This window comes from Methylobacterium terricola, from assembly GCF_006151805.1.
In the GTDB taxonomy this organism is placed as follows: domain Bacteria; phylum Pseudomonadota; class Alphaproteobacteria; order Rhizobiales; family Beijerinckiaceae; genus Methylobacterium; species Methylobacterium terricola.
Map to the genome: position 1 here is coordinate 1 of NZ_VDDA01000013.1, position 112,454 is coordinate 112,454.

Sequence of the window (112,454 nt, forward strand, 5' to 3'; positions counted from 1 at the left end):
CTGCGCCTCGAGGACGGCGCGGGAGACGATGTTCTCCGAGGCGATCAGCTCGATCTCGTGCTGCTGGCGGCCGAGCTCCTGCGCGACCGCACCGGCGAGCTCCGGATCGACGTCGGACAAGGACGCGGAGAAGAACGAGTTGGACCGGGAAGTGGCGGCGGTGCCCACGCTCATGATGGCCTCAGGGTTGTCGGGAATCGCCCGGACGGAGCGCCGGCGCGGAAGTCAAGGATCGGGATCGGCCGGCTTCTACACGCGGGCGACCGAGAGTCCAAGGCCACGAAGGCCGGACCTTCCGCCGCGTGCGCCACCGGGCATCGGCCCGTGTGACGGGGTGATCGTGACCGGCGGCCGGTCCCGATCTGCGCGCAGATTGGATTTGAACCGACGAGAAATAAACTCAAAAAAATTGAAAGCGCCGTTGGGGAAAATTCGCGGGGTCGGGCGCCCTCCCCCGGCGCGGCATCCGGGCGGCAGGGGCGGGACCTCGCACCCCTCGGCGCCGCGTCGACCGCCACCCGTGGCGGTCAGCGATCGACGCGTCGCGCCCCGAACATTCACCAGTCACGGTCTTTAATCCCGACTCACGAAAATTTTATAGACAGTCTTTCTGCCCTCCGGATCGTGTCATTCCGGCCACGTCGAGCGAAGAAGCGGCCGAAACTCTTGCCTTGACGAGGACCGGGCGCCGGATTTTCCCACGGCGTGACTGTCAGGCCCTTGGAGGCCGTGCGGCGGCCGGGCACAGGTTGGCGGCGTCTTGATCGCGCAAGAGGGAAATCCGGGATCCATGCTGAAGTCGCTGCTCACTGCCGGCACCGCCGTCGCCCTGTCCGTCGGCGCTGCCTCCGCCGCCGACCTGCCGCGGCGCGTCGCGCCGCCGCCGGTCTTCACGCCGGTTCCGGTCTTCACCTGGACCGGGGCCTATTTCGGCATCAATGCCGGCTACGCCTATACCGAGGCCGACCGGGTCACCACCGTCGGCATCGGCGCGCTCCAGGCCAACGTGAATAACGGGCTGCGCCGCGGGAGCGTCCCGCTGGCGCAGGACGGCTTCACCGCCGGCGGCCAGGTCGGCTACAATTACCAGTTCACGCCGGGCTCCGGCATCGTCGTCGGCCTCGAGGCCGACGCCGCCTATACCGACCTGAACCGCCGCCGCACCGAGTCGATCTTCCTGCCGGCGTTCAACCCGAACCAGCTGACCAACACCTACCGGGCCGATCTCAGCTTCCTCGGCACGGTGCGGGGCCGGATCGGCTACGCCTTCGACCGGTTCCTGGTCTACGGCACCGGTGGCTTCGCCTACGGCGACGTGACCCAGACGGTCGCCTTCCAGACCGGCGCGCCGCAGACCTATTTCGGCAGCCGCTCGCGGATCGAGACCGGCTACGCCTATGGCGGCGGCGTCGAGTACGCCCTGCCGACCGACTCGTTCCTGAACTTCTTCAAGTCGAACGCCGTCACGGTGAAGGTCGAGTACCTGCGCTACGACCTCGGCAGCCGCAACCTGCTGGTCGCCTCGACCGGCGGCCCGGGCGTCGGCTACGTCTCGCGCTTCCGCACCGAGGGCAGCCTGGTGCGCGCCGGCCTGAACTTCAAGTTCGGCACGTTCTGATCGCCCGTCCGCCCCGGGCCTCGCGGTCCGGGGCGGCTCTCTCAATAATGCGGCGGCGGCGGCTCGTCGCCGGCTTGCGCCGGGCGCTCGGCCATCTCGCGAACCCGCTCGCGCAGGGCCGCGAGGTGCCGCGTCAGCAGATCGATCGCGCTCCATTGCTCGGTGACGATGCGGTTCAGGTCCTCGATCGTCGCATCCTGGTGGGCGATGCGGGTCTCGAGCGCGTCGAGGCGGGATTCCGGGTCTTGGGTCATGGTGGTGTCCTGGGCTGGGAAACGGTTCGATCGACCCCGCCGACAGCAAGACCCGCCCTGTCCGTCCGGTGCCGCGCGGCGGAGCCCGGACGGAAGGCGGGGATCGTCGCGATGACCGGGTCGGTCCCGACCCAAACGAAACGGCCCGGGCTCACGCCCGGGCCGTCGTCGTGGTGAACCGTTTCGCGGCGATCAGTTGGTCCGGTCGTCGTCCGGCGCGTCGGGGTTGAAGTTCCGCGGGCCGGCGGCGGCGGCGGCCATCGAGGCGGTCGGGGCGCCGGCGCCGTCGCGCTTGTAGATGTCGTCGCGGAACTGCACGAGGCCGTCCGGGGTCGACCAGGCGGTGATGTAGGTCCAGTAGACCGGGATCGGCGCCACCGGCCGGGCATCGACCCGCTGGCCGCCCTGGATGATCGACTCGATCGTGTCCGGGTTGGCGTTCGGGGTGCCCTGCAGGATCCAGGACACGTATTCGCGCACGTTCTGTACACGCACGCAGCCCGACGAGACGAAGCGGAAATCGTCGCCGAAGATGCCCTTGGCCGGCGTGTCGTGCATGTACACGCCGTGCGGGTTCGGGATGTTGATCCGCACGAAGCCCATCGAGTTCAGGTCGACGCCGGGATCCTGGCGGAAGCGGTAACGGGTCGCCTCGTCCGAGTGCCAGTTGACCTGCGACGGCGGGATCTCGCGGTCGCCGTTGAAGATGCGGATCTTGTTGTCGGTCAGGTAGGCCGGATCCTTCTGCATCTTCGGGATCAGGTCCTTCTTGATGATCGAGGCCGGCACCGTCCAGTAGGGGTTGAAGTTCACCTCCTGGATCTTGGCGTTCATGATCGGCGACTGGCGGTCGATCTTGCCGACGCCGGCGGCGTGACGGGTCGCGACGTGGTCGCCGTCGACCGTCTCGACCAGGGCCGCCGGGATGTTGACGATGACGTAGCGCTCGCCGAGGTTGCCCGAGTAGGAGCGCAGGCGCACCGCGTTCAGCTCGAGCTGGCGCAGGCGGACATCCGCCGGCACGTTCATCGCCTGCACGGTCGTGATGTTCATCGAACCGGTCTGGTTCAGGCCGTGGCGGGCCTGGAACCGGCGCACGCCGGCCTCGACGTAGGAATCGTAGACCGGCGAGGAGCCGGCGGCCGGGTCGAGGTCGCCGGAGACGATCAGGCGCTGGCGCAGGGCGGTCACCGCCGGGCTCTTCGAGCCGACGCGCAGGCGCTCGGCGCCCGACACCGACTGCCAGCCGCCGCGGGCGACGATGTCGCGGTAGCGCTCGACCATCTGCTCGGTCGCCGTCAGGGTCTGCGGCGAGAGGATCGGCGTGTTGGAGCGCTGCACCCGCATCGTGGCGGCGGAATCGTAGTTCTGTGCCCACTCGGCCTGGGCCAGCGCGCCGCCCCGGTCCTGCGCCAGGGCCGGGACGGCGGTGGCGGCCAGGAGAGCCAGACCGAGCGAACCGGTGAGGGAAACGCGTGTCAGCATGGGAAATCTGCTCTCGAACCTGCGGGGGCGACGAGTCCAACGAGACGGCTTCGCCGCCGGGTTGCGCCCCATTCTATGGCCCGTGACGGTGCCGGGATGCGGTTAAGACACTATGAGGACCGGGCCAGAATGTGGCGCCGGGCGGGCATGGCTGTGAAGCGTCGAGCTGAGCTGTGGACTGCGGCAATTGTGCAACGCGGCCGGCGAGCGCGTTTCGCCGCTCCCGTGGCGGAACCCGGCCGCCTCGGCTATGTCTGCCGGGATGAGCGAGCACGGGCATCGATCGGGCGGGAGGGCGGCGCGCGGGCGCGCCGTCGTCGCCGTGCTGACGCTCTACGGGCTGGTGCTCCAGGCCTTCCTGACCGGCCTCGGCCCCGCGCCGGTCGCGGCGGGGATCGGCATCCTGTGCCAGGAGCACCCGGGTTCACCGGGGCGCGACGGCCTCGTCCACCCCCATGCCTGCTGCCCCCTCGCCTGCTCCGGCTCCGTCGCGCCGCCGGCGCCCGCGGCGGGGCAGGCATGGCCGCGCCGCGCCGCCCTCGGCCCGGTCTGGCGCGTCGCCGCCACCGCAGCCTTGCGCTCCCCGGCAGCCGGTCCCGCCTCCGCCCGCGGTCCCCCGGCCGCGTGACCTCGACCGGGCGCTCGCCGCCCCCACCCGTCACGCTCCTTCAGGACCCGATTCCATGACGTTCCCGTTCCGCGCCGGCCTCGCCGCCGCGCTCTCCCTTGCCGCCGCCCCCGCCCTCGCCCACGCGGTCCTCGCCGTCACGCAGGCGAGCCCGAACCAGACCTATCGCGGCGTGGTCCAGATCGGCCATGGCTGCGACGGGAAGCCGACCACCGGCCTCACCGTCACGATCCCCGACGGCGTGGTCGCGGCCAAGCCGATGCCGAAGGCCGGCTGGCAGCTCTCGACCGTCAAGGGCGCGTACGCCCGGCCCATCCCGTCGCATCACGGCACGATCACCGAGGGCGTGAAGGAGATCGCCTGGACTGGCGGCTCCCTGCCCGACGACCAGTACGACGAGTTCGTGTTCCAGGCTCGCCTCACCGATGCCGTGGCGCCGGGCGGCACCGTCTATTTCCCGGTGCGCCAGCAATGCGACGGCGCGGTCGTCGATTGGCGCGAGGTGCCGGCGGCCGGCCAATCGGCCCGCGACCTCAAGTCCCCGGCGCCGGGCGTGCGCATCGTGGCGGCGGCCAGCACCGCTCCCGCGGCAGCGGCTCCGGCCGGCCCGGTGAAGGCCGGCGACCTCACCATCGAGCAGCCGTGGATCCGCGCCACGCCGGGCGGCGCCAAGGTGGCGGGCGGCTACCTGCAGGTCACCAATACCGGCACCGAACCGGACCGCCTCGTCTCGGCCTCGATCCCGCTCGCCGGCCGCGGCGAGGTGCACCAGATGTCGATGGACAAGGGCGTGGCGAAGATGGCGCCGGTGGATGCCGGCCTCGTGATCAAGCCCGGCGAGACCGTGGTGCTCAAGCCCGGCGGCTACCACCTGATGTTCCTCGACCTGAAGGGCCCGGTGAAGGCCGGCGACACCCTGGAGGGCAGCCTCACCTTCGCCCGCGCCGGCACGGTGCCGGTGCGCTTCGCCGTCGGCGCCATCGGCGCCTCGGCGCCGGAGGCGGCGGGCGGCCACCAGCATCATTGAGGGGCGAGCCGGCTCCCCCCGGGCCTGTGACGCTTCGGTCACGGCGGCGGCGGATCGCGCCGAGCCTCCGCCACCTTACGCCCCGCTCGCCCGTTATCACTTCGAAGGGCCGGCTCCCGCCGGCCGCCTCGGAGTGCCGATCATGAAGCTCAGGCTCCTCGCCGCCCTCGCCGTCTCGACCCTGGCTCTCGCCGGCGCCGCCGAGGCGCAGGGCATCCCCGGCGGCATGCAGCGCGGCGCCCGCGAGGGCAACCGCGTCGCCGGCCCGGTCGGCGGCATCGTGGGCGGTGCGGTCGGCGGGGCCGTCGGCGGCGTCAACGGCGTGCTCGGCATCGATCCGGGCCGGCGCGCCTACCGCACCTCCCTGCGCGGCCGGCACGACCGCCATTACCGCCGGCACCGGCATTATCGCTAGTGCGGTACGGGGCGGGCGAGGTTTCGTCGCCCGCCCCCACTCCGGTTTAGCGAGATCGATCTTTCCCGCCCGGCCCGATCTGGAGACGTTGCTTCTCCGCAATGATCGAGAAGCCCGCCCTCGCAGCAAAACGTCCGCCTTTACTGTGCGCACGGGCGCGCGGCGGCGCTTGACCCTCAGGCCCGCCAAGTCCTAAGCACGTCGGCCAAAGACCGACGCCCGAGGACGCCATGACCGACCGCCAGCCCGGCTTCAACACCCTCGCGATCCATGCCGGCGCTGCGCCGGACGCCGCCACCGGGGCGCGGGCGACGCCGATCTACCAGACCACCTCGTTCGTGTTCGACGACGTCGACCACGCCGCCTCGCTGTTCGGGCTCCAGGCCTTCGGCAACATCTACAGCCGCATCACCAACCCGACCAACGCCGTGCTGGAGGAGCGCATCGCCGCGCTCGAAGGCGGCACCGCCGCGGTGGCGGTGGCCTCGGGTCACGCCGCCGAGTTCCTGGTGATGCACGCCCTGATGCAGCCGGGCGACGAGTTCATCGCGGCCAACAAGCTGTACGGCGGCTCGATCAACCAGTTCAACCACTCCTACAAGAACTTCGGCTGGAACGTCGTCTGGGCCGACACCGACGACCCGGCCTCGTTCGAGGCGGCGATCACGCCGCGCACCAAGGCGATCTTCATCGAGTCGATCGCCAATCCGGGCGGCGTCATCACCGACATCGCGGCGATCGCCGCGGTCGCCAAGCGCCACAACATCCCGCTCGTCGTCGACAACACCATGGCGACGCCGTACCTGATCCGGCCGTTCGAGCACGGCGCCGACATCGTGGTCCACTCGGCCACCAAGTTCCTCGGCGGCCACGGCAACTCGATCGGCGGCCTGATCGTCGACGGCGGCAGCTTCACCTGGGCCGGCGACGCGCGCTACCCGATGCTGTCGCAGCCGCGGCCGGAATATGCCGGCATGGTCCTGTCCGAGACCTTCGGCAATTTCGGCTTCGCCATCGCCGTGCGGGTGCTCGGCCTGCGCGACCTCGGACCGGCCCTGTCGCCGTTCAACGCGTTCCTGATCATCAACGGCATCGAGACCCTGCCGCTGCGGATGCAGCGCCATTCCGACAACGCCCAGACGGTCGCCGAGCACCTGAGCCGCCATCCGGCGGTGGCCTGGGTCAGCTATCCGGGCCTCGAGACCGACCGCTACCATCAGCTGCACAAGCGCTACTGCCCGCACGGCGCCGGCGCGGTGTTCACCTTCGGCCTCAAGGGCGGGTACGAGGCCGGCATCGCCCTCGTCTCGAACCTGAAGCTGTTCTCGCACCTCGCCAATATCGGCGACACGCGCTCGCTGGTGATCCACCCGGCCTCGACCACCCACCGCCAGCTCACCGACGAGCAGAAGACCCGGGCCGGCGCCGGCCCCGAGGTGGTGCGCCTCTCGGTCGGCATCGAGGATCCCCGCGACCTGATCGCCGACCTCGACCAGGCGCTGGCCTGACGCCGGCGGCCCGGCCGGTCAGCGGCTGGGCCGTCCCACGCCAATCCGCGACAAAAGATCCCCACGCCGCCGGCGCCCTTCCGCTGGTGCCGGACGGCGGCTGAAAATTTTCCCCAAGCATTGCCGCCAAGCCTGCTCCCGTGATCTATTGCGGGGGTCCAGCCCCGGAAACGGCTCAGCCACGTTGCGCCGCCGCCGGCCCGGACGACGACCGCCCGGGCGGGTCTGGAGGCTGGTGCGATGGTCGCCCACGACGCCGACGCCGAACGCGCCTCCCCCGAGGAAACGGGGCGCCGTCGCGCGATCCGCGAGGAGACCGCCCGCCTGCGTGCGCTCCTGCGCGCGGCCGGAACCGACCCCCAGGCCGGCTTCCCCGGGTCGGCAGCCGACTGGGAGGCACGCCTCGCCACCGCCGAGGAGCTGAATGCCCGCCTGCGGGCGAGCGAGGCCTTCACCGCGCGCCTGCTGGCGGCGAGCCGCGACAGCATCCAGGTCCTCAGCTTGGACGGCACGGTGCAGTGGCTGAGCGAGGGCGGCCGCGCCGCCGCCGGACGGCCCGACGAGGACGTGATCGGCACCCCCTGGGCCGCGTCCTGGCAGGACGGCGACCGCGTCGCCGCCGAGGTGGCCTTGGCCGCCGCCCGGACCGGACGCACCGGGCGCTTCCGCGCCCCCTCCGGCCCCCGCGACGCGCCACGCTGGTGGGACGTCGTGGTCTCCGCCATCCAGGGGCCCGATGGCGCGCCCGAACGCCTGCTCGCCGTCGCCCGCGACGTGACCGAGGCGCAGCGGGCCGAGGAGCAGCAGGCGCTGCTGATGCAGGAGATGGCGCACCGGGTGAAGAACACCCTGGCGCTGGTCCAGGCGGTGGCGGCCCAGACCCTGCGCAGCGCCACCTCGGTCGATGCGGCGATGGAGGCGTTCAACGGCCGCCTGATGGCGCTCTCGGACGCGCACGACGTGCTGATCCGCGGCGCCTGGGCCGAGGCCGACCTCGCGGCGGTCGTCGCCGGGGTGATGGCGCCGCACATCGATGCGCTCGCCGGCCGCTTCTCCGCGTCGGGGCCGGCGGTCAGCCTCGGGCCGCGGGCGGTCCTCACCCTGTCGCTGATGCTGCACGAGCTCGCCACCAACGCCGCGAAGTACGGCGCCCTGTCGAGCCCGGCGGGCCGCGTCGCCGTCACCTGGGCGCTCTCCGGCGACGAGGCGGCCCTGCTGCGCCTGCGCTGGCAGGAGAGCGACGGCCCGCCCGTGGCGCCGCCCCGGCGCGGCGGGTTCGGCTCCCGGCTGATCGAGCGCAGCCTGGTGCACAGCTTCGGTGGCCGGGTCGGCCTGCGCTTCCCGACCGAAGGGGTGGTGATGGAGTTCGAGGCGCCGCTGGCGGCGATGCAGGACGGGATCTCCGAGCGATCCTGACGGCAGGACGGGCCGCGCGGCGACGGGGCGGGACTTGCTCGACCCAGCCTTCCTGCGGGCGCGCGAAGGCGGCGCGCACGATCGGTTCCCGGAACGGGGCTACCTGACGCACGGTCCCGCGGCCTGATCCGGCCACGCTTGACCCCCGCCAAGCGGACCCATAGGCAGCAACCTTTCGTCCCCGCTCGCATTGGCCGCGATGACATCTGATCCGGATCGAACGCCCTCCGACGCGCAGCACGGGGGGCCCAGCCCCGCCTGCGACGCCGCTCCCGTGGTGCTCCTCGTCGAGGATGACGGCCTGCTGCTGATGGAGGCCGCCGACACCCTGGCCGAAGCCGGGTTCACCGTGCTGGAAGCGCCCCACGCCGACCAGGCGCTCGCGGTGCTGGAGAGTCGTCCCGACGTCGAGTTGCTGATGACCGACGTCGACATGCCGCTCGGCTCGATGAACGGCTTTGCTCTCGCCCGCCTGGTCTCGCGGCGCTGGCCGCGCATCCCGGTGCTGGTGGTCTCGGGCATGGGCAGCCCCGGCCCGCACGACATGCCGCCGGGCGCGCGCTTCATTCCCAAGCCCTACGCACCGTCTGCCCTGGTACGGACCCTGCACGATACCGTGCGCCGCGCCGCGTGAGCTGACATTTCCACGGACGATTCCGATGACCGATCCGACCAAGCTGCACTTCGCCACCCGGGCGGTCCATGCCGGCACCGCCCCCGACCCGGCGACCGGCGCCCGGGCGCAGCCGATCTACTTCACCAACGGCTTCGTGTTCGAATCGAACGAGCAGGCCGCCGACATCTTCGCCATGCGGGCGACGGGCTTCTCGTATTCCCGCGGCTCGAACCCGACCGTGGCCGCCCTGGAGCGCCGGGTCGCGGCGCTGGAGAGCGCCAAGGCCGCGGTCGCGGTGGCCTCCGGCCAGTCGGCGATGCTGCTGGTGCTGATGACCCTGATGCGGTCGGGCGACGCCTACGTCGCCTCGTCGCGGCTGTTCGGCGGGTCGCTCGGCCTGATGCGCCGGCTCGAGGGCCGCTACGACCTCGTGCCGCAATTCACCCGCGGCCTGACGCCGGAGGATTTCGAGGCGGCGATCACCGAGCAGACCCGGGCGATCGTGTGCGAGTCGATCGTCAACCCGTGCGGCACGGTGATCGACCTCGAAGGCGTCGCCGCGGTCGCGCACAAGCACGGCCTGCCGCTCGTCGTCGACAATACGCTCGCCTCCCCCGCCCTGATCCGGCCGATCGAGCACGGCGCCGACATCGTCGTCCACTCGACCTCGAAGTTCCTGTCGGGCTCCGGCACGGTGATCGGCGGCATCGTCTGCGACGGCGGTCGTTTCGACTGGAAGGGGACGGGCCGCTACAACCTGATCAACGAGCCCTGGCCGGACTATGACGGCCTCGTCGTCTCCGAGCGCTTCCCCGAGACCGCCTTCGCGGTGGCCTGCCGGCTGTTCGGCCTGCGCGACCTCGGCCCCGGCCTGTCGCCGATGAACGCCTTCCTGACGCTCACCGGCACCGAGACCCTGCCGCTGCGCATGGAGCGCCACTGCGCCAATGCCAAGGCCGTCGCGGCCTTCCTCAAGGACCATCCGAAGGTGGCCTGGGTCAGCTACCCGTCGCTGCCGGGCCAGCCCGGCGAGGCGATGGCGAACCGTTACGTGCCGATGGGCGCCGGCTCGATCTTCACCGTCGGCTTCAAGGGCGGCGAGGCGGCGGCCCAGACGTTCATCACCGGGCTCAACCTGATCTCGCACCTCGTCAATATCGGCGAGATCAAATCCCTGGCGATCCACCCGGCGACCACGACCCACCGCCAGTTGCCCGCCGCCGACAAGGAGGCCGCCCGGGTCGGCCCGGACACCGTGCGGCTGTCGATCGGCCTTGAATCGATCGAGGACCTGATCGCCGACGTGGCGCAGTCGCTCGACGCGCTCGACTGATCCATCGCGCCGTCCGGACAACCCGGACGGCGCTTGCCTCGTTCATCGAACAAATGTAGAACAGGCTCAGGGTCCCGGCATGTGTGTAGCGGGCACAAGGCGCCCCCTGCCCTTGCCGGTCCCGGCCTGTTCGGCCCAACTCGCGCGACCGAAGCGGTTCCGCGGCGTCGGCCGGGCATGCGCCCGAGTGAGATGGAACGAGAGGAGAGCGTGATGGCGGGCAGCGTGAACAAGGTGATTCTGGTGGGCAATCTCGGGCGCGACCCCGAGACCCGCCGGCTGGCCTCCGGCGACCCGGTGGTGAACCTGCGCTTGGCCACGTCGGAGTCCTGGAAGGACAAGGCGTCGGGCGAGCGCAAGGAGAAGACCGAGTGGCACTCGGTCGTGATCTACAACGAGAACCTGGCCCGGGTCGCCGAGCAGTACCTGCGCAAGGGCTCGAAGGTCTACGTCGAGGGTCAGCTCCAGACCCGCAAGTGGCAGGACCAGTCCGGCCAGGAGAAGTACACGACCGAGATCGTGCTGCAGCGCTTCCGCGGCGAGCTGACGATCCTCGACGGCCGCGGCGGCGGGGCCGAGGGCGGCATGTCCGAGATGGGCGCCGACGACATGGGCGGCGGCCAGATCAGCCGCGGCGGCGATTACGGCGGTGGCGGCGGCAATGGCGGCGGTGGTCGCAGCTCCGGCGGGCGCTCCTCGTCCGGCGGTGGCGAGCGGCGCCCGGCCCCGGCGTCGAGCGGCGGCAACCAGAAGCGCTACGACGACCTGGACGACGATATCCCGTTCTAGGGCTTCGGCGTCCCGTTCGGTGTATCGATGGCGGCCCGGATCGGATGATCCGGGCCGCCAATCATTTCCATGCACGCCGACGAACCAGGCGCTACCGGTCATCGAGCGACCGGCTCCCTTCATGGTTTCCCATCACTGCCTTGCGGCATGCTCCTGATGAGCGAGCGCCGTAGGGATGAAGTGTGACAGGCCGGACCAGCAAGACCGCCGCGAAGTCATCGTCGTCAACAGGGCCACACAGATCGCCTCTGCTGGCCTTCCCAAGCCGGTTCGCGAGATGGCGGATGCCTTGACGACACTCTTGCAGAACGGATTCAGTCCGCCGGCCGGTCGCCATCGGCAGCGCGAAGGATCGCTCGCGCGGATGAGCGAGTTCCACATCCCGCAGAGAACGAGATCGCACTCGCCCTCGAAGTCCGACGACTTACCGGGGAGCGGGCGTGTGACGTCACCGGAACCGAGCAGGCCGCCTCATTACGTTACGTCAGTTGACAGATGACGCCTTGCGCGTTGCCCGTCCTGATGCGGATTCTCGCCTCGCTCGGAGAGGAGGTCCGTCTGGCCTGGTCGGACGCCTCGGGCGACGACGGTCGCATCATGGCGGGCGTTCATGAGACGCCCGAAGCGGCGTAAGCCCGGCCGATCGGCCACCGCGGACGGACGGTCGCGCGAGCCGCAGCGGGGCGCCCGACCTGCGTCGGACGCCCCTCCCCTGCCTTGCCTCAGGCCGGCGCGCCGCCGGCCTTCGCCTCGCGCCGGCGGGCGTGCAGCACGTACTCGGTGTAGCCGTTCGGCTGCACCCGGCCCTTGAACACCAGGTCGCAGGCGGCCTGGAAGGCCGGCCCGTCGAAGCCCGGCGCCATCGGCCGGTAGAGCGGATCGCCGGCATTCTGGCGGTCGACCACCTTGGCCATCCGCTTCATCGTCTCCATCACCTGTGCCTCGGACACCACGCCGTGGTGCAGCCAGTTGGCGATGTGCTGCGACGAGATCCGCAGGGTGGCGCGGTCCTCCATGAGGGCCACGTCGTGGATGTCGGGCACCTTGGAGCAGCCGACGCCCTGGTCGATCCAGCGCACGACGTAGCCGAGGATGCTCTGGACGTTGTTGTCGATCTCCTGCTGGACGTCGTCGGGGGCGAAGTTCGAGCGGGCGAGCGGGATCTGCAGGATCTCGTCGAGGGCCGAGCGCGGCCGGCGCGCCAGCTCCTGCTGGCGGGCCTTCACGTCGGTCTCGTGGTAGTGCAGCGCGTGCAGGGTCGCGGCGGTCGGCGAGGGCACCCAGGCGGTCGAGGCGCCGGCCTTCGGGTGGGCGCCCTTCTGCATCAGCATGTCGGCCATGGCGTCGGGGGCCGCCCACATGCCCTTGCCGATCTGTGCCCGGCCGAGCAGGCCGCAGGCGAGGCCGACATCGACGTTGTTCTCCTCGTAGCCCTTGATCCAGGGCGTGCCCTTCATGTCGTTCTTGCGGATGACCGGGCCGGCCTCCATCGAGGTGTGGATCTCGTCGCCGGTGCGGTCGAGGAAGCCGGTATTGATGAACACCACCCGCTCCGACGCCGCCTTGATGCAGGCGGCGAGGTTGACCGTGGTGCGGCGCTCCTCGTCCATGATGCCCATCTTGAGGGTGTTGGGCGCCAGGCCCAGCATCGCCTCGACCCGGGTGAACAGCTCGACCGCGAAGGCGACCTCGTCCGGCCCGTGCATCTTCGGCTTGACGATGTAGACCGAACCGCGGCGGCTGTTGCGGATCGCCGACGTGCCCTTGAGGTCGTGGATCGCGATCAGCGCGGTGACGGCAGCGTCGAGGATGCCCTCCGGCACCTCGGCGCCGGTCTCGTCGAGAACCGCGTCGGTGAACATGTGGTGGCCGACATTGCGCACCAGCATCAGCGAGCGGCCGGGCACGCTGACCTCGCCCGCGCCGTCGGGCGCGGTGTAGGTGCGGTCGGGGTTGAGCTTGCGCTCGAAGCGGCGCCCGTCCTTCTCGACCGCGGCCGAGAGGGTGCCGTTCATCAGGCCGAGCCAGTTGCGGTAGACCACGACCTTGTCGTCGGCATCGACCGCCGCGACCGAATCCTCGAGGTCCATGATGGTCGAGACCGCGGACTCGACCAGGAGGTCGGCGACGCCGGACGCGTCGAAGCGGCCGATCCGGTGGGTGCGGTCGAGGACGATCTCGGCGTGAAGGCCGTGATGGCGCAGGAGGAGCGCCGTCGGCGAGCTGGCCTTGCCGCGATAGCCCACGAAGGCCTCCGGCCGGGCAAGCGGGATGGTGTCGCCGGTGTTCATGTTGCCGACGAGCTGGCCGCCCTCGACCGCGTAGGTCACCACGTCGGCGTGGCGGCCGCCGGCGAGCGGCAGGTTGCGGTCGAGGAAGGCGCGGGCGCGGGCCACCACCCGGGCGCCGCGGGTGCGGTTGTAGCCGCCGCCCCGGGTCGCGCCGCCCTCCTCCGACACCGCGTCGGTGCCGTAGAGCGCATCGTAGAGCGAGCCCCAGCGGGCATTGGCGGCGTTGAGCGCGTAGCGGGCGTTCGAGGTCGGCACCACGAGCTGCGGCCCGGCGATCGCCGCGATCTCGTCGTCGACGTTGTCGGTGCGCACCTGGACCGGGCCGGGATCGGGCAGCAGGTAGCCGATCTCGGTGAGGAACGCCTTGTAGGCTGCCTCGTCGACCGGCTTGCCGACCCGCTCGCGGTGATAGGCGTCGATCTTCGCCTGCAGGGCGTCGCGGGTCTCGAGCAGGGCGCGGTTGCGGGGCGCCAGATCGCGCACGATGGCGGACAGGCCGGTCCAGAACGCCTCCGGGTCGATCCCTGTCCCCGGCAGGGCTTCGTTCACCACGAAGTCGTGCAGCACCGCCGCCACCGACACGCCACCCACCGTCTTGCGATCCATGATCTTCCCTCCCGGCGGCACCCGCACGCGCCGCGTCGCGGCTCCCCCTTAACAGGGGATGCGGGCGCCGTAAAAGTCGGGGTCGCGGCAGGACGATGCGGCAATCGGCACGGGGCGGCCCCGCAGGGCCGCCCCACGCGAGACACGGCGCCGGGGATGAAGGGACGTGACGAAAACGTCATGCAGGATGTGGGCGAAAACGCTGCGCTGGCGCGTTGCCTCCCCGTGACAAATGCCGGCCCCCCTCCCATCTCGTGGGCGCCGGGCCGGGTCCGCCCACCGGCCACCGAAGGAGTACGGCTCCATGAACAGCGAAGAACGCGACGTCATCAACGGCATATTCCAGCGACTGGAGCAGGCCGCGCAGCAGCCCCGCGATGCCGACGCGGAGCGCTTCATCGCCGACAAGATCCGCGCCCAGCCCTATGCGCCCTACGCCATGGCCCAGCTCGTCTACGTGCAGGAGGAGGCGATCAAGAGCCTCAACCAGCAGCTCGAGCAGGCCCGGGCCGAGGCGCAGCGCGCGGGCCAGGGTCAGGGCGCCGGCCAGGGCTCGGGCGGCGGCGGCTTCTTCTCCAGCATCTTCGGCGGCGGGTCCCGGCCCGAGCCGCAGCAGCCGCCGCAGCGCGCCGGCGCCTGGGGCAACCAGGGCGGTGGGTACGGCCAGCAGCCGGGCTACGGCGGCCCGCCCCAGGGCTATCCGCCGCAGCAGCCGGGCTACGCCCCGCAGCAGGGCGGCCCGTGGGGCGGCCAGCCGCAGGCGCCGCAGCAGCGCGGCGGCGGCTTCCTCGCCACCGCCCTGCCGATGGCGGCGGGCGCGGCGGGTGGCATGCTGCTCGGCAGCGCGCTGAGCAACGCCTTCGCGGGCGGGCACTCCTCGCTCGGTAGCATGGCGGGCCTCGGCGGCGCCGGGACCGGCGGCGGCACGGTCGTCGAGAACAACTACTTCGGCAACCAGGGCGGCAGCGAGGATTTCGGCGCTCCGCTCGGGGGCGACGATGCCGGCTTCCAGGACGCCTCGTTCGACGGCGACATGGGCGACAGCGGCAGCGACGACTGGGTCTGACCGGCCGTCCGTCTCATGACGAAGGGCCCCGCCGCGGCAGCGCGGCGGGGCCCTGTCGCGTCAGATCACCATCACCCGCGCGCCGACCGGCACGCGCTCGTAGAGGTCCATCACGTCCTCGTTCATCATCCGGATGCAGCCCGAGGAGACCGACTGGCCGATCGTGTGCGGCTCGTTGGTGCCGTGGATGCGGTAGAGCGACGAGCCGAGATAGAGCGCCCGGGCGCCGAGCGGGTTGGCGGGGCCGCCCGCCATGTGGCGCGGCAGGTCCGGGCGGCGGCGCAGCATCTCGGCCGGCGGGGTCCAGTCCGGCCATTCGCGCTTGGCGCTGACCGTCTTCATCCCCGACCAGGTGAAGCCCGGCCGCCCGACGCCGATGCCGTAGCGCAGGGCCCGGCCGCCGGGCTGGACGAGGTAGAGGAAGTGCGACGGCGTGTCGATCACGACGGTGCCGGGCCGCTGGCCGCCGTCATAGGCGACCTCCTGGCGCTGGAAGCGCGCATCCATCGCCCGGCCGATCCCCTCCTCGCGCGCCTCCGGCACCGGCGCCGGCATGGGACGGCCTCGCGGCGTCTCGAACGGGTCGGGCGCATAGGCCTGAGCGGGATAGGACTGAGTGGGATAGGCCTGGGCCGGGTAGGCTTGGGTCGGATAGGGCTGGGCTGGGTAGGCCTGGGCCGGCACCGGGTCGCCGGACCGCGGGTAGGCGGCTGGGGCGACCGGCGCGTAGCCGACCTGAGCCTCCGAATATCCCGCCACGGCGTAGCCCGTGGTGCGGCCATAGGTGGGTTGCTGCGCGTAGGCATCCGGGGCGTAGGCCGATGGGCGGGTGCCGCGCCCGGCCAGGATCGTGCCGTCCGGGGCGACCGGCATCGGGCGCACGGCCCGGGCGACGGCGTTCGGGTCCTGCCCGGTCATCAGGTACTCGATGAAGCCGCCGCCATAGGCACCCGACGCTCCCTGCGCCAGGGCCGGAGACGTCGCGATCCCCAACCCGGCCGCGACCGCCCCGGCCAGCACCATCCCGCGCACCGTCATCGCACCCGTCCCCACCATCTGCCGGCCATCCGCCGACCATGACGCCAGGAGAGCAGGCGGGCCCAGACCGGGCCGTGAAGGAACGTGGTGAGCGTTTCGCTAAATCCCTGGCGCGAATCGTTAATTCGGGCGCATCGTGAATCCTTCGTCACCCCGGCCGCGCGCGCCGGCAGGCATTCAGCAATTCGCAATCAATCCTGGCGACATTGTCTGGGTGGGCCGTACGATGCGGCCGCGGTTGCAGGCTCTCTCGAACCCATGAAGAACAAGCGCTTCCGCATCGAGGACAGTCTCGGCGTTTCCTCTACCCCGATCGAGGCGGCTCCCTCGGCGCCCTCGGCCAACGACGAGCGGATCTCCGAGATCCTGGCAACGGTCAACGAGCTGAAGCGGCTCACCCAGACCACCACCGGCGACGTCATCGACGCCTGCCGGCGGGAGATCACCGAGGTCTACGGGCTGCGCAACGAGCTCGACGTGATGAAGGCCGCGATCGGCCGGACCAAGCACGAGATCGCGGTGCTGCATCGGCAGGATTTCGACGGCAAGGGCGTGCGCCGGGCCGCCGGCGAGCTCGACGCGGTCGTCGAGGCGACGGAGCGGGCCACCACCACCATCCTGGCCGCCGTCGAGGACATCGAGACCCACGCCTCGGTCCTGCGCTCGAGCGGGGCGCTCAAGGACCGCTCGGACGTCGACGCGATCCTGGAACGCACCGTGGTGCTCTACGAGGCCTGCAACTTCCAGGATCTGACCGGCCAGCGCATCAGCAAGATCGTCAGCGTCCTGAAGTTCGTCGAGGACCATATCGACCGGATGATCGAGGCCTGGGGCGGGATCGAGGCGTTCCGGGACCTGATGGGCGAGCGCGCCGGCGTCAGCATCGACGACGAGAGCAGCCTGCTCAACGGCCCGAAGCTCGAGGAGGATCCGGGTCACGTCGACCAGAACGACATCGACGCGCTGTTCGATTGAGCGCGGCCAACCGCTCTCCGTATCGCGAAACAACGCTCGGAGCCTGTGGCCCGGATCGCGCGAACCTGAGACCCGCCCGGTCGTTCCGGACTCCGCTCTGCGCCGCCGGAAGGACGGGGCGGGCGTTCACGCCGTCCCGCGGGTCAAGCAGGCGCTGGCGCTCCTGGCATCATCCCGTACGATGCCGTGCGGTGCCAGGATGGCGATGAAGAGGCCGACATCGCGGCACATGCCGGGCGTCGGCGCCGCGCCCCCACCGGCATGACGGCCTCATTACTGTTCTGAAGGCTCGCGTCCCGCCAGCCGGCCGAGCCGCGCCCACGCCGCCGCGAAGGCCCCGCGCTCCCCCGCCGCCAGCCGCTCGATCCGCCGCAACACCCCCTCCGCCGCCGCCCGCGGGTCGGCGAGGCGCTGCTGGCTGCCGAAGGCGCCCGGCTCGACCTCCGCCGTGCCCGGCTGGTGCAGGTAGGCGACGGTGTTGCCGCACAGGGCATCGACGAGCAGGAAGGTCGGGTTGACCTGCGGCGAGGGGCTCAGCGCCGCCACCCGCCGGCCGGGCGGCGCGAACAGGGCGGTGTGCAGGGCCGAGCCGAGGGAGCCCGCCACCACCCGGCGCCGGGCGAACAGCCGGACCTGATCCGAGAAGCTCATTGCTTCCGGGTGCAGGATCTCGACGCCCTCCCGCGCCAGGATCTCCGTCACCGCCTCCTCGTTGGCGAAGCGGCGCACGCCGACGGGCAGCCGCGTCTTGGCGAGGTAGGCCGGGCGGTCGTCGGCATCGACCTCGCCCGGATCGTAGCAGCCGGCGCCGATCCTCAGGCACAGGTCGCGGAACACCGTGTAGGCGAAGGCCTCCTCCCGGAAGGCCGGCTCCGGCACGATCACCCGGCGCAGCCGCCGGGGCGCCTCGAAGGCGTGGATGTCGCGCACGCCGACGCCCAGATGGCCCAGGATGTCGACGGCGAAGCGGTAGGGCTGCCACAGCGCCTCGTGCGTTGGAGCATAGCAGAGGATCGGCGCGGCCGGCCTCCCCTGGAGGAGGGGCCAGAACCGCGGCAGGGTGGTGACCAGGAAATGCCCGTAATGCAGGTGGGCGCCGCCGAGGAAGAGGTAGGTCTCCTCCGGCGCCTCGGGCACGTCCCCCGGCAGGCCCGCAGCCCATTCCTCCGGCCAGTCGGTGCGCTGCCAGGACGGCGTATCCCCCGGCCCGCGGATGTCGACGCTCTCAGGGATGAAGCGGCGAGCGGCATCGAACAGGGCCGAGGGCTGGCCCCGCGCCGCGCTGTGGGGCAGGTAGAGGGCGTTCTCGAACGTGCGCACGGCCGGCCGGTCGCGCCGGAGGCGCGGGATCCGGGGCGTCCGGCAATCGCGGAGCGTCATGCGGCGGTCGGGGTCAAGCGACGGAACCTCGGGCAAGGAGCTTTTCCAAGGGTGGCCTTTTAACGCCTGGACACGGTCTTTCCAGCGGCGCGTGCGCCGCCTACATCGCCAGGATGAGCCGACAGCCCGGGAACGACGTGCCGCCCGACGCCCTCGACGCGATCGAGGACGACGACGAGGCGGTGGACGCCCTCGACACCGCCCCCGAGATCGATTTCGACCTCGATGCCGGCGCGGGCGCGATCCAGGCCGGCACGGCGGTGATCCGCCGGTTCTGGACCACCCTGCCGACCTCGCCGGGCGTGTACCGGATGTTCGACGCCAAGGGTGACGTGCTCTACGTCGGCAAGGCCAAGAACCTGAAGAACCGGGTCGGGTCCTACGCCCGCGGCCAGGCGCACACCAACCGCATCGCCCGGATGATCGCCGAGACGGCCTCGATGGAGTTCGTCACCACGGCGACCGAGACCGAGGCCCTGCTGCTCGAGGCCAACCTCATCAAGCAGCTGAAGCCCCGCTTCAACGTGCTGATGCGGGACGACAAGTCCCTGCCCTACATCCTGCTCACCGCCGATTCCGACGCGCCGCAGCTCGTCAAGCATCGCGGCGCGCGGCGCCGGGCAGGGCATTATTACGGCCCCTTCGCCAGCGTCTGGGCGGTCAACCGCACGGTCAACGCGCTGCAGCGCGCCTTCCTGCTGCGGTCCTGCTCCGACAGCTACTTCGAGAACCGCACGCGGCCGTGCCTGCTCTACCAGATCAAGCGCTGCTCGGGCCCCTGCACCCACGAGATCTCGGTCGAGGACTATGCCGGCCTCGCGGCGGAAGCGCGCGGCTTCCTGTCGGGCAAGTCCAACGCCGTCAAGGAGCGCATGGCCGCCGAGATGCAGGCGGCGTCCGACGCCTGGGAGTTCGAGAAGGCGGCGCGCTACCGCGACCGCATCGCCGCGCTCGCCGCCATCCAGGGCGTGCAGGGCGTGAACACGCAAGGCATCGAGGAGGCGGACGTCTTCGCCCTCGACGAGCAGGCCGGGCAGTTCTGCATCGAGGTGTTCTTCTTTCGCAACTGGCAGAACTGGGGCAACCGGGCCTACTTTCCGAAGGCCGACCGCAGCATGAGCCCGGCCGAGGTGCTGGCCTCGTTCCTCGCCCAGTTCTACGACGACAAGCCGGCGCCCCGCCTGGTGCTGGTCTCGCACGAGATCGAGGATGCGGAGCTCGTCGCCGCCGCGCTCTCGACGCGCAGCGAGAACCGGGTCGAGATCCACGCCCCGAAGCGGGCCGAGCGCAAGAACCTCGTCGACTACGCCGCCCGCAACGCCCGCGAGGCGCTGGCGCGGCGCCTCGCCGACACCGCCTCGCAGGGCAAGCTGCTGGCGGCCTTGGGCACCTCGTTCGGGCTGGCCGCCGCGCCGCGGCGGATCGAGGTCTACGACAATTCCCACATCATGGGCACCAACGCGGTCGGCGCGATGATCGTCGCGGGGCCGACCGGCTTCATGAAGACCCATTATCGGACCTTCACCATCAAGTCCGAGGAGGTGAAGCCCGGCGACGATTATGGCATGATGCGCGAGGTGCTGCAGCGCCGGTTCGGTCGCCTCGTCAAGGAGCATCCCCGTACCCAGGCCGAGGCCGCCCGCGCCGCCGCCGAGGGGGGGCCGGCGGAGCCGGAGCCGGCGCCCGATCCGGCCGATGCGGAAGCCTTCCCGGCCTGGCCCGACCTGGTGCTGATCGACGGCGGCCGCGGCCAGCTCGAGGCGGCCCGCAAGGCCCTCGACGAGGTCGGCGTCACCGGCGTGCCGCTGGTCGGCATCGCCAAGGGGCGCGACCGCGATGCGGGGCGCGAGACCTTCTTCGTGCCCGGACAGGCGCCGTTCCGCCTGCCGCCGCGGGACCCGACGCTCTACTTCGTCCAGCGCCTGCGCGACGAGGCCCACCGCTTCGCCATCGGGGCACACCGGGCCAAGCGCAAGCGCGAGATGGTGAAGAACCCCCTCGACGAGATCCCGGGGGTCGGACCGACCCGCAAGCGCGCGCTCCTGCACCATTTCGGGACGGTGAAGGCGATCCAGCGCGCCGCCCTCGAAGACCTCGCCAAGGCGCCGGGGGTGAATGCCGCGACGGCCCGCGCCGTCTACGACTTTTTTCACGCGGATGCCTGAGGTTACGCCGATGCGCGACGCCGCGTCCGAGCCGAGTTCTGTTGACGCCCCCGCCTCTCGCGTGGTTTCACCACCTGCAATGAACGTGGTCCTGCCCCGGCGCCGCTCGACGGCCCTGAACCTTGCGAACCTCCTGACCTACGGCCGTCTGGTCGCGGTCCCGGTCGTGGTGGCGCTGCTGTTCTGGCCGCAGGACGAGACGGCGCGCTGGATCGCCGTCGCGGTCTTCGTCGTCGCGGCGATCACCGACTATCTCGACGGCTACGTCGCCCGCACCTACGCCCAGAGCTCGGCGCTCGGGCGGATGCTCGACCCGATCGCCGACAAGCTCCTCGTCGCCGCGAGCCTGCTGATGCTGTGTGCCGACGGCACGATCCGCGGCTGGTCGCTCTGGGCGGCGATCGTGATCCTGTGCCGCGAGATCCTGGTCTCGGGCCTGCGCGAGTACCTGGCCGAGCTGAAGGTCGGCGTGCCGGTGAGCCGGGTCGCCAAGTGGAAGACCGGGGTGCAGCTCGTGGCCCTCGGCGTGCTGATCGCCGGTCCCGCCGGCGAGCGGGTGCTGCCGGGCAACCTGACGCTCGGGCTCGTCCTGCTCTGGGTCGCCGCGGCGCTGACCCTCTATACCGGCTACGACTACATGCGCTCCGGCATCCGCCACGTCATCGACGACGAGAGATGAGCGACCCACGATGAAGCTCGTCTATTTCGCCTGGGTCCGCGAGCGGATCGGCCGCCCCGAGGAGACCCTCGACCTGCCGCCGGAGGTGACGACGGTCGCCGACCTCGTCACGTGGCTGAAGGGCCGCGGCGAGGAATACGCCTACGCCTTCGAGACCGAGGGCGTGGTGCGCGCCGCCGTCGACCGGGTCCACGCCAAGCCGGAGACGGTGCTCGCCGGGGCGAGCGAGGTGGCGTTCTTCCCGCCGATGACCGGGGGCTGAGACCGGCCCCGCGCTAGGTCTTCGTTCACGGAAACCTGCTCGACTTCCACGGCAACCTTGAGACCCTCCGCCTCATCCCGGGGCCGCGCAGCGGAGCCGAGGACCACGCCGAGCGTGCAGGACGGATCGGAACGCGTTTCGGCACTTCCGCGCGCATCGGCGTCTCTGGATCCCGGGCTCTGCCGCTCGGCGCCGGGATGACGTGGAGGATCGTCGGCGAGGGCACGTCTCCGACCGCCTCCGCCTTCTGCCCAATCCGGGAGCCACGATGCATCGTCCCCTGCCATCCCTCGCAATCGTCCTGTCGCTCCTCGCGTCCGCCGCTTCGGCCGAGCCGGTGAAGGTCGGCCCGCTGCTGGAGCATCGCGGGATGTGCGAGGCCTCGGGCGCGGTGCCGTACCCGCGCGGCAGCATCGGCGACCGCTTCCTGGTGGTCGACGACGAGTCCAACGAGGTGCGGCTCTACCGGGCGGGCGCGAGCGGTGGCGCGCTGCCCCTTGCGGGCGCCGACCTGACGGCCGCGCTCGGCCTCGGCGACAAGGACGGCAAGGCCGACCTCGAATCCGCGACCTGGCTCGGCCCCGACCTCTACCTGCTCGGCTCGCACAGCCGCCGGCACGGCGGCAAGCAGAGCCCCGGCCGCGGGCGGCTCGTCGCGATGACGGTGACGGAGTCGGACGGCGGGCCCGCCCTGGTGCCGAAGGGCCAGGCGGTGCGGGGATTGCCGGCAGCCTTCGCGGCCCTGTCGCCCCTGTTCGCGGCGCGGATCGGCCTCGACGTGCCGGCCCGGGACGACCTCGACCCGAAGCGCAAGGGCTTCAACATCGAGGGCATGGCGCCGCGCCGCGACGGCACATCCCTCTGGCTCGGCCTGCGCAACCCCCTCGACACCGACGCGAACGCCCTGCTGGTTCCGCTCGAGAACCCGGCCGAGGCGATCACCGGCGCCGCCCCGCGCCTGGGCAGCCCGGTCGCCCTCGATCTCAAGGGCCGCGGCATCCGCGACATCGCCTCCGCGTCCGGCGCGAAGGCCATCCTGATCCTCGCCGGCGGGGCGGGCGGCGGCGGCGAACCGTTCGACCTCTACCGCTGGTCGGGCGATCCGGCCGCGAAGCCGGTCCGGGTCGAGGGCGCGGCGGCGGCCTTCGCGGCGATTCCCGACTTCCAGCCCGAGGCCCTGCTGGTCAGCCCGGCCGGCGACCGGGTCCAGGTGCTGAGCGACGACGGTGAAGCGCTCGGCTCCGACGGCAAGCCGTGCGAGGAGTCGAAGGACGGCAAGCGGTTCCGGAGCCTGACGCTCGAACTCCGGTGAGGGGGCCGGGACGGCCCGTGCCGCCTCACTCCTTCAGCGCCGCCGCGAATTCCCGCGCATTGTGGCTCATCATCGCCGCGTAGGTCGGGGCCGGGCCGCCGGGCTCCGAGAGGGCGTCGGAGAAGACCCGCCCGCCCGCCTTGGCGCCGCCCTCGCGGGCGATCTGCTGCATCAGCCTGGGGTCCGAGACGTTCTCGAGGAACACCGCCGGGATCTTGTCGCGACGGACCTGACGGACGATGGCGGCGACGTCGCGGGCGGTGGCCTCGCTCTGGCTCGACACGCCCTGGGGGGCGAGGAAGCGCAGGCCGTAGGCCTTGGCGAAGTACCCGAAGGCGTCGTGGGTGGTGACGATGCGCCGGCGCGCCTCCGGGATGCCGGCGAGCGCCGCCCGGACCTCGCCGTCGAGGCGGTCGAGCTGCGCGAGATAGGCGCTCGCATTGGCCTCGTAGGTCGCCTTCCCCTCGGGATCGATGCCCGTCAGGCCGTCGCGGATATTGGCGACGTAGCGCTTGGCGTTGGCGACGTTCTGCCAGGCATGGGGATCGATGGCGTGGTCATGGCCGTGGCTCGTCCCGGCCTCGTCCTCCTCCTCGATCGGGACGATGCCCTTCGAGGCGACGACGACCTTGGCCTTGGTGCCGGAGGCCTTGATCAGGCGGTCCATCCAGCCCTCGAAGCCGAGGCCGTTGACGACCACCAGGCGCGCGGCCGCCACCGCCTGCGCGTCGGCGGGAGCCGGCACGAAGCTGTGGGCATCGCCGTTCGGCCCGACCAGGGTGGTGACCGCGACCCGGTCGCCGCCGACCTGGCGCACGAGGTCGCCGAGGATCGAGAACGTCGCCACGACCTTCGCGGGCTCGGCCCGCACGGGCGCGCTCCAGCCGAGCGCCAGGGCCAGCAGCAGCATCCCGATCCTCACCCTGTCCATCACGCCGGTTCCTCGCTCGATGATGCGCGTCCTCTAGGCCGCCGCGCCGGCGATTGCAACATTGTTACATTCTCGGAGGGCAGAACTCCGTCCGGGGTTTAACCTGGGTCGAGGACAGGGTGCGGCAGCGGGGTCAGGCTCGTCGGGTCACGCCGTTCTTGCCGCTCCCGCTTGGAACGGTGTCACGGGCAGGCCGGAACGCTGCGCGCGCGGAGCGTCCCGGCCTGCCGCCTTCGGACTTCCCCGCATGCCCGGCCGAGTTCGGCGCTTCGCCCGCCGCGAGGGACCACGGCGGCTGGCAGCACGGCGCCCAGGGGCGGGCGACGGACCCAGTTAGGGCTTCCTTAACCATGACCCGCGATGGTCTGCTCACATGAACAACGAGGAGGTCGGGATGGACCACGTCGAGACCAGCATCCGCGAACGGGCCTATGCCCTGTGGGAGCGGGACGGCCGTGCGCCGGGCCGCGACGAGCATTACTGGCACATGGCGAAGCGCGAGCTGGCGGCGCAGACGCTCCCGTCGGTGACCGAGGCCCCGGTTGTGGCCGAGGAGATCGTCGCCAAGCCGGTGCGCAAGCCGGCGGCCCGCAAGCCGGCCGCCGCGAAGAGCGCCGCGGCCAAGAGCCCCGCCGCCAAGAGCCTCGCCGCCAAGAGCCCCGCCGCCAAGAGCCCCGCCGCCAAGACGGTGGCCGAGGTGGCCGAGGCCGCCGCGAAGCCGGCGCCGCGCCGGCGCCGCGCCGCTGCGGAGAACGTCACCGCCCACTGATCCGGTCGGGCGTGTCCGCGCCCGCCGCGCTCAGCCCCTTCCGCCCTGCGGGAGGGGCTTTTCGTCGTGCCGCGCCCGGGCCGGGCCGGCGCCCCGACGCCTGACCCGCCACAGAAGCCCGACGAGGGCGACATCGATCACCCCGAGGATCGCCAGCGCCGCGAGCGTCGCGTCGGCGCCGCCATGGGCGATGAGGTACGCGCCGGCGGACGGCGCCAGGGCCTGCGCCGCGAGGCTGGGCTTCGCCAGCCGGCCGAGCAGCGCGGCGTAGCGCTCGGGCCCGAACAGGGCGAGGGGCAGGGTGCCGCGGCCGATCGAGTAGAGCCCGTTGCCGGCGCCGTAGACCACCAGCACCAGGCCGGGGGCCTGGAGCCCGCTCCACAGGAGCACCAGCCCGACGGCCATCAGGGCCACCGCGACGGTGAGCGTCCAGATCGGGTGGTGCCGGCTGCGGTTGGCGACCTCCAGAAGCCGCGCCCCGACCTGCGACGGGCCGACCAGGGTGCCGAGGGAGACCGCCGCGGCGAGCGACAGGCCGCGCTCCTGCAGCAGGGTCAGCAGATGGACCGACACGATCGAGGTGGCGATGCCGGTGCAGGTCACCACGGCGGCCAGCACCAGGAAGGTCGGCCGCTCGGCGGGATCGAGGCCCGCATCGGACCGCCCTCCCCCGGTCGCGACCGGCCGCGGGGCGGCGCGCGGGACCAGGCCGAGGACCAGCGGCAGGCATACGGCGAGTTGCAGCGCGGCGTAGGTCAGGCAGGTGCCGCGCCAACCGAGATGCGCGAGCAGGTAGGCCGAGAGCGGCCAGCACAGGGTGCTGGAGAAGCCGCCCCACAGGGTCAGCGTGGTGATCGCCGGGCGCGCATCGGCGCCGTAGAGCCGTCCGAGGGTCGCGAAGGCGGCGTCGTACAGCCCCGAACCCATCCCGGCGCCGATCACCAGCCAGGCCAGCGCGAAGGCCGGCAGGTTCGGCGCCAGCGCCAGCCCGACGAGGCCGGCCGCCAGCAGCAGGCCCGAGACGGCGAGCACCGGCCGGCCGCCGTGGCGCCCGATCATCCGGCCGGCTTTCGGCGCGACGGCTCCGGCCACCAGCATCCCCGCGGTGAGGCTGCCGAAGATCCACGGCAGCGGCCAGCCGGTCTCGGCGGCGATCGAGGGCCCGAGCACCGTCAGCAGGTAGTAGCTGCAGCCCCAGGCGAGGATCTGCACGATGCCGAGGGCCGAGATGACCGGCCAGCGTCCTTGCGACAGCATCGGACGATCAGGCGGTCGCGACCCGGCGCCCGTGCGCGTCGATCACCCGCTCGCCGTCCTCCTTGACGACCGCGCCCTGCTGAGCCGGCAGCAGATCCAGCACCCGCTCGGAGGGACGGCACAGGCGCACGCCGCGCGGGCTCTCCACCAGCGGGCGCTCGAGCAGGATCGGATGGGCCGCGACGGCATCGAGCAATTGGTCGTCGCCGAGGCCCGGATCGTCGAGGCCGAGCTCGGCGAACGGAGTCCCCTTCCGGCGCAGCACGTCGCGCACGGAGAGGCCGGCCCGGTCGAGGAGCCGGCGCAGCATCGCCTGCGTCGGCGGCGTCTTCAGGTATGCGACGACGTGCGGCTCGATGCCGGCATTGCGGATCATCGCCAGCACGTTGCGCGACGTGCCGCAGGCCGGGTTGTGGTAGATGACGACGTCCATCGGGGCGGCCTCCGGGCGCGGGACCTCCCTCGAATCCCGCATCCTTTGCCAATCTCTAACGACTTCGCGGGACACTCGTCCACCGGGTCCGTCCGGGCTTGTGGAACATCCTCGGAATTCCCATCTAAGATGCTGATTTGCTTGGCCTTCCGCTTCTTCCGCTGGCACATGGCGCTGGTACGCGACGGCAAGATCGGCTAGAGCGGTTCCTGAATCTGTGAGCCCGCGCGGGCCGCGACGAGAGACACACCTTGGCAGAGAACGACCCGACCGGCGCCCCCCCGCCCGCGACCGACATCAAGCCCGTCTCGATCACCGACGAGATGCGCCAGTCCTACCTGGCCTACGCGATGAGCGTCATCGTCAGCCGGGCCCTGCCGGATGCGCGCGACGGCCTGAAGCCGGTGCATCGCCGCATCCTGTACTCCATGTACGAGAACGGCTACCTGCCGGACCGCAAGTACGTGAAGTCGGCGCGCATCGTCGGCGACGTGATGGGTCAGTATCACCCGCACGGCGACCAGTCGATCTACGACGCCCTCGTCCGCATGGCGCAGGACTTCGCGATGCGGCTGATGCTGGTCGACGGCCAGGGCAATTTCGGCTCGGTCGACGGCGACCCGCCGGCGGCGATGCGCTATACCGAATCGCGGCTGGCCAAGCCGGCGATGTCGCTGCTCGAGGACATCGACAAGAACACCGTCGACTTCAACCCGAACTACGACGAGTCGAAGGACGAGCCGGCGGTCCTGCCCGCCCGCTTCCCGAACCTCCTCGTCAACGGCGCCGGCGGCATCGCGGTTGGCATGGCGACCAACATCCCGCCGCACAATCTCGGCGAGGTGATCGACGGCTGCATCGCGCTGATCGACGATCCGGCGATCACCATCGAGGGCCTGAACGACATCATCCCGGGGCCGGACTTCCCGACCGGCGGCTCGATCCTCGGGCGCTCGGGCACCCGCTCGGCCTACATGACCGGGCGCGGCTCGGTGATCATGCGGGCGAAGTCGCACGTCGAGGAGCTGCGCAAGGAGCGCGAGGCGCTGGTCTTCACCCAGATCCCGTATCAGGTGAACAAGGCCTCGCTGGTCGAGAAGATCGCCGACCTCGTGCGCGAGAAGCGCGTCGAGAGCATCTCCGACCTGCGCGACGAATCCGACCGCGACGGCATGCGCATCGTCGTCGAGCTGAAGCGCGACGCGGTCGCCGACGTGGTGCTTAACCAGCTCTACCGCTACACCCCACTGCAGACGAGCTTCGGCTGCAACATGGTGGCGCTGAACGGCGGCCGCCCCGAGCTTCTCAACCTCAAGGACCTGATCCAGGCCTTCATCGACTTCCGCGAGGAGGTCGTGTCCCGCCGCACCAAGTTCCTGCTGAACAAGGCGCGCGAGCGGGCGCACGTGTTGTGCGGTCTCGCCATCGCGGTCGCCAACATCGACGAGGTGATCCGGCTGATCCGCACCTCGCCGGATCCGAACTCGGCCCGCGAGGCGCTGATGGCCCGCGACTGGCCGGCCGAGGACATCGCGCCGCTGATCGCGCTGGTCGACGATCCGCGCCACCGCCTGCGCGAGGACGGCACCTACCGCCTGTCCGAGACCCAGGCCCGCGCCATCCTCGACCTGCGCCTTCAGCGCCTGACCGCGCTCGGCCGCGACGAGATCGGCGACGAGCTGAAGCGCCTCGCCGACGAGATCGCCGACTACCTCGACATCCTGCGCTCGCGCGCCCGCATCATGGGCATCGTCAAGCACGAGCTGGCGGAAGTCCGGGCCGAGTACGCCACCCCGCGCAAGACCGAGATCCTCGACTGGGATTCCAGCGTCGAGGACGAGGACCTGATCCAGCGCGAGGACATGGTCGTGACCGTGTCGCATGCCGGCTACATCAAGCGGGTGCCGCTCTCGACCTACCGGGCCCAGCGCCGCGGCGGCAAGGGCCGGGCCGGCATGTCGATGCGCGACGAGGATTTCGTCACCCGGCTGTTCGTCGCCAACACCCACACGCCGGTGCTGTTCTTCTCGTCGCAGGGGCAGGCCTACAAGGAGAAGGTGTGGCGGCTGCCGCTCGCGGCGCCGAACGCCCGCGGCAAGGCGCTCGTCAACATCCTGCCCCTCGACCAGGGCAAGGAGCGCATCACCACGATCATGCCGCTGCCCGAGGACGAGGCGTCCTGGGAGACCCTCGACGTGATGTTCGCCACCGCCAGCGGCAGCGTGCGGCGCAACAAGCTGTCGGACTTCGTGCAGGTCAACCGCAACGGCAAGATCGCGATGAAGCTCGACGAGGGCGACCACATCGTCCATGTCGAGATCTGCACGGAAGGGGACGACGTGCTGCTGACCACCGGCGCGGGGCAGTGCATCCGCTTCCCGGTGACCGACGTGCGGGTGTTCAAGGGCCGCGACTCGACCGGCGTGCGCGGCATCAACCTCGGCAAGGGCGACCAGGTCATCTCGATGACGATCCTGCGCCACTTCGAGGCCTCGCCCGAGGAGCGCCAGGCCTACCTCAAGCGCGCCAATGCCGACCGCCGCGCCACCGGCGAGGCGATCGAGCTGCCCGCCGCCCCCGAGCCGGAGGCCGAGGAGACCACGGCCTCGATCGACCTCGAGCAGGACCGCTACATCGCCATGGGAGCGGCGGAGCAGTTCGTCCTCACCCTGTCGGAGCGCGGCTTCGGCAAGCGCACCTCGTCCTTCGAGTACCGGATCTCCGGCCGTGGGGGGAAGGGCATCAAGGCGATGGAGGTCAATGCCCGCAACGGCACCCTCGTGGCCTCGTTCCCGGTCGAGACCAGCGACCAGATCATGCTGGTGACCGATGCCGGCAAGCTGATCCGCGTGCCGGTCGACGACATCCGGGTGGTCGGCCGCGCCTCGCAGGGCGTCACGGTGTTCAACACCGACAAGACCGAGAAGGTCGTGTCGGTCGAGCATATCGAGGGCGAGGGCGAGGCGGAGGTCGAGATCGACGGGGAGGCGGAGGGGGCCTGAGCGCTCCCCCCATCCTGGATCCGGGCCGTCGCAGGGGGCGCTCCCCCGACGGCCCGGGAGCCACCGGTGAGGGGCTGACGCTTCCGAGAAAACCGCGCCCTTTCCCGGACGACTGCAGCGTCAGCGGACGGAGATCCGGGAAACGGGAAGTGGCTTGCGGCAGACGTGGTACGGCCGTCGCCGCCGAACGGCCCGCTCAGATCCGTACCGTCCGATCCCGCGCCGCCATCAAGCCGAATCCGATCGCCCCCAGGCACAGGGCCACGTAGAGCGCCGCTGGCCAGCCCCAGCCGCCGCTGACCTCGTGGACGAGGCCGACGAGGAACGGCCCGAGGGCCGCCCCGCAATAGCCGATGCCCTGCGCCATGGCCGAGAGCTCGGCGGCGGCGCGCGGGTCGCCGGCGCGCAGCACGATCAGCGTCAGGGCGAGGCCGAAGCAGCCGCCGAGACCGAGGCCCAGCAAGAGGGCGAAGCCCCAAGCGAGGGCGAGCGGCCCGACCAGGAGCCCGGTGAAGCCGACGAGCGGCAGCCCGACGACCAGCACCACCCAGGGCCGCTGGTCCGGCCGGCGCGCCGCCAGCGTCGGCACCACCAGCGCCAGCACGCCTTGCGCCAGCGCCGAGATCGAGGCGACGAGACCGGCCGACACGATGTCGAAGCCGCGGTCGACCAGGGCAGCGGGCAGCCAGCCGAACACGATGTAGGCGAGCGACGATTGCAGGCCCATGAAGGCGGTGACCTGCCAGGCCAGGGGATCGCGCCACACGGCCCCGCTCGGCCGCGCGGCGGTGCCGGAGGGCAGCGACCGGCTGCGGACGAAGGGCAGCCAGGCGACCGCGGCGACGAGGGCGGGGGCGGCCCACAGCATCAGGGCGCCCTCCCAGCCGAGGTCGAGGGCCCGGCGCGCCGGCACGGTGAAGCCGGCCCCGGCGGCGGCCCCGAGGCACAGCAGCGCGGTGTAGAGCCCGGTCATCAGCCCGGCCCGCTCGGAAAAGTCGCGCTTGACGATGCCGGGCAGGATCACCCCGACGATCCCGATCGCCGCGGCGGCGATCACCGAGCCGAGGAACAGCAGCGGCACCCCGCCGAGGCCACGCACGACCAGCCCGAGGGCCAGCACCACCAGGGCCGCCAGCACGCCGGCATCCGGTCCGATGCGCCGCACGAGCAGCGGCGCGAGGCGGCCGAACACCCCGAGGCACAGGACCGGCAGGGTGACCAGCGCGCCGGCGAGCGCTGCGGATAGACCGGTCTCGGCCCGGATCCCCGGCAGGAGCGGGCCGACGCTCGACAGGGCGGGCCGGAGATTGAAGGCGACGAGCATCAACCCGAAGCCGATCAGGGCCGGCGGAAAGCCGGCCGTCGCCCTCCCCGGCCGCGCGGCCCCGGCGCCCGGCTCCCGTTCGTTGGTCCGCACCCGCTCCTCCCCATCGCGCTGGCGCACGATTCCGTCGCGCTCATGCCTGCGCGTTCGGAGGCGTCATAGCGACAAGGCGACGGCGGGAGCAGCGACACCTGTGCAACCCCGCATCCCGCGGGGAGACCGGTCATGCAGTTTGCGATTGATCGCTCGGCGATCGCTGCCGCGATGGGGAAACCACCGGCATTCGAGCGTCGCCCGGGCTGACGATCCGCGTCCCGGATGGACGCGACGGCAAAACGGCTCACTCCGTCGCGTCGGACGGGTCGGGACCAGTGCCGATCGCCTCGACGAGGCTGATGATGCGCCGGCGCACTTGGCCGTCGGTGATACGCTGGAAGGCGCGCACCAGTTGCAGATCCTGGCTGGTCCAGAACACGTCGGTGGCGGACACATCGGAGGTGGGCTCGGCCGCCGCCTCGTCGCCCCGCGTACCGTCCTGGCGTGGCGCCCCCTCGTAGAAGAAGTTCACCGGCACGCCCAGCATGTCGGCGATCTGGCGCAGCCGGCTCGCGCTGATCCGGTTGGTACCCTTCTCGTATTTCTGGATTTGCTGGAATGTCACGCCAAGGGCGTCACCCAGCTTCTCCTGGCTCACGCCGACGAGGAGGCGGCGGACGCGCACACGATGCCCGACATGACGATCGACAGGATCGGGGGCCTTCTTCACAACGACGCTCCGCGGGGCGGGGACGGCGCGCCACGATGTCGCGCGCCCAGGGCTATCAACCCGCACAATAGGAGCATGGCAACGAAAAACAAATCACCGAATCGTACGTATTGCGTGGTTTCCCTAAGGTTTCTCGGCAGATTGCGGTCGAGCACGCCCTCGACCCCGACCGACAACATGCCGGTCACCCGGCCGTAGGGATCGACCACCGCGCTGATCCCGGTATTGGCCGCCCGCACGAGAGGAATACCTTCCTCGACGGCGCGCAGGCGCGCCTGCGCGAAGTGCTGGCGCGGGCCGGGAGTATTGCCGAACCAGCCGTCATTGGTGACGTTGAGGAGCAAGCCCGGATGAGCGCGCCGCGAGGCGACGGCACCGGGGAAGATCGCCTCGTAGCAGATCGCGGGAGCGACCGGCGGCAGGCCCGGCACCGCCAGCGAGGGCCGCTCATGGGCTTCGCCCGGGGTGAACCCGCCCGGCACCGCCACGAACTGCTTGAGCCCGAGCGTGCGCAACACGGCATCGACCGGCTCCGGCAGGTACTCGCCGAACGGCACGAGGTGGAGCTTGTCGTAGCGTCCGCCGACGAGGCCGTCCTGCCCGATCATCAGGATCGAATTGTAGAAGTGCAGCCGCTCGCCCGGCAGCGGCTCGTCGGCCCGGGCGGCGCCGGTGACCAGCAGCGTGCCGGGCGGGAGGGCGGAGCCGATCCGCCGCAGGGCCTGCGGATCGCGCTGGATCAGGAACGGGAACGACGATTCCGGCCAGATCAGGTGGGTGACGTCGCGCAGGCTCTGCCGGTCCGGCGCGGTGGCGCTGTCGCTCAGGCCGAGATAGCGCTCGAGAATGCCCTCGCGGTTTCGCGGGTTGAAGCGGGCATCCTGCGGGATGTTGGCTTGGACGAGGCGCAGGCGCACACCGGGCACCTCCGGCATCGGGCCGGAGGGCAGCCTCAGGGCCCCGGCCAGGCCCAACGCCCCCAGGACCACGAGGGCGGCGAGCGGCGGGCCGATGCGCCGCCGCGTTCCGCCCGCATCGGCCAGGGTCGCGGGGGCCGCGCCGCACAGGACCGCCAGCACGGTGAGACCGTAGAGGCCGACCACCGAGGCCGCCTGCATCAGCCAGAGATTCTGGCCGAGCGCCATCCCGAGAGCGTTCCAGGGAAAGCCGGTGAACAGGTGGCCGCGCAGCCACTCGGCCCCGCTCAGACCGAAGGCCAGGGCGGCGATGCGGCCCGGACCCGGCGACCACAGCAGGCGGGCGGCGGCGAAGCCAGCGCCGTAGAACAGCCCGAGCACGGCCGGCAGGCCGAGCACCCCGAGCGGCATCAGCCAGGCGAACTGGTCGGCCTCGACCAGGAAGGCGGCGCCGAGCCACCACAGGCTCGCCGTCAGGTAACCGAAGCCCCAGGCCCAGCCGATCAGGCCGGCGGCGAGCGCCGTGCCGGCGCGCCGGCCGAGGCGCGAGGAGGCGGTCGCCGCCCCGTCGAGCAGCCAGACCGCCGGCACCAGGGCGACGCAGAGGGCGGGCAGGAACCCGAAGGGCGGCATCGCCAGGGCCCCGCAGGCGCCGGCGAGCCAGGCGAGAGCCAGCCGCGTCCAGCCGGAGGTCAGGGCGATGCGGTGGGCGAGCGGCGCGAGGCCGAAGGTCGGCGCCGGGGCGGCGAGGGCCGCCCCGTTCGGGTCGATGTCGTGCATGGGGCGGGCTCGCGGGGCGGCGTCGTGCGCGACGCCGCGGAATGAGGATCAGGCGGCGGTCTCGGTCCGCAGGCCGGCCTCGCCCTCAGGGGACGGCAGGGCCAGCGGCGTCTCCGGGCCGGTGAGCCGGGCCAGGCCGCGATGCATCCGCAGGCGCTTGATGCGCCGCGGATCGGCGTCCAGCACCTCGACCTCGAAATCGCCCGGCACGGCGATGACCTCGCCGCGGGCCGGGACGCGGCCGGCGATGGTGACGATCAGGCCGCCGAGGGTATCGATCTCCTCGGCCGCCTCCCCCACCGCCGCCGCGAGATCGACCCCGGTCGCCTCGGCGACGTCGTCGAGGCTGGCGCGGGCATCGGCGACGAAGATCTCGCTCTCGCCGTCGACCTTGAGGACGCGGTGGCCCTCGGCCTCGTCGTGCTCGTCCTCGATGTCGCCGACCACCACCTCGATCAGGTCTTCGATCGAGATCAGGCCGTCGGTGCCGCCATACTCGTCGATGACGAGGGCCATGTGGGTGCGGCTCGCCTGCATCCGGGCGAGCAGGTCGATCGCCGGCATCGAGGGCGGCACGAACAGCACCGGGCGCAGGATGCGGGTGGTGGCGAGCGTCTCGGTGAGGTCGACCCCGGCGAGGTCGGGCAGGCGGTCGCCGCCGGCCTCGGCCCGGTTCGCCATGTAGTCGACGAAGTCGCGGATGTGGACCATGCCGCGGGGATCGTCGAGGCTGTCGCCATAGACCGGCAGGCGGGAATGGCCGGCGCCGCGGAACACCTTGAGCAGGTCGCCGAGCGCGGTCTCGATCGAGACCGCCACGACGTCGGCCCGGGGGATCATCACATCGTCGACCCGCACCCGGTGGAGGCTCAGCACGTTCTTGAGCATCGCCTGCTCGACCGGGGAGACGGCATGGTCGCCGTTCTGCATCTCGGCGAGGGCGTCCGAGAGGCCGTCGCGCTGGGCGTCGCGGGCTTTCAGGTGGAAGATGCTGAGGAGGCGATCATACCAGGGTTCGCGCCCGGGACTGTCGTCCTCCGTAATCGCCTGCGCGGTCGCGGCGGCGCTGCGACTTCGATCGTTGCTCATGTCTCTCGCGTCTGGGGTGAGTGCGTCCGCGGCTCAACCGGCCGCGTCGCCGTACGGGTCCGGCACGCCGAGGCGCCGCAGGGCCGCGACCTCCAACGCCTCCATGGCGTCGGCCTCGGCGTCGCCGAGCTCGTGGTCGTGACCGAGGAGGTGCAGCGTGCCATGAACCACGAGGTGGGCGAGGTGGTGGTCGAGGGGCTTGGACTGCTCGCCACTCTCGCGCAGGAGTGTGTCATAGGCAAGAACGACGTCGCCGAGCAGGCGCGGCCCGCCGCCATGCGGCTGCTCGTTGGGGAACGACAGCACGTTGGTCGGCTTGTCCTTGCCCCGCCAGGTGCGGTTCAGCTCCTGCACCGCCGGATCGTCGGTCAGCACGATGCTGATCTCGATCGGGCCGCCGGGCGGCACGATGGCGAGCGCCGCCTCGACCGCCTCAGCGACGAAGGCCTCGAGATCGGGCGCGACCTCCTCCCAACGGGGATCCTCGACCGCGACGTCGATCTCGTGGGTCTCGGGCCGGCTCACGGCAGCGGCCCCCGGCGCGGCGGGAACGGGCGCTGCGGCGGCTCGTCCCGGTTCTCCTGCGCGTCGGCCTCGTAGGCCGTGACGATCCGGCGCACCAGGTCGTGGCGGACCACGTCGACATCCCGGAAGGTGACCCGCCCGACGCCCTCGACGCCGTCGAGGATCCGCACCGCCTCGACGAGGCCCGACTTCTGGCCCGGCGGCAGGTCGATCTGGCTCGGATCACCGGTGATGATCATCCGCGAGTTCTCGCCGAGCCGGGTGAGGAACATCTTCATCTGCATCGAGGTGGTGTTCTGCGCCTCGTCGAGGAGCACCACCGCGTTGGTGAGCGTGCGGCCGCGCATGAAGGCGAGCGGCGCGATCTCGATCATGCCGGTCTGCAGCCCGCGATCGACGTGGCGTGCCTCCATGAAGTCGTAGAGCGCATCGTAGATCGGCCGCAGGTACGGATCGACCTTCTCGCGCATGTCGCCGGGCAGGAAGCCCAGGCGCTCGCCGGCCTCGACCGCCGGGCGCGACAGGATCAGCCGCTCGGCATGGCCCTGCTCCAGGAGCGAGACGGCGTAGCCGACGGCGAGCCAGGTCTTGCCGGTGCCGGCCGGCCCCTCGGCGAAGACCAGCTCGTGGGCGCGCAAGGCCCGGATATAGGCGTCCTGCGCCGCATTGCGGGCCCGCACGGCGCCGCGGCGGCGGGTGGCGATCTGGTCGAAGGACGGCCGCTCGCCGTCGGCCGGGGCCTCGGCGGGCGAGAACAGGTTGCCCTGGAGCGACGATTCCTGGATCACCCCGTCGACGTCGCCGAGGGTCAGCGGCGTGCCGCCGCCGTCGCGGACGCGGGCATAGAGCAGCTCCAGCACCCGGCGCGCCCGCTCGGTCGAATCGGGCGGGCCCTTGACCACGACGTGGTTGCCGAGCGCGGTCGCCACCACGCCGAGGCGCCGCTCCAGATGGGCGATGTTCTGGTCGTACTGGCCGAAGACCAGGCTCGCCAGCCGGTTGTCGTCGAAGGTCAGGGCGATCTCGGCGGCCTCGCTCAGGCCCGCCACCGCCCGCGGCGCCAATTCACGCTCGCGCGCCTCGCGTCCCTTCGGCCCGCGGCCGCCCGGCTCTCCCATCGGCATCCTGTCGTTCCTCACGCGGCCGCCCCGATCGCGGGCTCCACCGCCTCGCCGAACAGGCTGTTCGAGCCGGCCCGGGTGATCCGCACGGGGACCACGCTGCCGATCGACGCGACGTCGCCCTCGATCTGCACCGCCTGGAGATAGGGCGACTTGCCGGCGACCTGGCCCGGATGGCGCCCGGCCTTCTCGATCAGCACCGGCACGGTGCGGCCCACCGTGGCGTGGTTGAAATCCTGGCGCTGGCGCTCCAGCAGGGCCTGCAGCTCGGCGAGCCGCGCGCTCTTCACCGCCTCCGGCACCGCGTCGGCGCTGTCGGCCGCCGGGGTTCCGGGGCGCGGGCTGTACTTGAACGAGAAGGCGCTGGCGAAGCCGATATCGGCGATCAGCCGCATCGTCTCGGCGTGGTCGGCATCGGTCTCGCCCGGGAAGCCGACGATGAAGTCGGAGGAGAGCGCGATGTCGGGACGGGCGGCCCGCACCCGGGCGATCAGCCGGCGATAGGTGTCGGAATCGTGCTTGCGGTTCATCGCGTGCAGGATCCGGTCGGAGCCCGACTGCACCGGCAGGTGCAGGTAGGGCATCAGCGCCGGCAGGTCGCGATGAGCCGCGACCAGCGCCTCGTCCATGTCGCGCGGATGGCTGGTGGTGTAGCGCAGGCGCAGCACGCCCGGGATCGCAGCGACGCGGTGAAGCAGCTCTCCGAGAGTCCAGTCGCGCCCGTCGGGCCCGGGGCCGTGGAAGGCGTTGACGTTCTGGCCGATCAGGGTCAGCTCGCGGGCGCCGGCGGCAGCCAGGCGCTCGGCCTCGGCGACGATCTTCGCGACCGGGCGGGAGACCTCGGCGCCGCGGGTATAGGGCACGACGCAGAAGGCGCAGAACTTGTCGCAGCCCTCCTGCACGGTGAGGAAGGCCGAGACGCCCGGGGTACGCCGGGCCGGCAGGTGATCGAACTTGTCCTCGATCGGGAACTCGGTGTCGACGACGCGGCCGTCCTTGGAGGCGGCCAGCAATTGCGGCAGGCGGTGGTAGCTCTGCGGGCCCACCACCACGTCGACGCCCGGGGCGCGGTGGAGGATCTCGCGGCCTTCGGCCTGCGCGACGCAGCCCGCCACCACCACGGTGGTGTCCCGGCCGACCTCGGCGCGCTCACCCTTCAGCACGCGCAGGCGGCCGAGCTCGGAATAGACTTTCTCCGCCGCCTTCTCGCGGATGTGGCAGGTGTTGAGGACGACGACGTCGGCCTCCTCCACGGTGCCGGTCTCGACGAAACCCTCGCGGCCGAGGAGGTCGACCATGCGCGAGGCGTCGTAGACGTTCATCTGGCAGCCGTAGGATTTGACGAACGCTTTCTTCAACGAACCGGCCCTGCCAGAGAGATCACGGGGAGATCGAGATCACAGAGAGATCGAGATCATGGGGATGAACGGATGCGGCGGCCCGTGGGCGAGCCGTGTCCCTTCATTTAAGCCGTCGCGGCCGGAATGAGAATAGGCGGCGCTGCGACGACCGGGGCATCGGCGCGCGGCATCTCGGGCGCAGGCGCCGGCGGGCGGCCGGTCACCGCTTCCTGCAGGGCGCGGCGCACCGCGGCCTCGGCGAGCGCCGTCGCGGCCTTGCGGTCGGTGCCGGCCGCGAACACGATCGGCTCGCCCCAGGTCACCGCCACGTCGATCGGGCCGCGCGCGAAGAACAGCTTGACGCTGGGGCCGAGCTCCATGTCGCCGTACCAGGCGATGTCCGGCCGCTCGGCCCGGGTCAGCGGCAGGCCGTGGCGGCGCGTATAGGCGATGCAGAGCGGCTGCAGCCGGACCCGGTCGAGCCCGCCGTCGGTGATGGCGGCCCGGGCGGCGCCGACCAGAGAGGTGCGGAACGGCAGCAGCCGGGTGCCGTCCCCCGTCGTGCCTTCGGCGAACAGCACGATCAGGTCTCCGGCGCGCAGGCGCCGGCTCATCTCGGTATTGACCACCGCGGTGTGGCGCTTGCGGCCTCTGTCGATGAACACCGTGCGCTGAAGCCGGGCGAGGGTCCCGATCACCGGCCAGCCGGCGATCTCGGATTTCGCCACGAAGGAGAGCGGCCGCAACGCCCCGAGGACCGGGATGTCGAGCCAGGAGATGTGGTTGGCGATGACGAGCGCCGCCTCGCCCGGGGCCGGCGGGGTGCCGGTCACGGTGATCCGCACCTGGAACAGGCGCAGGAAGACCCGGTGCAGCCAGGCCGGCGCCTGGCCGGCGAGCGCCCCGCGCCCGAGGTTGAGCGCGAGCCAGTGCGGCCCGGCGAGGAGCAGGAAGGTCAGGGCATAGGCGAGGAGCCGCAGGCCGGCGACGAGGTACGTCATGATTCGGTCGGCGGCGCGGGCTCGGGCGATTCCGGGGGGAGCGCGGCCGCATACCAAGTCCGGCCCGGGCCGTCCACAACCGAGACCGCGATCGCGAGGCCCCCTACCCCAAGCCCGCCTGCATCATGATCGCGTTGGCGCGGCTGCCGTCCGGCCTCGCATAGTAGCTCGCCCGCCGGCCGGTCTCGGTGAAGCCGAGACGGCGGTAGAGGGCGAGCGCCGGGACGTTGCCGTCATCGACCTCGAGATGGACCCGGCGCACGCCCAGATCCTCCAGGGCGACGAGGTGGGACCGGAGCAGCTGGCGGCTCAGGCCCGCGCCGCGGGAGGCCGGCCCGAGGACGACCGTGAGGATCTCGGCCTCGTCGAGCACCTGGCGCGACAGCACGAAGCCGGCGAGCACGGTGCCGAGCATCAGGGCGTGGGCGACGTGGCCGCGCTCGCACAGCATGCGCTCGAACTCGTCCGCCTCCCAGGGCCGCGCGAAGGCGGTGGCGTGGAGTGCCGCGAGCTCGACCGATCGGTCGGCCGAGGTCAGCGGCGCGACATGGGCGGTGGGGGGCGAGCGGAACGGCATCCACTTCATCGGGGTCTCCGTCAGCGGCGGGCAAGCCGCGCGTGGTCCTGCGGCTGGGCGTCCGGCCCGCGCAGGTAGAGAGGGCGGGCGAGGGCATGGGCCGGATCGGCGACCAGGCCGAGCGAGGCGATCCATTCGATCTGCGGGGCGAGGTGCCCGTCCGGCACGACGGCGCGGATCCCTTGCGCGGCGGCGGCCGCCGCCAGCGCCGGGGCGGCGGAGCCGGCGAGCGCCGCCGGGCCGGACCCGATGAGCCGCAGGGCGTCCGCCAGCGGCAGCAGGGTGGGCGGGACGGCGATGCCGCCGTCCTGGCTCAGGGCCTGGAAATAGACGTGACCGTGGCGGGCATCGATCGCGGCGGCGAGCAGGAAGCCCTGGCCGAAGAAATCCTCGTCGGCGGCGAGCAGCGGCGCGAGCAGGGCCGACAGGGTGGTGACCCCGACGACCGGGATGCCGCAGGCGAGCCCGACCGCGCGGGCCGCCGAGAGGCCGACCCGCAGGCCGGTATAGCTGCCGGGGCCGACCGTGACCGCGACGCGGTCGAGACTGTCGAACCCGCCCTCGGCCCGGGCGATCACCCGTTCGACAAGGGGCAGCAGCGCCTCGGCATGACCGCGAGCGAGATCCATGCTCTCCTGCGCCAGGGGCTCGGGCGAGTCGTCCGTCATGATGCAGGCCGCGCAGCGCTCGAGCGCCGTATCGATGGCCAGGATCCGCATCGCCGTCAGGCTCCGCCCTCTCGTCCGCCCGCGGGTTCGTCGCCGCGGCCGGGTCCGTGCCGCCGGCCGCGCCGGATCGCTGATGATCCGGCCGCTCGAGTCCCAGCATGGCACGCACAGGTTAACACAAGAAGGACCGCCCCGCAGATGCAGGACGGCCCGGTTCGGCCTCAGCCTTTAGATCATCCGCCGCCGGCGGGGAAACCGCCCGGCGCATTTTCCGACGAAGGGGATCCCGGTTCGTCGCAGGCAATGCCGCAGAATCAGCGCCCGGGAGCCTCACCCGATCGCGGGGCGATCGGGTGAGGCTCCCGCGACGAAGGCGGGATCAGGAGACGGCCTGGACCTCGCGCACGTCCGGCAGGAAGTGGCGGAACAGGTTCTGCACGCCCTGGCGCAGGGTGGCGGTGGAGGACGGGCAGCCCGAGCAGGCGCCTTTCATCTCCAGGAAGACCACGCCATCGCGAAATCCCCGGAAGGTGATGTCGCCGCCGTCGCCGGCCACCGCCGGGCGCACGCGGGTCTCGAGCAGGTCCTTGATCGTCGCGACGGTGTCGGCGTCGGCCTCCTCGTAGAACTCCTCCGCGGCCTCCTCGGGGGCGTGGCCGGCCTCGAGGACCGGGGCCCCCGACATGAAGTGCTCCATGATGGCGCCGAGCACCGCGGGCTTGACCTGCGGCCAGCCCGGCTCGCCCTCGGCCTTGGTCACCGAGATGAAGTCGTGGCCGAAATAGACGCCGGAGACGCCGGGCACCCCGAACAGGGCGCGGGCAAGCGGCGAGCGCGCCGCGGCGCCTTCGTCCCGGGCCTCGAAGGTGCCGTCGGCCAGCACGACCTTGCCGGGCAGGAACTTCAGGGTGGCGGGGTTCGGGGTGGCTTCGGTCTGGATGAACATCGGTGATCCTCGAAAAGTTCTCTGCGCCGGTTCAAGGCCGGCCGGGAACGACGCGCCGCCCGCCGACGGGCGGCCGCGCCTGCGGCAGATGTGGACCCGAACGGGCGAAAGCTCAATGGATCGCGCGGCTCATCCGGCGAGCGCCGTGATCTCCGCCTCGCTCAAGCCCCCTGGCACGATCACCACCGGCACCGGGAAGCTGCCGGCGGTGCGCCCGGCGATGGAGGAGACCAGGGGTCCCGGCCCGTCGCTGCCGGCGGCGGCGGCGAGCACCAGGAAGGCGATGTCCTCGTCCGCCTCGATCTGGCGCAGGATGGCGTCGGCGCGCTCGCCGCCGCGCACGACGAGCTCGGGATCCACCCCTGCGGCCCGGCGCGCCGCCGCCGCCAGGCCCTCGAGCCGCTCGGCGGTCTCCGCCTCGGCCTCGGCCCGCATCGCGTCGCCGACGCCGAGGAATTCCATGGTCTCGGGCGGCTCGACCACCGCCAGCATCACCACCCGTGCGCCGAGCCGCGCCGCCCGGCGCACCGCGAAATGCACCGCGCGGTCGCATTCGGGCGTCTCGTCGACCAGCACCATGAACTTGAGCCGATGCCCGGCCTCGAAGGACCGGCGCCGCTTGATCTCGACCATGTCTGCATCTCGGCCAGGCCCGGACGCGCTCCGCCGCCGGAACGGATGCTGCCCGCGCCCGTCCCCGCCCGCAAGGGGCAGAGGCGGGCAACGGCGGATCGCCGGACGCGGATCGCCGAGTGCCGATCGCCAAGTACGGACCGCCAAGTACGGACCGCCAAGTGCCGATCGCCAAGTGCGACGCACCGAGCGCGAATCACCGGGGGCGAATCAGGTGGCCGAGGCCGCCGTCCCGGCCCGAAACTCATGATGAGGACGGAGCAATCCAATCGTCCAATTGATGAATGGGCACCGTGATGCGGCACCTTGTGCGCACAAAGCAGGCAATTCGCGAATCTTTTGGTCCCAACATGAATAGGAAACGACCTTTCGCCGATCGTCCCAACGGTTTTCCCTCCACTCTGCCAACGACATCTTCTCGCCGGAGGAGTAAGGATCTGGTCAGTGTCGGTGACCTAACATGTCGTTTGGCCAGCCCCGGGTGGAGACCTGGGGCAACTATATCGAAAGGCCTAGGCCGTCGGCCCCGAAGCGGGAGAGAGTGGTGCTCGCAACAGACTTCATGGCGTTCCACGAGGCGTCCCGGCGCAACGGGATCATCCTGTCGTTCGGCGGCGACCTGTCCGAGAACGTGCTGTTCTCCCTCGGCGAGGTGCTGAAGCTGCGCATGCAGCAGGGCGCCACCGACGCCTCGGTGTCGAAGCGGGTGTTCTCGGTCTTCGTCGAGCAGGCGCAGAACGTCATCCGCTACTCCGCCGACAAGCTCGTGCCGGCGGGCGCGCCGGGGGGCGGGATGGTCAGCTCCGGCCTGATCGTCGTCGGGGTCGAGCACGGGCGCTTCTTCGTCGCCTGCGGCAACGAGGTGCCGGAGGCCCACGTCACGGGCTTGCGCGCCCGGCTCGATCACATCGCCGGCCTGTCCGGGGACGAACTGAAGAAATATTACCGCGAGCGGCTGCGCCAGCCCGCCGACGAGGGCAGCCTCGGCGGCAGCATCGGGCTGATCGAGATCGCCCGCCGCGCCAGCGCCCCGGTCGAGTACGAGTTCCAGCCCCGCGGCGACGACCGCTGCTTCTTCTGCCTCAAAGCCTTCATCTGAGGCGCTCGACGATGGACCGGATCCAGATCCCCGCCACCAGCCGCTCGCCGCTGGTCGATTTCGACTTCGCCGCCGGGCACCTGATCCTGCGCGGCGAATCCTACCCGGAGGACGCCGCCGCCTTCTACGGCCCGCTGCTCCACGCCCTGCGCGGCTGCCTGGAGGAAGGCGGCGGAGCGCTGACCTTCGACGTGGCCTTGTCGTACTTCAACTCGTCGAGCGCCAAGGCCTTGATGAACCTGTTCATGCCGCTCGAGGACGCGGCCGAGGAGGGCCGCGCGGTGACGATCCGCTGGCACTACGCCGAGGGCGACGACACCATCGCGGAGGCCGGAGAGGATTTCGCGGCCGATTTCTCGCATGCCCGGTTCGAGATGGTGCAGGAGACGGCGGCATGACCACCAGGGCGGTCCCGGAGCGTGCGGCAGTGACGGATGGCGAGGCTCCCCCCGAACCCGACGGGCGCAAGGCCGGCGGGGCCAGGACTTCCGGACTCAAGATCGACGGAGCCAAGGGGGACGGAGCGAGAGCCGGGACATCCAAGGCGGGTGCGCCCGCCAACGTGTTCAGCCTGTTCGACAACGAGGAGGCGGTGCTCGACCGGACCGAGGTGATGCTGACCCAGCTCGCCGCCGTCGCCGACGGCGTGAAGGTGCTGGCGGAGGCCTATCGCCGGGGCTACCGCGAGCAGCGCCGGCTGGTGCGCCTCAGTGACCGGATGCAGGCCGACCTGCAGAAGGCGAACAAGCGCCTGGGCGAGCAGCAGCGCGATTTGCAGAACCTCAACGTGGCCCTCTCGGGCGAGATCGAGACCAGCGCCCGGCTCGAGGCCGAGCTGCGCCGCCTCGCCGACACCGACCCGCTGACCGGGGCGCTGGCGCGCCGACGCTTCCTGGAGGTCTGCGCCCGGGACTGGCCGCGGCGCGCCGGCCAGTCGGCCTGCCTGCTGATGCTCGACATCGACCGGTTCAAGCTCGTCAACGACAGCCACGGCCATGCCGCGGGCGACGCGGCGCTGATCGCCTTCGTGGCCGCCTGCCGCTCGGCCCTGCGCTCCCTCGACACCGTCGGCCGGCTCGGCGGCGAGGAATTCGCCATCCTCCTGGTCGAGACCGGGCCCGAGGACGGCGCCGCGATCGCCGAGCGCATCCGCGCCGCCGTGGCGGCGCATCCGATCGCCACCGAAGCCGGTCCGATCGGCATCACGGTCAGCATCGGGCTCGCCGCGGCGGAACCGGGAGAGAGCCTGCAGGCGGCGATGCGCCGGGCCGACGCGGCGCTCTATGCCGCCAAGCACGGCGGCCGCAATCGGGTCGAGCGGGCCCGGCCGGTTGCAGTCCCGCCGGAGGACCCCGCCTCCCCGCAGGGGGCGGCCCCTTGAGCGGAGAGACCCTGTCGCCGCCGCCCGACGTCGCGCCTGCGCCGGTGCAGCCCCGCCGCAGCGGGTCCCTGCGCGGCGCCGGCCCGATGCGCCGGGGCGACGCACCCGCCGGCCTCGGCTTCGCCGAGGTGCCGACGACGCAGGATGGCGGCGCCGACACGATGCGGCCCGGGGCGTTGCGCGGCGCGGCGCGCGGCCGGAACCTCGACGGCCTCGCCCACACGCTGTTCCTGCGCCTCGCGCCGGTGATCGCCGTCCTGGTCCTGCTGACCCAGGTGGTGATCGCCTGGGTCAATTACGGTGACCAGATCCGCCTCTCCGGCGAGCGGGCGCAGATGATGGCGGACATGACCGCCCGGGCGCTGGCCCAGCCGGGCTGGACCACGTCGTTCGGCCCGCAGCTCCAGGCGCTCGGCCTCGATCCGTCCGTGCGCTTCGCGACCCTGCGCGACGCGTCGGGCACGGTGATCGGGCGGCTCGGCGAGGAGCCCCGCGGCCGCAGCCTCGAGCGCATCCAGGTCTCGTCGGAAATCGAGGCCGGCCCGGAGGCCCAGCCCGCCGGCAGCCTGACCCTGGTCCTGTCGGCCGAGGGCCTGCGTGCCCATGCCGAGAAGCAGTTCGTGATGGTGCTGGGCGCCAGCGCGGTGCTGATCCTGGCCTTCGCGCTGTCCCTGCGGCTCGCGGTGGCGCGCCACGTGCTCGCCCCCCTGACCCGGCTGCTGACGGCGATGGGGCGAGTCGAGCGCAAGGACTGGGTGACGGTCGACCTCGCCGGCAGCCGGCGGCCGAGCCGCGAGATCGCCGAGATCTCCGCCGCCTTCAACCGGATGGTCGAGGGCCTGCGGAGCGGCGACGAGGCCCGCCACCTGCTGGCCGAGCTGGAGCGCACCCATGCGCGGCTGGCCGAAGCCAACGGCTTGGTGATGGAGAGCCTCGGCTATGCCCGGCGCATCCAGCAGGCGGTGCTGCCGGGGCAGGCCGCCCTGGAGGGCGGCCCGCTCGACGTGGCGGTCCTGTGGGAGCCGCTGCACGTCGTCGGCGGCGACTATTTCTGGGTCGAGGAGATCGACGGCGGGGGAACCGCAGGCCTGAGCGTCCTGGTGGTGGCCGATTGCACCGGCCACGGCGTGCCTGGCGCCTTCCTGACCCTGATCGTGGCCACCGCCCTCGACCGGATCCTGCACGACCAGGGTCTGCGCCGCCCGGACGCGATCCTCGCCGCCCTCGACGGCGTGGTGCGGGCGCGCCTGCGCCAGCATGCCGGCAACTCGGATCTCTCGGATGACGGGCTCGATTGCGGGATCTGCGTCGTCGACCGGGCGGCGGGCACGCTGGACTTCGCCGGGGCCGGCCTCGCGCTCACGGTGCTCTCCGGGGACGGCGTGGCGCGGATCAAGGGCCGCCGCCACGGCCTCGGCTACCGGCTCACCGGCCGCGAGGAAACCCTGTCCGCCGTCACGGTGCCGCTCGGCGACGACCGGACCTTCTTCCTGATGACCGACGGCATCAGCGACCAGATGGGGGGCACGTCGCGGCGGCTCCTCGGCCACCGGGGCGTCGCCGAGATCCTGGAGCGGCACGCAAACCAGCCCCTCGCCGAGCAGGTCGCGGCCCTGGACGCGGCGCTCGCCGCCCATCGCGGCGCCGAGGCGCGCCGGGACGACATGACCCTGGTGGCGTTCCGGCCCAAGGGGGATTGAGCAAGGGGGATTGAGCGAGGCTCGAGGCCTCCGACGTGGCAGCATGTTCCGCGACGAACCGGTATCCGGGTCAGCGGACGAGGCTCGAGCCCGTCGGAACCCGCAGATGCGGCGCGGGCCATCCGGGGTCGGGCGGGGACCGCAGCGCCGGCCCTCGACCCGCGGCGGACCGAAGGAGCGGCGGCCGTGGAACGGCCGGCAGCGGCCGAACCGTCCGCGGGCGAAGCCGGGGCCGCAGCCCCGGGCGACCTGCGTCACCGTTGCCTCGGGAGCGGGCAGTCCCCCGGGGCCGGCCGGCGCCCCGCTCGCGGGGGCGGCGGCGAGGCCATCGACGGCCAGGGGGGCGAGGCCGGCGATCGTTCAACGCGTCAGCATCACGGGTGGTCCTCCGTGCGGTCCTGGAAACCAGGAACGGCGGCGCCGGGACCCGCCCCCGCGCCGACCCGACATGACACGACAGGGAACGCGCCGCCCTGCGCCCGGGCCTCCGGACTTGTCCCAAGTCTCCGGGCTTGTCCCAAGTGTCCGGGCTTGTCCTAAGTGTCCCGACTTGGCGAAAAAGCCCCTCGCCCGCGTGTCGACAAGCCGCGGCGGTTCCTGTATGGAGCCGGCAACTCACAACAGGACGCCGAAATCCTGACGCCGGATCCCATCCCGGGGCGCGGCGGCGACGGCAGGAGTTTGACCGATGAACATCATCCAGCAGCTCGAGCAGGAGCAGATTGCTCAGCTCAACAAGACGATCCCCGATTTCGAGCCCGGCGACACGGTCATCGTGAACGTCAAGGTGAAGGAAGGCGATCGCAGCCGCGTGCAGGCCTATGAGGGCGTCGTGATCGCCCGGTCCGGCGGCGGCATCAACGAGAGCTTCACCGTCCGCAAGATCTCGTATGGCGAGGGCGTCGAGCGCGTCTTCCCGGTCTACTCGCCGAACATCGACTCGATCAAGGTGGTCCGTCGCGGCAAGGTGCGTCGCGCCAAGCTGTACTACCTGCGCGATCGCCGCGGCAAGTCGGCCCGCATCGCCGAGCGCGCCGAGCGCGGCGCCGAGAAGGGCAAGACCAAGAAGCCCGCCGCCGCCGAGTAAGAATTTTCTCGCGATCTCGCGAGGAGCAGGAGGCCGCCTCCCCGTCCGGGTCGAGGCGGCCTTTTTTCGTTGAGGGACCTAGGCGCCATGTCCCGGGGTCACGGAGCCGCACGACGTCGCTCCGGGCCCGCGCCGCGCAACCCGAAATCCAGAACAGCCGGCAGCCCGAGCCGGAGCGGAACCCGGGTCGCCGGATCCTGCAGCCTCGGCGACCATGATTCCCAGGCTCTCGGCGAGGGAGATCCGGGACGGGAAGGTGGCGCGGTCGCGCGGCGGGATCCCGCCGGTCCCTCCCCTAACCCGGCTCCGTCTCCCCCCTCCGTGTCCGCGCCTGCTGCCACGCCAACAGCCCGGTTCCGGTCGCGGCCAGGACCAGGAGCCAGACGACCCGGGCCTGGTAGCGGTCGTGCACGGCCGAGAGGCCGCCGGTGACGACGGCGTTGGCGGCGAGCAGGAGCGCCAGGAGGACGACGAGGGGCAGGACGCGCCGGCGTCCAGGCCAGCGCGCCAGGGCGCCAGTGGCGAGGACCAGGATCGAGAGCGGCAGCATCACGGCCTGAATCGCGTTGGGCAGCCGCAGGTCGAGGCCCTGCATCTGGCTCGAGGCGGCGAAGGAGTCGGCGCCTGACCGGCCATAGACCTCGCGCACCGCCCGGACGGCCTGGGTGTCTGCCGGATAGGGCGCGAGCCCGTCGCCGATCGCGACCCGCCAGGTCTGGCGCAGGCCGTTGATCAGCGTCGTTCCGACCTGGCCCAAGGGATCGATCCGCAACGCCTTGCGGACCACCTCGCGCGCTTCGGGCTCGGTCGGGGCCCACCAGCCGAGATCCGCCAGGGGGCCGTCCCACAGGAAGAAGTCGGAGACCGGCACGCCGTTGGGGCGCGCGTCGCCGAGGTCGCGATAGGCGCGCAGGCGGTCGAGCTGCCCGCACAGCCGGTACCCCGCGGACGGGCACTCGGTTTCGAGCACCTGGAGGGCGGGGCCGTCGTCGAGGAGGCGGGCGAGCAGGAAGGTCGCGCTGGAGGCCGACAGGACAGGGCCGCGCCGCGCCGCGAGGTTGACGCTGACGAGCGCCGCCGCTCCGAGCCCGATCGCCAGGCCGAGGGCGAGGAGCGGCGCGACGAGGCGGCGGAGCCCGCCCGCCGGCCGCCAGCCGAACAGGACGAGGAGAGCCGTCGCCGGCAATGCCGAGGCGGCGAGGGGCAGGTTGCCGTAATGGACGCTTACCGAGCCGGTGACGGTGGCAAGCGCCACGCTCCGCGCGAGCCGCGCCATCCGCTCCCAGGCGAGCACGAGGAGGAGCAAGGCCAGGATCAGGCAGGCGGAGAACACGTCCGGCACCAGCTGGCCGGCGAACCAGGGCAGGCCGGTGGCGCCGGCGAGCACGATCCCGGCGACCAGGATCGCCCCGGGACCGGTCACGCCGAGCAGGGCCCGCAGGAACAGCCGGAGCAGGATGGCGACCGCCAGCGCCTGCACGGCCACGACCGGCCAGGGGGAGCCCAGCGGCCGGAACAGCGTGGTGAAGAGCCCGTAGAAGATCGGCCGGTCCCAGGGGGCGGAGAGATGCGCGCCCGACAGGAGGTAGGTGCCGGTATCGGCGAAGACGAACGGGAAGCCGTTCGCCAAGGCCGGCCCGAGCAGCAGGAGGGCCGTCAGGACGGTCGCGCCGTAGTCTGCCAGGCGCTGCCGCGCCGAGGCCGAGGGGGAGCGGGCCGGGAGGTCGCTCCTGCTGGAGGCGTCGCGGGTCGCTGCGGTCACGGGACCCTCCCCGGAACCGTGTGGGGCGCCGGGCGGAAGACCACCCGGCGCGAGAGCCAGAAGTTCAGGGCGAGCCCGGCGAGCGTGCCGGCGGCGAGGGCGACGACGAGGCGCGGGCCGGTCGGCGCGGCAACCCCGAGGACGAGGCCGAACACTCCGTAGTTGACGGCGCCGCCGAGGCCGTTCGCCGCCAGGAAGAGCAGCCACCGGCGCCAGACCGGGGCCGCCGCCGCATCGCCGAAGGTGACGATGCGGTTGAGCGCGAAGGTCGTGCTCGCCGCCGCGAGCCAGGACAGGAGGCGGCCGGCGAGCGGCGGCAGGCCGAGGCCCACCGCGGCGAGCAGCAGGCCGGCATCGACGAGGAAGCCCACGAGGCCGACGGCGCAGAAGCGCAGGAACTGCCCGGCTCCCCTCACGCCTCGGCCCTACCGAGGGTGGCCGGCGAGAGGCCCGGATGGCCGGCCCGGTGTTCTACGGCCGCCCGCGGCGCGACCTGCGGCACCGGCGCGATCGCCGCGCGGGCGGCCGGCGACAGCGGGATCTCGAGATAGCGCATGCGCTTCATCTCGCGGCGCCCGAGGGTGACGGTCTGGAGGATCAGGCCGCAGAGCAGGGACAGGAAGGCGAGCAGCATCATGCCGGTCACCAGCACCGCCGTCGGCAGGCGCGGCACCAGCCCGGTCTCGACATAGACCGTGACCAGGGGCACGCTCAGCACCAGGGCGGCGCCGGCGAGGCCCGCGAAGATCAGGGCGAAGAACGGCAGCGGCCGTTCCTCCTTCACCAGGGTGGCGATCGCCCGCAGGATGCGCACGCCGTCGTGCAGGGTGCGCAGCTTGCTGGCCGAGCCCTCGGGCCGCTCGCCGTAGGCGGTGACGATCTCGGCGGTCGGCATGCGCAGCTCGAGGGCGTGGACCGTCAGCTCGGTCTCGATCTCGAACCCGGCGGCCAAAGCCGGGAACGACTTCACGTAGCGCCGCGAGAACACCCGGTAGCCCGACAGCATGTCGTCGAAGCGCCGCCCGAACACCGCACCGACGAGGCCGGTGAGCACCCGGTTGCCAACGCGGTGGCCGGGCCGGTACGCCTCGGTGCAGGAGGCCCGGCGGGCGCCGTTGACCATGTCGAGCTGGCGCGTCAGCAATTCATCGACGAGGCGGCGCGCGGCGGCCGCCTCGTAGGTGCCGTCGCCGTCCGCCATCACGTAGACGTCGGCCTCGACGTCGGCGAACATCCGGCGCACCACGTTGCCCTTGCCCGGCAGGGGCTCGAAGCGCACCACCGCCCCGGCGCGGGCGGCTGCCTCGGCGGTGCCGTCGGTCGAGGCGTTGTCGTAGACGTAGACCGTCGCCTCCGGCAGGGCGCCGCGAAACTCCTCGACCACCCGGGCGATCGTCGCCGCCTCGTTGCGGCACGGAATCAGCACCGCGATCTCCGGCCGCGGCGCGGCCTCCGGCTCGGCCTCCCGGTGCCGCCCCTCGACGATCCTGACCTGCTGTGCGCGCGCCATCGGCTTCTCCCCGGGAAGCTGTGCGGGTCCGACGTCGAGGCCGCCCGCAGCGGGACCGGTGCGGCGCCCCCGGTGCGGGGCCGGCGCCGTCGGTGGCCACGATGCCGGGCGGGGCCCCGAGGCGGCTACCTGACCGATCAGCGGGCCGGCCTCCGCCTTTGGTTGGCACCGGTACCGTCCTCGGTGGCCCTCCCGGTCCTCCCCCTGGCCGCCGCCATGCCCGCGTCCCGGGCCGCCATCCGCGCCTGCTCCAGCACCGCCGCCATCGCGGGGGCGACCGCCCGGAAGGTGGTGCCCTCGGCCACGGTCCGGCGGGCGCCGGCACCAAGGCGTGCCCGGAGCGCGGCATCGTCCCACAGGGCCGCGATGCCGGCGGCGAGGGCGACCGGGTTCTCCGGCGGGACCAGGAGGCCGTTGCGCCCCTCGACCACGTAATCCTCGGTCCCGGCGGCTCTCGTCGCCACGACGGGCTTTCCGAGCATCATCGCCTCCAGCACCGTGACCTGGCCCGAGGTGAAGGCGGTGTTGCGCAGCGGCACGACGTTGACCCGGGCCCGGGCGCAGAGCTCGTGGCACGCATCGATGCCGAGGCCGCTCATCACCGTGACGTTGGCCGGCAGCGTCAGTCCCGCGACGGCATGGGGGCCGGCGACGATCACGGTCGGCACCCCGAGCAGCCCCGCCGCCGCCGCCAGGGTGCGGTAGTCGCGGTTGGCCGAGCCCATGGCGAGCACGAAGGGCGCTGCCTCGTCCTCGTGCGCCTCCCGCGGCTCGTCGTGGATCGACAGGGGCACGAAGACGAAGCGGCCGGCCGGCAGGCCGAGCCAGGCGGCGTAAAGCGCCACCTCGCGCCGCGAATGCACCACGAACACGTCGACCTGGCCCAGCACCCGGCGGGCGAGGCGCCCCTTCCACCCCCCCGGCGTCCGCCCGAGGTTGAAGCACCAGGCGACGAGCGGCACGTCGGGCCGCCGCAGCACGAGCTTGAGGAGCGCGGCGGTCACGGCGAGCTGCGGGAAGCCGGTCATGATCCCGGCCTCTCCCCGGGGCGCCGCCCGCACCAGGCGCCAGGCCTGCCAGGCATGGCGCAGGTAATCGGCCCATTCCGACGCGCCGGTCACGGCCCGCGAGCGGTCATGGTCGTAGGGCGCCGGCGCCGCCGTGAAGCGGGCGGAGCCCTCGACATGGCCCGTGATCCAGCCGCCGCCCTCGTCCCGCAGGAACGGAATCGCGAGGATCCACTGCATCGAACCGGCTCCCGTCTGGTCGCGTCGCATCCCGGCTCGCCGCCGCCGTCGCCCGGCCGCGAGTGTAGGTTGCATCCGGTCGGGCCGGAGCGGGACCATCCGGCGGCGGCGGCCCCGGGCGCGGCCCCGAGAAAGGCGGCGGGGCTCGCCGAAAGGTGCAGGGCCCTCCCGCCTTCCGAGGGTGGGGCGCATCGCGGCGGGCGCCCTGAAGGCGGCGCTCCGCTCCCGCTCCCGTCCCGCTACCCTGCCGACGGTCCCGCCGGGAGATCTGTTCGCCGATGCCTCGCTCCGCCGCCCTCGCGCTCGTCCTCGCCCTGCACGGCGCCGCCGCGGCCCAGCAGGGCGCCGCCCCGGCCGGGCCCGCCGGCCCGTTCCGGGATCCGGCCGCGCAGCCCTTCGCCTCGACGAGCATCTGGAACACGCCGCTCGGGCGCGGGGCGGAGTTCCAGCCCGCGACCGCCGCCGAGACGGCGCTCCTGCGCAACCAGAATGCCGGCGGTCCGGCCGGCGCCTTCGCGTGGATCGGCGGCCACGCCTTCGGCCTCTACCGCCAGCGCCCGGACGATCCGGTGCGCTCCTGGACCTATCGCGGGCGCCCGCCGACCGTGCCGTGGCCCCACGGCGGCGCGCCCGGCGGCGGCCGCTTCGCGATGCGCACCCCGCCCGGCATCGCCTTCCTGGGCGGGGGCGACGGGCACGCGGTCATCGTCGACGAGGACGGGCGCTACGCCTACGAGATGTGGCGCGGCGCCGCCGACCCGGCCCGCCAGGCCTACGCGGCGCATTACGTCATCCGCACCGACCTGCGCGGCAGCGGCATCGCCGCCCGGACCGGCATCTCGGAGGGCGTGCGCGCCTTCGGCGGCTCGCTCATCGGCGGCCTGGTGCGCCGGGCCGAGCTCGAGAGCGGCGCGATCCGCCACGCCATCGCGATGGCGGCGAGCACCAGCCAGGCGAGCCCGACTGCCATCGTCTGGCCGGCCTCGACCACCGACAATGACGGCCGCAACGCGCATACCGGCGTGATTCCGATGGGCGCCCTGTTCGCGATCCCGCCCCAGGTCGACCTCGACCGCCTCGGCCTCTCGACGCCCGAGGGACGGGCGCTCGCCCGGGCGTTCCAGGAATTCGGCGGCTACATCACCGACACCGCCCATCGCACCCTGGTGATCGCCTATCTCGAGGAGGGCTGCACCGAGGCGCAGATCAACCACCTGCAATCGGACAAGGACCGGATCCTGACGGTGCTGACGATGGTGACCAACAACGCCGCCGCAAATCCCGGCGGTCCCGGCCCCCGCGTGGCCGCGCCGCCGCCGCCGTTGCAGGGGGAATGAGGCGGCGATCCCGGACGCGCGTCCGGGATCTGCCTGTCGGGCGAACACCCTCCCGGTCATTTCGGGGCCGCGTCGCCGGCGCCCGAACGCCGGACAGGCAGGTCGTTCCGAAGGTCACGGACGGCATCAGGCAGGGGGCAGGGCGAGCCGATCGGACGCGGAGCGAGCGCTCGGACGAGTCCGCGGCGGATCCGGCGCGGGAGACCTCCCCCGCGCCCCTTTCGTCACATCTTCATGTCGGAGCGGGTTTCGAAGGCCCGGATCGCCACCTCGGTGCGGTTGGTCGCCCCGACTTTGCGCATGATGTTGCGCACGTGCACCTTGACGGTGCTCTCCTTCATGTTGAGCTCGAACGCGATGATCTTGTTCGCCTTGCCCTTCTGCAACTGCTCCAGCACCGCGGTCTGGCGCGGGGTGAACTGGCTGCGCGGGTCGGCCGCGCCGGCCTCCTCGGCGGCGCTCCGGCGTTGCAGCAGGCAGCTCGCGGGCACGAACACGCCGCCGGCCCGCACCAGGCGCATCGCCTCGATCGCCACCTTCAGGCTGACATTGGTGGGGATGTAGCCGCGGGCGCCCTCGTTGAGGCGCTCGACGATCTCGCCCGGATCCTCGCTGTCGCAGAGCAGGACGAGGCTGGTATTCGGCCCGATCCGCGAGCGCAGGACGGCCTCGCGCTGGCCGCCGCCGCGGCCGGCCTCGCGGGGATCGTAGTAGAGCACCACCAGGTCGCCGTCGTGATGACCGACCTTGCCGCGCTCCCACTCGTCGATCGACGCGAAGGTCACGACGTCGTGGTCCGGGATCGCCTCCGCCAGGCAGTTGCGCAGGCATTCGCGCACCAGTTGCCGCGGCTCGATGATCGCGATGGCCGGCTTCAGGCCGGCCTCGGGGCCGGGCTCGAACGTGTCCGCCGGGGTGTCATTCGCCTCGACCAGTCTGCGGCCGCGGGAAGCGAGGCCGTAATCCACGAGAGCAGGCGTCGACATGCTTCACCTCCACCACTGTACGATCGATCATTATTGTTGGAAGGGCGTCACGGACGGGTGGTCACGCCGCGGCCGGGCCGCGCAATGCCACTTCTTGTTCCAGAACCGGATCGTCGGAGGATGCCGGCACCATCGAGCCCTCGACGGTATGATCCAGTCGATCCGGCTCTCCGGGTCCGTCCGCTCCTCCTGAATTCAGTCCTAACACGGTCATAAAGCAGATACAATCCTCTATGTGGTGGTTTACCGCTCATTTCATTGATGATCGTGCCGGAATTGATTGATGGATGACGTAATGAGCAAACTCAAAGATACACGCACAGCGTGCATTGCCAGAAAATCACGAAAAATCTCCGGCATCTGAGCGGGTGGATCGCACGAGACACAGGGACAAACGGGATATCGGCTTGACCATGGGCGATCTCAACATCGATAAACTACGACAATAAAGAAAATCACGATCGTGTGTACACGACCTCCGGAAATGACCTGCGCGTCAAGCGGGACACCGCGAATGAAGGCGGCGCCGCAACGGCCGGGGCGGGCTGCCCCCCCGGCGTGCGCGCGGCCCTCGGCCACGCCTGCGGGATCACGCAGGTCACGCCGGTCGTGGCGGGAATCAGAGCGGTCTTCGACGTCTGCCCATCGTCCTCGTTCCACATCGTGGCGATTTCCATACATAAACCTATGTATCAGACCTGACATGGATGCAGACCGAATGCCTGCAACTGCGCGGATCAACAATCATCTGAAGTAGGATACGTCAACCATATCGTTTGATAATTTTTTACGGTGACCGATGCGCAGAAATGGCTCAGACGAGAAAAGATCATAGGCGGGCCGCAGGCCCGCCCATGATCGGTCGCGACAGCAGTTCCGGGATGTCAGGCGCTGAGCGGCAGGGCGGGCCGGCCCGTCAGGGCATCCGCCAGGGCGACGGCCACGGACCGCACCGTGTCCTCGCCCATGCCGGCATAGAGCGGCAGCAGGATGCAGCGGTCGCGCGCCGCCTCCGAGTGCGGCAGGGCCGCGCGCAACGGCAGGTCGGCATAGGCCGGCTCGAGATGGATGCACATCACGCCGCGGCGGCTGGCGATGCCGCGGTCGAGCAGGCCTTGCATCACCGCGACCTGGTCGGCTGCCGGGCCGAGGCGGATGCAGTAGCTCTGCCAGTTCGACCGGGCCCAGTCCGGCTCCCGCGGGACCTCGACGCCCGGAATCTCCGCCAGGCATTCGGCGTAGAGCCCGGCGAGGCGTCGGCGCTCGGCGACGATCGCATCAAGGCGCGCGAGCTGCACCCGGCCGATCGCCGCCTGGAGATCCGTTAACCTGTAGTTGTATCCAGTCGTGGGATAGTCCTCGAACACCACCGCGCGGCTGGCATGGCGTGCGACATCGGAGAGGCCCATCCCGTGCTGGCGCCAGAGCCGGAATTGCCGGTCGAACGCCGCGTGGCGCGTCACCAGCATGCCGCCCTCCCCGGTGGTGAGGATCTTGCGCGGATGCATTGAGAAGCAGGCGACGTCGCCGAGCGGCCGGCCGATCCGCTGCCAGGCCCCGTCGATCCGGATCTCCGAGCCGATGGCGCAGGCGGCGTCCTCCACGAGGGCGACGCCGTGGCGGCGGGCGATCCCGATCAGCCGGGCCATGTCGCAGGGCATGCCGATCTGGTGGACCGCCAGGATCGCCCGGGTGCGGGGCGTGATCGCGGCCTCGGCCAGGTCCGGGTCAATGGTGAGGGTGTCGGGATCGATGTCGACCAGCACCGGCTCGGCCCCGCATTGCCGGATGGCGTTGGCGCAGGCGATGAAGGTATGGCTGACGGTGATCACCTCGTCGCCGGGCCCGACCCCGGCGGCGAGCAGGGCGAGATGCAGGGCGGTGGTGCAGTTCGAGACCGCGCAGGCATGCGGCGCGCCGACGGCGTGCGCGAACTCGGATTCGAAGGCGGCGACCTGCGGCCCCTGCGTGAGCCAGCCGGATCGGATGACGGCGCTCGCCGCCTCGACCTCGGCCTCGCCGAGGCTCGGCTTGATGATCGGGATCACGAGGCGAGCTCCATCACGGGGGCGGGAGATTTGGCAGGGGCTTCCGCGACGGGCTTGCTGGTCGCCCGCCACCAGGCGACCAGGGCGTCGAGGCCCTCGTCGAGGCCGATCTGCGCCTCGAAGCCGGTGAGGTCGCGGGCGAGGCTGACATCGGCGAGCCGCCGCGGCACCGGGTTGACGCTGCGCTCGGCCTCGTGGACCGGCACCAGGTCCGGCCGGTCCATGATCGCGGCGAGGCGTTGCGCCAGCCCGAGGAGCGAGGTCTCCTCGCCCCGTCCGACATTGAGCGCCACGTCGCTCGCCGGCGAGAGCGCCGCCAGGATGTTGGCCCGGGCGACGTCGCGCACGTCGACGAAGTCCATGGTCTGCAGGCCGTCGCCGAAGATCAGCGGCGCCTCGCCCCGCGCGATCCGCTCCATCCAGCGGATCAGGACCTCGGTGTAGCGCCCGTGCAGGTCCATGCGCGGGCCGTAGACGTTGAAGTAGCGCAAAGCCACGTAGTCGAGCCCGGCCATGTCGTTCCAGGAGCGCAGCAGGCCTTCGCCGAAGCTCTTGGCCGCGCCGTAGAGCGTGCGGTTGCCGGAATGCGACTCGGCCTCCGGGGTCGGGAAGGTCGTGGCCATGCCGTAGACCGAGGCCGAGGAGGCGTAGACCAGCTTGCCCACCCCTTCCGCGACGCAGAGCTCGGCGAGGGTGGCGGTGGCGTCGACCATCACCTCGATCGCCTCGCGCGGCTCGGCGGCGCAGTGGGTGATGCGCAAAGCCGCCTGGTGGAAGACCGTGTCGCAGCCGGCCACCAGCCCGGCCATCAGGTCGCGGTCGCGGATGTCGCCGATGACCAGCTCGACCGCGCCCGCGGCGAGCGCCCCGGACAGGTTCTCGGTCCGGCCGCGGACCAGGTTGTCGACCACCACGATCTCGCGGCAGCCCCGGGCGACCAGCTGGTCGACGATGTGGGAGCCGACGAAGCCGGCCCCGCCGGTGACGAGGACGCGGCCCAGCTCGCGGCAGGATGTCACGAGGGACGGCTCACACGGCTTCAGCATAATTGCCTCCGAGGCTGTCGGTGAGGGCCGCGACGACGGTGGCGATCTGCCGCTCGGTGATCTCGGGGAAGAGCGGCAGCGACAGCCACTCGCCGGCGAGCGCCTCCGAGACCGGGCAGGGCGTGCCGAGGCGGACGCGGTCAGCGTAGGCCGGCTGGTGGTGCACGGCTCTGGGATAATGGATGCCGGTGGCGACGCCCGCCTCCTGCATCCGGGCCCGCACCGCGTCGCGGTCCGGCACCCGTACGGCGTAGACGTGGTAGACGTGGTCGCGCCCGCCGGCCTTCGGCGCCTTGAGGCCGGCCTGCGCGAGGAGCGCGTCGTAGCGCGCGGCCGCCCGCCGCCGTCCGTCGGTCCAGCCGTCGAGGTAGCGCAGCTTCACGGCGAGCGCCGCCGCCTGCACCGTGTCGAGGCGGTAGTTGAAGCCGGGGCGGACGTGGTTGTAGCGCCCCTCCTGGCCCCAGTCGCGCAACGAGCGCAGGGTCCGGGCGATGTCGGGGTCGGAGGTCGTGATCGCCCCGCCCTCGCCGCAGGCGCCGAGGTTCTTGCCCGGGTAGAAGCTGAAGCAGCCGACCGTGCCGAAGGCGCCGGCCTTCCGGCCGCCCCGCTCGGCGCCGTGGGCCTGGGCGGCATCCTCCACCACCGTGATGCCGTGACGCTCGGCGATCGAGCCGATCGCCGCCATGTCGGCGAGGCGCCCGTGCAGGTGGACCGGCACCACCGCGCGGGTGCGGGGCGTGATCGCCGCCGCGAACGCCGCCGGGTCCATGGTGTAGGTCTGGGGATCGACGTCGACGAGGACGGGCTTGGCGCCGGCATAGAGGATCGCCGCGACGGTGGCGACGAAGGTCATGCCGACGGTGATCACCTCGTCGCCGGGACGCACCCCGGCGGCGATCAGCCCGAGATGGAGGGCGGCGGTGCCGGTCGACACCGAGACGGCCTCCGCGGTCCCGCAATGGGCGGCGAAGTCGCGCTCGAAGGCGGCGACGGGCGGCCCGAGCACGTAGGCGCCGCTGCGGAGGACCGCCAGCACCGCCTCCTCCAGGGGCTCCTGCACGGCCCGGTACTGGGCCTCGAGGTCGAGAAGCGGGATCATCAGGCGGCCCTCAGGGGAGACAGGTCGATCGGGTGGCCGCGCTGGGCCAGGGACTGGGAGGCGGCTTCGAGCAGGCGCACCACGCGCAGGCCGCTCTCGCCCGAGGTCAGCGGGACCTGGTTGTGGGTCACGCAATGGGCGAAGTGCTCGATCTCGGTGATCAGCGCCTCCTTCACCGGGATGTGCGGGGTCCACACGTCGCCCATCCGGTAGGCCGGCAGGATCCGGCGGATCTCTTCTTGCGAGGGCCGCTCGTGGAACTCGACGCCGCGGTCGTAGACCTTGACCTTCTCGCTCGGCTCCATGTCGTCGAAGACGATCATCCGGCGGCTGCCGCCGATCAGCGTGCGGCGGATCTTCACCGGGGCGAGCCAGTTCACGTTGAGATGCGCGGTGATCCCGCCCTCGAGGTAGAGGGTGATGTGAGCGAGGTTCTCCGGGCTGCCCTTGATGTGGCCGGCGCCGGTCGCCGAGATCGCCAGGGTCTCGGCCGGCAGCAGGAAGTCCAGGATGGCGAGGTCGTGCACCGCCAGGTCCCAGATCACGTTCACGTCGTCCTGGAACAGGCCGAAGTTGATCCGCGTCGAGTCGTAATAGAACAGGTCGCCGGTGACGCCGGTATCGATCAGGTCGCGGATCTTCTGGACCGCGCCGGTATACACGAAGGTGTGGTCGACCATCAGGGTCAGCCGGCGCTTGGCCGCTTCCGCGACGAGCCGAGCCGCCTCGCGGGAGGTCGGCGTGATCGGCTTCTCGACCAGCACGTGCTTGCCGGCCATGAGGGCGGCGAGCGCGATCTCGTAGTGCAGCCGGGTCGGCGTCGCGATGGCGACCGCGTCGATCTCCGGGTCGGCCAGCATCCGGTGCCAGTCGTCGTCGATCCGCACCCCGGGATGGCGGGTGGCGGCGCGGGCTTGCGCCGCCGGCGAGGGATCGGCGATCGCCGTCAGGACGGTGCCGTTCGCCTCCGCGACGCAGCGGGCGATGTTCGGCCCGAAATAGCCGTAACCGATGACGCCGATCCGGATCATGGTGCCTCCACGGGAGTGAGCAGGGACGAGGGGTGGGGAGCGGGGTGGGACGGGGCGGCGGGCACGCCCGCCCGATGCGCGCCCGCCGGCACGTCGCGGGTGACGACCGATCCGGGAGCGATCCGGGCTCCGGGGCCGATGGAGAGGCCGCACAGGATCGTCGCGTTGGCGCCGATGACCGCGCCGGCCCCGATCCGGGTCGTCTCCAGGGTCCAGTCCTCCGGGCCCATCAGGGCGCCGGCCGCGGTGACGGCCCGGGGATGGCGATCGTTGGTGAACATCACGCCGGGTCCGATCGCGACGTCGTCCTCGAGGGTCACGCCCTCGCACAGGAAGGCGTTGGCGCCGATCCGGCAGCGCGCCCCGACGACCGCGCCGCGCTGGATCTCGACGAAGGGCCCGACCCGCGTGCCGGCCCCGATCGTGCAGCCATAGACGTTGACGAGGGCGGGATCGGCCAGTTCGGCGCTCGCATCGATCCTCGCATTCACGACCGGCATTCCGCCCCCCGTTTCCGAGACTGTGCGGGAACGCTAGGCGGCCGACCCGGCCAAGTAATCGTGCCAATGCGATGGTGCGCGTTACACCCTAATCACCCGTCTTGATGCCATAACGGTCCGGTCTCGCTACCGCTTCGGAGGTATAGAGGGGATGTGCGACCAATTCGGCGGGTCGGATCGCCCCGCCGTTTTCGGCTCTGGGCAGAAGAGGGGGGGGATCCGGACACTCGTCCGCGAAGGAGCACCCTCATGCCGACCTTAGCGGATACCGCCCCGACCTGTGTGGTCCGTGGGCTGAGCTTCGACGCCCTGGCGACGGCCCTGGCGAGGGGCCGGGCCACGGTCTTCACCCTCAACATGATGCACATGCGGCTGCTGGCCCGGGACCCGGACTTCCGCGAGAGCTACCGCCAGGCCTCGATCGTCACCCTCGACAGCAACCTCATCAACACGGTCTTCCTGCGCCGGCGCATGACCGTCGCGACCGGCAGCGACCTGGTGCGGCACCTCGCGGCGCGGCGCTCGTTGCGCGACCGCTCGGTCCTGGTGATCGGCAACGTGACGGCCGAGGAAGCGGCCTCGGTGATGGCGAGCCGGCGGCTCGACGTCCTGCGCCCGCCCTTCGGCTTCATCCGCGATCCGGGCGCGGTGGAGGCCGTGATCGCCCGGGTGCGGGATCTCGCGCCGGACGTGGTGTTCATCGCCGTCGGCGCGCCGCAGAGCGAGATGCTGGCCCTGCGCCTGCGCCGCGCCGGCCTCGTCGCGCCGTCGATCCTGGCTTGCGGCGCCGCCTTCGAGTTCCTGCTCGGCAAGCAGACCCGCTCGCCGGCCGTCCTGCGCCGTACCGGCCTCGAATGGGCCTGGCGGCTCGCGAGCAACCCGCGGCGCCTCGCCGGCCGCTACGCCTCGGATGCCGGCTTCCTGCTCTCGATGCTGGGCCCGCTGACGCGGCTCGCCCGCTCCGGGGCGCTGAAGGTCGGGGGATTGCAGCTGCAGTTCCGGCAGGAGGCGGGCCTGGGAGCCAAGCTCGGACGGGGCGCGCTGGGGGCGGGGTAGGTCCCGGGACCCGCATCGGCCTCTCACGGCGTCGTCCACGGGGCTCGCCAGGACAAGGCCCCGGGACCCGTCCTCGCCGGCACCGGAGGAGGAGGCGGTGTTCGTCCCGCGGCATCCTGCGCCGTCGGCTTTCACGGATCACGGGTGCCGCTGCCGCCGCGTCGCCGTCCCGATCGACGCTCGCCGGCCGCCCGGTGGACACGGGGGCGAGAGTGGCTGCCTTGCCGCGGGGCGGCGGGCGCGGTCCTCGAGGCGCCGGGCACAAGCCCGAGCGCGAGGCCGTCGCCGGCCTCGACGATGACGGTCGTGCGGGTCTCGGCGGTCGCCCCCGACGAGCTGCCCGCAGGGTCGGCGGACGGCTGGGGCGCCTGGGCGAGAGCGGATGTCCCGCAGGCCGCAGGACAACTCAGGACACGGGGCGGCGAACCGGGCGCACCTGATGCCGGCCCCTCTCCTTCCGAATCGGTCGGTTCGGCATCCCGGCGACATCGACGAAGCGAGAGGGCAGGATCACCCCTCGCCCGGACATCCCGACCCGCGCGACGTTCGGCGGAGCCGCCCTGGGGCCGGACGCCGGCCCGGCGGGGCCTTCGCCCCTACCTCGGCGGCCCCTCCCCGGCCCGTTCGGTCCGCACCCACTCGGTCTGCCGCCGGCCGACGAAGCGCAGGAGGATGGCGGCCTTGCCGGCGACGAGGCCCGGCACGGCCGCGACGTCGCGCCAGCCGAGGAGGCCGGCGCCCCAGCGCCGGGCCGCCATCCCGAGGACCAGGATCAGCAGCGCGAGGCTCGTGCCGGAGACGAGCAGCGGAGCCGCCCCGCCGCCAAGCCCCCGCCAGGCGGCGCCGAGGGCGACCAGCCCGGCCTCGGCCAGCGCCAGGGTGACGAGGGGCAGGACGCAGAGGTCGAGGGCCATCGCGGCGAGCCGGGCATCCCCCCGGCGCAGGGCCCCACGGGCGAGCGCGCCGGCATAGGGCAGGATCAGCGAGAGGTGACCGTGCTCCCAGCGGGTCTGCTGCGTCCGGCGCGCCGCGGCGCCCGCCGGCAGCACGCTTCTCACCTCGGCCTGCGGGCAGAAGCGGGGTGGATGGCCGGCGAGCGCCAGGTCGAGACCGAGCTTGAGATCCTCCGCCAGGTGCCCGTTCGCCAGCGACGGCCCGTTCGGGAGCCCGAGGAGCCGCGAGGGCACCGCGAAGCCGGTGCCCGAGATGCCGCAGGGCCAGCCGAGGCGGTGACCGCCGAGGGGCCGCCCGATCTGCTTGACGACCGTCGCCACGGTGGCGAGGCGCAAGGACGCGGAGGCGCGCGGCGGCGGATCGAGGCGGTAGGCCGCCTGGACCGGGGCGTCGTGGGCGGCGCTCAGACGTGCGATGCGGTCGAGGCAGGCCGGGGCCAGGGCGCAATCCGCATCGACCACCACCAGGGTCTCGGGCAGGCCGGTGCCGGCGAGGTGGCGGTAGCCGTGATCGAGGGCGTAGCCCTTGCCGCGGCGGGCGGAATCGTGGCGCTCCACCACCTCGGCGCCGGCGGCGCGGGCGGTGGCGGCGGTGGCATCGGCGCAATTGTCGGCCACCACCAACAGGCGGTCGCCGGGCCGGAGACCGGCGTGCAGGGCCGCCACCGTGCCGGCGATCAGCCCGGCCTCGTCATGGGCCGGGACCAGCACCGCGAGGGAGGGGCGGCGGGGCGCGACCGGCGTCTGGCGCAAGGGCGGCAGCGAGGCCAGGATCTGCGCCGCGAGGACGACGACCGGCACCGCGCCGGCGAGCGCCAGGGCGCAGAGCAGGAGATCGACGACGAGCATGGAGAGGGCTTCCTCGGGCGAGGATGGTCGGCGCCCGGCCGCGCGGCGCGCGGCCGGGTGGCGGGTCAGTAGGCGGCCTGCGAGCGGAACACCTCGCGCAGGGTCAGCGCCAGGATGAGGAGGTCGAGCAGCACCGACCAATGCTCGATATAGGCGAGGTCGAGATCGACCCGGCGCTGCATCGCGGCGGCGTTCGGCGTCTCGCCGCGGCAGCCGCGCACCTGGGCCCAGCCGGTGATCCCCGGGCGCATCGCGTGCCGCTCGGCGTAGCGGACGACGAGGCCGGCGAACTGCGCATCGTGCGCCACCGCGTGCGGCCGCGGCCCGACCAGCGACATCGAGCCGAGGAGCACGTTCACGAGCTGGGGCAGCTCGTCGAGGCTGGTGCGGCGCAGGAAGCGGCCGATGCGGGTCACCCGCGGATCGCCGGGCTGGGCCTGCCGGATCACCGCGCCGTTCTCGCAGCAGGTCATGGTGCGGAACTTCCAGACCCGGAACGGCCGGTTGCCGAGCCCGATGCGACTTTGCCGGAACAGCACCGGCCCGGGCGAATCCCACTTGATCAGGACCGCGATGGCGAGAAGCAGCGGCAGCAGCACGATCAGGCCGAGGGCGGCGCCGACGAGGTCGACGCTGCGCTTGAGCACCGGACCCGCCCCGCGCCGGGCCGCGATGGCCGGCCGGCCCGGGGCGGGGACCGGGGCCTCCGCCGCGGTCAGCGGCACGAGCCCCGGCGCGAGCAGGAGCGCGACGCCGCCCGGATACGGTCCGGCCGCGAGGCCCTCGCCGGCAAGGCTCCCGCTCACGAGGCTCCCGTTTGCAAGCCCCCCGCCCGCCAGGTCATCGCTCCCGCCCACGCGGGATTGCGGCCGCACTCCACGAGCCATTCGCCGTCTCCACCGTTAAAGAGCGGCAGACGATAGGCAGAGACGCGGTGGATCGGTCAATTTCACCACAATATTAGCGCAATATACGTCGCTTATATTGGAGCTACGTCGTTCGCAGCGCGACAATGACGGTCGGCACGACGAATGTGCGGGCGGATCGGGGGGACAGGGCACGGGGGGCGGAGCCCTTCCTACCGCTTATTGGGAGGCTGCGCGGTGGGACCGGAGAGCCGAGGCTCGGCCCCGCTCCACCGCGACATCCCCCTCGGCGACACCCGGCTCCCGCGCCGGCCGGGACGAGAAGGCCAGACCCGCATGCGTCCAAGCTCCCGTGTTCCCGTCGCTGTCCGCCGCGGTCTCGTCGTCGGCGCCCTGTGCCTGCCGGCCGGGATCACGGGCGCGGCCGGGGCGCCGCCCCCCACCCCGCCGGTCGCCGTCCCGGCGGCCGTTTCACCCCCGGCCGCTCTCGCGGGCTACGCCCTCGGGCCGCTCGACCGGATCCGGCTGCGGGTGTTCGAGTGGCGGGCGAGCCGCGACGAGATCTTCGCCTGGACGGCGCTCAACGACGAGTTCACCATCGGGGCCGACGGCACGCTGTCGCTGCCGATCGTCGGCGACATTCCGGTGGCCGGATTGCCGACCCGCGAGGTCGGCCGGCTGGTGGCGAAGCGCCTGCGCGATCGCATGGAGCTGGCGGACGCCCCCGATACCGCGGTCGAGATCGCCCAGTACCGACCGTTCTACATCACCGGTGCGGTCGACAAGCCCGGGGAATACTTCTTCAGGCCGGGGCTGACCGTGGCCAAGGCGGTGGCGCTGGCGGGCGGGCCGCCGCGGGTCGCCGACAGCGGTCTCCTGCGCCTCGAGCGCGACGCGATCACCGCGCGGGGCGACCTCGCCGGCTTGCACAAGGATCGCGACCAGCTGACGATCCGCCTCGTGCGCCTCGCCGCCGAGCGCGACGACAAGCCGAAGATCGAGTTCCCCAAGGAGCTGGCCGGGCGCCCGGATCCAGGACTCCAGGCCCTCCTGGAACGCGAGACCTCGATCTTCGAGGCCCGCCGCAAGGCGCTGGCGACCCAGGTCGACGCCATCGAGGACCTGAAGCGCTTCCTGCGCCAGCAGATCGACGCGCTGAACGGCCAGCTCGCCACCATCGACACCCAGATCAAGCTGATCGCCACCGAGATCCGCAGCAACGAGCAGCTCGCCGAGCGCGGCCTCGCCACGCAGCAGCGCACCATCGCGGCCGGCCGCTCGATGGCCCAGATGGAGAGCGAGAAGCTGCGCACCACCACCGACCTGCTGCGCGCCCGCGAGTCGATCTCCCGGGCCGACCTGTCGATCCTCGACATGCGCAGCCGGCGCGCCACCGAGGTGACGGGGGAGATGCGCGACACGCAGCGGATGCTGGAGCAGCTGAAGCCCCGGATGGAGGTGGCCGAGCGGCTGATCATCGAGGCCGAGGTCTCCGCCCCGCGCTTCCTCTCCGACCGCAGCCAGGCCCGGCGCGCCAAGCCGATCTACCGCATCGCCCGCCAGAGCGGGGCGACGGCCCAGGAGGTCATCGCCGAGGAGAGCACGGCGCTGCTGCCGGGCGACGCGGTGACGGTGGAAGTGCCGAACAGCGACCTGCCGGCGGTCTCCTGGCCGAACGCGACGCGGCCGGGGGCGATGACGTCGTTGAATTGAGGGCGGGATACGATCGCTCCGACGCAGGCGATGATCATCCCCTTCTGGTCGTTCCGGGCTCCGCTGCGCGGCCCCGGATGACCCTGTGCGGTGGCAGGGCCTGCCTCCCTTCGGATTGGGATCGGCGGCGCCTCAGCGCTTCCGCCACCACGCGACGACCCGTTTCCACCGCTCCTCCAGCCACCGCGCCGACCGCTCGAGCCCCGGCTTCATGCCGGGCAGGTCCTCGCTGAGGAGAGCGAGGCCGAGGGGCAGCATCCACAGGCCGAAGATCGGCAGCACCGCCAGGAAGCCGCCGAGGATCAGCAGGAGCGCCGCCGGGATCCGGACCCAGCGCCGCGACGGTGCCCGCAGCCAGGCAATGGCCTTGCCGACTGGCCGCGGCAGCAGGTCGAGCAGATGAGCGATCCGCTCGTCCCAGGCCTGCGCCAACGGTGTCTGGGATCCTTGCGACGCTGTCGGCATCGCCTTGGGGACGCGCGGGCGCGCAGGGGTATCGTCGGTGATCATGGCGAGAAACAAAGCGGCAAGACGCTAGGACGGTTCCCGCCCGCCCACGAACGCCTGCGAGGCCGCGCCGCATTGCCGTCGCCCCACCCGCGACCTAACTCCGAGACCCATGGAGACTACCGGCGAAGCAGGGTGCGGCGCCACCCCGGCGGCGGGCACCTTGCAGGTCCGCGTCGTCCAGCGCATCTCCGAGATCGCGGCGGCCGACTGGGACCGCTGCGCGCTCTCGTCCGAATCGCTGGCGGGGGCGGCCGAGAGCCACAACCCCTTCGTCAGCCACGCCTTCCTGTCGTCGCTCGAGGATTCGGGCTGCGTCGGCGGCCGGACCGGCTGGCTGCCGCTCCACGTCGCCGCCGAGCGCGACGGGCAGGTCATCGGCTACGCGCCGTGCTACCTGAAATCCCACTCGCAGGGCGAGTACGTGTTCGACCACGGCTGGGCCGACGCGTTCGAGCGCGCCGGCGGCCGCTACTACCCGAAGCTCCAGGTCAGCGTGCCGTTCACCCCGGTGACGGGCCCGCGCTTCCTGGTCGCGCCGGGCGAGGATCCGGAGGAGGCCACCGCGGCCCTCGTCGCGGGCTTGCGGGCGCTCCGCAAGCAAGTCGAGGCGTCCTCGATCCACGCGACCTTCCTGCCCGAAACCGAGGCCGAGCGCGTCGGCGGGCTCGGCTTCCTGCGGCGGGTCGACCAGCAGTTCCACTGGGACAATGCCGGCTACGCGACCTTCGACGAATTCCTCGCCGCGCTCGCCTCGCGCAAGCGCAAGGCGATCAAACGCGAGCGCCGCGACGCGCTGGCATCCGGGCTCACGATCGAGTGGGTCACCGGCTCGGACCTGACGGACGCCCACTGGGACGCGTTCTACCGCTTCTACATGGATACCGGCTCGCGCAAGTGGGGCCGGCCCTACCTCAACCGGCGCTTCTTCTCGCTCATCGGCGAGCGGATGCCCGAGCGTATCCTGCTGGTGATGGCCCGCCGCGAGGGCCGATACGTCGCCGGCGCCATCAACCTGATCGGCGACCGCGCCCTCTACGGCCGCAACTGGGGCTGCATCGAGGACCACCCGTTCCTGCATTTCGAGGTCTGCTACTACCAGGCGATCGACTTCGCGATCGGCCGCGGCCTCGCCCGGGTCGAGGCCGGGGCGCAAGGGGAGCACAAGCTCGCCCGCGGCTACCGCCCGGTCATCACCCACTCGGCCCACGACATCGCCGATCCGTCCCTGCGGGCGGCGATCGCCGACTACCTCGCCCGCGAGGCCCGCCACGTCGAGGCGGCGGCGGAGGCCCTCGACGAGGCGACACCGTTCCGCAAGGGCGAGGACTGACGGGGCGGTAGCGTCCCACAGTCCGGACGGCTACGCTCGCCCCACGAGGCCCGGGAAGAGGCCTCGGTTCGGGAGCGAAACGTCATGCGGACGAGCGAGAGAGGGCGCGGGCGCGCGTCCCGCCGGTTCCTGCTGGGGTGTCTCGGGGTCGCGGTCACGGCGCTCGCCGCGCCGGCCCTCGCCGACCAGGCCCTGCAACCGCGCAGCGGCGAGGCCCTGGCGCCGGCCCGGCCGGAGGAGGTCGGTCTGTCCTCCGAGCGGCTCGGCCGCATCAAGCGGGTCTTGGAGGAGGAGGTGGCGGCCGGGCGCCTGCCCGGCGCCGTGGTGATGATCGCCCGGCGCGGCCGCCTCGCCTACGCCGAAAGCGTCGGTTTTGGCGACAAGGGCGCGGGCGCGCCGCTGGCCAAGGACGCGATCTTCCGCATCTACTCGATGACGAAGCCGCTGACCTCGGTCGCCGCGATGGCGCTGATGGAGGATGGCCGGCTCCAGCTCACTGACCCGGTGTCGAAGTACCTGCCGGAGTTCAAGGACCTGAAGGTGGCGGCAAGCCGCCCCAACGCGCTCGGCGAGGCCGCGCCCGATCTCGTGGCGCCAGAGCGCGCGCCGACCGTCCAGGATCTGCTGCGTCACACCGCCGGCCTCGCCTATGGCGAGATCACCACCAACCCGGCGGTGAAGGCGGCCTACGCCAAGGCCGGCCTGTACAAGCCGGATTTCGACTACAACACCACCGACCTGACCCCGGCGGAGTTCACCAGCCGGATCGCGGGAGCGCCGCTGGCTTACCAGCCCGGCACGGTCTGGCAGTACAGCCTCGCGGTCGACGTGCTCGGCCGCGTGATCGAGAAGGCGTCGGGCCAGCGCCTCGGCGACTACCTGGCGGAGCGCGTCCTGCGGCCGCTGAAGATGAACGAGACCGGGTTCTCGGTGCCGGCCGACAAGGCCGGACGGATCGCGCAGGCGCTGCCGACCGATCCCGCCACCGGCGCACCGAACCGGCTGATCGACGGCGCGGTGCCGAAGAACGATTCGGGTGGGGCCGGGGCTTACGGCACCGCCGCCGACTACCTGCGCTTCGCGCAGGCGCTCCTCGACGGCGGCAGCCTCGACGGCGCCCGGGTGCTCAGCCGCACCAGCGTCGAACTGATGACCGCCGATCATCTCGGCGACCGGATCAAGCCGGTAGTCGGCCCCGGCGAACTCCTGATGGGTGTGCCCGGCTACACGTTCGGCCTCGGCTTCATGGTGCGCAAGGAGGCCGGCATCGCCGGGGTGCCGGGCTCGAAGGGCGAGTTCCTGTGGGCCGGCTATGCCGGGACGTTCTTCTGGGTCGATCCCAAGGAGGATCTGGCGGTGGTGATGATGACCCAGGCGCCGGGCCCGAGCCGGGCCTCCTACCGGCGCGCGATCAAGCAGCTGGTCTACGGCGCCATCGCCGATTGAGGCGTCGGCAGACTCGCCGGGGGCGCGGGAAGCCATGCATCCGCGCCTCTGGACTCAGGTGAGACGGCACCGGAGGATGCGCGCCGTCCGGCCCGAGAGACAGGGGCCGAAGCCCGGAGCGTCCCGCCGCATGTCCCCGATCGACCGCATCTCCGCCGACCTCGACGCGCTCACCGCGATCCGGCGCGACCTGCACGCCCATCCCGAGCTCGGCTTCGAGGAGGTGCGCACCTCCGGCATCGTGGCCGACAAGCTTGCCTCCTGGGGGATCGAGGTGCATCGCGAGGTGGGCCGCACCGGCGTCGTCGGGATCCTGAAGGGCCGCGGCACCAGCGACCGCCGCATCGGGCTGCGCGCCGACATGGACGCCCTGCCGATCGAGGAGGCGACCAACCTTCCCTACCGCTCGACCGTGCCGGGCAAGATGCACGCCTGCGGCCATGACGGCCACACCACGATCCTGCTCGGGGCCGCCAAGTACCTGGCCGAGACCCGCGACTTCGACGGCACCGCGGTGTTCATCTTCCAGCCCGCCGAGGAGGGTTTGGGCGGCGCCCGCGCCATGCTGGCCGACGGGCTCTTCTCGCGGTTCCCCTGCGACGAGGTCTACGGCCTCCACAACAACCCGAGCGGGCGGACCGGCGAGCTGTCGGTGCGGCCGGGCCCGGCGATGGCGGCGGCCGACTTCTTCGACATCCGCATCATCGGCCGCGGCGCGCACGGGGCGCAGCCGAACCGCGGCATCGATCCGGTGGTGGTCCAGGCCGCCCTGGTCCAGGCGCTCCAGACCATCGTCAGCCGCAACGCCGACCCGCTGCAATCGGCGGTGCTGTCGATCACCCAGGTCCATGCCGGCGCGGCCTACAACGTGATCCCGGAGGAGGCCCACCTCGCCGGCACGATCCGGACCTTCGACGACGACATCCGCGCCCTGGTCTCCAAGCGCATGCGCGAGATCGCCGCCGGCGTGGCCGCGACCTTCGGGGCCGAGATCACGGTGGACATCCGCGACATCTTCTCGGTCCTGCGCAACAGCGAGGCGCAGAGCCAGGCCGCCGCCGAGATCGCCACCGAGCTGTTCGGCGCGGCCAAGGTCGATCGGGCACCCGAGCCCAAGATGGGCAGCGAGGACTTCGCCGACATGTTGCACGCGGTGCCGGGCGCCTATGCCTGGCTCGGGGGCAAGGCCGGCGCCAACCTGCACAACGCCGCCTTCGACTTCGACGACGCGATCATCCCGCTCGGCGCGGCCTACTTCGCCCGGCTGGTCGAGCGGCGCTCGGCGGCGGCCGCCGGCTGAGGGCCGGTTCCGGGCGGGTCGCGGTTCGGATAAGCTGCCGGCGACGCCGCCTCTCCGCGTCGTCGCAGGGCCGGTGCAAGGTCCTGGGACGACCGGGAGGGCGGCACGATCGATCGGCGACGCAGCCGGTCGGCCCCCGACAGGACCCTGCGATGACCGCGACCGCCTACGATTCCCAGAACATCTTCGGCAAGATCCTGCGGGGCGAGATCCCCTGCCACAAGGTCTACGAGAACGACCACGTCATCGCCTTCATGGACGTGATGCCCCAGGCCGACGGCCACACCCTGGTGGTGCCGAAGACCCCGAGCCGCAACCTGCTCGACGCGGACCCGGCCACGCTCGGCCACCTCTACGCCGCGGTGCAGACCGTGGCCCGGGCCGCCAAGACCGCCTTCGCGGCCGACGGCGTCGCGGTCTACCAGTACAACGAGGCGGCGGCCGGCCAGACCGTGTTCCACCTCCACGTCCACGTCCTGCCCCGGCACGAGGGCGTCGCGCCGCGCCGCCACGTCGACGGCATGGCCGATCCGGCCGTGCTGGCGCAGCATGCGGAGCGGATCCGGGCGGCGCTGAACAGCTAGGCGAACGGGCCCCGGGACGCTCGACAAGCCGGGCGGCCCGGCATCCGGTCCCTCCCCGTCTCCCGGGGCGATCGTGACGCGAGCCATTCATCGGTACAACCGATACTGGTTCGTTCCGGCGCGTTTCGCATCGTAGAGCGCCGCATCGGCGCGCTCGATCACAGCGTCGACCGCGTCGTCATCCGACTGCACCATCGCGCCACCGATGCTGACGCCGACCTGCACGAACTGGCCGGCCTGCACCTCGACGTGTCGCGAGATGGCGTCGATCAGGCGCCGGGACAGGCGTTCGACATCGTCGGCATCCGTTCCGGGCAACAGGCAGACGAACTCGTCTCCTCCCAGCCGGAAGACGCTGTCGCCCTCGCGGGTCGCCGCGCGCAGTCGCTCGGCGACGACCTTGAGGAGCTTGTCGCCGGCAGAATGTCCGAAGGTGTCGTTCACGGCTTTGAACCCGTCGAGGTCGAGGCAGATGACAGTGAGACCGGCGGGCGATCCCTCGGCCCGACGCAGAGCGAAGTCGTCCAAGGCTTCATCCAGGCTCTTCCTGTTCGCCAGCCCGGTCAGGGGATCGATGCGGGCCAGTTCGGCAAGGGCGCGCTCGGCCTCGAAGGTCCGGACCAGGAGCTTGGTGTTCTGATAGGTGACGAACCAGAATGAGACCGTGAGGAGCGGCACCAGCATCGCCATGCCGGTCATGTGCTGCGCCGGAGCCAATGCGAGTCCGACATCGTAGGGGATCACGCAGGCGCTCATGACCAGGATGCCGAAACGCGGAGCGCCGGCATTGCGCATCGAGATCGTCCCGACCGCTCCGGCGACGTTGAGAGCTCCGAGGACCATCAACGCCGGGAGCCCGGTCGCGGCAGCGCCGCCCGCCCCCATTCCGTAGAGCATGCCCCAGGCGCCCCCACACAGCATGATGAGGGCGTGGCTGCGCCGACGTCGAGCGGGCAACAGGTCGTCCACGTGGAGCGTGCGAATCAATTTGAGACGATAGGCGGTCAGGACGATATCGGCGGCCAGCCAGGCAAGCGGCCAGGTCCGACCCGTCATTGCCATGATGACGGCGACCGACAACAGGGTGCTCAGCGACCCGACCAGAAGAGGCCTGGTGTGTAAGATCATCGCGAACAACATCCAGGCTCTGAGATCTTCCGGATCCGAGCTGGATATGGTCGTGATGAAATTATATGATTTATCAAAAGCCGACTTGTCGTTCGATGATGCCTCGGCGGCCGGGCGGGGCCTGTCACGATATGTGATACAGTTCATATCGGACATCGAAGCGCCGCACGAGGATAGAAGATTCTTTCTGATTATATCCGCTGTCTAATTTTTTGGTAAATATCACATGACGCAGGGGAAAAAATCGATATGACTTAGGTATATCAACCCATCTCTACGGATCTGTTAGGTCATGGTTCGAGTGGATCGCGGCCGGGTTCGGGCTTGAGCGCCTTGCAGCCCGGCTCCGATCGTCCCTCGTGCCCATCGTCCGAGCAGGCAGGCACCCGGCGGCGTCGGGAACTGCTCCAGCCGGATCGGCAGCACCGCATTGGTCCCGTTCCGCCTCCACCCCCATGCGGGATCGGCTCCCCGCACCGTCCCGCCCCGAACGGAAAAAGCCGCCCTCGCGGGCGGCTTTTCCAGGAGCGTGGTTCGTGCGTCGCGCGGGTTAGCGCGAGTAGAACTCGATGACCAGGTTCGGCTCCATCTGCACCGGGTACGGGACCTCGGAGAGCGTCGGCACGCGGGTCATGCGCGCGGTCATCTTGCCGTGGTCGACCTCGATGTAGTCGGGCACGTCGCGCTCCGCGAGCTGGCTTGCCACCACGACGATCTCGAGCTGCTTGGACGATTCCTTGATCTCGATCACGTCGTCCGGCTTGACGAGGTAGCTCGGGATGTTGACGCGCACGCCGTTCACCCGGATGTGGCCGTGGTTCACGAACTGGCGGGCGGCGAAGGGGGTCGCCACGAACTTGGAGCGGTACACCACCGCGTCGAGACGGCGCTCGAGCAGGCCGACCAGGTTCTCGCCCGAGTCGCCGCGCAGGCGGATCGCCTCGGCGTAGTAACGGCGGAACTGCTTCTCGGTGATGTTGCCGTAGTAGCCCTTGAGCTTCTGCTTGGCGCGCAGCTGCGTGCCGAAGTCGGACATCTTGCCCTTGCGGCGCTGGCCGTGCTGGCCCGGGCCGTACTCGCGGCGGTTCACGGGGCTCTTCGGGCGGCCCCAGATGTTCTGGCCCATGCGGCGATCGAGCTTGTGCTTCGCCTGAACGCGTTTCGACATCGCGTGTCCTCTAGAATGTCATCACGTAGGAGAGGAACGCGCCCTCCTCCCCCCGAAGCCGGGGCGACAGAGCGGCCGTGACGAGCCGCTCGCGGGTGCGCAAAATGCTGCGGGGCCCCGAACCGGAGCCCCGCGAACCGGGCGCTCTTAGGCGACGAACCGTTTCGGGTCAAGACTCAGGGTGCAGGCCGGAACCGTATCTCGGCCTCCGCGTCCCGCGCGCCGAGGATCGAGACGTGGTCGCCCGGCAGCGCGACGAAGTCGGCCCTGCCGATCCGCGCCAGACGGGCGCCGTACTTCTCCGGGATCACCGGATCGGATTCGCCGTGGACGATCAGGATCGGCACGGCGACGGTACCGATGACCCTGTCCGAGCGCCAAGTGTCGGCGAGCAGCCCCGCCGGCAGGAAGCGGAAATGATGGCGGGCCATCGCGGTCATCGAGTCGAACGGCGCCTCCAGATAGAGGCCGAGCACACCCGCCGCCCCGATCCGGGCCGCCACCGCGACGGCGACCGCCGCACCCAGGGAATGGCCGTGCAGCAGCAGGGGCGTCCCCGGCGCGCGCCGCCGCGCCTCCGCCACGGCCGCGAGGCCATCGGCGATCAGGCCGGCCTCGCTCGGCCGGCCGGTCGAGCCCGGATAGCCGCGATAGGCCGGCGCCATCACGCCCCAGCCGTGCGCCCGCCACGGCCCGGCGGCGAAGCGCTCGGCGTGCCATTCGGGCAGCGAGGCGTTGCCGTGGACGCTCACCACCATGCCGGCGCCTGGGGCCGGCGGCAGCCACAGGGCGCGCAGGCGCTCGCCGTCCGGCGTCGTGATCGTGATCGTCTCGACCTCCGGCGGCAGGCGCGCCGTCGTCGCCGGGACGGGCCCGCCCTGCCCCGGATAGAGCAGGGCGCGCTGGAACCACCAGAACGCCGCGACCACCGCACCGTAGAGCGCCAGCAGACCGACGAGCAGGACGGCCGCGATCGTCATCGGTCGCGCCAGGATCAAAGGAGCCGGCTCACTGCAGCACGAGCGGCATCGCCTCGAACGCCACCTCGGCGATGCCGCGGTCGGCGAGCGCCGTGCGCAGGGCCGGGGTCAGCCGGTCGCCGGAGGTGAAGGCGGCGAGCACCGGACCGGGCACATCGTCGCCGGTGCTGCGCACCGGACCGCCGATCAGCTGGGTCATCCGCCGGGCGATCGCCGGGGCGGGGTCGATCCAGGTCACCGGCCAGGGCGCGATCGCCTGGTAGCGGGCGAGCAGGAGAGGATAATGGGTGCAAGCGAGCACCACCACGTCGGTGCGTCCCGCCGCGCCCTCGACGAAGCACGGCCCGATCTCGGCCCACAGGTCGGCATCGGACACCGGCAAGCCGGAGAGCGCCGCCTCGGTGAGGGAGGCGAGGCCGGTGGCGCCGACCAGCGTGACGGCGCAGCCCGCCGCATAGGTCTCGACGAGATCGCGGGTATAGTCGCGCCGGACCGTGCCGGGGGTGGCAAGCACGCTGACGAGGCCCGAGCGGGTCGCGGCCGCCGCCGGCTTGATCGGCGGCACGGTGCCGACGAACGGGATATCGAAGCGGCGGCGCAGGGCCGGCAGCACCAGGGTCGAGGCGGTGTTGCAGGCCACCACGACGAGGTCGGGGGCATGGAGCGCGATCAACCGCTGCATGACGGCGAGCACCCGCTCGACCAGCACCGGCTCGGCGAGGCCGCCATACGGAAAGGCGGCGTCGTCGGCAGCGTAGACCACCCGGGCGTCAGGCCGGGCGCGCCGCACCTCGGCCAGTACCGTGAGGCCGCCGAGGCCGGAATCGAACACGAGCACCACCGGCGTCCGGGTGATCGGCGCCAGAGGCGCCGCGGCAGTGCCGGCCATCAGATCGAACCGCATGAGAGGTCTTGACCGAGAGGTATGGAGATTACCGGCGAGAGTCCGGCGCGACCGTTAAGGCTTGGTCAAAGCGGCGGCAAAATGGCCCCGCCCTCCCCGCCGCCCACACGCGCCCGGCCTCAAGCTGCGCGGTAACGCCGCGCTGGAGAAACACGTTCCCCCGCCCAACGTTGATCGTGGACAACGAGTCTACGCGAGAGGGATGATCCGATGGCAGCGACCGCGACCGCGCAGATCCCTGACACGCGCCCCGCGTTCCCCCCGCCACCCGCCGATGCCCGCCCGATCGACCGGGGGGCCTGGATCGCGGCCTTCCGGCACGTCCGCGACGAGACCGAGCGCCGCGCCGCCCCGCTCTCGCCGGAGGACCAGCAGATCCAGTCGATGCCGGATGCGAGCCCGACCAAGTGGCACCGCGCCCACACGACATGGTTCTTCGAGCAGTTCCTGCTGACCGCGATGGTGCCGAACTACACCGTCTTCGACGAGCGCTTCTTCTACCTGTTCAATTCCTATTACGTGCAGGCGGGCCCGCGCGCGCCGCGGATCAGCCGCGGCCTCGTCACCCGGCCGACCTGCGACGAGGTGGCGGCCTACCGGGCCCATGTCGACCATGCGGTCGCCGGCCTGATCGCCGAGGCGCGAGAGGGACAGCTGGCGGAGATCGTCGCGACCCTCGAGATCGGCCTGCACCACGAGCAGCAGCACCAGGAGCTGATGCTCACCGACATCCTGCACGCCTTCGCCCAGAACCCGCTGCTGCCGGCCTATGACGAGGGCTGGCGCTGGCCGTCCCTGGCGCAGCAGCAGGGCCGCGTGGCGCTCCCGGGCGGCGTGACCCAGATGGGGCATGCGGGCTCCGGCTTCCACTTCGACAACGAGGAGCCGCGCCACGACGTGCTGCTGCGGCCCGTCAGCCTCGACCGCGCCCTCGTCACCAACGGCGAGTGGCTCGAATTCATGCAGGATGGCGGCTACGCCAAGCCCGAACTCTGGCTCTCCGACGGCTATGTGGCGGCGCAAGCCGAGGGCTGGGAGGCGCCGGGCTACTGGCGCCAGGCCGACGGGGTGTGGTCGAGCATGACGCTCGCCGGGTTGAAGCCCGTCGATCCGGCCCTGCCGGTGACGCATGTCAGCTACTACGAGGCCGACGCCTTCGCCCGCTGGGCCGGGCGCGACCTGCCGACGGAAGCCGAGTGGGAGACGGCGTCCGGCTCCCTCGACGCCGCCTTCGGCCATGTCTGGCAATGGACCCGCAGCGCCTACAGCGCCTATCCGGGCTACCGCCCGCTGCCCGGGGCGCTCGGCGAGTACAACGGCAAGTTCATGGTCAGCCAGTTCGTGCTGCGCGGCGCATCGGTGGCGACGCCGCAGGGGCACAGCCGGCCGACCTACAGGAACTTCTTCTATCCGCACCAGCGCTGGCAGTTCACCGGCCTGCGTCTATCTCGGTACGGGGAGTGAGGCGCGGCGCGCCTCGAAGCGGGCCCCTGTCGGGGGCCCGCCCGATCTCGGAGTGTCTGCCCGTGAATGTCCCGCTTCCTCACCTGGCGCCCGCCCTGCGCGACGGCGGCCTCGACCGGACCTTTTTGCAGGACGTGCTCGGGGGCCTCAGCGCCCCGAAGAAGCACCTCTCGGCGAAGTACTTCTACGACCGGCGCGGCTCGGAGCTGTTCGAGGCGATCACCCGGCTGCCGGAATACTATCCCACCCGCACCGAGCTCGCGATCCTCGACCGGGACGGGCCCGAGATCGGCGCCGGGCTTCCCCCCGGTGCGGCCCTCGTCGAGTTCGGCAGCGGCTCGACCGCCAAGGTCCGCCGTCTGCTGCCGCACCTGACCGACCTCGCGGCCTACGTGCCGGTCGACGTCTCGGAGGAATTCCTGCGCAGCGAGGCGGAGGAACTCGGCCGCGACTTCCCGCGCCTGCGCGTCGAGCCGGTGGCGGCGGATTTCACCAAGCCGTTCGCGCTGCCCGACGACCTGGCGGACGCGCCGAAGGCCGGCTTCTTCCCGGGCTCGACGATCGGCAATTTCGAGCCCGAGATGGCGGCGGGCCTGCTCGCCAGCTTCGCCCGCACGCTCGGCGCCGGCGCCACCCTCATCGTCGGCATCGACCTCGTGAAGGACAAGGCGGTGCTGGATGCGGCCTACGACGATTCCGCCGGGGTGACGGCGGCCTTCAACCTCAACCTGCTCGCCCGCATCAACCGCGAGCTCGGCGCCGATTTCGACCTCGATGCGTTCTCGCATCAGGCCTTCTTCGACGAGAATCTCGGCCGCATCGAGATGCATCTGGTGAGCCGGCGGAGCCAGCTCGTGACGGTGGCCGGCGTGCCGTTCCATTTCGCGTCCGGCGAGACGATCCACACCGAGAACAGCTACAAGTACACGGTGCCGGGCTTCCGGGCGCTCGCCCGCGGCGCCGGCTGGGAGCATGCCCGCGTCTGGACCGATCCGGACGGGCTGTTCTCGGTCCACGCCCTCACCGCCAGCACGATCCGGCGTCAGTGATCCGCCCGGCGACCGCACGATGAGCGGGTCCGACCTCGGCCGCCCCCGGAGCGGCGCGGTCGACGCCTTCCTGGAGACGGCGCGACAGGTCGCCGCACCGTCCGGTGACGCGCCGCGGCTGATCTTCGCCCTCGATGCGACGATGAGCCGGCAGCCGACCTGGGACCTCGCCTGCGGGGTCCAGGCCGGGATGTTCGAGGCGACCGCCCGGCTCGGCGGGCTCGCGGTGCAGCTGGTCTATTTCCGTGGCGTCTCCGAGTGCCGCGCCTCGCGCTTCGTCGCCGATGCCAGGGCGCTGACCGGCCTGATGCAGGCCGTTGCCTGCCAGGGCGGACAGACGCAGATCGGCCGGGTGCTGCGCCATGCCCGCAACGAGGCCCGGCGCGCCCCGGTCAAGGCGCTGGTGCTGGTCGGCGACGCGATCGAGGAGAGCCTCGACGACCTGTGCGGCATCGCGGGCGAACTCGGATTGCTCGGCCTGCCGGCCTTCTGCTTCCACGAGGGGCCGGATCCGGCGGTCGCCGCCGGTTTCGCGGAGATCGCCCGCCTGAGCGGCGGAGCCTCGGCCCGGTTCGACCTCACGGCACCCGACGTGCTGGCGGCGCTGCTGCGCGCCGCGGCGATCTACGCCACCCGAGGACTCGACGGATTGCGGCTGGCCGCGCATGGAGATGCGGCGGCGCGCCGGCTCCTCGCCGGCATGACCGGCGGGTAAGACGGGTTCTCCCGCGACCGCGCGAGCCTGACGGTTTAGAGCAACGGATGATAGCCCTCGGCCTCGGTGTCCTGGTCCTCGTCGGCCTGTCGTGGCTCGGCCGCCACTACGCGACGGCGAATCCCGCGACGATCGCGCGGGTGATCCGCCAGGCCGGCGGCTGGCTCGCCCTCGCGGCGGCCGCCTTCCTGTTCCTGCGCGGGCGTTTCGACATGGCCGGGGCGCTCGGCCTCGGCGGCGCCTGGCTGCTCGGCTGGCGCCAGGGCTCTCCCCTGCCCTTCGGCCTCGGCCGCGCCATGCCCTGGCGCCAGGGCGCCGCTTCGCCGGGCGCCACCTCGCGGGTGCGCTCGGCGATGCTGGAGATGGAGCTCGACCATGCCAGCGGGGCGATGCGCGGCACGGTGCTGGCCGGCTCCCTCGCCGGACAGGGGCTCGACGGCCTGCCGCTGCCGCGCCTGACCGCCCTCCTGGCGGAGTGCCGCGCGGGCGACCCCGACGGCGCCCGCCTGCTAGAGGCTTATCTGGACCGCCGGTTTGCCGGATGGCGCGTAGACGCTCAGGCTGATCGCGACCCGCGGCCGGGCGGTGCGGCGCAGCCAGGGCCGATGACGGAGGAGGAGGCCTATCAGATCCTGGGGCTTCAGCGCGGGGCGCCCCTCGAGGAGGTGCGCCGGGCGCACCGTACCCTGATGAAGCGGCTTCACCCGGACCAGGGCGGGTCCGACTACCTGGCGGCCCGCGTCAACGCGGCCAAGGACTTTCTGCTCAACCGACATCGCTGATGCTCCACGCGCGTGTCGACGGAGCCGCGGCAGGGACGCGCCGCGGCGGGGATGTGTTCGAGAGTGTCTTTGCGCGGCTGACGAGCCGATGCGCTCCGGTCCGGAGCGCGTCCCCTCCCCCTGTGGGGCGGGGTGAGGGGGTTGGGTGCGGTACAGAATGCACCGTTGAGCCATACGCGGCGCCATCCCCACCCCCGACCCCTCCCCACGCGCGGCAGCGATGCCGGGGAGGCCCGGGATCGCCGGGGAGGGTAAGATGCTAGCTCCGCGTCGCGAAGCAGGTGAAGCCGTTGCGCTTCAGCGCCCGGCAGGCATCCTGCGCGGCTTCCGCCTCGGAGAACCCGGAGAAGCGGGCGCGGTAGAGCGTGGTGCCGCCATGGGTCACCTTCTCGGTGAACGGCGCGGCCTTTCCGAGCGCTCCGCCTCCGCGCTGGCGCGCCTCGGCGAGCATCGACTTGGCCTTGCCCTCGTCGTCCATCGCGCCGAGCTGGATCACCCAGGGCGACACCGTAACGGGCTTCGGGGCCGGCGCCGCGGCCTCGCGGGGAGCGGGCGCCCGGACCTCGCCGGGCTCGGAGGCCGGCAGGCGCGAGGCGTACTTTCCGCCCGGCGCCGGGAAGGCCGGCGCTGCGGCGGCCGGCGCGTAGGCCTGGGCGCTCGCCGGCATGCCGGCCGCGCCGGCGCGCCACTTCGGCGTCGCGCCGCCGCGGGGCGCGATGTCGAGGGGCTGGCCGGTGGAGTTCGTGGTCTCGACGGCGTCGTCCTCGTCGGCCGACGCCACGAGGGTGCGGGTCGCGACCGGGCGCTCGGCCACCACGGCGGGGCGCGGCCGCTCGGCCACCTCGACCACCGGCGCGCTCGTGCGGGCGCCCGCATAGGCCACCGGCAGGTTGGCCTGGACGAGCTTGGCCATGATGTTGTCGCGGCTCGCCACCGACTTGCCGCCGAGCACGACCGCCACGATGTGGCGGTCGCCGGTGCGCGCCGAGGTCATCAGGTTGAAGCCCGAATCGCGGGTATAGCCGGTCTTGATGCCGTCCACGCCCTCGACCCGGCCGAGGAGATGGTTGTGGTTGCCGATCACCCGGCCCTTGAAGGCGAACGAGCGGGTCTGGAAGTAGCGGTAATATTTCGGGAACCGGTCCTGCACCGCGCGGGCGAGGATCGTCAGGTCGCGGGCGGTGGTGATCTGGTCGGAATCCGGCAGGCCCGAGGCGTTGGCGTAGTGCGTGCGGCTCATGCCGAGGGCATGCGCCTTCCGGGTCATCATCTCGGCGAAGGCCGGCTCGGAGCCGGCGATGTTCTCGCCGATGGCGCAGGCGATGTCGTTGGCGGACTTAGTCACCAGCGCCTTGATCGCCTCCTCGACCGTGACGGTCGAGCCCGGGCGCACGCCGAGCTTCGAGGGCGGCTGGCGGGCGGCGTTGGCGGAGACCGTCAGCGGCGTGTCGAGATCCATCTTGCCGCGCTCGAGCTGCTCGAACAGCAGGTAGAGCGTCATCACCTTGGTGATGGAGGCCGGATGGCGCAGGGCATCCTCGTTGACCGCATGCATCACGCGGCCGGTCTTGGCGTCGACCACCATCGCCGCGTAGGGCGGGTTGTAGCCACCGCCGCCGCCGTGATGGGCGCGCCGGCGCGCCTCGGCGGGCGAGGCGGTGAGCGCCGTCAGCACCGCCGCGGCGGCGAGCACGGCCGGCAGCGCGGGTCCAGATTGGCCGTGAACGCAACGCATCACGCGACTACCCCGTTCGACTGAAAGAGGACGCCCGCGACGGCGGTGGCGCCCTGGACCGCAGGCGCCCCACGAGAACGGCGTGGCGCAGCGGCATCACTGTCAATCAGGCTAGGCAGGCGCGGTTACGCCCCGGTTAATCGCCGACGAATTCCGACGCTCGGATTCGCGTCATTGTGCGACGCACAACGGCTCTTGACGAATTTTGTGCGCTGCACATATTGCCTGCGACGGGGCGCGCCGCGCGGGCGCCCCGCACTGCTCTCTCCGCCGCGCGAGAAGGAGCGCCCGTCGAGGGCGCCACGCCATCATGAACCAGAACATCAGCCAGCAGGTCGAGAAGCAGGCCGAGGCGGCCCAGAAGTTCGGCAAGGACGGCATGGACGCGATGCTGCGCAGCTTCGGCACCCTGTCGAAGGCCAGCCAGGCGATCGCCGTCGAGGCCACCGACTTCGCCAAGCAGTCCTTCGAGCACGGCACCGCCACCCTCGAGAAGCTCGCCGGCGTGCGCTCGCTCGACAAGGCGGTCGAGATCCAGACCGAGTACATGAAGGCCTCGTACGAGCGCGCCGTGGCCCAGAGCCAGAAGATGTCCGAGCTCTACCAGAACCTCGCCAAGGAGATGGCGAAGCCGTTCGAGGGCTTCGTCTCGCAGGCGCAGCAGCAGGCCGCGAAGTTCCAGGACCAGGCCTTCAAGGCGCAGGGCCGCGCCTTCGAGCAGGCCAAGGACGGCATGAACAAGGCCCAGGACGAGGCCGGCAAGGCCTTCGACGCCGCGCGGGACGCCGCGTAAGCAGAGAGACGGGCGGCCGGCGCGGCCGCCCCTCCTCGACGGGATCGCGCGGCCGGCATGGCCGCCCGTCGCCCAGGTTCGACGCCTCCCGCGGCCGGCACGGATCCCCGTGCCGGCCGCGCTGCGTTTTCAGGGGTCTCGCATGGGCCGGCACGACAAGAGCGCGCAGCCGACTGGCGAAGCGCAGACTCGGCCTATAGATTAGGCTCGGCACCGGCAGCCGACGTGATAGGCTGCCTTTCCGCGACACGCTCCGGCCTCCTTGCGAGAGGGCCGGTGCGGTTCGGCGCGGTCGCCAGAGCGAGGTCGGTACGATTCAGATGGCTCAGGTCCCGAGGCAGGGAAAACCCTCCACCAGGCCGGTCGCGGCCAATCCCCGCGCACCCGGGAACGGTAACGGCGACGGTCGATCGGGAACCGCCGTGATCACGCGGACGAAGCCGCGCACCAAGCGGCCCAACCTCTACCGCGTGCTGCTCCTCAACGACGACTACACGCCGATGGAGTTCGTCGTCCACGTCGTGGAGCGGTTCTTCAACAAGTCGCGGGAGGACGCGACCCGCATCATGCTGCACGTCCACCAGAACGGCGTCGGCGAGTGCGGCATCTTCACCTACGAGGTCGCGGAGACCAAGGTGACGCAGGTCATGGACTTTGCTCGGAAACACCAACATCCTCTACAATGCGTTATGGAAAAGAAATAGGCAATCGCCGAGACGAGCGTTAACTAAGACAGGCACCAGCAAAGAGGCCCGCTTTGCCCAGCTTCTCACGCAGCCTTGAACAAGCTCTCCACCGCGCCCTGGCGCTGGCCGGCGAGCGCCGGCACGAATACGCGACCCTCGAGCACCTCCTGCTGGCGCTGGTCGACGACCAGGACGCGGCCGCGGTCATGCGGGCCTGCAACGTCGACGTCGACCTGCTGAAGCGCAACCTCGTCGAGTACATCGACACCGAGCTCGCCAACCTCACCGGCGACGGACGGCAGGACGCCAAGCCCACGGCGGGGTTCCAGCGCGTGATCCAGCGCGCGGTGATCCACGTGCAGTCCTCGGGCCGCGAGGAGGTCACCGGCGCCAACGTGCTGGTGGCGATCTTCGCCGAGCGCGAGAGCCACGCCGCCTACTTCCTGCAAGAGCAGGACATGACCCGCTACGACGCGGTCAACTACATCAGCCACGGCATCGCCAAGCGCCCCGGCCTGTCCGAGGGCAAGCCGGTGCGCGGCGCCGACGAGGAGGGTCCGACGGAACGTCCCAGCGGGGCCGAGGACGAGCGCGGCGGCCAGAAGAAGAAGGGTGACGCGCTCGACGCCTATTGCGTCAACCTCAACAAGAAGGCCCGCGAGGGCAAGATCGACCCGCTGATCGGCCGCGAGAACGAGGTCCAGCGCACGATCCAGGTTCTCTGCCGCCGGCAGAAGAACAACCCGCTGCTCGTCGGCGATCCCGGCGTCGGCAAGACGGCGATCGCCGAGGGTCTGGCCCGCAAGATCATCCAGCACGAGGTGCCGGAGGTCCTGGCCGACGCGACCGTGTTCTCCCTCGACATGGGCACGCTGCTCGCCGGCACCCGCTACCGCGGCGACTTCGAGGAGCGCCTCAAGCAGGTGATGAAGGAGATCGAGGCGCATCCGAACGCCATCATGTTCATCGACGAGATCCACACGGTGATCGGTGCCGGTGCGACCTCGGGCGGTGCGATGGACGCCTCGAACCTCCTGAAGCCCGCGCTCGCCTCCGGCGCGCTGCGCTGCATCGGCTCGACCACCTACAAGGAGTACCGCCAGTACTTCGAGAAGGACCGGGCGCTGGTGCGCCGCTTCCAGAAGATCGACGTCAACGAGCCGTCGATCCCGGACGCGATCGAGATCCTCAAGGGCCTGCGTCCGTCCTTCGAGGAGTTCCACAAGCTCAAGTACACGACTGAAGCTGTCAAGGCCGCGGTCGAGCTGTCGGCCCGCTACATCAACGACCGCAAGCTGCCGGACAAGGCGATCGACGTGATCGACGAGACCGGCGCCTCGCAGATGCTGGTGCCGGAAGGGCGGCGCAAGCGCACGATCGGCGTGAAGGAGATCGAGGCGACCATCGCCACGATGGCCCGCATCCCGCCGAAAACCGTGTCGAAGGACGACGCGGAGGTGCTCGCCCACCTCACCGACAACCTGAAGCGGGTGGTCTACGGCCAGGACGCCGCCATCGACGCGCTGACCGCCTCGATCAAGCTCGCCCGGGCGGGCCTGCGCGACCCCGACAAGCCGATCGGCGCCTACCTGTTCGCCGGCCCGACCGGCGTCGGCAAGACGGAGGCCGCCAAGCAGCTCGCCTCGAGCCTCGGCGTCGAGATGCTGCGCTTCGACATGTCGGAATACATGGAGCGGCACACCGTCTCGCGGCTGATCGGCGCCCCTCCGGGCTATGTCGGCTTCGACCAGGGCGGCCTGCTCACCGACGGCATCGACCAGCACCCGCATTGCGTGCTGCTGCTCGACGAGATCGAGAAGGCCCACCCGGACCTGTTCAACATCCTGTTGCAGGTGATGGACCACGGCAAGCTGACCGACCATAACGGCAAGCAGGTCGATTTCCGCAACGTCATCATCATCATGACGACGAATGCGGGCGCGGCCGACCTCGCCAAGGCGGCGTTCGGCTTCACCCAGAACAAGCGCACCGGCGACGACCAGGAGGCGATCAACCGCCTGTTCGCCCCGGAATTCCGCAACCGCCTCGACGCGACCGTGTCCTTCGGCCACCTGCCGAAGGAGGTGGTGGCCAAGGTCGTCGACAAGTTCGTCCTCCAGCTCGAGGCGCAGCTCGCCGACCGCAACGTCACCATCGAGCTCTCCGACGAGGCGAGGGACTGGCTGGTCGAGAACGGCTACGACGAGGCCATGGGCGCCCGCCCGATGGCCCGGCTGATCCAGTCGACCATCAAGACCCCGCTCGCCGACGAGGTGCTGTTCGGCAAGCTGAAGGATGGCGGCGCGGTCCGGGTGATCGTCAAGCGGCCCGACGGCGAGAAGCCGAGCCTCGGCTTCGTCTTCCCGGCCGGCCCGGTGATGCCGCGGCCCGAGAAGGACGTGACGATCGCGGCCAAGAAGGCGGGCAAGAGTGCCGCCAAGAAGCAGAAGCGCCCGCGCGCCGCGCCGAAGAAGCCGAAGGACGGCGGATCGGGCGACGGTGGCGGCGGGGTCCGCACGGTGCCGAAGGTGCCTCTGGTCCGGGCCTGACCCGGACGGGATCGAGGGCTCCCCCCTCGATCCTCACTCGCCTCCCGTGTATGAGGCTCATCGAGACGCGCAGATCCCGGCGGGGCCTCCCCGCCGGGATCTGCGTTTGAGGCCCTGGCGGATCCTGACGGTCCGCTGGCCCGGTGATGGATGCGCGGGGCTTTTGGCTCTTGGCGCCAGGAAACGTGAGACGATCCCCATGAGCGGTGATCTGAACGAGGGTCCCCTCGCCCCGGCCGCGACGGTGACCCCGCCCTCCCCGAAGCTGACCCGCCGCGAGAAGCGCCGGCAGCGCCGCCGCCGCCGCAAGATCGGCGAGGAGATCCTCGGCTGGATCCTGGTGCCGCTGATCCTGCTCGCCGGCTTCTGGGCGATCAATGCGGGCTTCGCGTTCTTCGGGACGACGCCGAGCGTGGTGTTCGATCAGCTGAAGCAGGTGAAGACGGCCCTGGAGAAGCGGGAATCGCGGTAGCGGCGCGCCTCATGCGCGCAAGCCGGATTCCCCCGCTCCGCATCCCGCCCAACCTCTTCCGCTCGGCGGATTGGGGTCCCGGGCTCCGCTCCGCGGCCCCGGGATGAGGTGGAGGGCGTCACGACCGTCGACGTCTGGCTGCGAACGCCTGGCCGAGGGGCATCGCGCCGATTCGCGCCTCACCCCAACCCAGACAGCACCGCCTCCCGCAGCGCCTGCGGCAGCGCCACCAGCTCGCCGTGAATCGGCTCGCGCCGGTTGTAGACCGGGACCCGGCCGTCGAGGCCGAGCACCGCGCCGCCGGCCTCGCGCAGGATCAGGTCGGCGCCGGCGAGGTCCCAGTCGCGGGCATCCGACGAGACCAGGCCGACATCGACCAGCCCCTCCGCCACCCGCACCAGGCGCAGAGCCAATGACGGGATCCGGGGCAGCCGCACCAGCGCGCCGGGCGTCCCGTCGAGGCCGGCCTGACGCTCGAGCCGGTCGGCCATCGGCTTCGGACCGGTCACCCGGGCGCCGGCGAGCGCCTGCTGGCCCGAAACCCGGATCGGCGCGCCGTCCTTCGTCGCCCCCTCCCCGGCCACCGCCTCGTAGAGCGTCCCGGTGACCGGCGCGGCAACGTGGCCGAGCACCGGCTCGCCGCCGGCCAGGAGCGCCACGGCGATCGACCAGTCGGGATCGCCCGACAGGAAGGCGCGGGTGCCGTCGATCGGGTCGACGATCCAGACGAGGTCGTGGGCGAGGCGGACGGGGTCGTCGCGGGTCTCCTCCGAGAGCCAGGCGGCGCCGGGGATCAGCTCGCTCAGGCGCACCTTCAGGAAGGTGTCCACCGTCACGTCGGCCTCGGTCACCGGCGAGCCGCCGGCCTTGTTCCAGACCCGGGCGCTGGTGCGCTCGCCCTGCCGGAAATACGGCAGCGCCAGCAGGGCGGCCTCGCGGATGATGGCCCGGACCTGGGGCAGGAGCGGGCGCACGTCGTCGGGAAGGGGCATGGGTCAGCCGCCACGGTTTCGAGGGGGGAGTCGAGGGGGGCGCCCGGCGGCCCCGCGGCGGGCACGGGTTGAGCACGGGGCTCGGTCCCTCCGTTGTAGGCCCCGGCACCGGGCGCCACAAGGATTCGTCGCCCCGGACTTCGCAGCGGCGATGCCGCATTGTCTTAGCGAAGCGTTTCGCACCACCGGGACGCCGTCTTCTGGCGGTGAACGATAAATGAATCGGGTCGCGACAAGGATCCGTTGAGCATTCGGCTCATCTGTGCCGCGCCAACTATCGCTTAACGCTGCCTTTTAAGGCGTTCTGAGCCGGAGCGGGTCCACTATCGTGACAACAGCGGACGACACGACAGAGGTCGCCGCCTCACGCGGACAGGGCGTCGAGCAGAACCATGGTCACCAGATTCCCCTCTTCGAACCGCCGGTCTTCGAGCAGCAACGCCGCCCGCCGCGACGTGGAGCTCCCGGTCATCCACCGCGGCCCGGTCCAGGCCGAGCCGTCGGCGCTGCCGATCGTCGGATCGATGCCCGGTGCCAGCGCCGCCGGCAGCCTCGCCCTCTGCCTCGACGGCGATGCCAGCGACGCGGCCGGCGAGGACCGCTTCGCCGTGATGGTGCTCGACCGCAGCGGCGATCCGCTGATGTCCCTCGGCCTCTACGGCGACGACGAGGTCGTGGCGGTGTGGCGGCGCCTCGGCGCCGAGACCGGGCTGCCGATGGTGGTGATCCAGGAGGACGGCGCCGTCGCCCCGATGGGCCAGCAGGTCGGCCGGCTGAAGCTCGGCGCGATCCGCATCCGCCGCCGCCACGGCCTGCTCGCCCATCGCCGGCCGCGCTTCCTCACCCGCCGCAAGACCGCCCGGCTGCCGCTGCGCCCGCTGGTGTACCGCGACGAGGCGCTGATGACCGACGGCGGGGGCCTCTGAGCGCCGTGGCGGCGAGGCCTACATCAGGCCCTGCCAGATCGCATCCAGCGTGAGGCCGCAGAACAGGATCAGTCCCGTATCGCGGTTGGAGCGGAACAGCCGCAACGCCTCCGCGCCGTCGCGCGGATCGAGCCGCCAGACCTGCCAGGCGAGGTGGCCGGCGAACAGCGCGAGCCCGGACAGACCGATCGGACCGGCCCCGGCCCCGGACAGGGCGAGGCCGATGCAGAGCACGCAGGCCAGGAAGCAGCCCGCCACCGCGAGGCGCACCCAGGCGCCGAAGAAGCGGGCGGAGGACTTGATGCCGGCGATCTCGTCGTCCTCGATGTCCTGCACCGCGTAGATCGTGTCGTAGCCGATCACCCAGGCGATGGTGCCGGCATAGAGCCAGTAGGCCGGGGCGTCGAGGCGGCCGAGCAGGGCGACCCAGCCCATCAGGGCGCCCCAGGCGAAGGCGAGGCCGAGCACGACTTGCGGCACCGGCATCACCCGCTTCATGAACGGGTAGATCGCGACCGGCGCGAGCGAGGCGAGGCCGACGAGGATCGCCGTCCGGTTGAATTGCAGCAGCACCGCGAGGCCGACCAGCGCCTGCAGCACCAAGAAGATCAGGGCGTGGCGCACGCGGATGCGCCCGGAGGGCAGCGGCCGCAGGCGGGTGCGCTCGACGCGGGCGTCGAGGTCGCGGTCGGCGATGTCGTTGTAGGTCGAGCCCGCCCCCCGCATGGCGACCGCGCCGATCAGGAACAGCGCGAGGTGCCACAGGCTCGGGCCCGGCTGGCCGGCCGCGATGGCCGCCAGCGCCGCCGACCACCAGCACGGCAGCAGCAGCAGCCACCAGCCGATCGGCCGCTCGATGCGGGCCAGCCGCAGGTAAGGCCGCACGGCCTCGGGCGCATGCCGGTCGACCCAGTGCCCGGTGACCGCGTCGGCGACCGGGCGGTCGGGCGTCAGGCTCATGCGAGGGCGCGGACGATCGGCGCCGTCATCGCGGCCGGGCTCACAGGGCGCCCTGCGGCACCCGGAAGCTGCCGGTCAGGCCGGGCCCGCCGAGAAGGCCGCCGCCGCCCTGCTGCTGCTGCTGCGCCTGCATGGCGCGGGCCTTCTTCTCCATCGCCGCCTGCTGCACGGCCGCCTGGCAGACCTTGGTGCGCAGGGTCGAGACCCGGCCGTGATCGGCCTTGAAGCCCTCGACGAAGGAATCCGGGATCGAGCACCAATCCTTGTTGGCGCTGATCCACTTCAGGCCCTCGGTGCCGTTGGCCTGGAGCTTGGTGAACAGGGTGCAGGCGGCCGCCGCGGTGATCTTCGCCTTCTTGCCCTGGGAGGCGGCGTTGACCTTGCCGACGATGTCCTTGCGCTCGGTGAGGGTCTTCTGGATCGTCGAGCAATCCGCGCCCTGGGCCTGGGCGGCCCCGCCGAGCAGCGTCGCGCCGAGCAGGCTTCCGGCCAGCGCCGCCACGGTCACACGCATGCGAGTCATCTCCCAACCCCCCAAAGCTCCGGCCCCACCATGTCGGCGTCCATGATTTCCGCGTCTATGCGAGCGCGGCCGCGCCTGGCGCCCGGCATAGCGTAAGACTTCCTTGCCGCTCTCGGCCTTGCTGCGCTTTCTGCACAGGAATGTGGCGCCATCATGCGGGGACGGCCGGTTCGTTCCACGCCCGGCCACCATCGGGCGGATGCGTTGCAGCGAGGCCACAGGCCCGAAGCCGCGACGCGGCGATTGACATCCCGCCCCCGCCTCGGCGAGCAGAGCGGGCATGGCGGCCTACGATTTCAACGCTCCCCGGCTTTTCCTCGACATCCCGATGCGGGAGGGCGTCCGGCACAGTCTCGACCGGGCGCAGGCGAATTACCTGCTCTCGGTCCTGCGCAAGGACACCGGCGAGCCGGTGCTGGTGTTCAACGGCCGCGACGGCGAGTGGCGGGCCGAGATCGAGCCGACCGGCCGCAAGGCGGCCGACCTCGTGCTGCGGGCGCAGACCCGGCCCCAGACCTCGGCCGGCGACCTGCACTACCTGTTCGCGCCGCTGAAGGCCGCCCGCCTCGACTACGTCGCCCAGAAGGCGGTGGAGATGGGCGCGAGCCTGATCCAGCCGGTGGTGACCCGGCGCACGCAGGGCGACCGAATCAAGCTCGACAAGCTCCACGCCAACGCGATCGAGGCCGCGGAGCAATGCGGCATCCTGAGCCTGCCGGAGATCCGCGACGCGACGCCGCTGGCCGAGGCCGTGGCCGCCCTCGCGCCCGAGCGGCTGCTGGTGTTCTGCGACGAGGACGCCCCGGTCGCCGATCCGGTCGCCGCGTTAACGCAGGCTGGCGCCGCGGCGGCGGGGACCGGCGTATCGGGGCGCCGTACCGTGCCGCTGGCGGTGGTGATCGGACCCGAGGGCGGGTTCACGCCCGAGGAGCGCGCAGTGATCGGGGGGCGCGCCAATACCGTCCGGCTGTCGCTCGGCCCGCGCATCCTGCGCGCCGACACCGCCGCGGTGGCGGTGCTGGCCCTGGTTCAGGCCGTGCTCGGCGACGGGCGCTCGGCGATCTGACAGGCGGCCGGCCGGGCTCGCGCCGCAATCCGGGCGCTGCTATCGGGGCCGCCCCGCGGTGCCGGCCGATTCGCAAGCCGGCCGCCGCGGCCCGCTGTTGCCGGAGGTTCTGTGCGTATGCGAGCGGAATTCGACATTTCCCTCGAGGAGGAGGTGTTCATCAACGATGCGGGCAAGCGCGACGCCGCCCGGGCCCGCACCCGCGACTTCCTCACCGCCTGCCGGGCCGCCCACCCGCAGGTGCGCGCCGAATTGATGGAGCCGCAGCTGGTCTGGGCCACCGAGCCGGTGAGCGACCTCGCCGAGGCGCGGCGCGTGCTCGCGGGGCTGCGCAGCGCCCTCGGGGCGCTGGCTTCGGCCCGGGGTCTCGCCCTGATGGCGTCGGGCACGCATCCGCTCGCGCAATGGAGCCGGGTGCGCCCGCGCGACCAGGCCGCCCGGGGCCGGGTGCTGCGCGACCTCCAGATGGTTGGCAGCCGCACCGTGGTCTGCGGCCTCAGCGTTGGGGTCGGGGTGCCGGCGGGCGTGTCGCGGATCGACCTGATGAACCGCCTCCAGCCGTTCCTGCCGCTGCTGCTGGCCCTCTCGACCTCGTCGCCGTTCTGGCAGGCGCAGCGCACCGGGCTCCTCGGCTACCGCCTCGCCGCCGCGCGGGAACTGCCCCGCAGCGGGCTGCCGCCCCTGTTCCGCGACGAGGCGGATTACGCGCGCTACCTCGACACCGTGGTGGGGGCCGGCGCCATCGACGATCCGCGCCACGTCTGGTGGGTGCTCTGCCCCTCGCCGACCGGCCCCGGCCTCGACCTGCGCATCGCCGACAGCTGCACCCGCCTCGACGACGCGGTCGCCATCGCGGCTCTGTATCGTTGCCTGGTGCGCCGCCTCGCCGACGAGCCGGCACGCCACCGCGACCTCACCGGCGCCTCGCAGGCGATCGCGGCGGAGAATTGCTGGCGGGCACAGCGCTACGGCATCCACGGCAGCTTCGTCTGCGAGGAGACGCGGACGGCGCGGCCGGTGGCGACGGTGCTCGCGGAGACGCTCGCCCTCGTCGCCGGAGATGCCCGGGCCCTGGGCTGCGAGGCCGAGCTCGACCTCGCCCGCTGGATCGTCGCCCGCGGCACCAGCGCCGACCGCCAGCTCGCCCTGTTCACCGAGGCGCAAGGCCGCGGCCTGCCGCCGCGGGAGGCGCTTGCCGAGGTGGTGGACTGGCTGACGGCCGAGACGGTGGGGGCGAACCCGACGCGGCATTGAGGGGGTGGGGACGGTCTCTGCCACACCCTCCCCGTTCCCGGACGACTGCAGCGTCAGCGGAAGGAGATCCGGGATCCAGGGGAGATGTGCCGCGAAGCGGCTCTGCCGACTGCAACGGTGTACAGAAGCGGATGCTTCGCGACTTCTTGTGCTGGATCCCGGATCTCCTTCCACTTCGTTCCAGTCGTCCGGGAAAGGGCGTGGTGCTCACTTAAAAACGGCAAGCGTTCGATCGTCTGTCGTCACCGCCCGACCGTGCACTCGATCTGCCCATGCGGCTCGTCCGTCGCGATGAACACCTGGTTCGGGTTGTCCATCCCGAACGGCGCCAGGTTCGCCAGCAGGTAATGCTTGTTCGGGCAGGCGAGCGTGATCGTCGCGATCTCGGGCACCGCCGCGAGCGCCGCCGTGCCCATCCGGTAAAGGCTGTCCTGCAGGCTGTGGCTGTAGCTGCCGGCAAAGACCCGCAGCAGCGTCTCGAGGATCAGCGCGTTCGCGGCCTCGTAATCGGCAGGCTCCGAGGACCACGCCCAGGACGCCTCCATGCTGGTGGCGGCGATGCGGTCGTGGGTCTCGGGGATGGTGGTGTAGGGATCCTTGACGTAGTTGGCCCAGCCCGATTCCGTGCTCTTCAGGAAGGTGAAGCCGGAGAGCCCGGATTCCACGCTCGCGCCGTCGCGGGACAGGACGACCCGGGCGAAGGGCTGGCCGTTGCCGTCGAGGGTGAAGGTGTGGGCATGGGCCGCGCCGTCGACCGCGAGGCGGTTCCAGCGGGTCTCGTGGCCGGTGACGGTGGCGGTCTCCATCTGCGCGTAGCTGTCCAGCAGGCGTTGCGCCACCGCGCGGCAGAACGCCTCCGCCGGCAGGGTCGGGCTCTCGCGGGCGACGATATAGACGACGTTCTTGATCGTGTCGGTCGAGACGGTGGGGCTGTTGTCGGCGTCGGTGAAGGTGCGGTCGAAGGCGCCGGTCAGCATCGCCTTCACGCTCAGCTCCCGGACCTCGTGCCGGTCGCCGTCGCGATGGACGCGCATCACCCGCACCCGGCCCTTGCCGTAGGTCTTGTGCAGCAGGGTCATCGGTACCTCGTACGATCAGAGAACTCAGACGTGCTCGGCCGCAGCGGCCGCGGCCGACGCATCCCGGCCCGCCTGCTCGGTGCTGCCGACGCCGTTGAAGAAGGCGTTGAGCACCACCGCGGCGATCGAAGCGAGGAGGATGCCCGATTCGAGCAGCGGATGCAGCGCGTGCGGCAGGTTGCGGAAGAAGGTCGGGGCGACGAGCGGGATCATGCCGAAGCCGACCGCGATCGCCACCACGAACTGGTTCTTCGGCTGGCCGCGGAAATCGACCGCCGTGAGGATGCGGGCGCCGGTCGCCGCCACCATGCCGAACATGACGAGGCCCGCGCCGCCCAGCACCACCTGCGGCACCGCCTCGACCAGGGCCGCCATCTTCGGCAGGAGGCCGAGCGCCAGCATGATGACGCCGCCCGCGACCGTGACGAAGCGCGAGCGCACCCCTGTCACCCCGACGAGACCGACATTCTGCGAGAACGAGGTGTAGGGAAAGGTGTTGAAGACACCCCCCAGCAGCGTGCCGAGGCCGTCGGCGCGCAGGCCCCGGGCGAGGTCCTTCTGGCCGACCGGCCGTCCGGTGATCTCGCCGAGCGCCAGGAACATGCCGGTCGATTCGATCATCACCACGATCATCACCACGCACATCGTGGCGATCGGCACCAGGTGGAATTGCGGCCAGCCGAAATGGAACGGCAGCACCGGGGCGAACCAGGGCGCCGCCGCGACCTTGTCGAGATGCATCAGGCCGAGCATCGCCGCCAGGACGGAGCCGGCGATGATGCCGACGAGCACCGCGACGTTGGCGAGGAAGCCCCGCCCCCAGCGGATCAGCGCCAGGATGAGGAGCAGCACCAGGAAGGCGATGCCGAGACCGCCGGCCTGGGCGTAGTTCGGGTTCGGGAAGGCGGCGGGCACGCCGTCGACCATCCTCGTCAGCGTCGGCTGGCCGCCGCCGGCCCAGTTGATGCCGACCCGCATCAGCGAGATGCCGATGACCAGGATGATCGTGCCGGTGACCACCGGCGGGAACAGCGGCAGCAGGCGGCTGACATAGGGCGCGACCAGGAGGCCGAACACGCCCGCCGCGATCACCGAGCCGTAGATGCCGAGCAACCCGACATCCGGCGTCGCGGCCATCGACAGCATCGGGCCGACCGACGCGAAGGTCACGCCCATCATCACCGGCAGGCGGATGCCGACGCCCGGGAATCCCGCCGACTGGATCAGGGTCGCGAGACCGCAGGCGAACAGGTCGGCGCTGATCAGGAAGGCGACCTCTTCGGGGCGAAGACCCAGCGCCCGGCCGATGATCAGCGGCACCGCCACCGCGCCGGCGTACATGACCAGTACGTGCTGCACGGCGAGCGGTATCAGGCGGGCCGGCGGCAGCATCTCCTCGACGGCGTCGGCGGGCTCGACTGGCATGGGGGCGTCTCTTCTTTCGGTATCCGAGGGTCAAGGCGGAGGAGCCGACTGCGACGCCCCTGCGTCGGACCGGCGCCTCATCATCGCGCATCCTGGCCGTGCCGCAAGCGCCGTGCCAGCGCCTGCCGGGTTGCGGTGCCGGCCGCCTGGGTATTTGTTCACCATTCCGGGCCGAATGTGCCCGCGCGGCCGGCAGCCCGCGACCCGTCAGGGGTGGGGCGCGGCCGCGTTCCGTCGTGACGTGCGAGCAAAAGGCAGCCATGCGAACCATCGTGTATGCGGACGGCGGCTGCGATCCCAATCCCGGCCCGGGCGGCTGGGGCGTGGTGATTCAGGCGCCGGAGGGGCCGGTCGAGCTGTGCGGCGGCGAGACGCAGAGCACCAACAACCGCATGGAGCTGACCGCGGCGATCCGGGCGCTGGAGCATTTCCCCGAGGGCGCCGCGATCGAGATGCGGTGCGACAGCCAGTACGTGGTGAAGTCGGTCACCGAGTGGATCCGCGGCTGGAAGCTCAAGGGCTGGCGCACCACCACCGGCCCGGTGAAGAACGTCGAGCTGATGCAGCGCCTCGACGAGCTGGCGGCGCGGCGCGACGTGCGCTGGGTCTGGGTGAAGGGCCATGCCGGCGAGGCCGGCAACGAGCGCGCCGACCGGCTGGCGGCGCAAGGCCGGCGCCAGGCCCTCGGGCTGCCGCCGCGGCCGGACATCGCCCCGGCCCGGACGTCGGCCGTACCCGCCGCTGCGGCGCCGACCGCGGAGCCGGCACCCCGCGGCACCGCGATCCCGGTCGAGGGCGGATTGGGCCTGCGGCTCGCCCGCGCGGCCAAGCAAGCCGGCACCACGCCGCAGGCCTATGCCGACGAGGTCCTGCGCCTCGCCCTCGATCTCGGGCCCGAGGGGCTGGCGCTCCTGCGCGAGGCCAAGGCCCGGAAGGCGCCGGCGGCGTGAGGTGGCGCAACGAGGTCGAGGTGAACTGACGGTTCCACCGCGCCACGTCATCCCGTGGCCCGGCGCAGCCGGGACCCCGGGATCCGCAGCCGCCGAGGTTTCAGGACAAGGCGGATCGGATTCCGCTTTGTCCGGCCCCGTCGGCGGTCAGGGATCCCGGGTTCCGCTGCGCGGCCGCGGGACGACGCGGAGGGTGGCGGAACCACCGCGGAAAGACCGGGGCAGCCCGCCCCTCACGCGCTCTTCGGGAACGGCACCACCTTGCCCGACCCGGCCGCCTCGTGCGCCGCGCCCCGCATCACCGCCTCGATCATCCGGGCGAGCGTCGCCTGGTCGTAGGGCTTGGCCAGGCGCGGCAGCTCGATCGCATCGTCGGGGGACAGGTCGGCATAGCCGGTGGCGAGGATCACCTTGAGGCCGGGCCGCTCGGCCGTGACGCGGGCGGCGAGCTGGAGGCCGGTCATGCCCGGCATGGCGTGGTCGGTGAGCACCAGGTCGAGGGTGCGGGCGCGGCGCATCAGGTCCAGCGCCTCCGGGCCGGAGCGGGCCTCGATCACCCGGTGGCCGAGATCCTCGAGCATCGCGGCGCTGTTCTCGAGCACCAGGGGGTCGTCGTCGACGACGAGGACGACGCGGGAGACCGAGACCGGTATGGCCGCGCCCGGGGACGCGAGGCCCCGCCAGGCCGGTGCGTCCGCGACGAGGCCGGCCGCCGCCGCGACCGGGAGCCAGATCTCGGCGGTCGTGCCGCTTCCGGGGCGGCTGCGCAGGACGAGCCGGCCCTGCGACTGCGCCGCCAGGCCGTGCACCATCGAGAGGCCGAGGCCCGTGCCCTTGCCGACGCCCTTGGTGGTGAAGAACGGCTCCTGCGCCCGGGCGAGCGTCGCCTCGTCCATGCCGGTGCCGGTATCGGTGACCGACAGGCAGAGCATGGCGGTCCCGCCCTCCCCCTCTCGGTCGCCCTGCTGCTCCAGCCGCCCCGCGACCACGATGGTGCCGCCCTCCGGCATCGCGTCGCGGGCATTGACCACGAGGTTGAGCAGCGCGAGCTCGAGCTGGTGGGCATCGACCAGGGCCCGCGGCAGGCTCGGCGAAAACCGCGTCTCGATGCGCATGCCCGGCCCGGTCGAGCGCTGCAGCAGGTCGGCCATGTCGCGGACCAGGCGGGCGAGGTCGATCGCCTCCGGGCGAAGCTCTTGGCGCCGGGCGAAGGCGAGCATGCGCTGGGTCAGCGCCGCACCGCGCTCGGCGCCCTGGACGGCGTTGTCGAGCAGGCGCAGCAGGCGAGGATCGTCGGGCAGGCGCTTGCGCATCAGTTCCAGGCTGCCCAGCACCGCCATCAGCAGGTTGTTGAAGTCGTGGGCGACGCCGCCGGTGAGCTGGCCCAGAGCCTCCATCTTGCGGGCCTGGGCGAGGGCAGCCTGCGCCTGCTCCAGGGCCTCTTGCGCCGCCTTGCGCTCGGTGATGTCGCGGGTGACCTTTGCGAAGCCGACGAGGCGGCCGTCCTCGCCGACGATCGGATCGATGACGACGCTGGCCCAGAACCGCGTGCCGTCCCGGCGCACCCGCCAGCCCTCGGCCTCGAACTTGCCGCTCCCGATCGCGGTGGCGAGGGCCCGGCCGGGCACGCCCGCCTCCCGGTCCTCCGCGGTGTAGAAGCACGAGAAGTGGGTGCCGACGATCTCCTCAGCCTCATAGCCCTTGATGCGGCGGGCGCCGGCATTCCAGTTCGCCACCACCCCGTCGCGGTCGAGCATGAAGATCGCGTAGTCGGTCACGCTTTCCAGGAGCAGGCGGTAGCGCTCCTCGCTGGCGCGCAGGGCCGCGGCCTCGCGGGCGGCCTGCTCGGAGAAGCGGCGGTCGATCGTGGCGGCGAGCAGCGCCAGCGCCAGGACCAGGAAGGTCACCGCGGTGACGCCCGCGGCGAGGCGGATCTGGTCGAAGCCCCCGTCCAGGCCGACCTGCGGGGCGTCGTCGCCGTGGGCGAAATGCACGCCCCGCATCGCGGCGTAGTGCATGCCCGCGATGGCGAGCCCCATCGCGCCCGCGCCGACGACGCGGGCACCGGCACCGCTCTCCCGCCGCGCGAGCCCGATCGCCACGGTGGCGGCCCCGACCGCGATCAGCACCGAGGCGGCGACCCAGGCCGGGTCGTAATCCGGCGGCGCCGGCAGGCGCATCGCCGCCATGCCGGTATAGTGCATGCCCACGATGCCGAGGCCGGTCACGCACCCCGCCAGGGCGACCGCCCGCATCCCGCCGCCCGGCCTCTGGGCGATGGCGAGGCCGACGGTCGTCACCGCGACGGGGAGCCCCAGGGAGAGGAGCGTCAGGCCGAGATCGTAGGTGATCGCGGCGCCCGGCAGGCGGAGGGCCAGCATGCCGACGAAGTGCATCGACCAGACGCCGCCGCCGAGCACGACGGCCGCGGTCGCCAGCCAGGCCTGCCGGACCCAGCCGATCGCGGCCTGCATCCGGCCGGCAAGGTCGAGCGCGACGTAGGAGGCCAGCATCGCGATCGCGATCGACAGCACGACGAGAGTCGGGTCGTGAACGCCGGCATGCTCCATCGGGCACCTCAAGGCTCGCGCGGGCGGTTGCCGCGCCCCGGCCCAGCCCGGGGTGCGACGAACCGTCTGTCTACCGCAGGCTGCCGCCCGGCGCGATGCACGAGACAGTCTCGTGCAATCGTACGTATGCAGTTTTAAGTTGTATCCTTACCAGGTCGTGGGTTTCGGATTGCGCTCGTCGAATCCCTTCTGGTGCCAGTAGGGGTAGATCGGCGTCTCCTGGCTCGCCGCGTCGAGGCGGGCGATCTGGGCCGGGTCGAGGGTCCAGCCGACGGCGCCGAGATTCTGCGTCAGCTGCTCCTCGTTGCGGGCACCGACGACGATGTTGGCCACCGTCGGGCGGCTGAGCAGCCAGTTGAGCGCCACCTGCGCCGGCTTGCGTCCGGTCTCGGCCGCGACCGCGTCGAGGACGTCGACGATCCGGAACAGCGCCTCGTCGGCGACCGGCGGCCCGCCCTCGGCGCCGCCGGCGGCGATCCGGCCGCTGGCATTGGCGCCGCGGCGGATCTTGCCGGTGAGGCGGCCCCAGCCGAGCGGGCTCCAGACCATCAGGGCGACGCCCTGGTCGAGGCCGAGCGGCATCAGCTCCCACTCGTAGTGCCGGCCGACCAGCGAGTAATAGCCCTGATAGGCGACGTAGCGCGCGAGCCCGTAGCGCTCGGAGGTGCCGAGCGCCTTCATCAGCTGCCAGCCGGAGAAGTTCGAGGCGCCGATATAGCCGATCTTGCCGGCCCGGACGAGATCGTCGAGGGCGCGCAGGGTCTCGTCGACGGGGGTGAGCGCGTCGAAGCCGTGCATGAAGTAGACGTCGATATGGTCGGTGCCGAGGCGCTTCAGGCTGGCCTCGCAGGCGCGCACCAGGTGGTAGCGCGACGAGCCCTTCTCGTTCGGGCCCTCGCCCGTCGGGAAGGTCGCCTTGGTGGAGATCAGCGCCCGGTCGCGCTTGCCCTTGAGCGCCTGGCCGAGGATCTCCTCGGACGCGCCCTGCGAGTAGACGTCGGCGGTGTCGAAGAAATTGACGCCGGCATCGAGGCACAGGTCGACCATCCGGCTCGCCTCGGCGACGTCGGTCTGGCCCCAGCGCTGGAAGAACTCGTTGCTGCCGCCGAACGTGCCGGTGCCGAGGCTCAGGACCGGGACCTTGAGGCCGGAACGGCCGAACTGCCGGTATTCCATGGGAGAACCCTCATCCGTTCGCCGGGCCGCGCGGCGGCCCGGATTGCCGCGGGATGAGGGGTGTCTTAGGCGCCGACCAGGCGACGACAACCCGGGCGGGCGCCGGCCGGGGGCGCGCCGGGGACGGGGCCCGTCCCGCCACCCGCCGGGCCGGCCTGCGATCGCCCGGCCTACTGCGTCGCCGCCACCACGATCCGGCTGCGGCTTATGAAGGCGCGCGGGTCGGCGCCGACATGGCTGTAGAGGTCGCGGGTCACCGTCACGCTCTTCGGCCCCAGGGCCTTGCGGCATTCCTCCTTGACGAAGGTCTCGCCGAGCGGGGTCTCGTCGCCGGCGGGCTTGCCCTCGGCGCAGGTCCAGCCGTCCTCGCCCCAATGGCCGCGGGCCTGGAGCCCGAGCAGGTGGCCCTTCTTGCGCAGGTAGAGCGGCACCGCGTCGTCGGTCTCGATGACCAGCCCGTCGACCCGGGCGTCGTCGCCGACGAGCAGCGTCAGGCGGGCCGGATGGCCGCCGACCCTCGTGCCGTTGCGGGTGGTGCCCTCGGCGTAGGAGAAGCCGATGGCGCGCAGCCCTTTGGTATCCGCCGGGCAGCCGCGCCAGTCGCCCCATCCGGACAGCGTGCGGGCCGGCGCGCCCTCGCGGCAGGCGAGGTCGGCATAGCCCTTGGGCGAGATCTCCGAGACCGGCATCCCGACCCGGATGTCGCGCAGGTCGGGCGCATCCGGGCCGGCGGCGAGCACCGGGCCGGCGCAGATGAGCGCGAGGAGAGCCGCGAGTTCAGTGCAAGGCCGACGGAGCATCGGAGCCCTCCTTCTTGCGGTAGATGTCGCAGGCCCGGGAGGTGGCGCCGAAGAAGGCGGTGCATTCCTCCAGGGTCGGCTCGCCCTTGCCCTTGAGCTGGGTGACGACGTAGGTCGCCACCGCGTCGATCTCCGGGGCGCGCAGGAACACCGCCGTCTCCGGCGGCATGTTCGTGCCCATATCGGCCTTCAGCGAATCGAAGCACTTCACCGTGTCGTAGGCGCCGCGCAGGTGGTAGGGCATGCCGGTGCCGGGTCGGCCGCAGCGCACCACCTCGGCGACCTGATCCTTGTCGAGCTGCGTCTTGCGCAGCGACAGGGCCTCGCCGCCATAGCCGCCCCCGCCGCCGCCATGCCACTTGTGGCAGCCCGAGCAGGCCTTCTTGAACACCGCGAGGTCGCCCTCGCCCGCGCTGGTCCGGGCCGATTGCGCCCAGGCCGGGGCGGCGAGCGCCCAGCCGACGAGCAGCACCGGCAACACCATTGTCCGCATCCGCATGAACCTCGTGCCCATGAACTCTTGAGGCGGCGGGGCGCTCGACCGCGCCCCGCCTCCCGAAGGGATTCCGCTCAGAGGGCGAAGACGTAGAGCATCGATCCGGTCTGGATGTTCTTCAGCTCCGGGGTCGAATCGATGAACCACTTGTCCCAGGCACCGCCGAGGCCGACCAGGATCGCCATGTACTGCTTGCCGTCGACCGTGAAGGTCATCGGCGGCGCGTTGACGCCGCCGCCGGTGCGGAACTCCCACAGCTTCTCGAGGCTCTTGGCATCCATCGCCATCACCCCGCCCGAGGGCTCGCCGGTGAAGACGAGGTCGGGCGTCGCCAGCATGCCGCCCAGCAGCGGGAACTGGGTCTCGTGCTTGCCGGCGACCTTGCCGGTCTTCACGTCGATCGCCGTCACGCTGCCGGTGATCCGGAACGGCTGGCTCGGCCCGCCGCCGGTGAAGAACTCCCGCGGCTTGAGGTTGGCCTGCGTCATCGCCTCGTGGGTGACGCGGTTGCAGCTCTCGATGACCGGGATGTACCAGTATTGCAGGTTCGGGTTGTAGGCGGTCGGCGGCCAGTTCTTGCCGCCCATGTTGCCGGGGCAGAAATCGGCGTTCTTGTTCTCGGCCGAAGGCGTCGCCGCCGGGTTGTAGCGCTGCACGTCCTTGTTCGGATCGTACTCGAACGGCTTGCCGGTATCGGGGTTGATGCCCTTGGTCCAGGTCACCTTCTTGACGAACGGCGTCGCCCACAGGAACTGGCCGTTTGTGCGGTCGACCGCGTAGGCGTGGCCGTTGCGGTCGGCCTCGATGGCGAGCTTGCGCCCGCCGACATCGACGAGCAGGTTCTCCGACACGCTGTCATAATCGTAGGGGTCGTTCGGCGTGTGCTGGAAGTGCCACTTGATCTTGCCGGTCGTGGCGTCGAGGGCGAGCGTCGAGTCGGTGTAGAGGTTGTCGCCGGGGCGGTAGGCGTTGTCCCAGTCCGGGCCCGGATTGCCGGTGCCCCACACGATGGTGTCGGTGTCCGGGTCGTAGGTGCCGGTGACCCAGGTCGAGCCGCCGCCGCTGACCGCCGCGTTGTTCGGGCCCTTCCAGGTCTCGTAGCCCGGCTCGCCCTTGCCCGGGATGGTGTAGGTGCGCCAGACCTCCTTGCCGGTCTTGATGTCGGTGGCGGCGATCCAGCCGCGGATGCCGTACTCGGCGCCGCCGACGCCGGAGATCGCCAGGCCCTTCACGATGAGCGGCGCGCCGGTGATCGTCTCGCCCTTGTCCGGATCGGCGACCTGATGCTGCCACGCGACCTGGCCGGTCTCCTTGTTGGTGGCGATCAGGCGCCCGTCGAGGGTGTGGCTGATCACGAGATCGGCCCAGAGGGCGACGCCGCGGTTGTTGACGCCGCAGCAGGCGACCGCGCCGGCCCATTCGCGATCGGTCTTCGGATCCATCTTCCAGACGAGCTTGCCCTCGCCGCCGCGGGTGTCGATCTTGTAGACCGAGCCCCAGCCGTCGGTGACGTACATCATGCCGTTCTCGACGATCGGCGTCGCCTCGAGCCCGCCATGGCTCCAGATGCCGCCGCCCTCGATGCCGCCGAGATGCATCGTCCAGGCGACCTTGAGATTCTTGACGTTGCCCTTGTTGATCTGGTTCAGCGTCGAGTAGCGGTGACCGGCGAAGTTCTTGTGGTGATGAAGCCAGTTGCCCTCTTCCTTGTCGGCGTTGAGCAGGCGCTCCTGCGTGACGCCGCCCTCGGCGGCGAGCGCTGGAGCGGCGGACGGAGCACCGGCCGTCAAGGCGGCGAGCGAGGTGGCGGCGAGGATGCGCCGCAGGTTGCGGGTCTTCGTCATGGTCGTCTCCTCCGGGCGGCCCCGTTCGGTTTGTCGTCGCCTCAGCGCGGGCCGCCATGCTGCCGGGCGTTTTAGGTATAATTTCCTATCTCGAGGCACGGACCTCCACCGGCACCTCGACGGCGCCGGCCTTGCGGAAGCTCGCCTGGCAGGTGAAGCGCTCGCCCGCGACCAGGGGCTGGCGGGTCTGGAGCAGCATCACGTGCATGCCCTCCGGGGTCAGCGCGGTCTCGCCCGCGGCCTTGACGGCGATGGTCTGGATCGGGCGCTTGGAGGGCGGGCCCTCGCCGCCCTTGTCGACCGTGACCCGCTCGCTGAAATTCGCGAACGGACACCGGAAGCGCACGAGGGAATCGGCCTCGGTGGCGCGGTTCGTCACTGTCAGGTGCAGCGGAATGTCGGAGCCGACCGTCTCGGTCGGGGCGACGAAGGCATGCACCACGTCGATGTCGCCGGCGAATGCCGGGACACGGCCCAGACACAAGGCAACGGCCACGCCTGCGGCGACCTTCCAGAAATAAAGGGGACGCGTCATCAACGGCATGGCGTGGCCGTGACGGCATCGACGAGCGGCATGGATGCTGGCATCCATTATCCTCCCTATTTGGCTCAGCTTCGCCTGTTGGCGGCGAATTGCACGCGAGGGTAGCCGGCGCCGGCATTCCGTCAAGAACGAAGAATAAGGGGCTTCTAAAAAATTGCCCGCGACCGATGCGCCCAGCCCCAGCCTGCCCGCCCCTCCCGCTCGGCCAGGAGCTGCGCTAGCGTGGCGGATCGCGGGGCGTGAGACGGGAGGACGCGATGGCCGACGACGATCCGGGGGCGGGACCGCAGAGCGGCCGCTTCGACATCGGGGCGATCGCCGCCGCCCTGCCCGCCCACGCGACCACGATGCTGGTCGACACCTACCTGACCGACCGGCCGGCGGCGAGCGCCCGGGTGTTCCGGGTCTACCGGCCGACGCCGGCCCATTACCACGCGGGCTGCGACGAGTACCTCTGCGTGCTCTCCGGCCGCGGCACGTTCTGGATCGGCGACGCTTCCGACGAGGCGACGTTCGGCCCGGGCCAGCTGCTGTTCTTCGAGCGCGGCATCGTCCACGCGCTGCCGACGCTCACCGAGGAGCCGGTGGTGTTCCTCTCCGTCGACACGCCGCGCCGCGCGCCGACCGACGTGATCTTCGTCGATCCGGCCACCGGCTCGGCCGAGAGCTTCATGGCACGCAACGCGAAACCCGACCGGGCCTGACGCCGGACCCGGCTTGACCTGCCGGCCCCCGGCCGCGATGCACGGGGCATAACAACGGGAGGACACGGCATGTCGGCTGAGCGGAAGGTGGCCCTGGTCACCGGCGCGGCGCGGGGGATCGGGCTCGCCGCGGCAACCCTGTTCCTGGAGGAGGGCTGGCGCGTCGCCCTCCTCGACATCGACGGCGAGGCGCAAAGCCGCGCGGTGGCGGAACTCGGCCAGGCCGACGACACCATGGCGCTCACCGCCGACGTCGCCGACCCCAAGGCAGTGGCGGCGGCAATCGCCGCCGCGGACGCCCGGTTCGGCCGCCTCGACGCGCTGGTCAACAATGCCGGCACCGCGGTGTTCAAGCCGCTCCTCGACACGACCCACGCCGAATGGGCCCGGGTGCTCGCCGTCAACCTGACCGGCCCGTTCCTGTGCGTACAGGCGGCGGCGCCCGTGATGGCGCGGGGCGGCGGTGGCGCGGTCGTCAACATCACGTCGATCTCGGGGCAACGCGCCTCGACCCTCCGGGTCGCCTACGGCACCAGCAAGGCGGCGCTCAAGCACCTGACCAAGCAGCAAGCGGTCGAGCTCGCGCATCTCGGGATCCGGGTGAATGCCGTCGCGCCGGGTCCGGTGGACACCGCGATGGCCAAGAAGGTCCACAGCCCGGCGATCCGGGCCGATTACCACGATGCGGTGCCGCTCAACCGCTACGGCCTCGAGCGCGAGATTGCCGACGCCATCGTTTACCTGTGCGGCCCGAGGGCGAGCTACGTCACCGGCCAGACCCTGGCGGTCGATGGCGGCTTCGACGCCGCCGGCATCGGCCTGCCGACCCTGCGGCGGGATCTGGCCGCGGGCTGAGCGCCCCTCGTGTTGTAATAACGTTACGCTTGGCGCCTCTCGTACGGGACGCGCCCAGTCCCCCCTTGCCATCCCGCTCACGGCGGCGTGAATGCAATGTTATACCATTTGCAGGGATGGCCATGGGCAAGATCGCCTTGGGGAAGATCGGATCGTCTGGAACGTGCCCGGTGCTGCTGGCCGCCGCCTTCGCCCTCGCGGGCCCGGCGGCGAGGGCCGAGGACATCGCCCTCGACACGATCGACGTGTCGTCGCCGAGCCCGATCGCCGCGCCGGTCACCGGCGGGGCGGGCGGGGGCACGCGGCCGTCGGGCACCTTCCCGGTCGGCGTGCTGCCGGTCGTCACCACCACCTTCTCGCCGGTCACGGTGGTGACGCAAGGCGACATCGTCCGCGAGCAGCCCCGGACGCTCGGCGACGCGCTGTTCGACCGGCCCGGCCTCTCCGCCACGACCTACGCGCCGGGGGCGGCGAGCCGGCCGATCATCCGCGGCCTCGATACCAGCCGGGTGCGGATCCAGGAGAACGGCATCGGCGTCCACGACGTCTCGGATCTCGGCGAGGACCACGCCGTGCCGATCAACCCGCTGGTCGCCAACCGCATCGAGGTGATCCGCGGCCCCGCCTCCCTGCGCTACGGCAGCCAGGCGATCGGCGGCGTGGTCTCGGCCGAGAACAACCGGATCCCGACCTTCATCCCGCCGACCGGCCTCGCCGGCCAGGTCACCACCGGCTATTCCTCGGTCGATAACGGCCGCAACGCCGCCGCGACGGTCGATGCCGGCGGTCAGTCGGTCGCCTTCCACGCCGACGCGTTCCGCACCGCCGCCGACAGCTATGCGACGCCGCTCGGCATCCAGCGCAACTCCGCCAACGAATCCCAGGGCGGCGCGGTCGGGATGTCATACCTGTTCGACCGCGGCTTCGTCGGCCTGTCGTTCAGCCATTACGACGCCCTCTACCAGATCCCTGGCGGCGAGGCCGCCGAGAGCCGCACCCGCCTCGATCCGACCCAGGACAAGCTCCAGGCCAAGGGCGAGTACCGCCCGCTCGAAGGCCCGATCGAGGTGATCCGGTTCTGGGCCGGCGGCTCGACCTACCGCCACAACGAGATCGGCATCGGCGGCGACGGGATCGACGGCATCCAGGCGACCTTCAAGAGCCGCGAGGCGGAGGGGCGGCTCGAGATCCAGCACGTGCCGGTGCTGACCAGCCTCGGCACGCTGACCGGCGCCCTCGGCCTCCAGGCCGACCGGCGGCTGATCGGCACCTCGGGCGAGGCCGGCGGCCTCCTGGCCCCGACCGATTCGCGCAGCAACGCCGTCTACCTGTTCGAGGAACTGGCGCTGGAGCGGGGCCTGCGCCTGCAGGCCGCCGGCCGGATCGAAGGCGCGCGCTCGACCGGCACCGCGACCCTGTTCCCGGGCGACTACGTCCCGGTCGACGGCGAGGATCCGCTCTCCTACGGCCGCCGCCGCCGCTTCGCCCCGAAGAGCGTGAGCTTCGGCGCGCTCCAGGACCTGCCGGAGGGCTTCGTCGCCAGCCTCACCGGCCAGTATGTCGAGCGGGCGCCCTCCGCCTTCGAGCTGTATTCCCGCGGGCCGCACGATGCGACCGAGACCTTCGAGATCGGCGACCCGAACCTGAAGAAGGAGCGCGCCCGCACCATCGAGGCCAGCATCCGCCGCGCCGTCGGCCCGTTCCGCCTCGACGCCACCGGCTACTACACCCGCTATACCGGCTTCATCTACAAGCGCCTGACGGGCCTGCGCTGCGGCGACGATTTCGGCAGCTGCGGCAGCGACGACGAGCTCGCCCAGGTCGTCTACTCGCAGCAGAACGCGACCTTCGCCGGCGCCGAGATCGGCTCGCAGCTCGATCTTCTCCCGATCGGCAACGGCTTTGCCGGCATCGAGGCGCAGTACGACTTCGTGCGCGCCACCTTCGACGACGGCACCTACGTGCCGCGCATCCCGCCGCACCGGGTCGGCGGCGGCGTGTTCGTCCGGGCCGACGGCTGGTACGCGCGGGTGAACCTGCTCCACGCCTTCGCCCATACCGAGACCGCGCCGTACGAGACGCGCACGCCGGGCTACGACAACCTGCGGGCCGAGGTCAGCTACACCAAGGCGTTCGATCCGGCGGTGACCGGCTGGAGCGAGGTGACCCTCGGCCTCCAGGGGACGAACCTCCTCAACGACGTCATCCGCAACTCGGCCTCGTTCAAGAAGGACGAGATCGTGCTGCCGGGCCGGAACGTCAGGCTGTTCCTGACGGCGCGGTTCTGAAGGGTCTGGAATTGACCTGACCAACCGACGGGGTCGACATCGTCGACCTCATCCCGGGCTCCGCCATGCGGCCCAGGGATCACGATGTAATACCGCCGCGCCGTCGAACGGATCCGTTCGACGGCGCAAGGCAAGCCCGAACGGGCGTCGGCGCCGATGCGCCGGACGCCTTGGCATCGACGTGTCGATGCCAAGGCGCGAGGGTATAACACGACACCCGGAGGCGGCGCGGACGGCGAGCGTGCCGGTCAGCGCGACCCCTCCCTCACCTATTCGGCGGTATTAGACTCGGCGTCGCGCTGCCCCGCGCCCGGCCTCTGCCGGCGCATGGACCGCCCTCCCCCGCAGACGAGGGAGGTTCCTGCGTTCCAGCCGTTACTCCCGCACCGACGCAACCCACTGCGTCGTACCGTTGCCCCGGATAACGGGGGAGAGTGTCGGCACCGTCTGAAAAACCGATCGCGTTCCGCCGCTCAGGCCCCCGACACCAGGTGGGCGAGATCGAGCACCACCCGGCCCGAGACCAGGCCCCAGCCGCAGGCGAGGATGGTCGCCAGCATCACGAACGGAATCGGCCGTCCCTCGATCCGCCGCCCGCGCACGGTGTTGCGGAGAATGATGAACGGCGCCCCGAAGGCCAGGAGCGGCAGGGAGACCACCGCCAGCAGGCCGCCGCTCGACAACAGCCCGAAGCTCGCCCGCCGCGCCGTCGCCCATTCGAAGGCGCTCGCCAGGAGCCCGGCGAAGGCAAGGCCGAGGACCAGCGTCTGCAGATGCTCGAGGGCGGAGGGCGAGAGGTTCATGGAAGATGAAAACTCCGAGGGCGTCCGAGTCCCACCCTGCGCCAGGGGCGATTTTTGGTGATGGTTAATTTTTGGTTATCCACAGATCTCTGACCCGGGTCCCATTGCGGGATCGCCCCTGCGTGGAATCGGCTGGCGCCGGCGCGTTCCGACCCGGATCCCTCGCGAATTCGGCGCCTGTCGGTGATTCGGTAAGGAGCCGTTAACGATCGGAGCGGAACGTTCGGGGCGTGCCCGTTCGCGGGCATGGCATCGAACGTAAGCGGAGGCGGGCGCCATGGGGCCTGCACTGAGCGCCACCGCGGCGCGACTGGAACAGGATGGGGTGCGTTCGGCCCGGATCGGCCGGCCCTACGCCACGCTGCACGGCCGGCCGGACGGCGCCCCGCCCCTGCCGGTCTCCCAGCCGGCCGACCGGCGCCTGATGCTGGCGGCGGCGCTCGGGCTCGCCGGGTCGCTCGGCCTGACGGGGCTCGTCGCCGCGTGGCTCGCCCGCCCGCCGGCGCCGTCGGGACCGGTGGTGGTGAGCGCGCTGACGCCGCAGCCCCTGGTGCTGCCAGCAACCTGGATCGTGCGGCCCGGTACCGCCGCCGAAGCGTCGCCCGACCGGATCGATTCCAAGAACAGGATAGACTTGGCGATTCCCTGGACCGAGCTGACCGGCAGCGTCCTGCCCGGCCTGATGCGGGTGACCGCGACCCGCGCGCCCGAGACCGAGGCCCCGTTGAGCCCGGCGCGGCGCTATGCCCGCTTCCTCACCGCCGAGGCGCAGCCGATGCCCGAGGGGCTGATGCGCCGGCGCTTCCGGGCCGGCACGCCGTTCGAGGGCGAGGATCTCTACCTCGCGGAAGGCGAGGGCCGGCGCTTCGCGGCGCGGTGCGCCACCGGCCGGGTGCCGGAGCCGGACGCCGCCTGCCTGAGCGAGGTCCGGATCGGCACGCTCTCTTTGCGCCTGCGCTTCTCGGCCGAGCGGCTGCCGGCCTGGAATGCCGGCCTCGCCGGGCTGGAGCGGCTGTTCGCGCCCGATCCGTGACGGGACTATTCGTCGAGATCGGTGTCGAGGATCGCCATCGAGAAGTTGAACGAGCGGTCGCCGTCCTCATCGTCGACCGACAGCACGCCGACGAATTCCTCACCGATATAGACCTCGGCCGAGTCGGTCTTCTTCGGGCGGCCGACGAGCCGGATGTTGTGGTTCGCGAAAGTGCGGCGAAGGTAGCCTTCCACCTTCGTCATCTCGATCTTGTTCACGCTGGCCTCTTCACGCGCTTGGCGGGGCTCCCGCCACCGGAGCGATCCGGCGCGGGCGCATGCCGCCTTCAACGAGGACCCCGCACGCGGGCGCGGGATGCGACGACGCCCCCTCCCCGCCGGGCCGCGGGGGCTCTCCAGGGGGCGGCTTGAGGCCCCCGCCTTGCCACGGCGGCGCCGGCCCGGCAAGGCGGCTTGCGCCGCAAACGGGCCTCCGGGGGCGTTCTCAGATCCCGTCCATCAGGTGGATGAACTGGTCCATGGCGCGGGCCGGGTCGGAGCAGCCGGCCGAGCCGACCACCCGGGCCGGCACGCCGACCACCGTGGTGCAGGGCGGCACCGCCTGCAGCACCACCGAGCCGGCGGCGACCCGGGCCCGGGCCCCGACTTCGATGTTGCCGAGGATCTTGGCGCCGGCGCCGATCATCACGCCCTGGCGGATCTTCGGGTGGCGATCGCCGCCATGCTTGCCGGTGCCGCCGAGGGTGACGTCGTGCAGCATCGAGACCTCGTCCTCGATCACCGCCGTCGAGCCGACGACGAGGCCGGTGGCGTGGTCGAGGAAGATGCCGCGGCCGATCCGCGCCGCCGGGTGGATGTCGGTCTGGAACACCTCCGACGACCGGCTCTGCAGGTAGAGCGCGAGGTCGCGGCGGCCGCGGGTCCACAGCCAGTGGCCGAGGCGGTGCGCCTGGATGGCGTGGAAGCCCTTGAAGTACAGGACCGGCTCGATCGCCCGGCCGGCGGCCGGATCGCGGTCGATCACCGCGCCGATATCGGCCCGGAAGGCCTGGCCGATGCCGGGATCGTCGGCCACCGCCTCGCCGAAGCTCTGGGCGATGAGATCGGCGGTGAGCGCCGGGTGGCCGAGCCGCGAGGCGACCCGGTGGGCCACCGCCGATTCGAGGGTGGCGTGGTTGAGCACGCTGGCGAACAGGAACGAGGCCAGGCGCGGCTCATCGCGCATCACGGACTCGGCCTCCTGGCGCAGCCGCCGCCAGACCGGATCGACGGTGCCGGCGACCGGATCGGGGCCGGGGCTGATGGAAGCGGGACTGGACGACAACGGCCTTCTCCTCGGCGGCGGCGGCGGGCGAACGAACCTCCACCGGCCGCGCGGATTCGCGACGGAACTCTCTCCTCCATAGCGTGGAGAGGCGGGCCCGGTTCATCAAGCCCCCGGGGCGCGGGGCAGGGCTCAATCGCCGTCGGGACGGAACACGTATCCCATGCCGCGTACGGTCTTGATGAAGCGCGGGTTGCCGGGATCGGGCTCGACCTTCTTGCGGATGCGGTTGATCCGCACGTCGATCGCCCGGTCGAAGGCCTCGGGGTCGCGGGCATCGGCGAGGTCGAGCAGGCGCTCGCGGGTCAGGACGCGCTTGGGGTTGTCGAGGAAGGCCTTGAGCAGGGCGAATTCGGAGCGGGTCAGGATCTGCTCGGTGCCGGCCTCGTCGCGCAGCCGCAAGGTCTCGGTGTCGACGCGCATCCGGCCGAAGCGGAAGCCGCCCTCCGCCGGCGCCGGCTCGGGCGCCGGCCCGCGCGCCTGCGCCGCCCGGCGCAGGACCGAGCGGATGCGGGCGACGAGCTCGCGCAGCTCGCAGGGCTTCGGCAGGTAATCGTCGGCGCCGAGCTCGAGGCCGACCACCCGGTCGATCGGGCTCGCGGTGGCGGTCAGCATGATGATCGGCACGGCCGAGCGCCCCTTGAGGTCGCGCACGATCGACAGCCCGTCCTCCTCCGGCATGTTGAGGTCGAGGACGATCAGGTCGGGGACGATCTCGGCGAGCCGCCGGCGCAAGGAGCCGCCCCCGTCGCACAGGCTGACCTCGAACCCGTGCATCCGCAGGTAGTCGCCCACCATGGCGCGGGCATCGGCCTCATCGTCCACCACCACGACGTGCGGCGCCGGGGCCGTCATGATGCCGCCCACCGCGATCCGCGCCCCGCCCTCATCGCTGCACCCCCGTGCCGAAACGGCCCCGACGTCTCGCGGCCCATGCGAGACAATGCCGCGCCGAACGCTTTCCGTCCACGTGTCGTCGCAAGCAACGTCGCGGAGCCGGGGCACGACGCGACGATGATCCCCAATTGCAGGGCGGATCCCCCGGCCTCAGGCGAGCGTATGCGCGAGCCGCTCGGCGATCCGGACGCGTGAATCGGCCGAGAGCGCGCCGGGCGCCTCGGCCTCGATCAGGGCGGCGATCTGGGCGATGCTCGGGCCGCGCGAGCGCGAATCCTGCAGCAACGCATTCAAGGCGTCGAGGTCCTGACGCCAGGAGGGCGCGTCCTGCGTCAGGGGAGCGGCGCCGGCGCCGACATGTCCCGGGACCACGTGAAGCATGACGTGCCTCCGTTCTCTTCAAGCGTGGCGCTTGTAGGCGGCTTCTGTTGCACGAACATTGCGCCACGATCATCCCCGTCGCCGATGTGCTCCCGCGCACAAGTCGCGACCGTCAGGTGTTCGACGCGGCCGCGATCGTCCGGGCTTGGCCGCAAGATGCCGTCGCCTCGCCGATCGGTCGCGACCGGGAGGATCAAAGGAAGCGGTGGCCTTCGTCTGGCGCGACCTTGTCCCGGCTGGGCTGGCCGGCCAGGATGGCGGAACGACGCCCGGCGGGTTCTTCCGCGCAGGCCTCGCCGGCAAGGCCTCACGGACGGTCGATGAGCGACGACGACATCCTCTTCCTGCCGGACGACGAGCCCGGCGCGGGCCTACCCGCCGCCGCCTGGCCGGTCATGGTGGTCGACGACGATCCCGCGGTGCACGAGGGCACCCGCTTCGCCCTGTCCGGCTACAGCCTCGACGGGGCCGGGCTCGAGCTGGTGTCGGCCTATTCGGCGGCGGAGGCCCGGACCCTGCTCTCGGCCCGGCGCGGCCTGGCGGTGATCCTGCTCGACGTGGTGATGGAGACCGACGATGCGGGGCTGCGGCTCGTCGACTTCGTGCGGCGCGAGCTGAAGGACGACACCGTCCGCATCATCCTGCGCACCGGCCAGCCCGGCCAGGCGCCGGAGCGGCGCGTCATCGTCGATTACGACATCAACGACTACAAGGCGAAGACCGAGCTCACCGCCGACAAGCTGTTCACCAGCCTGACCGCGGCCCTGCGCGCCTACCAGCAGCTCAAGCGTCTGGAGGAGACGCGGCGCGGGCTCGAGATCATCATCGACGCCGCCCCGATGCTGCTCGACTACAAGTCGATGCAGCGGCTGGCGGAAGGCGTGCTGACCCAGGTCGGCTCGCTGCTCAACGTCGCCTGCGAGGGCATCCTGGTCTTGCGCGACCATGCCGGCCCGCAGGATGCGGTCAGCGTGCTCGCCGGCTCGGGCTGCTACCAGCACCTCGCCGGCAGCGACAGGCAGCAGCCCCTCGACGACGACGTGCGGGACATCGTCGCCCGCGCCTTCACCGAGCGGCGCCACACCTTCGGCGAGCAATGGTCGACGCTCTACGTCCACACCGCCAGCGGCAGCGAGATCGTCGCCCTCCTGAAGGCCGACCGTTCGCTGTCCGAGACCGATCGCGGGCTGATCGCCCTGTTCACCTCGCGCCTGTCGGTCGCCTTCGACAACGTGATCCTCTATGAGCAGTTGCAGCGGGCCAATATCGGCCTGGAGCAGCGGGTGGTGGAGCGCACCGGCGAGCTGATGCGGGCGAACCGGCGCCTCGCGATGCAGCGCTCCGACCTGCGCCGCGCCAACCAGCTCAAGACCGAGATCCTCGGCACGGTCGCGCACGACCTCAAGAACCCGCTCTCCGTCATCCTCGGCCGGGCCGAGATGCTCGGCGACATGATCGAGGCGCGGCCGCAGCCCGCAGAGGCGATGCACGCCCAGATCGGCCATATCCGCGAGACCGCCCGCCGGCTCACCGGCATGATCGAGACGCTGATCGCCGACGCGATGAACGACGCCCTCGACATCGTGCTCCGGCGCGAGCCGGTCGACGTCGCCGCGCTCGCCCGGGAGGTGTCGCAGGCCAATGCGCCGCTCGCCGAGACCAAGGGCCAGACCCTGCGCTCGGAGATCCCCGTCAGCCTGACCCTGCATGGCGACGCCGAGCGCCTGCGCGAGGCGATGGACAACCTGATCTCGAACGCCATCAAGTACTCGCCGGCCGACGCCGAGATCGTCGTCACGGTGGTGCAGGACGGGTCCGAGACGATCTACGCCGTGCGCGACCACGGGCCCGGCCTGTCGCCGGAGGATATCGGCCGCCTGTTCGGCCGCTTCCAGCGCCTCTCGGCCAAGCCCACCGCCGGCGAGGGCTCAACGGGGCTGGGGCTCTCGATCGTCAAGCGCATCGCCGAGCTGCATGGCGGCCGGGCGACCGCCGAGAGTCCCGAGGGCGAGGCGGGATCGATCTTCTCGATCCGCTTGCCGAATGGGCCTGGTGCCGCGTCCGCCTGATCGGTTCCGAGCCGATGAAGCGCGGGATCGCCTCTCTTGCCTGGGCGAGGGGTAGGGGCGATCGAAGATCGCGCAGGGTGGCGCATCTGCCGGTGTGCCGGCAGCTCAACGTCCAATCCTGAAGCGCGCCGCCTCAGCCCGCGTCGCTCGCCCCCAGCCCCTGCTCGTGCGGGTCCGTCACCGCGTTCGGGATCGGGCTGCGGGCCTTCGGGGTGATCTTCAGGGCGGTCAGGGCCAGCGGATCGAGACCGTGCTCCCCGTCGGAGCAGTGGGTGACGAGCTGGTCGCGCATCCGCGGGGTCCAGAACGACGTGATGTGCTTGTGGATGCCCGCCACCGCTTCGTCCTCCGGGTAGGAGCGAAAGAACGTGGCGATCTGGTTCGCCATGCGGACGAGCTTCTCGTGGGGATGGGCGGCGCTCATTGCAGAGAACTCATGGCGAAAAACTCACGGAACGGTCAGGCGCTCGGGCGCGGTGAACAGGGTCACGGTGTCGTGGCGGGCGATCGCCGCGAGCGTCAGGCCGTGGAGCGCCGCGCGCTCGACGGCGAGCGAGGTCGGGGCCGAGATCGCCACCAGTACCGCCGCCCCGAAGCTCGCGGCCTTCTCCACCATCTCGAACGAGCAGCGGCTGGTGATGACGAGGAAGCCGTCCTCGGGGCGGGTGCCGGCGCGCAGGAGCGCACCGATCAGCTTGTCGAGGGCGTTGTGGCGCCCGACATCCTCGCGCACGGCCAGGACCTGGCCGTCCCGATCGGCCCAGGCCGCGGCATGCACCGCCCGGGTCTCGCGGCCGAGCACCTGAAGGTCGTCAAGGGCCTGCAACGCCCGCTCGACCGCCGCGAGGGACACCGTGACGCCGGTGGCGGCCCGCCGCTCGGCCTTCGGGATGTCCTTGAGGTCGTCGATGCCGCAGACGCCGCAGCCGGTGCGGCCCGACAAAGCCCGCTTGCGGGCGAGGTGCTCGCGCAGGCGCCCCGGGGCGAGATCGACGACGAGGCGCAGGCCGCCCTCCCCGGTCTCGACGCGGGCACCACGGATCTCGTCCGCGCCCGCCACGATCCCTTCCGTCAGGCTGAAGCCGTAGGCGAAGTCGGCCAGGTCGGCCGGCGTCGTCATCATGACGGCGTAGGGCACGTCGCCATAGATCACGTTCACCGGCATCTCGACGGCGAGCGAGCGCTCCCCGTCCCGCTCGTCGCCGCGCCCGTAGGCGACGACCCGGGTCGGGGCGGGGAGGCTCGTCGCGACGCCGCTACTCGGCGGCATCGAGGGTCTGGGCGATGCGGGTGAGGGAGATGTCTTCCTCATAGAACCGGGCCTGCCAATCGGAAGGCCGGTTGGTACGACGAACCTGCACCGCCGTCACCTTGTACTCGGGGCAGTTCGTCGCCCAGTCCGAATAGTCGGTGGTGATGACGTTGGCGCCGGTCTTGGCGTGGTGGAAGGTGGTGTAGACCGCCCCCGGCTGCATCCGCTCGGTGACCCGGGCCTTGAGGGCGATGTCGCCGGACCGGCTTTCCAGGCTGATGAGATCGCCGTCGACGATGCCGCGGCTCTCGGCATCGAAGGGGTGGATCTCCAGCACGTCCTCGGGATGCCACAGCGAGTTGGCGGTGCGCCGCGTCTGCGCCCCGACATTGTATTGCGACAGGATCCGGCCGGTGGTGAGGATCAGCGGGAACTTCCGCGTGGTGCGCTCGTCCGAGGCGACGAACTCGGTGAGC

At 71.6% G+C, this 112,454-nt stretch carries 103 protein-coding genes and 2 pseudogenes (1 of these 105 running past the window's edge); 46 read left to right on the top strand and 59 right to left on the bottom strand.

The window, feature by feature from the left end; translation table 11 throughout:
• Positions 1-174: pseudogene (glyA, locus tag FF100_RS23170) on the bottom strand (serine hydroxymethyltransferase); the annotation flags it as partial.
• A 616-nt stretch (positions 175-790) separates the two neighbouring features.
• Here glyA and FF100_RS23175 point away from each other — a divergent pair.
• Complete coding sequence (locus tag FF100_RS23175; RefSeq protein ID WP_139038133.1) at positions 791-1,618, top strand: outer membrane protein; 828 nt, start codon at positions 791-793, stop codon at positions 1,616-1,618.
• 41 nt (positions 1,619-1,659) lie between these two features.
• Here the strand turns inward: FF100_RS23175 and FF100_RS23180 are convergent, their stop codons facing one another.
• Complete coding sequence (locus tag FF100_RS23180) at positions 1,660-1,872, bottom strand: SlyX family protein (protein WP_139038134.1); 213 nt, start codon at positions 1,870-1,872, stop codon at positions 1,660-1,662.
• A gap of 192 nt (positions 1,873-2,064) precedes the next feature.
• Positions 2,065-3,357: a L,D-transpeptidase family protein gene (locus FF100_RS23185; RefSeq protein ID WP_139038135.1), complete on the bottom strand. Its 1,293-nt coding sequence runs from the start codon at positions 3,355-3,357 to the stop codon at positions 2,065-2,067.
• A gap of 262 nt (positions 3,358-3,619) precedes the next feature.
• Between FF100_RS23185 and FF100_RS23190 the strand changes: the two genes are divergently transcribed.
• From FF100_RS23190 to ssb, 8 genes are all read left to right on the top strand, one after another.
• Entirely contained in the window at positions 3,620-3,985 is a 366-nt protein-coding gene (locus FF100_RS23190) for a hypothetical protein (protein ID WP_139038136.1), read from the top strand.
• 55 nt (positions 3,986-4,040) lie between these two features.
• A complete protein-coding gene (locus FF100_RS23195) occupies positions 4,041-5,012 on the top strand; it encodes a DUF1775 domain-containing protein (protein ID WP_139038137.1) in 972 nt (323 codons plus the stop codon).
• Positions 5,013-5,154: 142 nt separating this feature from the next.
• Positions 5,155-5,427 (top strand): hypothetical protein, encoded by a 273-nt coding sequence (locus FF100_RS23200; RefSeq protein WP_139038138.1) that lies wholly within the window; start codon positions 5,155-5,157, stop codon positions 5,425-5,427.
• Positions 5,428-5,657: 230 nt separating this feature from the next.
• Positions 5,658-6,935, top strand: coding sequence for an O-acetylhomoserine aminocarboxypropyltransferase (locus tag FF100_RS23205; protein ID WP_139038139.1), 1,278 nt, complete (start codon positions 5,658-5,660; stop codon positions 6,933-6,935).
• A 240-nt stretch (positions 6,936-7,175) separates the two neighbouring features.
• The gene (locus tag FF100_RS23210) at positions 7,176-8,351 is read left to right on the top strand and encodes a sensor histidine kinase (RefSeq protein ID WP_139038140.1); all 1,176 of its coding nucleotides are present in this window, start codon (positions 7,176-7,178) and stop codon (positions 8,349-8,351) included.
• 199 nt (positions 8,352-8,550) lie between these two features.
• Complete coding sequence (locus tag FF100_RS23215; RefSeq protein ID WP_139038141.1) at positions 8,551-8,985, top strand: response regulator; 435 nt, start codon at positions 8,551-8,553, stop codon at positions 8,983-8,985.
• 25 nt (positions 8,986-9,010) lie between these two features.
• Entirely contained in the window at positions 9,011-10,300 is a 1,290-nt protein-coding gene (locus tag FF100_RS23220; protein WP_139038142.1) for an O-acetylhomoserine aminocarboxypropyltransferase/cysteine synthase family protein, read from the top strand.
• Positions 10,301-10,513: 213 nt separating this feature from the next.
• The gene (gene ssb / locus FF100_RS23225) at positions 10,514-11,089 is read left to right on the top strand and encodes a single-stranded DNA-binding protein (protein ID WP_139038143.1); all 576 of its coding nucleotides are present in this window, start codon (positions 10,514-10,516) and stop codon (positions 11,087-11,089) included.
• Between the two features lie 722 nt (positions 11,090-11,811).
• On the opposite strand, the gene FF100_RS23230 is transcribed toward ssb, so the two are convergent.
• A complete protein-coding gene (locus FF100_RS23230) occupies positions 11,812-13,986 on the bottom strand; it encodes a malate synthase G (RefSeq protein ID WP_139038144.1) in 2,175 nt (724 codons plus the stop codon).
• Positions 13,987-14,290: 304 nt separating this feature from the next.
• On the opposite strand from FF100_RS23230, the gene FF100_RS23235 reads away from it, so the two are divergent.
• Positions 14,291-15,052, top strand: a complete 762-nt coding sequence (locus FF100_RS23235) for a DUF2076 domain-containing protein (RefSeq protein WP_139038145.1) — start codon at positions 14,291-14,293, stop codon at positions 15,050-15,052.
• Positions 15,053-15,112: 60 nt separating this feature from the next.
• Here FF100_RS23235 and FF100_RS23240 read toward each other — a convergent pair whose 3' ends face one another.
• Positions 15,113-16,108, bottom strand: coding sequence for a L,D-transpeptidase (locus tag FF100_RS23240; RefSeq protein WP_281287311.1), 996 nt, complete (start codon positions 16,106-16,108; stop codon positions 15,113-15,115).
• 240 nt (positions 16,109-16,348) lie between these two features.
• Between FF100_RS23240 and FF100_RS23245 the strand changes: the two genes are divergently transcribed.
• Complete coding sequence (locus FF100_RS23245; RefSeq protein ID WP_139038146.1) at positions 16,349-17,065, top strand: protein phosphatase CheZ; 717 nt, start codon at positions 16,349-16,351, stop codon at positions 17,063-17,065.
• A 273-nt stretch (positions 17,066-17,338) separates the two neighbouring features.
• On the opposite strand, the gene FF100_RS23250 is transcribed toward FF100_RS23245, so the two are convergent.
• Entirely contained in the window at positions 17,339-18,445 is a 1,107-nt protein-coding gene (locus tag FF100_RS23250) for a glycosyltransferase family 61 protein (RefSeq protein ID WP_139038147.1), read from the bottom strand.
• Positions 18,446-18,558: 113 nt separating this feature from the next.
• Here FF100_RS23250 and uvrC point away from each other — a divergent pair, with 113 nt between their 5' ends.
• The 4 genes from uvrC (at position 18,559) to FF100_RS23270 (ending at position 22,863) form a co-directional block, all read left to right on the top strand.
• Positions 18,559-20,610, top strand: a complete 2,052-nt coding sequence (uvrC, locus tag FF100_RS23255) for an excinuclease ABC subunit UvrC (protein WP_139038148.1) — start codon at positions 18,559-18,561, stop codon at positions 20,608-20,610.
• Between the two features lie 79 nt (positions 20,611-20,689).
• Positions 20,690-21,289 (top strand): CDP-diacylglycerol--glycerol-3-phosphate 3-phosphatidyltransferase, encoded by a 600-nt coding sequence (gene pgsA, locus FF100_RS23260; RefSeq protein ID WP_139038149.1) that lies wholly within the window; start codon positions 20,690-20,692, stop codon positions 21,287-21,289.
• A 10-nt stretch (positions 21,290-21,299) separates the two neighbouring features.
• Complete coding sequence (gene moaD / locus FF100_RS23265) at positions 21,300-21,551, top strand: molybdopterin converting factor subunit 1 (RefSeq protein WP_139038150.1); 252 nt, start codon at positions 21,300-21,302, stop codon at positions 21,549-21,551.
• Between the two features lie 268 nt (positions 21,552-21,819).
• Positions 21,820-22,863: a DUF3616 domain-containing protein gene (locus FF100_RS23270; RefSeq protein ID WP_139038151.1), complete on the top strand. Its 1,044-nt coding sequence runs from the start codon at positions 21,820-21,822 to the stop codon at positions 22,861-22,863.
• A 25-nt stretch (positions 22,864-22,888) separates the two neighbouring features.
• Here FF100_RS23270 and FF100_RS23275 read toward each other — a convergent pair whose 3' ends face one another.
• Positions 22,889-23,794: a metal ABC transporter solute-binding protein, Zn/Mn family gene (locus FF100_RS23275; RefSeq protein ID WP_139038152.1), complete on the bottom strand. Its 906-nt coding sequence runs from the start codon at positions 23,792-23,794 to the stop codon at positions 22,889-22,891.
• A 373-nt stretch (positions 23,795-24,167) separates the two neighbouring features.
• On the opposite strand from FF100_RS23275, the gene FF100_RS23280 reads away from it, so the two are divergent.
• Complete coding sequence (locus FF100_RS23280; RefSeq protein WP_246102272.1) at positions 24,168-24,563, top strand: DUF2934 domain-containing protein; 396 nt, start codon at positions 24,168-24,170, stop codon at positions 24,561-24,563.
• 30 nt (positions 24,564-24,593) lie between these two features.
• Here FF100_RS23280 and FF100_RS23285 read toward each other — a convergent pair whose 3' ends face one another.
• Positions 24,594-25,820, bottom strand: coding sequence for an MFS transporter (locus FF100_RS23285; protein WP_139038153.1), 1,227 nt, complete (start codon positions 25,818-25,820; stop codon positions 24,594-24,596).
• Between the two features lie 7 nt (positions 25,821-25,827).
• On the bottom strand, positions 25,828-26,253 hold the full coding sequence (gene arsC, locus FF100_RS23290) for an arsenate reductase (glutaredoxin) (RefSeq protein WP_139038154.1): 426 nt from the start codon (positions 26,251-26,253) through the stop codon (positions 25,828-25,830).
• A 251-nt stretch (positions 26,254-26,504) separates the two neighbouring features.
• Between arsC and gyrA the strand changes: the two genes are divergently transcribed.
• The gene (gene gyrA, locus FF100_RS23295; protein WP_139038155.1) at positions 26,505-29,255 is read left to right on the top strand and encodes a DNA gyrase subunit A; all 2,751 of its coding nucleotides are present in this window, start codon (positions 26,505-26,507) and stop codon (positions 29,253-29,255) included.
• Positions 29,256-29,451: 196 nt separating this feature from the next.
• Here the strand turns inward: gyrA and FF100_RS23300 are convergent, their stop codons facing one another.
• From FF100_RS23300 to FF100_RS23355, 12 genes are all read right to left on the bottom strand, one after another.
• Positions 29,452-30,699 carry an MFS transporter gene (locus FF100_RS23300; RefSeq protein WP_246102274.1) on the bottom strand — a complete coding sequence of 416 codons (1,248 nt, stop codon included), beginning with the start codon at positions 30,697-30,699 and terminating at the stop codon, positions 29,452-29,454.
• A gap of 220 nt (positions 30,700-30,919) precedes the next feature.
• Positions 30,920-31,345, bottom strand: a complete 426-nt coding sequence (locus tag FF100_RS23305; protein WP_139038156.1) for a helix-turn-helix domain-containing protein — start codon at positions 31,343-31,345, stop codon at positions 30,920-30,922.
• Positions 31,342-33,042 carry an apolipoprotein N-acyltransferase gene (gene lnt, locus FF100_RS23310; protein ID WP_139038157.1) on the bottom strand — a complete coding sequence of 567 codons (1,701 nt, stop codon included), beginning with the start codon at positions 33,040-33,042 and terminating at the stop codon, positions 31,342-31,344. The genes FF100_RS23305 and lnt overlap by 4 nt, the downstream gene beginning before the upstream one ends.
• Before the next feature lie 48 nt (positions 33,043-33,090).
• The gene (locus tag FF100_RS23315) at positions 33,091-34,131 is read right to left on the bottom strand and encodes a hemolysin family protein (RefSeq protein ID WP_139038158.1); all 1,041 of its coding nucleotides are present in this window, start codon (positions 34,129-34,131) and stop codon (positions 33,091-33,093) included.
• Between the two features lie 33 nt (positions 34,132-34,164).
• Positions 34,165-34,656: an rRNA maturation RNase YbeY gene (gene ybeY, locus FF100_RS23320; RefSeq protein ID WP_139038159.1), complete on the bottom strand. Its 492-nt coding sequence runs from the start codon at positions 34,654-34,656 to the stop codon at positions 34,165-34,167.
• The gene (locus FF100_RS23325; RefSeq protein WP_139038160.1) at positions 34,653-35,780 is read right to left on the bottom strand and encodes a PhoH family protein; all 1,128 of its coding nucleotides are present in this window, start codon (positions 35,778-35,780) and stop codon (positions 34,653-34,655) included. The genes ybeY and FF100_RS23325 overlap by 4 nt, the downstream gene beginning before the upstream one ends.
• 11 nt (positions 35,781-35,791) lie before the next feature.
• Positions 35,792-37,135 (bottom strand): tRNA (N6-isopentenyl adenosine(37)-C2)-methylthiotransferase MiaB, encoded by a 1,344-nt coding sequence (gene miaB, locus FF100_RS23330; RefSeq protein ID WP_139038161.1) that lies wholly within the window; start codon positions 37,133-37,135, stop codon positions 35,792-35,794.
• A 107-nt stretch (positions 37,136-37,242) separates the two neighbouring features.
• A complete protein-coding gene (locus FF100_RS23335; RefSeq protein WP_139038162.1) occupies positions 37,243-38,118 on the bottom strand; it encodes a lysophospholipid acyltransferase family protein in 876 nt (291 codons plus the stop codon).
• Between the two features lie 103 nt (positions 38,119-38,221).
• A complete protein-coding gene (locus FF100_RS23340) occupies positions 38,222-38,704 on the bottom strand; it encodes a GNAT family N-acetyltransferase (RefSeq protein WP_139038163.1) in 483 nt (160 codons plus the stop codon).
• Positions 38,705-38,715: 11 nt separating this feature from the next.
• The gene (gene tsaB, locus FF100_RS23345; RefSeq protein ID WP_139038164.1) at positions 38,716-39,414 is read right to left on the bottom strand and encodes a tRNA (adenosine(37)-N6)-threonylcarbamoyltransferase complex dimerization subunit type 1 TsaB; all 699 of its coding nucleotides are present in this window, start codon (positions 39,412-39,414) and stop codon (positions 38,716-38,718) included.
• A 328-nt stretch (positions 39,415-39,742) separates the two neighbouring features.
• Complete coding sequence (locus tag FF100_RS23350; protein WP_139038165.1) at positions 39,743-40,309, bottom strand: NifU family protein; 567 nt, start codon at positions 40,307-40,309, stop codon at positions 39,743-39,745.
• A 129-nt stretch (positions 40,310-40,438) separates the two neighbouring features.
• The gene (locus FF100_RS23355; protein WP_139038166.1) at positions 40,439-40,942 is read right to left on the bottom strand and encodes a universal stress protein; all 504 of its coding nucleotides are present in this window, start codon (positions 40,940-40,942) and stop codon (positions 40,439-40,441) included.
• A 544-nt stretch (positions 40,943-41,486) separates the two neighbouring features.
• Here FF100_RS23355 and FF100_RS23360 point away from each other — a divergent pair.
• The 4 genes from FF100_RS23360 to FF100_RS23375 are packed head-to-tail and all read left to right on the top strand — an operon-like array spanning position 41,487 to position 45,122.
• Complete coding sequence (locus FF100_RS23360) at positions 41,487-42,041, top strand: SiaB family protein kinase (RefSeq protein ID WP_139038167.1); 555 nt, start codon at positions 41,487-41,489, stop codon at positions 42,039-42,041.
• An 11-nt stretch (positions 42,042-42,052) separates the two neighbouring features.
• Complete coding sequence (locus FF100_RS23365; RefSeq protein ID WP_139038168.1) at positions 42,053-42,439, top strand: DUF1987 domain-containing protein; 387 nt, start codon at positions 42,053-42,055, stop codon at positions 42,437-42,439.
• Positions 42,436-43,422: a GGDEF domain-containing protein gene (locus FF100_RS23370; protein WP_139038169.1), complete on the top strand. Its 987-nt coding sequence runs from the start codon at positions 42,436-42,438 to the stop codon at positions 43,420-43,422. Before FF100_RS23365 ends, FF100_RS23370 begins: the two co-directional genes overlap by 4 nt.
• Positions 43,419-45,122 carry a PP2C family protein-serine/threonine phosphatase gene (locus tag FF100_RS23375; RefSeq protein ID WP_246102276.1) on the top strand — a complete coding sequence of 568 codons (1,704 nt, stop codon included), beginning with the start codon at positions 43,419-43,421 and terminating at the stop codon, positions 45,120-45,122. Before FF100_RS23370 ends, FF100_RS23375 begins: the two co-directional genes overlap by 4 nt.
• A 96-nt stretch (positions 45,123-45,218) precedes the next feature.
• Here FF100_RS23375 and FF100_RS38680 read toward each other — a convergent pair.
• Positions 45,219-45,479, bottom strand: a pseudogene (locus tag FF100_RS38680) (GCG_CRPN prefix-to-repeats domain-containing protein); the annotation flags it as partial.
• A 331-nt stretch (positions 45,480-45,810) separates the two neighbouring features.
• Here FF100_RS38680 and rplS point away from each other — a divergent pair.
• Positions 45,811-46,209 (top strand): 50S ribosomal protein L19, encoded by a 399-nt coding sequence (gene rplS, locus FF100_RS23380; RefSeq protein WP_139038170.1) that lies wholly within the window; start codon positions 45,811-45,813, stop codon positions 46,207-46,209.
• Between the two features lie 295 nt (positions 46,210-46,504).
• On the opposite strand, the gene FF100_RS23385 is transcribed toward rplS, so the two are convergent.
• The 4 genes from FF100_RS23385 to FF100_RS23400 form a co-directional block, all read right to left on the bottom strand.
• Entirely contained in the window at positions 46,505-47,971 is a 1,467-nt protein-coding gene (locus FF100_RS23385) for a hypothetical protein (protein ID WP_139038171.1), read from the bottom strand.
• Complete coding sequence (locus FF100_RS23390) at positions 47,968-48,387, bottom strand: GtrA family protein (RefSeq protein WP_139038172.1); 420 nt, start codon at positions 48,385-48,387, stop codon at positions 47,968-47,970. Before FF100_RS23390 ends, FF100_RS23385 begins: the two co-directional genes overlap by 4 nt.
• Positions 48,384-49,481 (bottom strand): glycosyltransferase, encoded by a 1,098-nt coding sequence (locus FF100_RS23395; RefSeq protein WP_139038173.1) that lies wholly within the window; start codon positions 49,479-49,481, stop codon positions 48,384-48,386. The genes FF100_RS23390 and FF100_RS23395 overlap by 4 nt, the downstream gene beginning before the upstream one ends.
• Positions 49,482-49,618: 137 nt before the next feature.
• A complete protein-coding gene (locus FF100_RS23400) occupies positions 49,619-50,728 on the bottom strand; it encodes a glycosyltransferase family 4 protein (protein ID WP_139038174.1) in 1,110 nt (369 codons plus the stop codon).
• Positions 50,729-51,006: 278 nt separating this feature from the next.
• Between FF100_RS23400 and FF100_RS23405 the strand changes: the two genes are divergently transcribed.
• Positions 51,007-52,065, top strand: a complete 1,059-nt coding sequence (locus tag FF100_RS23405) for a hypothetical protein (RefSeq protein WP_139038175.1) — start codon at positions 51,007-51,009, stop codon at positions 52,063-52,065.
• 224 nt (positions 52,066-52,289) lie between these two features.
• Here the strand turns inward: FF100_RS23405 and FF100_RS23410 are convergent, their stop codons facing one another.
• From FF100_RS23410 to FF100_RS23435, 6 genes are all read right to left on the bottom strand, one after another.
• Positions 52,290-53,051, bottom strand: coding sequence for a LuxR C-terminal-related transcriptional regulator (locus FF100_RS23410; protein WP_139038176.1), 762 nt, complete (start codon positions 53,049-53,051; stop codon positions 52,290-52,292).
• Between the two features lie 884 nt (positions 53,052-53,935).
• Complete coding sequence (locus FF100_RS23415; protein ID WP_139038177.1) at positions 53,936-55,099, bottom strand: DegT/DnrJ/EryC1/StrS family aminotransferase; 1,164 nt, start codon at positions 55,097-55,099, stop codon at positions 53,936-53,938.
• Complete coding sequence (locus FF100_RS23420) at positions 55,096-56,145, bottom strand: NAD-dependent epimerase/dehydratase family protein (RefSeq protein ID WP_139038178.1); 1,050 nt, start codon at positions 56,143-56,145, stop codon at positions 55,096-55,098. Before FF100_RS23420 ends, FF100_RS23415 begins: the two co-directional genes overlap by 4 nt.
• On the bottom strand, positions 56,129-57,244 hold the full coding sequence (locus tag FF100_RS23425; RefSeq protein WP_139038179.1) for a DegT/DnrJ/EryC1/StrS family aminotransferase: 1,116 nt from the start codon (positions 57,242-57,244) through the stop codon (positions 56,129-56,131). Before FF100_RS23425 ends, FF100_RS23420 begins: the two co-directional genes overlap by 17 nt.
• Positions 57,244-58,275, bottom strand: coding sequence for a Gfo/Idh/MocA family protein (locus FF100_RS23430; protein ID WP_139038180.1), 1,032 nt, complete (start codon positions 58,273-58,275; stop codon positions 57,244-57,246). Before FF100_RS23430 ends, FF100_RS23425 begins: the two co-directional genes overlap by 1 nt.
• On the bottom strand, positions 58,272-58,775 hold the full coding sequence (locus FF100_RS23435; protein ID WP_139038181.1) for an acyltransferase: 504 nt from the start codon (positions 58,773-58,775) through the stop codon (positions 58,272-58,274). Before FF100_RS23435 ends, FF100_RS23430 begins: the two co-directional genes overlap by 4 nt.
• A 249-nt stretch (positions 58,776-59,024) precedes the next feature.
• Between FF100_RS23435 and FF100_RS23440 the strand changes: the two genes are divergently transcribed.
• The gene (locus FF100_RS23440) at positions 59,025-59,831 is read left to right on the top strand and encodes a WecB/TagA/CpsF family glycosyltransferase (protein WP_139038182.1); all 807 of its coding nucleotides are present in this window, start codon (positions 59,025-59,027) and stop codon (positions 59,829-59,831) included.
• 596 nt (positions 59,832-60,427) lie between these two features.
• Here FF100_RS23440 and FF100_RS23445 read toward each other — a convergent pair.
• A complete protein-coding gene (locus tag FF100_RS23445) occupies positions 60,428-61,633 on the bottom strand; it encodes a glycosyltransferase family 2 protein (RefSeq protein ID WP_139038183.1) in 1,206 nt (401 codons plus the stop codon).
• Between the two features lie 65 nt (positions 61,634-61,698).
• Entirely contained in the window at positions 61,699-62,439 is a 741-nt protein-coding gene (locus FF100_RS23450; protein WP_246102278.1) for an exopolysaccharide biosynthesis polyprenyl glycosylphosphotransferase, read from the bottom strand.
• 396 nt (positions 62,440-62,835) lie between these two features.
• Between FF100_RS23450 and FF100_RS23455 the strand changes: the two genes are divergently transcribed.
• Complete coding sequence (locus FF100_RS23455; protein ID WP_139038185.1) at positions 62,836-64,212, top strand: polysaccharide biosynthesis/export family protein; 1,377 nt, start codon at positions 62,836-62,838, stop codon at positions 64,210-64,212.
• Positions 64,213-64,344: 132 nt separating this feature from the next.
• Here FF100_RS23455 and FF100_RS23460 read toward each other — a convergent pair whose 3' ends face one another.
• Positions 64,345-64,644 (bottom strand): hypothetical protein, encoded by a 300-nt coding sequence (locus FF100_RS23460; protein WP_246102280.1) that lies wholly within the window; start codon positions 64,642-64,644, stop codon positions 64,345-64,347.
• A gap of 187 nt (positions 64,645-64,831) precedes the next feature.
• Here FF100_RS23460 and FF100_RS23465 point away from each other — a divergent pair, with 187 nt between their 5' ends.
• From FF100_RS23465 to FF100_RS23480, 4 genes are all read left to right on the top strand, one after another.
• Positions 64,832-66,052, top strand: a complete 1,221-nt coding sequence (locus FF100_RS23465; protein ID WP_139038186.1) for a GNAT family N-acetyltransferase — start codon at positions 64,832-64,834, stop codon at positions 66,050-66,052.
• Between the two features lie 84 nt (positions 66,053-66,136).
• Positions 66,137-67,498: a serine hydrolase domain-containing protein gene (locus tag FF100_RS23470; RefSeq protein WP_139038187.1), complete on the top strand. Its 1,362-nt coding sequence runs from the start codon at positions 66,137-66,139 to the stop codon at positions 67,496-67,498.
• Positions 67,499-67,628: 130 nt separating this feature from the next.
• Positions 67,629-68,798, top strand: a complete 1,170-nt coding sequence (locus tag FF100_RS23475) for a M20 aminoacylase family protein (RefSeq protein ID WP_139038188.1) — start codon at positions 67,629-67,631, stop codon at positions 68,796-68,798.
• 152 nt (positions 68,799-68,950) lie between these two features.
• Complete coding sequence (locus FF100_RS23480) at positions 68,951-69,382, top strand: HIT family protein (RefSeq protein WP_139038189.1); 432 nt, start codon at positions 68,951-68,953, stop codon at positions 69,380-69,382.
• An 87-nt stretch (positions 69,383-69,469) separates the two neighbouring features.
• Here FF100_RS23480 and FF100_RS23485 read toward each other — a convergent pair whose 3' ends face one another.
• From FF100_RS23485 to murI, 4 genes are all read right to left on the bottom strand, one after another.
• Entirely contained in the window at positions 69,470-70,666 is a 1,197-nt protein-coding gene (locus tag FF100_RS23485) for a GGDEF domain-containing protein (protein ID WP_139038190.1), read from the bottom strand.
• A 394-nt stretch (positions 70,667-71,060) separates the two neighbouring features.
• Positions 71,061-71,678, bottom strand: coding sequence for a 30S ribosomal protein S4 (rpsD, locus tag FF100_RS23490; protein WP_048433566.1), 618 nt, complete (start codon positions 71,676-71,678; stop codon positions 71,061-71,063).
• A 176-nt stretch (positions 71,679-71,854) separates the two neighbouring features.
• Positions 71,855-72,658: an alpha/beta hydrolase gene (locus tag FF100_RS23495; RefSeq protein WP_139038191.1), complete on the bottom strand. Its 804-nt coding sequence runs from the start codon at positions 72,656-72,658 to the stop codon at positions 71,855-71,857.
• 28 nt (positions 72,659-72,686) lie between these two features.
• On the bottom strand, positions 72,687-73,562 hold the full coding sequence (murI, locus tag FF100_RS23500) for a glutamate racemase (protein ID WP_139038192.1): 876 nt from the start codon (positions 73,560-73,562) through the stop codon (positions 72,687-72,689).
• 210 nt (positions 73,563-73,772) lie between these two features.
• Between murI and egtB the strand changes: the two genes are divergently transcribed.
• The 4 genes from egtB to FF100_RS23520 all read left to right on the top strand — a co-directional run bounded on the left by egtB (position 73,773) and on the right by FF100_RS23520 (position 77,572).
• The gene (gene egtB, locus FF100_RS23505) at positions 73,773-75,026 is read left to right on the top strand and encodes an ergothioneine biosynthesis protein EgtB (RefSeq protein ID WP_139038193.1); all 1,254 of its coding nucleotides are present in this window, start codon (positions 73,773-73,775) and stop codon (positions 75,024-75,026) included.
• Positions 75,027-75,088: 62 nt separating this feature from the next.
• A complete protein-coding gene (gene egtD / locus FF100_RS23510; protein ID WP_139038194.1) occupies positions 75,089-76,075 on the top strand; it encodes an L-histidine N(alpha)-methyltransferase in 987 nt (328 codons plus the stop codon).
• A 19-nt stretch (positions 76,076-76,094) separates the two neighbouring features.
• Positions 76,095-76,790: a vWA domain-containing protein gene (locus tag FF100_RS23515; protein ID WP_139038195.1), complete on the top strand. Its 696-nt coding sequence runs from the start codon at positions 76,095-76,097 to the stop codon at positions 76,788-76,790.
• A gap of 47 nt (positions 76,791-76,837) precedes the next feature.
• Positions 76,838-77,572 (top strand): DnaJ domain-containing protein, encoded by a 735-nt coding sequence (locus FF100_RS23520; protein ID WP_139038196.1) that lies wholly within the window; start codon positions 76,838-76,840, stop codon positions 77,570-77,572.
• Between the two features lie 259 nt (positions 77,573-77,831).
• Here the strand turns inward: FF100_RS23520 and FF100_RS23525 are convergent, their stop codons facing one another.
• A complete protein-coding gene (locus FF100_RS23525; protein ID WP_139038292.1) occupies positions 77,832-79,307 on the bottom strand; it encodes a D-alanyl-D-alanine carboxypeptidase in 1,476 nt (491 codons plus the stop codon).
• A 310-nt stretch (positions 79,308-79,617) separates the two neighbouring features.
• On the opposite strand from FF100_RS23525, the gene FF100_RS23530 reads away from it, so the two are divergent.
• The 4 genes from FF100_RS23530 (at position 79,618) to FF100_RS23545 (ending at position 83,807) form a co-directional block, all read left to right on the top strand.
• The gene (locus tag FF100_RS23530) at positions 79,618-80,100 is read left to right on the top strand and encodes a phasin family protein (protein ID WP_139038197.1); all 483 of its coding nucleotides are present in this window, start codon (positions 79,618-79,620) and stop codon (positions 80,098-80,100) included.
• Between the two features lie 320 nt (positions 80,101-80,420).
• Entirely contained in the window at positions 80,421-80,804 is a 384-nt protein-coding gene (clpS, locus tag FF100_RS23535; RefSeq protein ID WP_139038198.1) for an ATP-dependent Clp protease adapter ClpS, read from the top strand.
• A 53-nt stretch (positions 80,805-80,857) separates the two neighbouring features.
• Positions 80,858-83,335 (top strand): ATP-dependent Clp protease ATP-binding subunit ClpA, encoded by a 2,478-nt coding sequence (gene clpA / locus FF100_RS23540; RefSeq protein WP_139038199.1) that lies wholly within the window; start codon positions 80,858-80,860, stop codon positions 83,333-83,335.
• Positions 83,336-83,534: 199 nt separating this feature from the next.
• A complete protein-coding gene (locus FF100_RS23545) occupies positions 83,535-83,807 on the top strand; it encodes a hypothetical protein (protein WP_139038200.1) in 273 nt (90 codons plus the stop codon).
• A gap of 179 nt (positions 83,808-83,986) precedes the next feature.
• Here the strand turns inward: FF100_RS23545 and FF100_RS23550 are convergent, their stop codons facing one another.
• A complete protein-coding gene (locus tag FF100_RS23550) occupies positions 83,987-84,799 on the bottom strand; it encodes an inositol monophosphatase family protein (RefSeq protein WP_139038201.1) in 813 nt (270 codons plus the stop codon).
• Positions 84,800-85,191: 392 nt separating this feature from the next.
• Between FF100_RS23550 and FF100_RS23555 the strand changes: the two genes are divergently transcribed.
• Positions 85,192-85,725: a DUF6101 family protein gene (locus FF100_RS23555; protein WP_139038202.1), complete on the top strand. Its 534-nt coding sequence runs from the start codon at positions 85,192-85,194 to the stop codon at positions 85,723-85,725.
• An 18-nt stretch (positions 85,726-85,743) separates the two neighbouring features.
• Here the strand turns inward: FF100_RS23555 and ubiA are convergent, their stop codons facing one another.
• Both ubiA and FF100_RS23565 read right to left on the bottom strand, forming a co-directional pair.
• Positions 85,744-86,685: a 4-hydroxybenzoate octaprenyltransferase gene (ubiA, locus tag FF100_RS23560; protein ID WP_139038203.1), complete on the bottom strand. Its 942-nt coding sequence runs from the start codon at positions 86,683-86,685 to the stop codon at positions 85,744-85,746.
• A 40-nt stretch (positions 86,686-86,725) separates the two neighbouring features.
• Positions 86,726-87,208: a hypothetical protein gene (locus tag FF100_RS23565; RefSeq protein ID WP_139038204.1), complete on the bottom strand. Its 483-nt coding sequence runs from the start codon at positions 87,206-87,208 to the stop codon at positions 86,726-86,728.
• 280 nt (positions 87,209-87,488) lie between these two features.
• On the opposite strand from FF100_RS23565, the gene FF100_RS23570 reads away from it, so the two are divergent.
• Entirely contained in the window at positions 87,489-88,274 is a 786-nt protein-coding gene (locus FF100_RS23570; protein ID WP_139038205.1) for a 16S rRNA (uracil(1498)-N(3))-methyltransferase, read from the top strand.
• A 117-nt stretch (positions 88,275-88,391) separates the two neighbouring features.
• Complete coding sequence (locus FF100_RS23575) at positions 88,392-89,528, top strand: carboxylate-amine ligase (RefSeq protein ID WP_139038206.1); 1,137 nt, start codon at positions 88,392-88,394, stop codon at positions 89,526-89,528.
• Between the two features lie 242 nt (positions 89,529-89,770).
• Here the strand turns inward: FF100_RS23575 and pucL are convergent, their stop codons facing one another.
• Positions 89,771-90,607: a factor-independent urate hydroxylase gene (gene pucL / locus FF100_RS23580; RefSeq protein ID WP_139038207.1), complete on the bottom strand. Its 837-nt coding sequence runs from the start codon at positions 90,605-90,607 to the stop codon at positions 89,771-89,773.
• Positions 90,608-90,631: 24 nt separating this feature from the next.
• On the bottom strand, positions 90,632-92,032 hold the full coding sequence (locus FF100_RS23585; RefSeq protein ID WP_139038208.1) for a nucleobase:cation symporter-2 family protein: 1,401 nt from the start codon (positions 92,030-92,032) through the stop codon (positions 90,632-90,634).
• Positions 92,033-92,292: 260 nt separating this feature from the next.
• On the opposite strand from FF100_RS23585, the gene rnhA reads away from it, so the two are divergent.
• Positions 92,293-92,982, top strand: a complete 690-nt coding sequence (gene rnhA, locus FF100_RS23590) for a ribonuclease HI (protein ID WP_139038209.1) — start codon at positions 92,293-92,295, stop codon at positions 92,980-92,982.
• A gap of 233 nt (positions 92,983-93,215) precedes the next feature.
• Here the strand turns inward: rnhA and FF100_RS23595 are convergent, their stop codons facing one another.
• The 6 genes from FF100_RS23595 to FF100_RS23620 form a co-directional block, all read right to left on the bottom strand.
• The gene (locus tag FF100_RS23595) at positions 93,216-95,552 is read right to left on the bottom strand and encodes an MHYT domain-containing protein (protein ID WP_139038210.1); all 2,337 of its coding nucleotides are present in this window, start codon (positions 95,550-95,552) and stop codon (positions 93,216-93,218) included.
• 147 nt (positions 95,553-95,699) lie between these two features.
• Positions 95,700-96,728, bottom strand: a complete 1,029-nt coding sequence (locus FF100_RS23600) for an aldo/keto reductase (protein ID WP_139038211.1) — start codon at positions 96,726-96,728, stop codon at positions 95,700-95,702.
• A 170-nt stretch (positions 96,729-96,898) separates the two neighbouring features.
• Positions 96,899-97,528 (bottom strand): hypothetical protein, encoded by a 630-nt coding sequence (locus FF100_RS23605; protein WP_139038212.1) that lies wholly within the window; start codon positions 97,526-97,528, stop codon positions 96,899-96,901.
• On the bottom strand, positions 97,506-98,027 hold the full coding sequence (locus FF100_RS23610; protein WP_246102282.1) for a c-type cytochrome: 522 nt from the start codon (positions 98,025-98,027) through the stop codon (positions 97,506-97,508). The genes FF100_RS23605 and FF100_RS23610 overlap by 23 nt, the downstream gene beginning before the upstream one ends.
• Before the next feature lie 71 nt (positions 98,028-98,098).
• A complete protein-coding gene (locus FF100_RS23615) occupies positions 98,099-99,868 on the bottom strand; it encodes a PQQ-dependent dehydrogenase, methanol/ethanol family (RefSeq protein ID WP_139038213.1) in 1,770 nt (589 codons plus the stop codon).
• Between the two features lie 85 nt (positions 99,869-99,953).
• Positions 99,954-100,460 carry a copper chaperone PCu(A)C gene (locus tag FF100_RS23620; RefSeq protein ID WP_139038214.1) on the bottom strand — a complete coding sequence of 169 codons (507 nt, stop codon included), beginning with the start codon at positions 100,458-100,460 and terminating at the stop codon, positions 99,954-99,956.
• Between the two features lie 209 nt (positions 100,461-100,669).
• Between FF100_RS23620 and FF100_RS23625 the strand changes: the two genes are divergently transcribed.
• The 3 genes from FF100_RS23625 to FF100_RS23635 all read left to right on the top strand — a co-directional run bounded on the left by FF100_RS23625 (position 100,670) and on the right by FF100_RS23635 (position 104,259).
• On the top strand, positions 100,670-101,116 hold the full coding sequence (locus FF100_RS23625; protein ID WP_139038215.1) for a cupin domain-containing protein: 447 nt from the start codon (positions 100,670-100,672) through the stop codon (positions 101,114-101,116).
• A 69-nt stretch (positions 101,117-101,185) separates the two neighbouring features.
• A complete protein-coding gene (locus FF100_RS23630; protein ID WP_139038216.1) occupies positions 101,186-101,971 on the top strand; it encodes an SDR family NAD(P)-dependent oxidoreductase in 786 nt (261 codons plus the stop codon).
• 122 nt (positions 101,972-102,093) lie between these two features.
• Entirely contained in the window at positions 102,094-104,259 is a 2,166-nt protein-coding gene (locus FF100_RS23635; RefSeq protein WP_139038217.1) for a TonB-dependent receptor, read from the top strand.
• 473 nt (positions 104,260-104,732) lie between these two features.
• On the opposite strand, the gene FF100_RS23640 is transcribed toward FF100_RS23635, so the two are convergent.
• A complete protein-coding gene (locus FF100_RS23640) occupies positions 104,733-105,062 on the bottom strand; it encodes a DUF6949 family protein (RefSeq protein ID WP_139038218.1) in 330 nt (109 codons plus the stop codon).
• A gap of 277 nt (positions 105,063-105,339) precedes the next feature.
• Between FF100_RS23640 and FF100_RS23645 the strand changes: the two genes are divergently transcribed.
• On the top strand, positions 105,340-106,095 hold the full coding sequence (locus tag FF100_RS23645; protein ID WP_139038219.1) for a hypothetical protein: 756 nt from the start codon (positions 105,340-105,342) through the stop codon (positions 106,093-106,095).
• A gap of 5 nt (positions 106,096-106,100) precedes the next feature.
• Here FF100_RS23645 and FF100_RS23650 read toward each other — a convergent pair whose 3' ends face one another.
• The 4 genes from FF100_RS23650 to FF100_RS23665 all read right to left on the bottom strand — a co-directional run bounded on the left by FF100_RS23650 (position 106,101) and on the right by FF100_RS23665 (position 108,657).
• A complete protein-coding gene (locus FF100_RS23650; RefSeq protein ID WP_425463345.1) occupies positions 106,101-106,298 on the bottom strand; it encodes a DUF3126 family protein in 198 nt (65 codons plus the stop codon).
• Between the two features lie 241 nt (positions 106,299-106,539).
• On the bottom strand, positions 106,540-107,379 hold the full coding sequence (cysE, locus tag FF100_RS23655) for a serine O-acetyltransferase (RefSeq protein ID WP_139038221.1): 840 nt from the start codon (positions 107,377-107,379) through the stop codon (positions 106,540-106,542).
• A 132-nt stretch (positions 107,380-107,511) separates the two neighbouring features.
• Entirely contained in the window at positions 107,512-108,234 is a 723-nt protein-coding gene (locus FF100_RS23660; RefSeq protein WP_139038222.1) for a response regulator, read from the bottom strand.
• Positions 108,235-108,426: 192 nt separating this feature from the next.
• Positions 108,427-108,657, bottom strand: a complete 231-nt coding sequence (locus tag FF100_RS23665) for a hypothetical protein (RefSeq protein ID WP_139038223.1) — start codon at positions 108,655-108,657, stop codon at positions 108,427-108,429.
• Between the two features lie 320 nt (positions 108,658-108,977).
• Between FF100_RS23665 and FF100_RS23670 the strand changes: the two genes are divergently transcribed.
• Positions 108,978-110,726, top strand: a complete 1,749-nt coding sequence (locus tag FF100_RS23670; protein ID WP_139038224.1) for an ATP-binding response regulator — start codon at positions 108,978-108,980, stop codon at positions 110,724-110,726.
• A gap of 133 nt (positions 110,727-110,859) precedes the next feature.
• Here FF100_RS23670 and FF100_RS23675 read toward each other — a convergent pair whose 3' ends face one another.
• The 3 genes in view from FF100_RS23675 to fdhF are tightly spaced (at most 24 nt apart) and all read right to left on the bottom strand, a layout consistent with a single transcriptional unit that may run on beyond the window.
• Positions 110,860-111,150 carry a formate dehydrogenase subunit delta gene (locus FF100_RS23675; protein ID WP_139038225.1) on the bottom strand — a complete coding sequence of 97 codons (291 nt, stop codon included), beginning with the start codon at positions 111,148-111,150 and terminating at the stop codon, positions 110,860-110,862.
• A 24-nt stretch (positions 111,151-111,174) separates the two neighbouring features.
• Positions 111,175-111,996: a formate dehydrogenase accessory sulfurtransferase FdhD gene (gene fdhD, locus FF100_RS23680; RefSeq protein ID WP_246102284.1), complete on the bottom strand. Its 822-nt coding sequence runs from the start codon at positions 111,994-111,996 to the stop codon at positions 111,175-111,177.
• Positions 111,983-112,454, bottom strand: the final stretch of a protein-coding gene (fdhF, locus tag FF100_RS23685; RefSeq protein WP_139038227.1) for a formate dehydrogenase subunit alpha. 2,390 nt of this gene lie beyond the right edge of the window; only the last 472 of its 2,862 coding nucleotides appear in the window; its start codon lies beyond the right edge, outside the window — the gene reads right to left on this strand; its stop codon occupies positions 111,983-111,985. Before fdhF ends, fdhD begins: the two co-directional genes overlap by 14 nt.

What these genes read in the sequence shown, in the direction of transcription:
- lnt (WP_139038157.1), bottom strand. Translation starts at nt 33,042, where the DNA reads ATGCACGACATCGACCCGAACGGGGCGGCCCTCGCCGCCCCGGCGCCG.
- rnhA (WP_139038209.1), top strand. Translation starts at nt 92,293, where the DNA reads ATGCGAACCATCGTGTATGCGGACGGCGGCTGCGATCCCAATCCCGGC.
- FF100_RS23195 (WP_139038137.1), top strand. Translation starts at nt 4,041, where the DNA reads ATGACGTTCCCGTTCCGCGCCGGCCTCGCCGCCGCGCTCTCCCTTGCC.
- FF100_RS23370 (WP_139038169.1), top strand. Translation starts at nt 42,436, where the DNA reads ATGACCACCAGGGCGGTCCCGGAGCGTGCGGCAGTGACGGATGGCGAG.
- ssb (WP_139038143.1), top strand. Translation starts at nt 10,514, where the DNA reads ATGGCGGGCAGCGTGAACAAGGTGATTCTGGTGGGCAATCTCGGGCGC.
- FF100_RS23185 (WP_139038135.1), bottom strand. Translation starts at nt 3,357, where the DNA reads ATGCTGACACGCGTTTCCCTCACCGGTTCGCTCGGTCTGGCTCTCCTG.
- FF100_RS23670 (WP_139038224.1), top strand. Translation starts at nt 108,978, where the DNA reads ATGAGCGACGACGACATCCTCTTCCTGCCGGACGACGAGCCCGGCGCG.
- FF100_RS23180 (WP_139038134.1), bottom strand. Translation starts at nt 1,872, where the DNA reads ATGACCCAAGACCCGGAATCCCGCCTCGACGCGCTCGAGACCCGCATC.
- FF100_RS23585 (WP_139038208.1), bottom strand. Translation starts at nt 92,032, where the DNA reads ATGCCAGTCGAGCCCGCCGACGCCGTCGAGGAGATGCTGCCGCCGGCC.
- FF100_RS23285 (WP_139038153.1), bottom strand. Translation starts at nt 25,820, where the DNA reads ATGCTGTCGCAAGGACGCTGGCCGGTCATCTCGGCCCTCGGCATCGTG.
- FF100_RS23520 (WP_139038196.1), top strand. Translation starts at nt 76,838, where the DNA reads ATGATAGCCCTCGGCCTCGGTGTCCTGGTCCTCGTCGGCCTGTCGTGG.
- FF100_RS23410 (WP_139038176.1), bottom strand. Translation starts at nt 53,051, where the DNA reads ATGTCGACGCCTGCTCTCGTGGATTACGGCCTCGCTTCCCGCGGCCGC.
- FF100_RS23220 (WP_139038142.1), top strand. Translation starts at nt 9,011, where the DNA reads ATGACCGATCCGACCAAGCTGCACTTCGCCACCCGGGCGGTCCATGCC.
- FF100_RS23365 (WP_139038168.1), top strand. Translation starts at nt 42,053, where the DNA reads ATGGACCGGATCCAGATCCCCGCCACCAGCCGCTCGCCGCTGGTCGAT.
- FF100_RS23200 (WP_139038138.1), top strand. Translation starts at nt 5,155, where the DNA reads ATGAAGCTCAGGCTCCTCGCCGCCCTCGCCGTCTCGACCCTGGCTCTC.
- FF100_RS23350 (WP_139038165.1), bottom strand. Translation starts at nt 40,309, where the DNA reads ATGTTCATCCAGACCGAAGCCACCCCGAACCCCGCCACCCTGAAGTTC.
- FF100_RS23335 (WP_139038162.1), bottom strand. Translation starts at nt 38,118, where the DNA reads ATGACGTACCTCGTCGCCGGCCTGCGGCTCCTCGCCTATGCCCTGACC.
- FF100_RS23230 (WP_139038144.1), bottom strand. Translation starts at nt 13,986, where the DNA reads ATGGATCGCAAGACGGTGGGTGGCGTGTCGGTGGCGGCGGTGCTGCAC.
- rpsD (WP_048433566.1), bottom strand. Translation starts at nt 71,678, where the DNA reads ATGTCGAAACGCGTTCAGGCGAAGCACAAGCTCGATCGCCGCATGGGC.
- FF100_RS23240 (WP_281287311.1), bottom strand. Translation starts at nt 16,108, where the DNA reads ATGGTGGGGACGGGTGCGATGACGGTGCGCGGGATGGTGCTGGCCGGG.
- FF100_RS23665 (WP_139038223.1), bottom strand. Translation starts at nt 108,657, where the DNA reads ATGCTTCACGTGGTCCCGGGACATGTCGGCGCCGGCGCCGCTCCCCTG.
- FF100_RS23435 (WP_139038181.1), bottom strand. Translation starts at nt 58,775, where the DNA reads ATGCCGGTCGTGAATGCGAGGATCGATGCGAGCGCCGAACTGGCCGAT.
- FF100_RS23340 (WP_139038163.1), bottom strand. Translation starts at nt 38,704, where the DNA reads ATGAAGTGGATGCCGTTCCGCTCGCCCCCCACCGCCCATGTCGCGCCG.
- FF100_RS23315 (WP_139038158.1), bottom strand. Translation starts at nt 34,131, where the DNA reads ATGAGCAACGATCGAAGTCGCAGCGCCGCCGCGACCGCGCAGGCGATT.
- FF100_RS23215 (WP_139038141.1), top strand. Translation starts at nt 8,551, where the DNA reads ATGACATCTGATCCGGATCGAACGCCCTCCGACGCGCAGCACGGGGGG.
- tsaB (WP_139038164.1), bottom strand. Translation starts at nt 39,414, where the DNA reads ATGCGGATCCTGGCCATCGATACGGCGCTCGAGCGCTGCGCGGCCTGC.
- rplS (WP_139038170.1), top strand. Translation starts at nt 45,811, where the DNA reads ATGAACATCATCCAGCAGCTCGAGCAGGAGCAGATTGCTCAGCTCAAC.
- FF100_RS23465 (WP_139038186.1), top strand. Translation starts at nt 64,832, where the DNA reads ATGGAGACTACCGGCGAAGCAGGGTGCGGCGCCACCCCGGCGGCGGGC.
- FF100_RS23525 (WP_139038292.1), bottom strand. Translation starts at nt 79,307, where the DNA reads ATGCGTTGCGTTCACGGCCAATCTGGACCCGCGCTGCCGGCCGTGCTC.
- FF100_RS23645 (WP_139038219.1), top strand. Translation starts at nt 105,340, where the DNA reads ATGGGGCCTGCACTGAGCGCCACCGCGGCGCGACTGGAACAGGATGGG.
- FF100_RS23660 (WP_139038222.1), bottom strand. Translation starts at nt 108,234, where the DNA reads ATGACGGCCCCGGCGCCGCACGTCGTGGTGGTGGACGATGAGGCCGAT.
- moaD (WP_139038150.1), top strand. Translation starts at nt 21,300, where the DNA reads ATGAAGCTCGTCTATTTCGCCTGGGTCCGCGAGCGGATCGGCCGCCCC.
- FF100_RS23270 (WP_139038151.1), top strand. Translation starts at nt 21,820, where the DNA reads ATGCATCGTCCCCTGCCATCCCTCGCAATCGTCCTGTCGCTCCTCGCG.
- FF100_RS23600 (WP_139038211.1), bottom strand. Translation starts at nt 96,728, where the DNA reads ATGGAATACCGGCAGTTCGGCCGTTCCGGCCTCAAGGTCCCGGTCCTG.
- murI (WP_139038192.1), bottom strand. Translation starts at nt 73,562, where the DNA reads ATGCGGTTCGATCTGATGGCCGGCACTGCCGCGGCGCCTCTGGCGCCG.
- FF100_RS23605 (WP_139038212.1), bottom strand. Translation starts at nt 97,528, where the DNA reads ATGCTCCGTCGGCCTTGCACTGAACTCGCGGCTCTCCTCGCGCTCATC.
- FF100_RS23565 (WP_139038204.1), bottom strand. Translation starts at nt 87,208, where the DNA reads ATGACTCGCATGCGTGTGACCGTGGCGGCGCTGGCCGGAAGCCTGCTC.
- FF100_RS23610 (WP_246102282.1), bottom strand. Translation starts at nt 98,027, where the DNA reads ATGCGGATGCGGACAATGGTGTTGCCGGTGCTGCTCGTCGGCTGGGCG.
- ubiA (WP_139038203.1), bottom strand. Translation starts at nt 86,685, where the DNA reads ATGAGCCTGACGCCCGACCGCCCGGTCGCCGACGCGGTCACCGGGCAC.
- FF100_RS23545 (WP_139038200.1), top strand. Translation starts at nt 83,535, where the DNA reads ATGAGCGGTGATCTGAACGAGGGTCCCCTCGCCCCGGCCGCGACGGTG.
- FF100_RS23595 (WP_139038210.1), bottom strand. Translation starts at nt 95,552, where the DNA reads ATGGAGCATGCCGGCGTTCACGACCCGACTCTCGTCGTGCTGTCGATC.
- FF100_RS23620 (WP_139038214.1), bottom strand. Translation starts at nt 100,460, where the DNA reads ATGGATGCCAGCATCCATGCCGCTCGTCGATGCCGTCACGGCCACGCC.
- FF100_RS23210 (WP_139038140.1), top strand. Translation starts at nt 7,176, where the DNA reads ATGGTCGCCCACGACGCCGACGCCGAACGCGCCTCCCCCGAGGAAACG.
- FF100_RS23420 (WP_139038178.1), bottom strand. Translation starts at nt 56,145, where the DNA reads ATGCTGAAGCCGTGTGAGCCGTCCCTCGTGACATCCTGCCGCGAGCTG.
- FF100_RS23440 (WP_139038182.1), top strand. Translation starts at nt 59,025, where the DNA reads ATGCCGACCTTAGCGGATACCGCCCCGACCTGTGTGGTCCGTGGGCTG.
- FF100_RS23400 (WP_139038174.1), bottom strand. Translation starts at nt 50,728, where the DNA reads ATGCAGTGGATCCTCGCGATTCCGTTCCTGCGGGACGAGGGCGGCGGC.
- FF100_RS23630 (WP_139038216.1), top strand. Translation starts at nt 101,186, where the DNA reads ATGTCGGCTGAGCGGAAGGTGGCCCTGGTCACCGGCGCGGCGCGGGGG.
- FF100_RS23675 (WP_139038225.1), bottom strand. Translation starts at nt 111,150, where the DNA reads ATGAGCGCCGCCCATCCCCACGAGAAGCTCGTCCGCATGGCGAACCAG.
- FF100_RS23280 (WP_246102272.1), top strand. Translation starts at nt 24,168, where the DNA reads ATGAACAACGAGGAGGTCGGGATGGACCACGTCGAGACCAGCATCCGC.
- FF100_RS23570 (WP_139038205.1), top strand. Translation starts at nt 87,489, where the DNA reads ATGGCGGCCTACGATTTCAACGCTCCCCGGCTTTTCCTCGACATCCCG.
- FF100_RS23635 (WP_139038217.1), top strand. Translation starts at nt 102,094, where the DNA reads ATGGGCAAGATCGCCTTGGGGAAGATCGGATCGTCTGGAACGTGCCCG.
- FF100_RS23325 (WP_139038160.1), bottom strand. Translation starts at nt 35,780, where the DNA reads ATGCCGATGGGAGAGCCGGGCGGCCGCGGGCCGAAGGGACGCGAGGCG.
- FF100_RS23355 (WP_139038166.1), bottom strand. Translation starts at nt 40,942, where the DNA reads ATGGTCGAGATCAAGCGGCGCCGGTCCTTCGAGGCCGGGCATCGGCTC.
- FF100_RS23555 (WP_139038202.1), top strand. Translation starts at nt 85,192, where the DNA reads ATGGTCACCAGATTCCCCTCTTCGAACCGCCGGTCTTCGAGCAGCAAC.
- pucL (WP_139038207.1), bottom strand. Translation starts at nt 90,607, where the DNA reads ATGACCCTGCTGCACAAGACCTACGGCAAGGGCCGGGTGCGGGTGATG.
- arsC (WP_139038154.1), bottom strand. Translation starts at nt 26,253, where the DNA reads ATGGACGTCGTCATCTACCACAACCCGGCCTGCGGCACGTCGCGCAAC.
- FF100_RS23455 (WP_139038185.1), top strand. Translation starts at nt 62,836, where the DNA reads ATGCGTCCAAGCTCCCGTGTTCCCGTCGCTGTCCGCCGCGGTCTCGTC.
- FF100_RS23470 (WP_139038187.1), top strand. Translation starts at nt 66,137, where the DNA reads ATGCGGACGAGCGAGAGAGGGCGCGGGCGCGCGTCCCGCCGGTTCCTG.
- clpS (WP_139038198.1), top strand. Translation starts at nt 80,421, where the DNA reads ATGGCTCAGGTCCCGAGGCAGGGAAAACCCTCCACCAGGCCGGTCGCG.
- FF100_RS23405 (WP_139038175.1), top strand. Translation starts at nt 51,007, where the DNA reads ATGCCTCGCTCCGCCGCCCTCGCGCTCGTCCTCGCCCTGCACGGCGCC.
- FF100_RS23445 (WP_139038183.1), bottom strand. Translation starts at nt 61,633, where the DNA reads ATGCTCGTCGTCGATCTCCTGCTCTGCGCCCTGGCGCTCGCCGGCGCG.
- FF100_RS23515 (WP_139038195.1), top strand. Translation starts at nt 76,095, where the DNA reads ATGAGCGGGTCCGACCTCGGCCGCCCCCGGAGCGGCGCGGTCGACGCC.
- FF100_RS23475 (WP_139038188.1), top strand. Translation starts at nt 67,629, where the DNA reads ATGTCCCCGATCGACCGCATCTCCGCCGACCTCGACGCGCTCACCGCG.
- FF100_RS23205 (WP_139038139.1), top strand. Translation starts at nt 5,658, where the DNA reads ATGACCGACCGCCAGCCCGGCTTCAACACCCTCGCGATCCATGCCGGC.
- FF100_RS23250 (WP_139038147.1), bottom strand. Translation starts at nt 18,445, where the DNA reads ATGACGCTCCGCGATTGCCGGACGCCCCGGATCCCGCGCCTCCGGCGC.
- egtB (WP_139038193.1), top strand. Translation starts at nt 73,773, where the DNA reads ATGGCAGCGACCGCGACCGCGCAGATCCCTGACACGCGCCCCGCGTTC.
- FF100_RS23550 (WP_139038201.1), bottom strand. Translation starts at nt 84,799, where the DNA reads ATGCCCCTTCCCGACGACGTGCGCCCGCTCCTGCCCCAGGTCCGGGCC.
- fdhD (WP_246102284.1), bottom strand. Translation starts at nt 111,996, where the DNA reads ATGCCGCCGAGTAGCGGCGTCGCGACGAGCCTCCCCGCCCCGACCCGG.
- FF100_RS23495 (WP_139038191.1), bottom strand. Translation starts at nt 72,658, where the DNA reads ATGACGATCGCGGCCGTCCTGCTCGTCGGTCTGCTGGCGCTCTACGGT.
- FF100_RS23575 (WP_139038206.1), top strand. Translation starts at nt 88,392, where the DNA reads ATGCGAGCGGAATTCGACATTTCCCTCGAGGAGGAGGTGTTCATCAAC.
- FF100_RS23430 (WP_139038180.1), bottom strand. Translation starts at nt 58,275, where the DNA reads ATGATCCGGATCGGCGTCATCGGTTACGGCTATTTCGGGCCGAACATC.
- FF100_RS23480 (WP_139038189.1), top strand. Translation starts at nt 68,951, where the DNA reads ATGACCGCGACCGCCTACGATTCCCAGAACATCTTCGGCAAGATCCTG.
- pgsA (WP_139038149.1), top strand. Translation starts at nt 20,690, where the DNA reads ATGAACGTGGTCCTGCCCCGGCGCCGCTCGACGGCCCTGAACCTTGCG.
- uvrC (WP_139038148.1), top strand. Translation starts at nt 18,559, where the DNA reads ATGAGCCGACAGCCCGGGAACGACGTGCCGCCCGACGCCCTCGACGCG.
- FF100_RS23485 (WP_139038190.1), bottom strand. Translation starts at nt 70,666, where the DNA reads ATGTCCGATATGAACTGTATCACATATCGTGACAGGCCCCGCCCGGCC.
- FF100_RS23625 (WP_139038215.1), top strand. Translation starts at nt 100,670, where the DNA reads ATGGCCGACGACGATCCGGGGGCGGGACCGCAGAGCGGCCGCTTCGAC.
- FF100_RS23640 (WP_139038218.1), bottom strand. Translation starts at nt 105,062, where the DNA reads ATGAACCTCTCGCCCTCCGCCCTCGAGCATCTGCAGACGCTGGTCCTC.
- FF100_RS23245 (WP_139038146.1), top strand. Translation starts at nt 16,349, where the DNA reads ATGAAGAACAAGCGCTTCCGCATCGAGGACAGTCTCGGCGTTTCCTCT.
- FF100_RS23190 (WP_139038136.1), top strand. Translation starts at nt 3,620, where the DNA reads ATGAGCGAGCACGGGCATCGATCGGGCGGGAGGGCGGCGCGCGGGCGC.
- FF100_RS23530 (WP_139038197.1), top strand. Translation starts at nt 79,618, where the DNA reads ATGAACCAGAACATCAGCCAGCAGGTCGAGAAGCAGGCCGAGGCGGCC.
- FF100_RS23395 (WP_139038173.1), bottom strand. Translation starts at nt 49,481, where the DNA reads ATGGCGCGCGCACAGCAGGTCAGGATCGTCGAGGGGCGGCACCGGGAG.
- FF100_RS23275 (WP_139038152.1), bottom strand. Translation starts at nt 23,794, where the DNA reads ATGGACAGGGTGAGGATCGGGATGCTGCTGCTGGCCCTGGCGCTCGGC.
- FF100_RS23175 (WP_139038133.1), top strand. Translation starts at nt 791, where the DNA reads ATGCTGAAGTCGCTGCTCACTGCCGGCACCGCCGTCGCCCTGTCCGTC.
- FF100_RS23650 (WP_425463345.1), bottom strand. Translation starts at nt 106,298, where the DNA reads ATGACGAAGGTGGAAGGCTACCTTCGCCGCACTTTCGCGAACCACAAC.
- FF100_RS23235 (WP_139038145.1), top strand. Translation starts at nt 14,291, where the DNA reads ATGAACAGCGAAGAACGCGACGTCATCAACGGCATATTCCAGCGACTG.
- FF100_RS23615 (WP_139038213.1), bottom strand. Translation starts at nt 99,868, where the DNA reads ATGACGAAGACCCGCAACCTGCGGCGCATCCTCGCCGCCACCTCGCTC.
- FF100_RS23425 (WP_139038179.1), bottom strand. Translation starts at nt 57,244, where the DNA reads ATGATCCCGCTTCTCGACCTCGAGGCCCAGTACCGGGCCGTGCAGGAG.